General features: G+C 54.0%; 111 protein-coding genes, 1 tRNA gene and 1 pseudogene (2 of these 113 running past the window's edge). 56 read left to right on the top strand and 57 right to left on the bottom strand.

The features are described 5' to 3' along the window. The 6 genes from WJU16_RS18325 to WJU16_RS18300 form a co-directional block, all read left to right on the top strand. Positions 1-1,871, top strand: the 3' portion of a protein-coding gene (locus tag WJU16_RS18325; RefSeq protein WP_341834899.1) for a hypothetical protein. 1,852 nt of this gene lie to the left of the window's left edge; only the last 1,871 of its 3,723 coding nucleotides appear in the window; the start codon falls outside the window, past its left edge; it ends in the stop codon at positions 1,869-1,871. 356 nt (positions 1,872-2,227) lie between these two features. Further along, positions 2,228-2,734 carry a T9SS type A sorting domain-containing protein gene (locus WJU16_RS18320; protein WP_341834898.1) on the top strand — a complete coding sequence of 169 codons (507 nt, stop codon included), beginning with the start codon at positions 2,228-2,230 and terminating at the stop codon, positions 2,732-2,734. A gap of 15 nt (positions 2,735-2,749) precedes the next feature. After that, positions 2,750-3,613 carry a PorV/PorQ family protein gene (locus tag WJU16_RS18315; RefSeq protein ID WP_341834897.1) on the top strand — a complete coding sequence of 288 codons (864 nt, stop codon included), beginning with the start codon at positions 2,750-2,752 and terminating at the stop codon, positions 3,611-3,613. Then, the gene (locus WJU16_RS18310) at positions 3,562-3,906 is read left to right on the top strand and encodes a PorV/PorQ family protein (RefSeq protein ID WP_341834896.1); all 345 of its coding nucleotides are present in this window, start codon (positions 3,562-3,564) and stop codon (positions 3,904-3,906) included. The genes WJU16_RS18315 and WJU16_RS18310 overlap by 52 nt, the downstream gene beginning before the upstream one ends. A gap of 55 nt (positions 3,907-3,961) precedes the next feature. Next, positions 3,962-4,366, top strand: a complete 405-nt coding sequence (locus WJU16_RS18305) for a hypothetical protein (RefSeq protein ID WP_341834895.1) — start codon at positions 3,962-3,964, stop codon at positions 4,364-4,366. Positions 4,367-4,370: 4 nt separating this feature from the next. Continuing rightward, entirely contained in the window at positions 4,371-7,925 is a 3,555-nt protein-coding gene (locus tag WJU16_RS18300) for a hypothetical protein (RefSeq protein ID WP_341834894.1), read from the top strand. A 263-nt stretch (positions 7,926-8,188) separates the two neighbouring features. Here WJU16_RS18300 and WJU16_RS18295 read toward each other — a convergent pair whose 3' ends face one another. From WJU16_RS18295 to WJU16_RS18270, 6 genes are all read right to left on the bottom strand, one after another. After that, positions 8,189-8,395, bottom strand: coding sequence for a hypothetical protein (locus WJU16_RS18295; RefSeq protein ID WP_341834893.1), 207 nt, complete (start codon positions 8,393-8,395; stop codon positions 8,189-8,191). A 29-nt stretch (positions 8,396-8,424) separates the two neighbouring features. Next, a complete protein-coding gene (locus WJU16_RS18290) occupies positions 8,425-8,880 on the bottom strand; it encodes a DUF6934 family protein (protein ID WP_341834892.1) in 456 nt (151 codons plus the stop codon). Positions 8,881-9,029: 149 nt separating this feature from the next. Beyond that, complete coding sequence (gene rpsG, locus WJU16_RS18285) at positions 9,030-9,497, bottom strand: 30S ribosomal protein S7 (RefSeq protein ID WP_341834891.1); 468 nt, start codon at positions 9,495-9,497, stop codon at positions 9,030-9,032. A 33-nt stretch (positions 9,498-9,530) separates the two neighbouring features. After that, a complete protein-coding gene (gene rpsL, locus WJU16_RS18280) occupies positions 9,531-9,911 on the bottom strand; it encodes a 30S ribosomal protein S12 (RefSeq protein WP_109698242.1) in 381 nt (126 codons plus the stop codon). A gap of 136 nt (positions 9,912-10,047) precedes the next feature. After that, complete coding sequence (locus tag WJU16_RS18275; RefSeq protein WP_341834890.1) at positions 10,048-10,347, bottom strand: hypothetical protein; 300 nt, start codon at positions 10,345-10,347, stop codon at positions 10,048-10,050. 131 nt (positions 10,348-10,478) lie between these two features. After that, positions 10,479-11,588, bottom strand: coding sequence for a branched-chain amino acid aminotransferase (locus WJU16_RS18270; protein WP_341834889.1), 1,110 nt, complete (start codon positions 11,586-11,588; stop codon positions 10,479-10,481). Between the two features lie 126 nt (positions 11,589-11,714). On the opposite strand from WJU16_RS18270, the gene WJU16_RS18265 reads away from it, so the two are divergent. The 4 genes from WJU16_RS18265 to WJU16_RS18250 are packed head-to-tail and all read left to right on the top strand — an operon-like array spanning position 11,715 to position 13,807. Beyond that, positions 11,715-12,230 (top strand): hypothetical protein, encoded by a 516-nt coding sequence (locus tag WJU16_RS18265; protein WP_341834888.1) that lies wholly within the window; start codon positions 11,715-11,717, stop codon positions 12,228-12,230. Continuing rightward, positions 12,221-12,808 carry an RdgB/HAM1 family non-canonical purine NTP pyrophosphatase gene (gene rdgB / locus WJU16_RS18260; protein WP_341834887.1) on the top strand — a complete coding sequence of 196 codons (588 nt, stop codon included), beginning with the start codon at positions 12,221-12,223 and terminating at the stop codon, positions 12,806-12,808. The genes WJU16_RS18265 and rdgB overlap by 10 nt, the downstream gene beginning before the upstream one ends. After that, on the top strand, positions 12,795-13,235 hold the full coding sequence (locus tag WJU16_RS18255) for a thioesterase family protein (protein WP_341834886.1): 441 nt from the start codon (positions 12,795-12,797) through the stop codon (positions 13,233-13,235). The genes rdgB and WJU16_RS18255 overlap by 14 nt, the downstream gene beginning before the upstream one ends. Beyond that, positions 13,232-13,807 (top strand): nitroreductase, encoded by a 576-nt coding sequence (locus WJU16_RS18250; protein WP_341834885.1) that lies wholly within the window; start codon positions 13,232-13,234, stop codon positions 13,805-13,807. Before WJU16_RS18255 ends, WJU16_RS18250 begins: the two co-directional genes overlap by 4 nt. A 9-nt stretch (positions 13,808-13,816) precedes the next feature. On the opposite strand, the gene WJU16_RS18245 is transcribed toward WJU16_RS18250, so the two are convergent. From WJU16_RS18245 to WJU16_RS18220, 6 genes are all read right to left on the bottom strand, one after another. Then, entirely contained in the window at positions 13,817-15,364 is a 1,548-nt protein-coding gene (locus WJU16_RS18245) for a glycerol-3-phosphate dehydrogenase/oxidase (protein WP_341834884.1), read from the bottom strand. Positions 15,365-15,944: 580 nt separating this feature from the next. Further along, on the bottom strand, positions 15,945-17,435 hold the full coding sequence (gene glpK, locus WJU16_RS18240) for a glycerol kinase GlpK (protein WP_341834883.1): 1,491 nt from the start codon (positions 17,433-17,435) through the stop codon (positions 15,945-15,947). A 15-nt stretch (positions 17,436-17,450) separates the two neighbouring features. Continuing rightward, entirely contained in the window at positions 17,451-17,807 is a 357-nt protein-coding gene (locus tag WJU16_RS18235) for a PadR family transcriptional regulator (protein ID WP_298709263.1), read from the bottom strand. A gap of 37 nt (positions 17,808-17,844) precedes the next feature. Next, positions 17,845-19,263: a glycoside hydrolase family 125 protein gene (locus WJU16_RS18230; protein ID WP_341834882.1), complete on the bottom strand. Its 1,419-nt coding sequence runs from the start codon at positions 19,261-19,263 to the stop codon at positions 17,845-17,847. A 79-nt stretch (positions 19,264-19,342) separates the two neighbouring features. Then, positions 19,343-19,837, bottom strand: coding sequence for a cupin domain-containing protein (locus tag WJU16_RS18225; protein WP_341834881.1), 495 nt, complete (start codon positions 19,835-19,837; stop codon positions 19,343-19,345). 43 nt (positions 19,838-19,880) lie between these two features. Continuing rightward, complete coding sequence (locus WJU16_RS18220; RefSeq protein ID WP_341834880.1) at positions 19,881-21,068, bottom strand: PepSY-associated TM helix domain-containing protein; 1,188 nt, start codon at positions 21,066-21,068, stop codon at positions 19,881-19,883. 140 nt (positions 21,069-21,208) lie between these two features. Here WJU16_RS18220 and WJU16_RS18215 point away from each other — a divergent pair, with 140 nt between their 5' ends. The 4 genes from WJU16_RS18215 to WJU16_RS18200 all read left to right on the top strand — a co-directional run bounded on the left by WJU16_RS18215 (position 21,209) and on the right by WJU16_RS18200 (position 24,387). Beyond that, positions 21,209-21,544: a hypothetical protein gene (locus tag WJU16_RS18215; RefSeq protein WP_341834879.1), complete on the top strand. Its 336-nt coding sequence runs from the start codon at positions 21,209-21,211 to the stop codon at positions 21,542-21,544. A 553-nt stretch (positions 21,545-22,097) separates the two neighbouring features. Continuing rightward, complete coding sequence (locus WJU16_RS18210) at positions 22,098-22,802, top strand: TetR/AcrR family transcriptional regulator (RefSeq protein WP_341834878.1); 705 nt, start codon at positions 22,098-22,100, stop codon at positions 22,800-22,802. Between the two features lie 35 nt (positions 22,803-22,837). Next, positions 22,838-23,083 carry a hypothetical protein gene (locus WJU16_RS18205; RefSeq protein WP_341834877.1) on the top strand — a complete coding sequence of 82 codons (246 nt, stop codon included), beginning with the start codon at positions 22,838-22,840 and terminating at the stop codon, positions 23,081-23,083. Positions 23,084-23,121: 38 nt separating this feature from the next. After that, positions 23,122-24,387 carry an MFS transporter gene (locus tag WJU16_RS18200; protein ID WP_341834876.1) on the top strand — a complete coding sequence of 422 codons (1,266 nt, stop codon included), beginning with the start codon at positions 23,122-23,124 and terminating at the stop codon, positions 24,385-24,387. Positions 24,388-24,436: 49 nt separating this feature from the next. On the opposite strand, the gene WJU16_RS18195 is transcribed toward WJU16_RS18200, so the two are convergent. Next, positions 24,437-24,817, bottom strand: a complete 381-nt coding sequence (locus tag WJU16_RS18195; protein WP_341834875.1) for a VOC family protein — start codon at positions 24,815-24,817, stop codon at positions 24,437-24,439. A 211-nt stretch (positions 24,818-25,028) separates the two neighbouring features. On the opposite strand from WJU16_RS18195, the gene WJU16_RS18190 reads away from it, so the two are divergent. Both WJU16_RS18190 and WJU16_RS18185 read left to right on the top strand, forming a co-directional pair. Next, entirely contained in the window at positions 25,029-25,655 is a 627-nt protein-coding gene (locus WJU16_RS18190) for a TetR family transcriptional regulator C-terminal domain-containing protein (RefSeq protein ID WP_341834874.1), read from the top strand. Between the two features lie 8 nt (positions 25,656-25,663). Beyond that, positions 25,664-27,004, top strand: coding sequence for an AarF/ABC1/UbiB kinase family protein (locus WJU16_RS18185; RefSeq protein ID WP_341834873.1), 1,341 nt, complete (start codon positions 25,664-25,666; stop codon positions 27,002-27,004). Between the two features lie 39 nt (positions 27,005-27,043). Here WJU16_RS18185 and WJU16_RS18180 read toward each other — a convergent pair whose 3' ends face one another. From WJU16_RS18180 to WJU16_RS18170, 3 genes are read right to left on the bottom strand one after another with little or no spacing between them, the layout of a single operon-like run. Next, the gene (locus WJU16_RS18180) at positions 27,044-28,192 is read right to left on the bottom strand and encodes a hypothetical protein (RefSeq protein ID WP_341834872.1); all 1,149 of its coding nucleotides are present in this window, start codon (positions 28,190-28,192) and stop codon (positions 27,044-27,046) included. Beyond that, positions 28,189-29,175, bottom strand: a complete 987-nt coding sequence (locus WJU16_RS18175) for a hypothetical protein (RefSeq protein ID WP_341834871.1) — start codon at positions 29,173-29,175, stop codon at positions 28,189-28,191. Before WJU16_RS18175 ends, WJU16_RS18180 begins: the two co-directional genes overlap by 4 nt. Positions 29,176-29,212: 37 nt before the next feature. After that, entirely contained in the window at positions 29,213-30,154 is a 942-nt protein-coding gene (locus WJU16_RS18170) for a geranylgeranylglycerol-phosphate geranylgeranyltransferase (RefSeq protein WP_341834870.1), read from the bottom strand. A 249-nt stretch (positions 30,155-30,403) separates the two neighbouring features. On the opposite strand from WJU16_RS18170, the gene WJU16_RS18165 reads away from it, so the two are divergent. The 3 genes from WJU16_RS18165 (at position 30,404) to WJU16_RS18155 (ending at position 32,530) form a co-directional block, all read left to right on the top strand. Beyond that, positions 30,404-31,093 carry a GNAT family N-acetyltransferase gene (locus WJU16_RS18165; protein WP_341834869.1) on the top strand — a complete coding sequence of 230 codons (690 nt, stop codon included), beginning with the start codon at positions 30,404-30,406 and terminating at the stop codon, positions 31,091-31,093. Positions 31,094-31,204: 111 nt separating this feature from the next. Next, positions 31,205-31,375 (top strand): hypothetical protein, encoded by a 171-nt coding sequence (locus tag WJU16_RS18160; protein ID WP_341834868.1) that lies wholly within the window; start codon positions 31,205-31,207, stop codon positions 31,373-31,375. A gap of 27 nt (positions 31,376-31,402) precedes the next feature. Beyond that, entirely contained in the window at positions 31,403-32,530 is a 1,128-nt protein-coding gene (locus tag WJU16_RS18155) for a DUF692 family multinuclear iron-containing protein (protein WP_341834867.1), read from the top strand. A 51-nt stretch (positions 32,531-32,581) separates the two neighbouring features. Here WJU16_RS18155 and WJU16_RS18150 read toward each other — a convergent pair whose 3' ends face one another. Together WJU16_RS18150 and WJU16_RS18145 are read right to left on the bottom strand one after the other, a co-directional pair. After that, the gene (locus WJU16_RS18150; protein ID WP_341834866.1) at positions 32,582-34,060 is read right to left on the bottom strand and encodes an IPT/TIG domain-containing protein; all 1,479 of its coding nucleotides are present in this window, start codon (positions 34,058-34,060) and stop codon (positions 32,582-32,584) included. A gap of 168 nt (positions 34,061-34,228) precedes the next feature. Next, positions 34,229-35,032: an aminoglycoside phosphotransferase family protein gene (locus WJU16_RS18145; RefSeq protein WP_341834865.1), complete on the bottom strand. Its 804-nt coding sequence runs from the start codon at positions 35,030-35,032 to the stop codon at positions 34,229-34,231. A gap of 48 nt (positions 35,033-35,080) precedes the next feature. Here WJU16_RS18145 and WJU16_RS18140 point away from each other — a divergent pair, with 48 nt between their 5' ends. Then, the gene (locus WJU16_RS18140; RefSeq protein ID WP_341834864.1) at positions 35,081-35,548 is read left to right on the top strand and encodes a DUF4265 domain-containing protein; all 468 of its coding nucleotides are present in this window, start codon (positions 35,081-35,083) and stop codon (positions 35,546-35,548) included. Positions 35,549-35,560: 12 nt separating this feature from the next. Here the strand turns inward: WJU16_RS18140 and WJU16_RS18135 are convergent, their stop codons facing one another. After that, on the bottom strand, positions 35,561-35,905 hold the full coding sequence (locus tag WJU16_RS18135; RefSeq protein WP_341834863.1) for a DUF488 domain-containing protein: 345 nt from the start codon (positions 35,903-35,905) through the stop codon (positions 35,561-35,563). 45 nt (positions 35,906-35,950) lie between these two features. Here WJU16_RS18135 and WJU16_RS18130 point away from each other — a divergent pair, with 45 nt between their 5' ends. After that, on the top strand, positions 35,951-36,391 hold the full coding sequence (locus WJU16_RS18130) for a YqgE/AlgH family protein (protein WP_341834862.1): 441 nt from the start codon (positions 35,951-35,953) through the stop codon (positions 36,389-36,391). A gap of 174 nt (positions 36,392-36,565) precedes the next feature. Next, positions 36,566-36,931, top strand: coding sequence for a hypothetical protein (locus WJU16_RS18125; RefSeq protein WP_341834861.1), 366 nt, complete (start codon positions 36,566-36,568; stop codon positions 36,929-36,931). A 7-nt stretch (positions 36,932-36,938) separates the two neighbouring features. On the opposite strand, the gene WJU16_RS18120 is transcribed toward WJU16_RS18125, so the two are convergent. Both WJU16_RS18120 and WJU16_RS18115 read right to left on the bottom strand, forming a co-directional pair. Further along, positions 36,939-37,742: a DUF2231 domain-containing protein gene (locus tag WJU16_RS18120; protein ID WP_341834860.1), complete on the bottom strand. Its 804-nt coding sequence runs from the start codon at positions 37,740-37,742 to the stop codon at positions 36,939-36,941. A gap of 410 nt (positions 37,743-38,152) precedes the next feature. Continuing rightward, entirely contained in the window at positions 38,153-38,653 is a 501-nt protein-coding gene (locus WJU16_RS18115) for a hypothetical protein (RefSeq protein WP_341834859.1), read from the bottom strand. Positions 38,654-39,072: 419 nt separating this feature from the next. Here WJU16_RS18115 and WJU16_RS18110 point away from each other — a divergent pair, with 419 nt between their 5' ends. The 5 genes from WJU16_RS18110 (at position 39,073) to WJU16_RS18090 (ending at position 43,188) form a co-directional block, all read left to right on the top strand. Then, positions 39,073-39,435, top strand: coding sequence for a plasmid mobilization protein (locus WJU16_RS18110; protein ID WP_341834858.1), 363 nt, complete (start codon positions 39,073-39,075; stop codon positions 39,433-39,435). After that, positions 39,432-40,193, top strand: coding sequence for a relaxase/mobilization nuclease domain-containing protein (locus WJU16_RS18105; RefSeq protein WP_341834857.1), 762 nt, complete (start codon positions 39,432-39,434; stop codon positions 40,191-40,193). Before WJU16_RS18110 ends, WJU16_RS18105 begins: the two co-directional genes overlap by 4 nt. A gap of 256 nt (positions 40,194-40,449) precedes the next feature. After that, positions 40,450-40,986, top strand: coding sequence for a DUF4365 domain-containing protein (locus WJU16_RS18100; protein WP_341834856.1), 537 nt, complete (start codon positions 40,450-40,452; stop codon positions 40,984-40,986). 2 nt (positions 40,987-40,988) lie between these two features. Next, a complete protein-coding gene (locus WJU16_RS18095; protein ID WP_341834855.1) occupies positions 40,989-42,071 on the top strand; it encodes a hypothetical protein in 1,083 nt (360 codons plus the stop codon). A gap of 82 nt (positions 42,072-42,153) precedes the next feature. Beyond that, positions 42,154-43,188: a hypothetical protein gene (locus WJU16_RS18090; RefSeq protein WP_341834854.1), complete on the top strand. Its 1,035-nt coding sequence runs from the start codon at positions 42,154-42,156 to the stop codon at positions 43,186-43,188. A gap of 82 nt (positions 43,189-43,270) precedes the next feature. On the opposite strand, the gene WJU16_RS18085 is transcribed toward WJU16_RS18090, so the two are convergent. Further along, positions 43,271-43,516 carry a helix-turn-helix transcriptional regulator gene (locus WJU16_RS18085; protein ID WP_341834853.1) on the bottom strand — a complete coding sequence of 82 codons (246 nt, stop codon included), beginning with the start codon at positions 43,514-43,516 and terminating at the stop codon, positions 43,271-43,273. 377 nt (positions 43,517-43,893) lie between these two features. Between WJU16_RS18085 and WJU16_RS18080 the strand changes: the two genes are divergently transcribed. The 3 genes from WJU16_RS18080 to WJU16_RS18070 all read left to right on the top strand — a co-directional run bounded on the left by WJU16_RS18080 (position 43,894) and on the right by WJU16_RS18070 (position 46,406). Continuing rightward, positions 43,894-44,268, top strand: coding sequence for a hypothetical protein (locus WJU16_RS18080; RefSeq protein ID WP_341834852.1), 375 nt, complete (start codon positions 43,894-43,896; stop codon positions 44,266-44,268). Then, complete coding sequence (locus WJU16_RS18075) at positions 44,249-44,494, top strand: hypothetical protein (protein ID WP_341834851.1); 246 nt, start codon at positions 44,249-44,251, stop codon at positions 44,492-44,494. The genes WJU16_RS18080 and WJU16_RS18075 overlap by 20 nt, the downstream gene beginning before the upstream one ends. Positions 44,495-44,882: 388 nt before the next feature. Further along, positions 44,883-46,406 (top strand): recombinase family protein, encoded by a 1,524-nt coding sequence (locus WJU16_RS18070; RefSeq protein ID WP_341834850.1) that lies wholly within the window; start codon positions 44,883-44,885, stop codon positions 46,404-46,406. Here the strand turns inward: WJU16_RS18070 and WJU16_RS18065 are convergent. The 3 genes from WJU16_RS18065 to WJU16_RS18055 form a co-directional block, all read right to left on the bottom strand. Beyond that, positions 46,388-46,461: transfer RNA gene (locus tag WJU16_RS18065), tRNA-Met, on the bottom strand. The genes WJU16_RS18070 and WJU16_RS18065 overlap by 19 nt on opposite strands. Positions 46,462-46,586: 125 nt before the next feature. Then, a complete protein-coding gene (locus WJU16_RS18060) occupies positions 46,587-47,834 on the bottom strand; it encodes an MFS transporter (protein WP_341834849.1) in 1,248 nt (415 codons plus the stop codon). 7 nt (positions 47,835-47,841) lie between these two features. Continuing rightward, positions 47,842-48,603: an NIPSNAP family protein gene (locus WJU16_RS18055; RefSeq protein ID WP_341834848.1), complete on the bottom strand. Its 762-nt coding sequence runs from the start codon at positions 48,601-48,603 to the stop codon at positions 47,842-47,844. An 81-nt stretch (positions 48,604-48,684) separates the two neighbouring features. On the opposite strand from WJU16_RS18055, the gene WJU16_RS18050 reads away from it, so the two are divergent. Then, a complete protein-coding gene (locus WJU16_RS18050) occupies positions 48,685-48,948 on the top strand; it encodes a hypothetical protein (RefSeq protein ID WP_341834847.1) in 264 nt (87 codons plus the stop codon). Positions 48,949-48,952: 4 nt separating this feature from the next. Here WJU16_RS18050 and WJU16_RS18045 read toward each other — a convergent pair whose 3' ends face one another. From WJU16_RS18045 to WJU16_RS18020, 6 genes are all read right to left on the bottom strand, one after another. Next, positions 48,953-50,488 (bottom strand): right-handed parallel beta-helix repeat-containing protein, encoded by a 1,536-nt coding sequence (locus tag WJU16_RS18045; RefSeq protein ID WP_341834846.1) that lies wholly within the window; start codon positions 50,486-50,488, stop codon positions 48,953-48,955. A gap of 8 nt (positions 50,489-50,496) precedes the next feature. Continuing rightward, positions 50,497-51,789: an IPT/TIG domain-containing protein gene (locus WJU16_RS18040; protein ID WP_341834845.1), complete on the bottom strand. Its 1,293-nt coding sequence runs from the start codon at positions 51,787-51,789 to the stop codon at positions 50,497-50,499. A 32-nt stretch (positions 51,790-51,821) separates the two neighbouring features. Next, positions 51,822-53,645, bottom strand: coding sequence for a RagB/SusD family nutrient uptake outer membrane protein (locus WJU16_RS18035; RefSeq protein ID WP_341834844.1), 1,824 nt, complete (start codon positions 53,643-53,645; stop codon positions 51,822-51,824). Between the two features lie 18 nt (positions 53,646-53,663). After that, positions 53,664-57,083 (bottom strand): TonB-dependent receptor, encoded by a 3,420-nt coding sequence (locus WJU16_RS18030; protein WP_341834843.1) that lies wholly within the window; start codon positions 57,081-57,083, stop codon positions 53,664-53,666. A 105-nt stretch (positions 57,084-57,188) separates the two neighbouring features. Then, the gene (locus WJU16_RS18025) at positions 57,189-58,271 is read right to left on the bottom strand and encodes a FecR domain-containing protein (RefSeq protein ID WP_341834842.1); all 1,083 of its coding nucleotides are present in this window, start codon (positions 58,269-58,271) and stop codon (positions 57,189-57,191) included. A 48-nt stretch (positions 58,272-58,319) separates the two neighbouring features. Continuing rightward, positions 58,320-58,865, bottom strand: coding sequence for a sigma-70 family RNA polymerase sigma factor (locus tag WJU16_RS18020; RefSeq protein ID WP_341834841.1), 546 nt, complete (start codon positions 58,863-58,865; stop codon positions 58,320-58,322). A 591-nt stretch (positions 58,866-59,456) separates the two neighbouring features. Here WJU16_RS18020 and WJU16_RS18015 point away from each other — a divergent pair. Further along, complete coding sequence (locus tag WJU16_RS18015) at positions 59,457-61,982, top strand: phosphocholine-specific phospholipase C (protein WP_341834840.1); 2,526 nt, start codon at positions 59,457-59,459, stop codon at positions 61,980-61,982. 77 nt (positions 61,983-62,059) lie between these two features. On the opposite strand, the gene WJU16_RS18010 is transcribed toward WJU16_RS18015, so the two are convergent. Continuing rightward, complete coding sequence (locus WJU16_RS18010) at positions 62,060-62,899, bottom strand: oxidoreductase (RefSeq protein ID WP_341834839.1); 840 nt, start codon at positions 62,897-62,899, stop codon at positions 62,060-62,062. A 253-nt stretch (positions 62,900-63,152) separates the two neighbouring features. On the opposite strand from WJU16_RS18010, the gene WJU16_RS18005 reads away from it, so the two are divergent. Both WJU16_RS18005 and WJU16_RS18000 read left to right on the top strand, forming a co-directional pair. Next, entirely contained in the window at positions 63,153-63,527 is a 375-nt protein-coding gene (locus WJU16_RS18005) for an SWIB/MDM2 domain-containing protein (RefSeq protein ID WP_298717252.1), read from the top strand. Positions 63,528-63,712: 185 nt separating this feature from the next. Continuing rightward, positions 63,713-66,091: an ABC transporter permease gene (locus tag WJU16_RS18000; RefSeq protein WP_341834838.1), complete on the top strand. Its 2,379-nt coding sequence runs from the start codon at positions 63,713-63,715 to the stop codon at positions 66,089-66,091. A 71-nt stretch (positions 66,092-66,162) separates the two neighbouring features. Here WJU16_RS18000 and WJU16_RS17995 read toward each other — a convergent pair whose 3' ends face one another. Next, complete coding sequence (locus WJU16_RS17995; protein ID WP_341834837.1) at positions 66,163-68,244, bottom strand: thiamine pyrophosphate-dependent enzyme; 2,082 nt, start codon at positions 68,242-68,244, stop codon at positions 66,163-66,165. A 78-nt stretch (positions 68,245-68,322) separates the two neighbouring features. On the opposite strand from WJU16_RS17995, the gene WJU16_RS17990 reads away from it, so the two are divergent. Continuing rightward, positions 68,323-68,757 (top strand): MarR family winged helix-turn-helix transcriptional regulator, encoded by a 435-nt coding sequence (locus WJU16_RS17990; RefSeq protein ID WP_341834836.1) that lies wholly within the window; start codon positions 68,323-68,325, stop codon positions 68,755-68,757. A gap of 89 nt (positions 68,758-68,846) precedes the next feature. Here the strand turns inward: WJU16_RS17990 and WJU16_RS17985 are convergent, their stop codons facing one another. The 4 genes from WJU16_RS17985 to WJU16_RS17970 all read right to left on the bottom strand — a co-directional run bounded on the left by WJU16_RS17985 (position 68,847) and on the right by WJU16_RS17970 (position 71,908). Further along, positions 68,847-69,458 carry a fumarylacetoacetate hydrolase family protein gene (locus WJU16_RS17985; RefSeq protein ID WP_341834835.1) on the bottom strand — a complete coding sequence of 204 codons (612 nt, stop codon included), beginning with the start codon at positions 69,456-69,458 and terminating at the stop codon, positions 68,847-68,849. A gap of 196 nt (positions 69,459-69,654) precedes the next feature. Next, a complete protein-coding gene (pth, locus tag WJU16_RS17980; RefSeq protein WP_341834834.1) occupies positions 69,655-70,230 on the bottom strand; it encodes an aminoacyl-tRNA hydrolase in 576 nt (191 codons plus the stop codon). A 100-nt stretch (positions 70,231-70,330) separates the two neighbouring features. After that, complete coding sequence (locus WJU16_RS17975; RefSeq protein ID WP_341834833.1) at positions 70,331-70,921, bottom strand: 50S ribosomal protein L25; 591 nt, start codon at positions 70,919-70,921, stop codon at positions 70,331-70,333. 36 nt (positions 70,922-70,957) lie between these two features. Beyond that, positions 70,958-71,908 carry a ribose-phosphate pyrophosphokinase gene (locus WJU16_RS17970; RefSeq protein ID WP_341834832.1) on the bottom strand — a complete coding sequence of 317 codons (951 nt, stop codon included), beginning with the start codon at positions 71,906-71,908 and terminating at the stop codon, positions 70,958-70,960. 138 nt (positions 71,909-72,046) lie between these two features. On the opposite strand from WJU16_RS17970, the gene radC reads away from it, so the two are divergent. Continuing rightward, positions 72,047-72,796, top strand: coding sequence for a DNA repair protein RadC (radC, locus tag WJU16_RS17965; protein ID WP_341834831.1), 750 nt, complete (start codon positions 72,047-72,049; stop codon positions 72,794-72,796). Between the two features lie 80 nt (positions 72,797-72,876). Continuing rightward, positions 72,877-73,185: a hypothetical protein gene (locus WJU16_RS17960; RefSeq protein ID WP_341834830.1), complete on the top strand. Its 309-nt coding sequence runs from the start codon at positions 72,877-72,879 to the stop codon at positions 73,183-73,185. A 124-nt stretch (positions 73,186-73,309) separates the two neighbouring features. Here the strand turns inward: WJU16_RS17960 and WJU16_RS17955 are convergent, their stop codons facing one another. Further along, on the bottom strand, positions 73,310-75,343 hold the full coding sequence (locus WJU16_RS17955; RefSeq protein ID WP_341834829.1) for a gliding motility-associated C-terminal domain-containing protein: 2,034 nt from the start codon (positions 75,341-75,343) through the stop codon (positions 73,310-73,312). Between the two features lie 88 nt (positions 75,344-75,431). Here WJU16_RS17955 and WJU16_RS17950 point away from each other — a divergent pair, with 88 nt between their 5' ends. The 5 genes from WJU16_RS17950 (at position 75,432) to WJU16_RS17930 (ending at position 77,974) form a co-directional block, all read left to right on the top strand. Further along, positions 75,432-76,403 carry a Gfo/Idh/MocA family oxidoreductase gene (locus tag WJU16_RS17950; protein WP_341834828.1) on the top strand — a complete coding sequence of 324 codons (972 nt, stop codon included), beginning with the start codon at positions 75,432-75,434 and terminating at the stop codon, positions 76,401-76,403. A gap of 77 nt (positions 76,404-76,480) precedes the next feature. Further along, the gene (locus tag WJU16_RS17945; RefSeq protein WP_341834827.1) at positions 76,481-76,840 is read left to right on the top strand and encodes a hypothetical protein; all 360 of its coding nucleotides are present in this window, start codon (positions 76,481-76,483) and stop codon (positions 76,838-76,840) included. A 15-nt stretch (positions 76,841-76,855) separates the two neighbouring features. Beyond that, on the top strand, positions 76,856-77,221 hold the full coding sequence (locus tag WJU16_RS17940; protein ID WP_341834826.1) for a hypothetical protein: 366 nt from the start codon (positions 76,856-76,858) through the stop codon (positions 77,219-77,221). Between the two features lie 9 nt (positions 77,222-77,230). Beyond that, the gene (locus WJU16_RS17935; RefSeq protein WP_341834825.1) at positions 77,231-77,581 is read left to right on the top strand and encodes a hypothetical protein; all 351 of its coding nucleotides are present in this window, start codon (positions 77,231-77,233) and stop codon (positions 77,579-77,581) included. Positions 77,582-77,623: 42 nt separating this feature from the next. After that, complete coding sequence (locus WJU16_RS17930) at positions 77,624-77,974, top strand: hypothetical protein (RefSeq protein ID WP_341834824.1); 351 nt, start codon at positions 77,624-77,626, stop codon at positions 77,972-77,974. On the opposite strand, the gene WJU16_RS17925 is transcribed toward WJU16_RS17930, so the two are convergent. From WJU16_RS17925 to WJU16_RS17905, 5 genes and pseudogenes are all read right to left on the bottom strand, one after another. Then, on the bottom strand, positions 77,975-78,655 hold the full coding sequence (locus WJU16_RS17925; RefSeq protein ID WP_341834823.1) for a 2-C-methyl-D-erythritol 4-phosphate cytidylyltransferase: 681 nt from the start codon (positions 78,653-78,655) through the stop codon (positions 77,975-77,977). Positions 78,656-78,733: 78 nt separating this feature from the next. Next, positions 78,734-79,783, bottom strand: coding sequence for a tRNA preQ1(34) S-adenosylmethionine ribosyltransferase-isomerase QueA (gene queA, locus WJU16_RS17920; RefSeq protein ID WP_298717294.1), 1,050 nt, complete (start codon positions 79,781-79,783; stop codon positions 78,734-78,736). 66 nt (positions 79,784-79,849) lie between these two features. Continuing rightward, a complete protein-coding gene (locus WJU16_RS17915; protein WP_341838674.1) occupies positions 79,850-81,067 on the bottom strand; it encodes an ABC transporter ATP-binding protein in 1,218 nt (405 codons plus the stop codon). Then, positions 81,068-81,477: pseudogene (locus tag WJU16_RS17910) on the bottom strand (ATP-binding cassette domain-containing protein); the annotation flags it as partial. It abuts the gene before it with no gap. A gap of 95 nt (positions 81,478-81,572) precedes the next feature. Further along, on the bottom strand, positions 81,573-82,343 hold the full coding sequence (locus tag WJU16_RS17905; protein WP_341834822.1) for an AMP nucleosidase: 771 nt from the start codon (positions 82,341-82,343) through the stop codon (positions 81,573-81,575). 65 nt (positions 82,344-82,408) lie between these two features. Between WJU16_RS17905 and WJU16_RS17900 the strand changes: the two genes are divergently transcribed. After that, entirely contained in the window at positions 82,409-82,882 is a 474-nt protein-coding gene (locus tag WJU16_RS17900; protein WP_341834821.1) for a type I restriction enzyme HsdR N-terminal domain-containing protein, read from the top strand. An 88-nt stretch (positions 82,883-82,970) separates the two neighbouring features. Here WJU16_RS17900 and WJU16_RS17895 read toward each other — a convergent pair whose 3' ends face one another. The 4 genes from WJU16_RS17895 to WJU16_RS17880 form a co-directional block, all read right to left on the bottom strand. Next, entirely contained in the window at positions 82,971-84,407 is a 1,437-nt protein-coding gene (locus WJU16_RS17895) for a Glu/Leu/Phe/Val dehydrogenase (protein ID WP_341834820.1), read from the bottom strand. 69 nt (positions 84,408-84,476) lie between these two features. After that, positions 84,477-84,734 carry a CcmD family protein gene (locus WJU16_RS17890; RefSeq protein WP_298717305.1) on the bottom strand — a complete coding sequence of 86 codons (258 nt, stop codon included), beginning with the start codon at positions 84,732-84,734 and terminating at the stop codon, positions 84,477-84,479. Next, on the bottom strand, positions 84,727-85,392 hold the full coding sequence (gene ccsA / locus WJU16_RS17885) for a cytochrome c biogenesis protein CcsA (RefSeq protein WP_341834819.1): 666 nt from the start codon (positions 85,390-85,392) through the stop codon (positions 84,727-84,729). Before ccsA ends, WJU16_RS17890 begins: the two co-directional genes overlap by 8 nt. Before the next feature lie 135 nt (positions 85,393-85,527). Beyond that, positions 85,528-86,229 carry a heme exporter protein CcmB gene (locus tag WJU16_RS17880; RefSeq protein ID WP_341834818.1) on the bottom strand — a complete coding sequence of 234 codons (702 nt, stop codon included), beginning with the start codon at positions 86,227-86,229 and terminating at the stop codon, positions 85,528-85,530. Between the two features lie 32 nt (positions 86,230-86,261). Between WJU16_RS17880 and accC the strand changes: the two genes are divergently transcribed. Next, positions 86,262-87,752 carry an acetyl-CoA carboxylase biotin carboxylase subunit gene (gene accC / locus WJU16_RS17875; RefSeq protein WP_341834817.1) on the top strand — a complete coding sequence of 497 codons (1,491 nt, stop codon included), beginning with the start codon at positions 86,262-86,264 and terminating at the stop codon, positions 87,750-87,752. Positions 87,753-87,836: 84 nt separating this feature from the next. Next, on the top strand, positions 87,837-88,316 hold the full coding sequence (locus WJU16_RS17870; RefSeq protein WP_341834816.1) for a GtrA family protein: 480 nt from the start codon (positions 87,837-87,839) through the stop codon (positions 88,314-88,316). A 9-nt stretch (positions 88,317-88,325) separates the two neighbouring features. On the opposite strand, the gene WJU16_RS17865 is transcribed toward WJU16_RS17870, so the two are convergent. Then, a complete protein-coding gene (locus tag WJU16_RS17865) occupies positions 88,326-88,901 on the bottom strand; it encodes a thymidine kinase (protein WP_341834815.1) in 576 nt (191 codons plus the stop codon). A gap of 115 nt (positions 88,902-89,016) precedes the next feature. On the opposite strand from WJU16_RS17865, the gene WJU16_RS17860 reads away from it, so the two are divergent. Beyond that, on the top strand, positions 89,017-89,796 hold the full coding sequence (locus tag WJU16_RS17860; RefSeq protein WP_341834814.1) for a hypothetical protein: 780 nt from the start codon (positions 89,017-89,019) through the stop codon (positions 89,794-89,796). Here the strand turns inward: WJU16_RS17860 and WJU16_RS17855 are convergent. Then, complete coding sequence (locus WJU16_RS17855; RefSeq protein ID WP_341834813.1) at positions 89,766-91,025, bottom strand: glycosyltransferase N-terminal domain-containing protein; 1,260 nt, start codon at positions 91,023-91,025, stop codon at positions 89,766-89,768. The genes WJU16_RS17860 and WJU16_RS17855 overlap by 31 nt on opposite strands. Positions 91,026-91,129: 104 nt before the next feature. Here WJU16_RS17855 and WJU16_RS17850 point away from each other — a divergent pair, with 104 nt between their 5' ends. The 6 genes from WJU16_RS17850 to rfbD are packed head-to-tail and all read left to right on the top strand — an operon-like array spanning position 91,130 to position 97,035. Beyond that, entirely contained in the window at positions 91,130-92,257 is a 1,128-nt protein-coding gene (locus WJU16_RS17850; RefSeq protein ID WP_341834812.1) for a DegT/DnrJ/EryC1/StrS family aminotransferase, read from the top strand. Between the two features lie 7 nt (positions 92,258-92,264). Further along, positions 92,265-93,596, top strand: coding sequence for a UDP-glucose/GDP-mannose dehydrogenase family protein (locus WJU16_RS17845; protein WP_341834811.1), 1,332 nt, complete (start codon positions 92,265-92,267; stop codon positions 93,594-93,596). After that, positions 93,593-94,540 (top strand): UDP-glucuronic acid decarboxylase family protein, encoded by a 948-nt coding sequence (locus WJU16_RS17840; protein WP_341834810.1) that lies wholly within the window; start codon positions 93,593-93,595, stop codon positions 94,538-94,540. Before WJU16_RS17845 ends, WJU16_RS17840 begins: the two co-directional genes overlap by 4 nt. 19 nt (positions 94,541-94,559) lie before the next feature. Then, positions 94,560-95,615: a dTDP-glucose 4,6-dehydratase gene (gene rfbB, locus WJU16_RS17835; RefSeq protein ID WP_341834809.1), complete on the top strand. Its 1,056-nt coding sequence runs from the start codon at positions 94,560-94,562 to the stop codon at positions 95,613-95,615. Further along, on the top strand, positions 95,615-96,175 hold the full coding sequence (rfbC, locus tag WJU16_RS17830) for a dTDP-4-dehydrorhamnose 3,5-epimerase (RefSeq protein WP_341834808.1): 561 nt from the start codon (positions 95,615-95,617) through the stop codon (positions 96,173-96,175). The genes rfbB and rfbC overlap by 1 nt, the downstream gene beginning before the upstream one ends. A gap of 11 nt (positions 96,176-96,186) precedes the next feature. Next, complete coding sequence (gene rfbD / locus WJU16_RS17825; RefSeq protein ID WP_341834807.1) at positions 96,187-97,035, top strand: dTDP-4-dehydrorhamnose reductase; 849 nt, start codon at positions 96,187-96,189, stop codon at positions 97,033-97,035. A 4-nt stretch (positions 97,036-97,039) separates the two neighbouring features. On the opposite strand, the gene WJU16_RS17820 is transcribed toward rfbD, so the two are convergent. Then, positions 97,040-97,693, bottom strand: coding sequence for an ABC transporter ATP-binding protein (locus tag WJU16_RS17820; protein WP_341834806.1), 654 nt, complete (start codon positions 97,691-97,693; stop codon positions 97,040-97,042). Between the two features lie 97 nt (positions 97,694-97,790). On the opposite strand from WJU16_RS17820, the gene WJU16_RS17815 reads away from it, so the two are divergent. Next, entirely contained in the window at positions 97,791-98,012 is a 222-nt protein-coding gene (locus WJU16_RS17815; protein ID WP_012794455.1) for a DUF2795 domain-containing protein, read from the top strand. 90 nt (positions 98,013-98,102) lie between these two features. Here the strand turns inward: WJU16_RS17815 and WJU16_RS17810 are convergent, their stop codons facing one another. From WJU16_RS17810 to WJU16_RS17785, 6 genes are all read right to left on the bottom strand, one after another. Then, on the bottom strand, positions 98,103-98,918 hold the full coding sequence (locus WJU16_RS17810; RefSeq protein ID WP_341834805.1) for an SDR family oxidoreductase: 816 nt from the start codon (positions 98,916-98,918) through the stop codon (positions 98,103-98,105). Between the two features lie 48 nt (positions 98,919-98,966). Further along, on the bottom strand, positions 98,967-100,619 hold the full coding sequence (gene recN, locus WJU16_RS17805) for a DNA repair protein RecN (protein ID WP_341834804.1): 1,653 nt from the start codon (positions 100,617-100,619) through the stop codon (positions 98,967-98,969). Positions 100,620-100,636: 17 nt separating this feature from the next. Continuing rightward, a complete protein-coding gene (locus tag WJU16_RS17800; RefSeq protein WP_341834803.1) occupies positions 100,637-102,124 on the bottom strand; it encodes a tetratricopeptide repeat protein in 1,488 nt (495 codons plus the stop codon). Positions 102,125-102,204: 80 nt separating this feature from the next. After that, the gene (locus tag WJU16_RS17795; RefSeq protein ID WP_341834802.1) at positions 102,205-102,957 is read right to left on the bottom strand and encodes a C4-type zinc ribbon domain-containing protein; all 753 of its coding nucleotides are present in this window, start codon (positions 102,955-102,957) and stop codon (positions 102,205-102,207) included. 3 nt (positions 102,958-102,960) lie between these two features. Further along, a complete protein-coding gene (locus WJU16_RS17790) occupies positions 102,961-103,209 on the bottom strand; it encodes a Nif3-like dinuclear metal center hexameric protein (protein ID WP_341838673.1) in 249 nt (82 codons plus the stop codon). 26 nt (positions 103,210-103,235) lie between these two features. After that, positions 103,236-104,054, bottom strand: a complete 819-nt coding sequence (locus WJU16_RS17785) for a Nif3-like dinuclear metal center hexameric protein (protein ID WP_341834801.1) — start codon at positions 104,052-104,054, stop codon at positions 103,236-103,238. 82 nt (positions 104,055-104,136) lie between these two features. Here WJU16_RS17785 and WJU16_RS17780 point away from each other — a divergent pair, with 82 nt between their 5' ends. Continuing rightward, the gene (locus tag WJU16_RS17780; RefSeq protein WP_341834800.1) at positions 104,137-105,654 is read left to right on the top strand and encodes a carboxypeptidase M32; all 1,518 of its coding nucleotides are present in this window, start codon (positions 104,137-104,139) and stop codon (positions 105,652-105,654) included. A gap of 27 nt (positions 105,655-105,681) precedes the next feature. Here the strand turns inward: WJU16_RS17780 and WJU16_RS17775 are convergent, their stop codons facing one another. Further along, positions 105,682-107,028, bottom strand: a complete 1,347-nt coding sequence (locus WJU16_RS17775) for a rhodanese-like domain-containing protein (RefSeq protein WP_341834799.1) — start codon at positions 107,026-107,028, stop codon at positions 105,682-105,684. Positions 107,029-107,232: 204 nt separating this feature from the next. On the opposite strand from WJU16_RS17775, the gene WJU16_RS17770 reads away from it, so the two are divergent. Together WJU16_RS17770 and WJU16_RS17765 are read left to right on the top strand one after the other, a co-directional pair. Beyond that, positions 107,233-112,074 carry a PKD domain-containing protein gene (locus WJU16_RS17770; protein ID WP_341834798.1) on the top strand — a complete coding sequence of 1,614 codons (4,842 nt, stop codon included), beginning with the start codon at positions 107,233-107,235 and terminating at the stop codon, positions 112,072-112,074. Between the two features lie 68 nt (positions 112,075-112,142). Then, on the top strand, positions 112,143-114,618 hold the 5' portion of the coding sequence (locus WJU16_RS17765) for a PKD domain-containing protein (RefSeq protein ID WP_341834797.1). Its footprint extends 362 nt past the window's final position; the window shows 2,476 of its 2,838 coding nt (coding positions 1-2,476); the start codon lies at positions 112,143-112,145; the stop codon falls past the right edge of the window.

Below are 114,618 nucleotides of genomic sequence, written 5' to 3'. Positions count from 1 at the left end.
CGCCGAATGGATTAGGCATATATGGCAATGCCAGTGCCAGTGGAACCGGGGTTTATGCAAATAGCAATACCGGGACAGGTCTGCAGGCTACGAGCAACAATGGCATACCTGCTTCTATCAATATCTACAACAATGCCAATAATAATAACGCGTTGGTGGTGAACTCCGTGGGTAACGGAACGGTTGTCAACGTATCAACGACAGGTAACGGCGCGGGTGTGAGGGCTTCTACGGTTGGGGGGTTTGGCGTGCAAGGCATTACCTCATCCCAAACCAGTGCTGGCATAGTTGGTGACAATAATGGTGGCGGCGAGGCCGTGGTTGGCCGTACGACAAGCAATATCGCCGGGGCCGTGGTAGGCCGTAATGATGGCGGCGGCTATGGTGTACGCGGATTTATCGCAACGAACACTGCGGGAACGGGTGTAGGGGTGTTAGGACAGGTAGGGTTGAATGGCAGTACAGGCCGCGCAGGCAGATTCGAGAACTTCAATGCAGACAATACCGATGCCAATGCATTTGAAGTAGTTTCCAATGGCAAAGGGAACATCCCCGACAATACCCTTGGCAACGCTTCTTCATTTCTGCTGGATAACAATAACAGTGTAGGCGCTGCCGTGAGAGCTGAAGTTAATACCATCTTCGGCAACTTCGGAGCGGCGGGCGTTTTCGGCGTTTCGTCGGGCACCGGTGGCCGCGCAGGGCTTTTCTATGCATCCAACCCTTCCGGGAATGGGGCATCTTTAATTGCCCTCACCGATGGCAACGGCAATGCCATCACGGCAAACGCGGGGAAAGATGGTAATGGCGTTGAGTCGAACATAGACGGTGCAGGTACAGCTATGTATGGATGGGTGCCAACATTCGCTACCGGCCGGGCCGCCCGGTTCGAGCACTTTAATGAAGATAACGACAACCCGGTAGTCACCGCTAAAACCGTGGGCAACGGTAACGCAGGTGAATTTACTGTCGACAATACACAAGGTACATCCGCCGGTGTAGTAGGCGTTGTGAATTCCATCTTCGCCAACTTCGGGACGGCAGGCGTTTATGGCCGTGCCGATGGAACCGGGGGTACGGCGGGCCTTTTCTATATATCCAACGCCACCAACCCGCGCCCGGCTTTGATCGCGCTGACAAATGGCACCGGTGAAGGCATCGTAGCGAATTCCAATAACGGCAATGCCATTGAAGCGAACGCCGATGGCACCGGCTCGGCGATCTATGGTTGGACACCGAACTTCGGGACAGGGCGCGCCGGACGTTTCAGCAATTTCAATACCGCGAATGGAGAATCTACCGTAGATATCCGTAATGATGGTACCGGTACCGCCTTATTGGTTGATCATCGTGGCGCTTCCGGGAATATTGCGATATACAGAAACGTGGGCGCCAACGTAGCGCGTATCAACAAAGCCGGCCGCGGCTTCTTCAATGGCGGAACCGCAGTTAGCGGCGCTGACCTCGCGGAATCATTCGCCGTAGAAGGAACATCCGATGCTTATGAACCTGGAGACGTCCTCGTGATTTCAACGAATACAGACCGGATGGTGGAAAAATCCGCCAAGCCTTATTCCACATTGGTAGCAGGCGTATACGCCACAAAACCGGGCGTATTATTAACCGAAGGCCAGGCTACGGATGAGGAGCTGGGACACGTTCCCATGGGCGTAGTCGGCGTTATCCCCACCAAAGTTTGCGACGAAGGCGGACCGATCGCCCGCGGCGATCTCCTCGTTACTTCAAGCAAACCCGGATACGCCATGAAAGCCGATCCCGATAAAGTCAAAACCGGACAAGTACTCGGTAAAGCATTGCAGCAACTGAGCGGCGGAACCGGCGTCATCAAGGTGCTGGTGAATGTGAAATAAATAACGATAACGCACATACGTATTGAAAAGGCCGCTTCATGGAAGCGGCCTTTTCTTTTTATATTGTTTTTTACCGCATTCAATTCTCAATTTGCTCGGATTTTGTTGACATTTTTTATACCTTGCACCCCGTTGCACCAACCTTTGCACCACTGATTTTAACTATCGTTTTGATTTACCGCCGCAGTTACCGCTGCCCTTTTTTACCATACTTTACTTGAAGCACATATCCGGAAACATGCTGAACTATCTCCGCTGATAAGACAGTATATCAACAATTTGCCCGATGGCCGCCGTAAGCCTTCGGGGATGCTATTGCTTTAGCAATAAATTAACCGATCACCATATTCCAAACGATGAAGACACATTTACCCGGCATCCTTTTTACCATTATGATCATAGCCGCTGCAAATCTCCCTTCCAGGGGGCAGTGGGTGATGGCAAGACAAGTAATAGCCACTTCCGGAGGCAGCGGAATAGTTGGCGGCATCCATTTCGATTATACCATCGGCGAGCCTTCGATCACTACTTTTTCAGCAGGTTCCAGGTTGCTGACGCAAGGATTTCAGCAGCCGGAAGTACTGCCTCCCTTGCTACCCGGCCGCAATCCCGTACTGGATTTTTCCCTCTTTCCCAATCCCGCACTCACTACATTCAAAATTCAATTCAACCTCCTGACGCACGCTTTCGTTTCCTTCATGATCCTCAACACCTCCGGGCAGGTAATCCTCCAGGACAACCGGAGCTTCGCCCCGGGTAAAGTCGTGATCCCCACTTCGGTCGATAAACTCGCGGCAGGAATTTATACCGTGATGGTGAAAGTCAATGCTTTCGTCTTCACCGAAAAACTCATCGTTCAATAGTCCAAACCGGAAACCATGCAATTATATAAACTGATTCCCGTTATCGCGGGAATGCTGGCGGCAACCCCGTCGGTGGCACAAACCACCGCGCTCCGCCCTGTCAACACCGGAGCCGCATTCCTCCTCGTAAACCCCGATGCCCGGAGCAACGCATTGGGCGGCGCCATCACCGGCCTCGAGCCAGATGCCAATGCGCTTTCCGGCAACGCGGCCAAACTTCCCTTCGCCGGCGAATACGGCGCCAGCGTATCGTACTCGCCCTGGATGTACGATCTGTCTGACAAAAAGACGAACATGACGTATCTGTCTGGATTCAAAACCTGGAACGGACAGGAAAGTCTCGGCGCCGCTATCCGTTACTTCAATTACGGCGACGTCACCTTCCGCGATGATAACGGCAATCTCCTGCAGCAATACAAGCCCCGGGAATACGCCATCGACCTTGCCTATGCGCGCAAACTCGGGAGCAGGTACGCCCTTTCCATTACTGCACGATATATCCGCAGCGAATTGGGCAATGGTCATTACAACGGTCAGTTGCAGAAGCCCGCATCCGCCGTGGCTGGGGATATCGGATTTTACTCGCAGGGATATAAAGATCATATCGACGGCAATAACCGTTTTGCCTGGGGCCTCAGCCTGACAAATATCGGCTCAAAACTTTCTTACACGGATGCATCTGACGGGAGATCGTTCCTACCCATGGGGCTCCGTATCGGCGGCGGCTACACGTTCGTGCATACGGAAGACCATAAGTTCACGCTAGCGGCGGAAATCCACAAACTGCTCGTGCCTACTCCCCCGTTTACAAGCTGGATGCGGACGGGTTGCCGACCAACGAGATCGAGAAAGGTAAAGATCCCGACAGAAGCGTCGTAGAATCCATCTTCACTTCGTTCAGCGACGCACCGGGCGGTTTTGCTGAGGAGATGCGCGAATGCGCCTTCTCCGGCGGGATCGAGTATGCATACCGGGATGCATTTTTTGTGCGGACCGGCTATTTCTACGAGCATCCGGAAAAAGGGCGCCGGCAGCAATTTTCGTCGGGCTTCGGTGTACGTGTGCAAGGCTTCCAACTGGATTTTGCATGGCTGCTGCCCACGGTGCCAAGTATCCGTCAGAGGCAGAGCCTGCACTTCACGCTCATGTACACCCCATTCAGGGATAACTGATTTTAAACTTTATCGTAACATCATTTAATAAAGTCACATGCATAAGTTACTGTCAATGACCACAACGCTGTTGCTATTTGCCTCCGGCACTGCCCTGGCGCAACAAGCGGATAACCCACAGGCCAAGCTCGATAAGCTAATCACAGCAGCCAGCCAGGCTGCATCAAAACCTCCCTTACGGGTACAGGCTGCTCCTGTTAAATTGAGCACACCGGCATCGATCATGGATTACCTGTTCCCCGCACGACCGCTGGGCGGGGCGGCTCCCATGGCCGCCCGCCAGGCGAATATCCAACAGCGCGCATCGGGAGAGCAACTGCCTTCGGAAATGTCTGCCGCTGCGGCGGCGCAACAAGCGAAAGCAAACGCCGCGGCAAGCACAACTCCAACGATTACTCCGGCGGCACAGGGCGTTGAGCCTGTAGCGGCGCCTATCAAACCGGCTGTTTCTAAAAAATAAATTCATGAAGAAAACGATATACACATTAATGCTGCTGATGTCGACCGCTCTCGCTGCGCGTGCACAGCATGCATTGTCGGGCATTAATTACCAGGCGGTAGCGCGTAACAGCAATGGCTCCGTAGTGGCAGCGCAGTCGCTGGGGGTTCGCTTTTCCATTCGTGGCGGCGGGCCGAACGGCGCTATTGAATACCAGGAAACCCATCAGACTACGACCAATGCGATGGGTTTGTTTAACCTGCAGGTGGGTCGCGGTACCCCGGTCAGCGGTACTTTCGCGGCAGTGCCCTGGAAAAACGCCAACCAGTTTTTGCAGGTGGAAGTGAATACCGGCGGCGGTTTCCAGACACTGGGCACCCAGCAGCTGATGAGCGTTCCGTTTGCGTTGTATGCTGCAGATGGCAATCCCGGTCCTGCCGGGGTGCAGGGGCCTGCGGGGCCGCAGGGGGCAACGGGGGCGCCTGGGCCTGTGGGACCGGCGGGCGCTACGGGTCCTGCGGGAGCAACGGGTGCGAAAGGAGATGCGGGTCCACAGGGTGTTCAGGGTGTGAAGGGGGATCCTGGTGCACAAGGAATGCAAGGTGTAACCGGCGATAAGGGAGATAAAGGGGATAAAGGCGACCCTGGTGTGCAAGGTATTCAAGGCGTTCCCGGTGATAAAGGTGACAAAGGGGATAAAGGCGATCCCGGCGTACAAGGAATGCAAGGTGCAACCGGCGATAAAGGTGACAAGGGGGAAAAGGGTGATCCCGGCGTACAAGGAATGCAAGGTGCAACCGGCGATAAAGGTGACAAAGGGGAAAAGGGTGATCCGGGTGCGCAGGGTATCCAGGGCCTAACCGGCGATAAAGGTGATGCAGGAGACCCTGGTCCCATCGGACTGCAAGGATTACCTGGCTTGCAAGGCGTGCAAGGTATCCAGGGTGTGCCGGGCGATAAAGGTGATAAAGGCGATCAAGGAGTCCCCGGCGCACAGGGGCTTCAGGGCAACACGGGCGATAAAGGTGATAAGGGAGACAAAGGCGACAAAGGTGATGCAGGAGACCCTGGTCCCATCGGACTGCAAGGATTACCTGGCTTGCAAGGCGTGCAAGGTATCCAGGGTGTGCCGGGCGATAAAGGTGACAAGGGCGATCAAGGAGACCCCGGCGCACAGGGGCTTCAGGGCAACACGGGCGATAAAGGTGATAAGGGAGACAAAGGTGATAAAGGTGACCAGGGTGATCCAGGCCCCATCGGTCCTGCCGGCCCCCAGGGCACAGCTGGCGATATCAATGGCGTTACAGCAGGTGGCGATCTGTCCGGCACGTATCCGGATCCGACGGTAGCGAAATTGCAGGGAACGCCCATCAGCAACACAACACCTGCTTCCGGACAATACCTCCGGTTCGACGGCACCAACTGGGCGCCGGCAAGTGGTGGCGGTGGCGGTCTCACGCTACCATATGTGACTACCGAAAACAATGCGGCTACACTGCTCTCGTTGAGCAACAATGGCGACGGCGCCTCCATCGAAGGCGTCAACAACACCACTTCGTCCAATATTACAGCAGTGCGGGGGATTATCTCTTCCACCGCGCCTGGTGGCTTTTCTACAGCCGTGCGCGGTTTGAATAATGGCACCGGCGGATTGGGAATTGGCGTATGGGGCTCGCATGCCGGCAGTGGATGGGGATTATATGGTTCAGCGCCGAATGGCCTGGGCGTGTATGGCAATGCCACCGCCAACGGTTACGGCGTGTATGCCAACAGCAATACGGGTACGGGTTTGCTTGCTACCAGCAATAACGGGATCCCAGCCGATATTGTCATCTATAACAATGCGAACAGTAATAATGTGCTCAATGCCTCATCCGCTGGTAACGGGAACATCATTAGCGTGTCGACTACCGGCTCGGGAAAGGGCGTGCTTGCTACCACCAATACCGGTTTTGCCATACATGGCGTTGCCAATTCTCAGATAAGTGCCGGTATTATTGGCGATAACAACAACGCAGGCGAAGCCGTAGTGGGCCGTACCACCAGCAACATCGCCGGGGCAGTCGTTGGCCGCAATAACGGTGGAGGTTATGGTGTTCGGGGATTTATCTCCAGCGACCAGTCTAATACGGGAATTGGCGTGTTGGGTGAGATCGGCGCAGGCATGAGCACCGGTCGTGCAGGAAGGTTTACAAACTCCAATGCGGATAATATCAATGCCAATACTTTGGAAGTTTATTCTATCGGCAAAGGCAACGTACCCGATAATAAATTGGGCAATGCCTCTTCCTTTACGATCAACAACACGACCAGTGTAGGCGCAGCAGTAAGGGCAGAAGTCAATACGATATTCGGCAACTTTGGAGCCGCGGCGGTATATGGCGTGGCTTCCGGTACCGGTGGATTTGGCGGTATCTTCCATTCTTCCAATTCATCCGGTAATGGCATTGCGCTGGTGGCGCTTGGAAATGGGAATGGCACTACATTCAGTGCAACCGCTATGAAAAACGGGAATGCCATAGAAAGCATCGTAAACGGAGCAGGTGCTGCCGTGCACGGAAGAACATCGCTTATTTCCAACGGCTTTGCAGGTTGGTTCTCCAACGGAAATGCAGCCAACAATAATCCGGCGCTTCTCACTACTACAGAGGGTACAGGCCCCGCGGGCAGTTTCAGGATCGATAACACCACAAGCAGCAGTGCTGCGGTACAAGGCGAAATCACAACGAGTTCATCTTCATTCGGTACTGCTGGTGTATATGGCGTTTCAAAAGGTACCAGTGGCTCCGGCGGATCTTTCCATGCAACCGACGCAAACGGTGACGGCGACGGTATTACTGCGCTAGCCGCAGGTAGCGGGGATGGCATATATGCGGTTTCCGCCAAAGGCAACGGGGTTGCTGGCAGTACCACCGGCACCGGAAATGCAGTGCAGGGCTTTATTCCGACGACAGGTATGGGCAGAGCCGCTCACTTTTTGAACACGAATACCGCCAATACGCAATCTATTGTCACGATTGAGAACCAGGGAACCGGCAATGCTCTGCTGGTTAACCAGCAGAATGCGACGGGTAATCTCGCTGTTTTCCAACGAAACGGCGGCAATGTGGCGCGTATTTCCAACACGGGAATGGGCTTTTTCAATAGTGGAACGACGAATGGCGGAGCCGATCTGGCGGAAGCATTCGATGTGGAAGGTGCACGCGATAGCTACGAGCCGGGAGATGTGATGGTGATTTCCAAACGGACAGACCGGATGATGGAGAAGTCGGCACAGGCTTATTCTACGTTGGTGGCGGGCGTGTATGCGACGAAGCCAGGCGTGTTGCTAACAGAGCAGGAAGACCTCGATGCTCCCTCCGAGCAGGTGCCCGTTGGCGTGGTGGGCGTGATCCCGACGAAAGTATGCGACGAAGGTGGCCCCATCGAGCGCGGTGATCTGCTGGTGACTTCCAGCAGGCCTGGTTACGCCATGAAAGCCGATCCCGAAAAAGTAAAAATGGGCCAGGTACTTGGGAAAGCGCTGCAGGAACTCAAATCCGGCAACGGGAAGATCAAGGTGCTGGTCAATGTGAAATAATCAACTATCCCTCCCCTATTTATTATCAGGCTGCCGTTTCTATGGCAGCCTGTTTCGTTTATAGGTAATGCATGTAAAGGAATTATTGCTACCTGGATAATAATTTCTTATCGGGTAAACCTACACGCTGAATCAGCACTTCCGCCATTTTTTCTTCTTTATAAAGAAGGCGTCATTGCTAAAATCAATATCCGGATTCCATTCGCCGACTATTATCAGCTTTGTGTCTTTGTCCAATCTATCGTTGGACAGTTTTACAATTTTCATGATGGTCGGTTTGAAACGTTTGCTTTACCTGGTAATAAATCATGACCGGGAAATGCATGCTTCGTCAGCACTTCAATGGCTGCTTGTGCTTTTCTCACAATGAAGGGATCTTTCGAAAGATCGACCCCCGGATCCCAGGTTCCAACTTCAATGAGTCTGGTATCTTTGTCCAATGAATCATTGGATAGCTTTACAATTATCATTTCGCATATTTTATTTTCCTAACAATTGCCTATCTGATTGAAAACATAAAGGCTGTATAATTTCTTCCCGGAACAAATTCCTGCCATTCACCGGCAATTAATCCAGACACGACAAACAAACTTTCAACTAACAAACGATGAGCATTCAACGCCATTTGATATAATCTGGTCCGTGCTCTACACGTTCCCATAACGAATATGGGTTTTCTGTCGTGCTGACGAGCATATTGCAAAGCCGTAAATGCAACAGTGGCGAGAATTTTACTTGTATCTCCATTGTTTGAAATTGATTCGTCATTCACCTCTTTTGTTTTTTCATCCCAATCTCCAAAAGATAAATTCACATAAGAATTACCAATTAATATAATTGGATAGAAATAAATTACTTTTTGAATTCCTCCTTTAGGGCCGATACTTTCGAAACAAAATGCATCGTAAGTGTTGCGCAAGATGATGGGCTCACACTTATATGTTTCTAAATCCATAACAAACAATTTTCGCATAGATAAGATGCGGGGCAGTCGAAGGTGGGTGAAGGTTAACGATTGGCTATATATAAAAAACATAAGGCTGATCCGGGAGAACCGGACCAGCCTTTGATATGTTTACAAACCGTCTTAAAAAAACGGGATGGTTATACCTTGAAGTGGGAGAATGCTTTGTTAGCTTCAGCCATACGGTGGGTATCTTCTTTCTTTTTGAAAGCGGCACCTTCACCTTTGCTGGCGGCTACGATTTCGTTCGCCAGTTTCTCAGCCATGCTCTTACCATTCCTGTCGCCAGCGTAACGAACCAGCCATTTGATGCTCAGGGACACTTTACGGTCGGCGCGAACTTCTGCGGGGATCTGGAAAGTAGCACCACCGATACGGCGGCTGCGTACTTCAACGGCGGGAGTTACGTTGGAAAGTGCTTTTTTCCAAACTTCGTAGCCGTTTTCGTTGGTCATCTGGCTAACACGGTCAACCGCATCGTAGAAAATACGGTAGGCAATGCTCTTTTTTCCTTGCTCCATGATGTTATTCACGAAACGGGTTACCAGTTTATCCTGGAACCTGGGATCGGGAGCCAGGGGTAATTTTTTAGCAGCTTGCTTTCTCATTTATTTGAAAAATTTCGAACTATTTATTACAAATTATTTTTTAGCCTTTTCCTTTTTGGTACCATACTTGGAACGGCTTTGCTTACGGTCTTTCACACCAGCAGTATCGAGGCTACCGCGAACGATGTGGTAACGAACACCCGGAAGGTCCTTCACCCTGCCACCACGGATCAGTACGATAGAGTGCTCCTGCAGGTTGTGACCTTCACCCGGAATGTAAGCGATAACCTCCACTTTGTTGGTCAGCTTCACTTTCGCTACTTTACGCAACGCGGAGTTCGGTTTCTTCGGAGTGGTAGTGTACACACGGGTACATACGCCACGACGCTGCGGGCAAGCATCCAACGCTCTGGACTTGGATTTGGCCCGGATAATTTCTCTTCCTTTTCTTACTAATTGTTGTATTGTAGGCATTCTTACCTATTTTATATTTTACTGCTGTTTTACAATGAAACCCATCGTTCCCATTAAGGGAATTTGGGAGGGCAAAGGTATCACTTCGTTATAACATTACAAAATTACTTGGAAGTTTTTTCCTAAAATCGGCCAATTAACGGGGATTCTCCAGCAACAAAGCCCCCGAAAGCTGGTCCCACTCCTCCTCCAGCGTGCCCCGGAACACAGGTTTCCCCGCCCGGGCATACCAATATGCCGCATTACCCGCATCCCCCTCCTTCCGGTGAAGATATGCATGCACCCACGACCCCGCGCGCGAATGATCCTCCTGCGCAATGTCGTGGCTCCGGTCCCAATTTCCCCTGCCATCCCACCACATCGCCAGCAATGCGGGCGTTAACCCGGCCGGCGGCACAGCATACTGCAAGGATTCCCTGAATACCGAAAGCGTCATAAGGCCGCAAAGATACACCGATTCCCCCGTCCATACAACCCCCTTCCACACTCCTTTATATACATGATATCCCCAAATAAAAAACCGGGTCACGCGTACGCAACCCGGCCATTCTATATAAATTACGTGTATCAGTCGATTATAAAGTTCCAGCCCCGTTCGTCGGCCACCTTGCCCGTCCGGATCGCATCCAGCCTTTCAATCACTTCCCGCCCCACTTCATACTTCGTGGTGTCCAGGCTGATCTTGTGCTCCTTGTAATCCAGCTGCTCCACATACGCCACGCTCGCCGCCGTGCCCGTACCGAACACTTCGCGCAAGGTCCCGTTCTCATGGGCCGCCACCACTTCCTCAATGGAAACGGGGCGCTCCTCTACTTCCAGGCCCATATCCGCCAGCACGTCGATCACGCTGGCGCGGGTTACCCCCGCCAGGATCGTTCCGTTCGTGAGGTCAGGCGTCAGCGCGCGGTTGCCGATGATCACGAACACGTTCATCGTGCCGCACTCCTGCAGCCATTTGTACTCCGTACCATCCACCCAAAGGATCTGGTCGTAGCCGTCTTTCCGGGCCTGCATGGTCGGGTACATCGCCCCGCCGTAGTTGCCGGCCGCTTTCGCATAACCAACGCCGCCCGGGAAAGCACGGATGTATTTGTCCTGCACCAACAGGTGGATAGGCTTGTTGAAATATGGGCCCGAAGGGCTGTTGATGACCGCGAAACGGTAAGTGTCGGAAGGCCGCACGCCAATGAATTCGTCCATCGCGATCATAAACGGCCGCAGGTACAGGGAGCAACCCTCGTTCGAAGGCACCCAGCCCCGGTCGAGGTCGATCAGCATGGCCATGCCGCCGATAAAGAGCCATTCCGGCACATCGGGCATCCCCATACGCTCGGCGCTCCTATTAAAACGCGCGTAGTTGTCGTACGGACGAAAAATCATCGGATTCCCCTCCTGGTCGTTGTACGCCTTGATCCCTTCAAAAATCGCCTGCCCGTAATGCCAGGCGGCGTTGGAGGGGCTTACGTTAAAGGGCTGGAAAGGCACGATTTCCGCGTTCGTCCATTCTTTTCCGTCGAAATCCGCCACCAGCATATGGTCTGCATATTTCTTCCCAAATACCAGGTGATCAAAATCTACCTCCGGAAGCCGGCTCCGGGAGGTTTTCGTCACCTTAATCCTCTGCTTCGCCTCTTCCATCACGGTAGATTTAGCGGTGGGATATTCTACTGCCATCATGGTTAATTACTTTTATCTCAATATTTTTACACGCTCGTTTGCACGATTTCGTTCCACCGAACGATCCGCAAATAAACGGTTTTTCCCACACATGGGATTATCACATTAAGCTTAAATACAATATTTATGAGCCTTGAGCGATTACAGCTGGACCCATTTCTGTTGGCGCAAATGTACCACCAGCCTATCATTCCGGAGGAAATTACTGCCGTTCCCGCCGAGGCGAAAGCTGTGCCAGAAATCAAATATTTAGGCGAAAATCAAAAAAACATCCTGCTCCTCATACAAAATGAAAGGGAAGCCTATTTGAGCGAGGAAACGTTTAATCTCCTCGCAAATATTTTAAATGCCTGCAAACTCGGCATGCAGGATGTTGCATTGGTCAATACAGCAAATTACCCTGGCATCCGGTTGCAGGACTACCTCCAGAAGATCCCCGCGCGCCAGGTCATCAATTTCGCCATAGAACCCGCGTCACTGGGCCTTCCCCCTCACAGCCCTACCAAACCACTGCGTTCAATGGCCTGCCCGTCCTCTTTTCGGACGACCTGCAACTCATTGCAACAGACAAAGCCCTCAAAGGCCGCCTCTGGATGGGACTCAAACAATTATTCGGTATATAAACCATTGATATGGAATTAGTTTTCGCGACGAACAACGATAATAAGGTGAAGGAGATCCGCTCCATGCTGGGTAACCAGTTCTCCATCGTCACCCTCCAGGAAGCCGGTATCGATATCGACATCCCCGAGCCGCACCCAACCCTGGAAGAAAACGCCAGGGAAAAGTCGCTCACCATTTACAACATGACCGGCAAAGATTCCTTCTCGGAAGACACCGGCCTGGAGATCGACGCGCTCAACGGCGAGCCTGGCGTGCTTTCCGCCCGTTATGCCGGCGAAGCCAAAAGCGCCGACGACAATATCGCAAAAGTCCTTCGCCTCCTGGAAGGCAACGCCCACCGCTCCGCCCGCTTCCGCACCGTGATCTCCCTGTTCCTCGACGGCCAGGAGCACCAGTTCGAAGGCGTAGCCGAAGGCGAAATCCTGACCCAACGGTCGGGTGGCAAGGGGTTCGGTTACGATCCCATCTTCCAGCCCGCCGGTGGCGACCGCTCCTTCGCCGAAATGGAAATGCGCGAAAAGAACCAATTCAGCCACCGCGCGAAAGCCTTCAAGAAGCTCATCGCCTTCTTACAGGAACGCCATGGCCAGAGTTAAGATCGATATGCCGGAACAATTCCGGTTCATCACCCAGCTCCCCGTGCGTATCAGCGATGTGAATTACGGCAACCACCTGGGCAACGACGCCATTATGTCGATTCTCCACGAAGCGCGGATGCGCTACCTCGCCTCCTTCGGCGCCACCGAACTGGAGGTCTTCGGCACCGCGCTCATCATGGCCGACGCCGCCATCGTATACAAAGGTGAAGGGTTTTACGGCGACCAACTGACAGTTGAGCTCACCGCCGACGAATTCAACGCCGTGGGATTCGATCTGTTCTACCGCATCAGCACCTTCAGGGGCGGACAGCTCACCATCATCGCCGAAGCCAAAACCGGCATGGTCTGTTTCGACTATTCCGCCCGCAAGGTGGCCCGCCTTCCCGAAGCATTTAAAACACAACTCAGTAAAACCAACGCATGACCAATAACATACAGGACATCATCCTTTACCGCCGCACGGTAAAACCGACGGCGATGAACGGCAGGAAAATCGAAGACGAAACCGTACGCGAACTGCTCCGGCTGGCCGACTGGGCACCTACCCACGGCCTCACCGAGCCCTGGTACTTCGTGGTGTACAGCGGTGATAAAGTGCAACAATTCTGCACCGACCATGCCGAATTGTACAAGCAGTTCACGCCCGCCACGAATTTCATTTTGGGGAATTACGAGAAGCTCAAAACGCAGGGCGACCTGGCTTCCCACGTGATCGCCGTGGTGATGAAGCGCGGCGCCAACCCCAAGATCCCCGAGATCGAGGAAGTAGCGGCAACCGCCTGCGCCGTGGAAAACCTCTGGCTCGCGGCCACCGCGCAAAACATCGCCGTGTACTGGGGCTCCGGCGGCATGACTTACACGCCCGCCATGCAGGATTACCTGGGGCTGCGCGACGAAGACAAAGTGCTGGGATTCCTCTACCTGGGTTATACAGAAGAGGCTCCACGCACCGGGCGGCGCCTGAAGCCTCTTGAAGAAAAAGTTAAATGGATGTAATCCGTTTGATCAGCTCAGCCGGTACGTTTTGGCCAGTTCCTGGAAATCGCGTATCTGCTGAGCTTCCCATTCCCCGTTTTTGCCGGTTTCGGCAGCCATTATTTTCGCCACTTCCGGCGCGATACGCACCGCTTCTTCCGCATCGAGGAAAAGGGCGCGGGTACGACGAGCCAGGATATCCTCCACGGTTTGCGCCATTTCGGAACGGATGCCCCAGAGCACCTGGGTACTGATGATCCCTAACGCTTCACTCAACATTTTCCCGCCACCATCGAGGTTTTTCACCGCCTGGGCGTCTGAACCATAGAAATATAAAGGATCGTTTTCGTCTAGTTTGATGGAAGCTCCATGCACAGGGAGTTTCCGGGTAACAGATTCCGTCGCGGCCCAACCTTTCACTTTTTCCAGCCTGTCCACCACATCTTCGCCCATTTTGCGGTAGGTAGTCCATTTACCGCCGAGGATGGTGACCAGGCCGGATGCGGACACCATGATCTTGTGGTTCCGGGAGATCTCTTTCGTTTTCTCGCTCTTTTCGGGTTTGGCCAACGGCCGGAGGCCCGCCCATACGCTTTTCACATCGCTGCGCTGCGGGGTTTTCTCCAGGTATTGACCGGCAGTTTCGAGGATGAAGCCGATCTCTTTTTCCATCGCCACGGGGTCGAGGCTGATTTCGTTGACGGGATTATCCGTGGTTCCCACCACTATTTTATTATGCCAGGGAACGGCGAAGAGCACGCGCCCGTCGGACGTTTTCGGGATCATGAGGGCATTGTCGCCGGGAAGGAACGAGCGGTCGAGCACCAGGTGGACGCCCTGGCTGGCCACGATCTTTCGTTTGATGGTGGGGTCGTCCATTTCGAGGATATCATCCACAAACACGCCGGTGCAATTGATAATGCCTTTGGTGTGAAATTGGTATTCCTTGCCGGATTCCGTGTCTTTCGCTTTCACGAGGCCCAGCTGACCGTTGCCATTTTTGCTGAGACCGGTGACTTTCATATAGTTGAGGGCTACGCCGCCTTTTTCGTAGATCGTTTGCATAAGGTTAACAGCCAGGCGCGCATCGTCGAACTGCCCGTCATGATACAGGATACCTGCGGTGAGGTGGTCTTCCTTCAGACCAGGGAGGAGGTTCAGTGTTCTCTTGCGGGAGATGTGCCGTGATCTGCCGAGGCTGAGGCTTCCCGCCATCCAGTCGTACATTTTGAGGCCGATGGTGTAGAAAATGCCTTCCCACCAGCTATAGGCGGGGATGACGAAAGACAGGTTCCGGGAAAGATGTTGTGCGTTTTTCAATAACAGCCCTCTTTCGATGCTGGCTTCGCGGACAAGGGCTATATCGCCCTGGGCGAGGTAACGGACGCCGCCGTGGAGAAGTTTGGTTGCTTTGCTCGACGTGGATTTGGCAAAATCGGACTGTTCCAGCAGGAGGGTCCTGTAGCCGCGGGTGACGGCTTCAAGTGCGGCGCCGAGGCCGGTGGCGCCGCCACCGATTACAATCACATCCCACTCACTGGTTTCCCCGATTTTTTGCAGTTGTTCTAAACGGTTCATTTTCGCTGTTGAATTCAAGGCATTATTATACAATATACATCGTAATCCGATACTGGCAAAATTAATCGTTTTTACCCGCTATTTCCGGGAAAGTTGGATTTCTGCCATCAAAAATTGTTTGAGCTTTGCATGTCAGGGGTTTATGTTATAAACGCGGCACCGTGGGATTTGTTCCCATGCCGGTTGATATGCAATTGTTAAGTCTGCTCCCTCTTGGCCCGGCGGCGGGGCGCCGGCCGGATTTCATTCGGTAATAGGTATGCAACTGTAAGTTTCCTATTGACAGGTTATTCCACCTTGCTGGTTTGCTTCCTGGCAAAGGTGGAATCGACGAAACGCCTTATTCGGAAATGCGACCTGCCGGTTGAGGAATCCCAGCTTATGGCTCCACTTCCAGCCAAGGCTTCAATAGGAAACGCGACCTGCCGGTAGAGGAATCCCTGCCTGTCAGCGCGCATTCGGACTAACGGGAAAGGCCCAGTAACAGAAAGTCCGGGCTGACCGCCAAGGCGATACGGGCGGCAGTACGGACCAGTTGTGTTTACCCGGCAAGAGCAACGGCGAAGTGGCCGTTGCAGTATCAGAAGTCCCAGTTCTTCACCCGGGCCACGGCCTTTTGCCAGCGCTCCCGCAGTGCGGGGCCGGGTTGTTCTTCGGGGGCGAAGACGCGCTGAATGGTGTATTGCTCCCTGATTTCCTCCAGGGTCCAGAAGCCGGTGGCGAGCCCCGCGAGGTAAGCGGCGCCGGTAGCGCTGGCCGGCATCACCTTCGGGCGCATGACGGGGTACTGGAGGATATCGGTCTGCATTTGCATGAAAAAGTCGTAAGTGGCGGAGGTACCGTCGACCCGCAGTTCCCGGATGGCCCTGCCGCTGTCTTTCTCCATGGCGTCGAGCGCATCGGCGATGCCGAGGGCCACGCCTTCCAGGGCGGCGCGGGCGATGTGGCCTGAAGAGGTGCCGCGCGTAATGCCGATGATCATGCCGCGGGCGTAAGGGTCCCAGTGCGGGGTGCCCAGGCCGGAGAGCGCTGGCACGAACATCACGCCGCCGTTATCGGGCTCCGTTTGCGCCAGGGCTTCTATCTCGGCCGTGGATTCGATCAGGCCGAGGCCGTCGCGGATCCATCGGAAGACCGAGCTGCCGCCGAACACGCTGCCTTCCAGGGCGTAAGTGGTTTCCTCCCCTATCCTCCACGCGATGGTGGTGAGCAGGTGATTGTCGGAAGTGACGGGTTTGGAACCGGTGTTCATCAATGCGAAACACCCGCTCCCGTAAGTATTCTTTACCATACCGGGCTCCAGGCACATTTGCCCGAACAGCGCGGCCTGCTGATCGCCCGCCACACCCGCGATGGGGATCACGGCGTCCAGCAAACCATTCTGCGTATGCCCGATGATCTCGCTGTTGGAGCAGATCGCGGGTAATAGTTGATGCGGGATATTGAACAACCGCAGCAGCTCCTCGTCCCATTCCAGGGTGTGGATGTTGAAGAGCATGGTGCGCGAAGCGTTGGTCAGATCAGTGACGTGCGTTTTGCCGCCGGTGAGCTTCCAGATCAGCCAGGCGTCGATGGTACCGAAGGCCAGCTTGCCCTGTTCGGCGCGGAGCCGTGCGTCGGGGATATGATCGATGATCCAGGAAATCTTGCTGGCGGAGAAATAAGCGTCGAGGATGAGGCCGGTTTTGCGCTGCACCAGGCCGGAGAACCCCTGGTAACGGAATTCATCTACCAGCTTGGACGTCCGCCGGTCTTGCCAGGCGATGGCGTTATATACCGGTTCGCCTTTCTCGCGGTCCCAAATCACGGTGGTTTCCCGCTGGTTGGCGATGCCGATCCCGGCGATCTCACCCGCGCGGATGCCCGCCGTGGCTATCAGTTCTTCCACTACTGAAAGCATGGTATACCAGATCTCGTTGGGATCCACCTCGATCCAGCCCGGTTGCGGATAGTATTTTTCGTATTCTTTCTGCAAATGCCTCACCACCTGTCCCTCGCGGGAGAAAAGCACGGCGCCCGCTGCGCTGGAGCCGAGATCGAGAGAGAGGATATATTTCTTGTCGCCGTTCATCTGCCGGGAATTTATTTAAACTTGCTTCAGGTCGGTAATGGCCTGCATCAGTTCGCCGAGATACTGATACATGGTTTCGAGGTATTCGTTGCCGAGATCGGTGAGCTGGTAGTATTTGCGCGGAACGCCTTCATCCATCTCCACCCATCTCGACTCCACCAGTTTTTCCTTCTTCAGCCTGCTCAACAGCGGGTAGATGGTACCTTCGGCGATATCCATATCCGCCAGCTTTTTGATTTCGCTGATCAGTTCATAACCGTACCGTTCCTTTTTCTGCAGCAGCAGCATAATGATGTATTCGAACAATCCCTTTTTGATCTGGGATTGCCAACGTGTAATAAAATATGCGTTTGCATCAGGCTTGCGCTCCATAGCGGTGTCGGTGCGTGTATGATTAAATGTAACTCAATTATGCCAGTAAATGCGGCCGTTCAGTGAATACTTTCCAGATGAATTCCCCGAAGATCGTATTCGCCCAGGCGAACCAGGAACGCGTGAACTGCGCGGGATCGTCTTTATGGAAAGATTCGTGCATGAACCCTTTGCCGGCATGGCAGCTCTTCAGGATGCGCAGGCACTCTCTTATCTCGGTTTCGCTCTTGCTCGTCAGCCCTTGCATCACTACGCTGATAGGCCAGATACGGTCCATCCCGGTGTGCGGGCTGCCGATCCCTTTGCCCGCTTTCCCAGAGAAATGGAAGGGGTTTTCGGAGGAAAGGATCATTTTCCGCGTGTTGACATACACCGGATCGTTGGGCGCTACCGCACCGAGGTAAGGCAAAGCGAGCAGGCTGGGTACGTTGGCATCGTCCATCAGGTTGAAGCTTCCGTAACCATTCACCTCGAACGCGTACACTTTACCGAATTGCGGGTGCGTGGTGATGGCGTATTTCTTCAGCGCGTTCTCCACTTCCGTTGCCAGTTCGCGGCATTCGGCCGCCAGCGAAGCATCCAGCTTTTGCGCTGTAAGGATCTCGGCGGCCTGGCGGAGGCTCACCACCGCAAAGAAGTTGGAAGGAACGAGGTAGGGGAAGATAGTAGCGTCGTCGCTGGGGCGGAACGTGCTGCAGATGAGGCCTACAGGCTTCACCGGGTAGCCGTATCCCGCCAGGGGAACACCGTCGGTTGCCCAGGAGGTGGTACGCTGGAAGGTGTAGGGGCCGGGACCGTTCTTCCGCTGCTGTTCCTTGAAGGTTTTCACGGTCAGCGCGATCGATTCTTTCCAGGCGGTATCGAAGGGCGATGTGTCGCCGGTCTTTTTCCAATAGAGATAAGCGAGGCGGATGGGATAGCAAAGGGAGTCGATTTCCCATTTACGCTCGTGGATGCCGGGCTTCATGTCTGTAATGTCTGTCGCCCATTCGCCGCGTTTGTTCTCGTCTTTATAGAACGCGTTGGCGTAGGGGTCTTTGTGAATACACTTTACCTGGTGGTTGATCACGCCTGCGATGAGGTGCTGCAGATCTTTGTCTTTGGCCACCAGCTGCAGGTATGGCGACACCTGGGCAGTGCTGTCGCGCAGCCACATGGCGTCAATGTCACCTGTAATTACATAAGTATCGGGCCGGCCGTTGACGGTGGTGTATTCCACGGTGGTATCGAGGGTATTCGGAAAACAGTTATTGAACAGCCAGGCCATTTCAGGATCTTTCACACCTTTCTGCACGGCTGCGATGGCTTCTTCCACGGCTTTGCTGCGGAACCTGCGCTGCGCTTCGGCTACACGTACCACGGGGAACGGGTCTGCCGATGCCCAGGAAAGTGCGGGACGAAGAATGGCTGCGGAGGAAAGTATAGCGGTTTGTCGGAGAAAATTTCTTCTGCTCATAATTCTTGGATTAATCCTGAAAAATAGATAATCCGGACAAGAAATCGCATCCTGTCCATTAAAAATCCTTTGCTAAAATTTACGAACGTGTTAGCAGTGCAATGAGTTGGGCATGTTGCGGAAAACGCGCGCCCAGGTCGGCTCTTCCGGCCAGTTCGAAGTCGGCGAAATCAAACCCCGGCGCCACGGTGCAACCGGCGAGGCAGAAGCCGCCTGTTTCTTCCACGCTGGAGGCGAACCAGCTGCCGGCGGCAATTAAAACCTGCAATTGTTCTCCGTTGTGGATGTTGCGGCCCAGCAGGTGCACATGCAAGGTGCCATCCGGCCGGATTTCATAAATATGCAGCGGCGTGCCGTCGTAAAAATGCCACAGTTCGTCGGATGCGATGCGATGGAAAGCGGAAAAATCGCCGTCTTCCAGTAAAAAATAGATGGCCGTGGATGCGTTCCTGGGGCCGGGGAAGCCTTCAGGCTGGATGGCCAGGGGTGCACGGTATGTTTCACGGAAAGAGCCGCCTTCGATGTGTTGCGTCAGTTGTAGTGTTTCGCGCCAGTAGGCAGCTGTTGTTTTCATTCGCTAAACTTACAGCATTTTATTGGCAGAAGAGGGGTAGACTTTAAGATAAAGCCGGTTGTGGCTGGATGGGCGCCGGACGGGGCATCGCTTTCTTCGCTTTTTTCGCTTTCTTTTTCCTGCCGAGCCAGACGCACACGCCGGTAATGGGCAGGCTGGCGCAAACGAGGCTGGCGAAGAACATGAGCAATTTTCCCGGAAGTCCCCAGATGGCGCCTACGTGCAGGTCGTAGTTCATGCGGCGGAATTTATCGCCCATGGACTTTTCTTCGTACTTGCCGGCGAAAGGACCGGTGGCTTCGAGGGGTTGGAGGGTATACTGGTCGAAAAGGTAGTTTTCCGTTTTATAATAGGTGCCGGGGCGGTTGTTGATGGTGACGCTGATGGGAGCGCTGTTGCCGGTGGCGAAGTACAGCGACAGCCCCGCTTCGGCGGGTTTGGCTTTCATGACGCGCGCCCAGGCGATATCGGTATTGGCTTCCAGGGAATGGGCGGGGGTGAGTCGGGTGGTGTCGGAGATGGGGTACACCGCGTCTTTGAGGGATTTACCGCCCGTGGTGGCGTAATACAATCCGTCGGCCCACCATTTGAAGCCATACACCAGGCCGGTTACGATGAGGATCACGGCGATGCTCATGACATAGAAGCCCAATACATTATGGAGATCGTAGTTTTTGCGTTTCCATTTTGCGTCCCATTTCACGGAGAAACGCTGCTTGCGGGCGGCTTTGTTGCGCGGCCACCAGAGCACGAGCCCCGAGAGCAGGAGCACGAAGAATGTGAGGGTAGACCATGCCACGATGGGCTGGCCGATCTTGCGGGGCAGCCAGAGATTGAAGTGCCCTTCGAGCACGATGCGGAAGAAGTCGCTCTTCGCGTCCCAGGTACGGAGCACCTGGCCGTTATAGGGGTTCATGAAAACCTGCTGGTAATAGGCATTGTCGCCACGGCCGTAGAACTGGACCACGGAACTGTAGTCCTTGCCGCCATAAATAACGCCCTGCGCCGATTTGCCCATTTCTTTTTCGGCGATGGCGCGGAGCTGGGAAGGGGGAAGCGGAGCGGATTGGGCTGTTTTGGCACCTGCAGGGAGGTGGAACCATTGCTTGCCGAACAGGCTGCGCAGCTCCCATTCAAAAGCAAGGAGGCAACCGGTGATGCTGATAATAAATACTACCAGCCCGGAGGCCAAACCTAACCAAAGATGAATCTTCCCTACTATTTTTCTCATATGGAGCCTAAATCTTCTGCAAAAATGCGTCAGGCCGGCGGGGGTCAATGATCAAATCGGGAAAATGAGTTACGCAATCGGGAAAACTTCATTTCATATCCCCGTTTTTTTACTATATTTAACATGCTTTGCGTTCCTTCATGGCCATATGTCTGTTGGCGCTTACCAGCGTTCACTTCGGTATCCGGGTTACCGGGTATATGCAGTGCGTGGTGAAAGCCTACATGATCGACCATCGTGATTTTGCTCAGGATTGCGGTTGTGCGAAGATTATGGCCGCCGTTTTCGGGAACGCCTTGCCGGGGGAAGAACAAATGACACCCGCTCCCACTACGCTGAAGCTGCAGGACATTGTGCTGCTGGCTGAAAGCCCACGCACCGCCGCTCCCCGCGACGAAGCGAAGCCTTTTACAGGCTGGGTGCAGGAACGTTACCCCTCTCCCGCCGCAGGCGCTATCTTCCATCCGCCCTGCTGACGCTTCCTTCTCTCATTATCTATCCTTTATTTAATCACCAAACGGTTGGGTTAAACGTTTACGTCTGCCAGTTTCCAAGACCCTGACGTACGGACAAACTCCTTCCGCTGGTCGAATGCATATCGCAGGCATGTGAACATTGCATGCGCATTCAATATTTTAGCAAACAGGCCATCCGGCCCGCGAACCGGCTGGCGCCCCTTCCCGGGGTGGCCTGGCCCACGTTCTGCAACAGCTCTGCCGCGCTGCAGCCGGCACGCCGGTGCGGAGCGTAGACCGCAACATCTTGTACGCGCTGCCCACGGAAACGGGGAACGCCAAAGCACCTGGGTGACCGGAATCAGCATCAGCTGCTACGGTCACCCTTTTTTGCGGGCTTGCTTGACTGGAGGTGACGAGCCATCAACCGGTTAACTGCTGCCAGGACTTATTAAATAAATGTGTAAACCTATTGCAGGTTAAAGCCTGACAAGACCGAAAGTTTCATTAGTACTGTTACAGAACGGTATCTGTACTGTATCTGTACTTAATCCCTGCCAAGCCAATATAGGACATGCCTGCCATTCATGATCCCATCTTCTCCCTTCCCATTTTCCCCCTCCAACCCATCCAGTCACAAAATTATTTTAAAAATAAGCGATCGCTCACTTATCTTTGTAGCATCATGCGCCCAAGGGACGAGAATAAAATATGCCTGCTGCACAAAAAAGCGATCGAAATGATTGTGAATGAGGGGCTGGACGGCTTCGGAGTGAACAAACTGGCCCGCGCGGCCGGAGTATCGCCCGCCACTTTGTACATCTACTTCAAGGACCGGGAAGACCTCATCATCCAGGTAACATTGCGCGTGACGCAGACCATGCTGGAAGAAAGCCTCCGGGACTTCGACCCCGACATGCATTTCGAGGAAGGCCTGCGCAAACAGTGGCACAACCGCGCCGCCCACTTCACCCGCAACCCGCTCGACGTGGAATTCATTGAAAAGATGCGGTATTCCCATCTTTATAGCAAAGTGTCGGTGGAGGTTTATACCGCATTTAAAGAAGTGATGGGCAAATTCGTGCGCAACGCGATCGAGCGCAAAGAGCTGATTGAGCTGCCGTTTGAAGTGTACTGGTCGGTCGCGTTTGCCCCCCTGTACCAGCTCATCAAATTCCATACACAGGAAAAAACCTTTATCCACAAGCCTTTCCAGCTAACGGAAGCAGCGATGGAACAAACATTGCAGCTGGTACTCAAAGCCCTCAAACCCGCATGACCCATTATATACATTTACCATTAAACCTGACGCCCATGACCACCGCTTATGCAACGGCATCCGGAATGGATGTACTCGTATTCCGGACCAACATCCGGTTCAAAAAAGACCTCCGCCAGGTGGCGCCCGTTCTTGACGAAGCCCCCGGGCTCGTGAAATGGACCGTAGACCGGGAGGATACCGATAAAGTGCTCCGCATCGAAACCCGGAACCCCGATCCCTCGCCCATCATCAGCCTGGTGGAATCGGCCGGTTATTTCTGCGAAGAGCTGCCCGGTTGATTTTATCCACCACACACACTACGATTTCAAAACTCCAAATGGAAACACACGCTCCGAAACACCCCGTCTTTACCCGCTACCAGGTGCTCATGATCGTACTGCTGTCGCTCATGCAGTTCACCGTGGTGCTCGATTTCATGGTCATGAACCCGCTGGGCGAAATCCTGCTGCACGATTTCACCGCCCGGCAATTCGGGATGGTAGTGGCCGCATACCCTTTCTCCGCCTGCATTTCGGCCATCGCCACAGCAGGCTTCGCCGATAAGTTCGACCGGAAGAAAATCCTCATGGTTTTTTACACCGGCTTTATCATCGGCACTTACTTTTGCGCCCTCGCCAACGATTATCCCACGCTGCTGATCGCCCGGATCGTTACGGGGCTTTTCGGCGGGGTGATCAGCTCCATCGGGCTGGCCATTATTGTGGACCTCTTCCGCCCGGAAACGCGCGGCCGCGTAATGGGATATACCCAGATGGCCTTCGCCATGAGCCAGATCCTGGGCATCCCCATCGGCTGGGAGCTCGCCATCCGTTTCAACTGGCATTTTCCCTTCTGGATGATCGCCGTTTTCGGCACCATGCTCGGCCTGCTGCTGGGGTATTTCATGCAACCCATCACGGGGCACCTCGGCAAAAACACGGAAAAGAACGCATTCAAACACCTGGCGCATACGGTGCAGAACCCACGCTACCGGCTGGCCTTCTTTACCACCGTGCTCATCGCCACGGGCGGTTACATGCTCATGCCCTTCGGCAATGCGTTTTCACAGCATAACATGGGCATTTCGAAACACGATATCACTTTGCTGTTTATGGCTTCGGGGCTGGCCAACCTGCTGGTGTCGCCCATTATCGGGCGGCTGTCCGACAAGATAGGCCGCGCCAACATCTTCTACGCTGCCAGTACGCTCACGCTCGTCATGGTACTGATTTATACCAACCGCGGCATCACGCCGCTCTACCTGGCGTTGATTATCAATGTGCTGATGATGGTGTCAGTATTTGCCCGGATCATTCCCATGCAGGCCACCATGACGTCGCTGCCCACGCTGCAGGACCGCGGCTCCTTCATGAGCATCAACGCCGCCGTACAGCAGCTTTCCGGAGGTATCGCCGCCATGGCCGCCAGCAGGATCGTGCACTCCACCGAAACGGGGTACCTGGAACATTATCCCGTGCTGGGATACGTGATCGCCGTGGCGCTGGTCATCACGATGGTCATGATGTATTTCCTGAACCGGCAGGTGGTAGCGGAAGCGGCGGCCAGGCAACCGGAACCGGGTAAAATGGCCGCGGCAACCTGACAACACGTTTTCCCCCATAAAAAAAGGGCGCTTTTCCGGCGCCTCTTTTTTATGGTTTTACTTCAAATAAAGGATTGTAAATCAACCCGATGATATTCCCCCAGGGATCGGTAACGGTAGCCGTTTCGATGGGGCCGCCCACATTCCGCGGGGCTTCGTGGGTGGTGGCGCCGAGCGACAGAAGGTAATTGTAGGCTTCGCGGATGTCTTCCACGCCCCAATACGTTTCCACGGCACCCGTGCCGGGATGCGCTTCTCCGGCCGCCAGCGGGTGCACGCCCAGCTCGTATCCGCCGATCTCGAAGCCTACATAAAAGGGCTCGTCGAAATAGGGATCGGTGTTGAAGGCCTTCCTGTACCATTCCTTGCCAGCCGCGATATCGGGAACGCGGTAAATGACGGTCCGCAGACCGGCAAATCTTTTTGCCATGTTTTCCGGTTTCGTCCAATGTACGATTCTTTCGAATTCCGGCCATTGGGAAAAAATTAACATTTTGTCCCAATCCCTTTCCCGTTCCGCCTTTCAGCCCATCTGGCCAAATTTTTTCCACATCATTTGCCGAACGTATCGCATGGCGGCGTAATTTTGCATCATAACCCGTTCCTCCCCCTTCGATTCATTCTTTTAAACCAAAAAGAACATGGAAAAACAATCCATTCGCGATGCGTACAAGCGTTATTGGCTCGAAAACGGCCAGGCGCCTGTTTCTGTTTTCGCACTCTGCAAAATCCTCGATGTGCCGGAGGCGGAATTCTACCAGTTTTACAGCAATTTCGAAGCCCTCGAGGCCGACATCTGGGAGAAATATTTCACCCGTACCACCGACCAGCTGAAAGACGACGAGACTTACCGGCAGTATTCTTCCCGCGAAAAGCTGCTCGCCTTTTATTTTTTATGGGTGCAGCAGCTGAAGGAAGACAGAAGTTACATTCTGCAACAGTACCGCCGTTCCCACCTGCCGCTCAGCCAGCTGGGGCAGTTGTCGGCTTTCAAGAAGGCGTTTTACGAATATGCTTCCGGGCTGATCAAGGAAGGATATCTCACTTCCGAGATCAAGGAACGGAAATACATTTCCGATCAATACGTACACGGATTCTGGGTGCAGGCGCTGTTTGTGCTAAAATACTGGATCGGCGACAGGAGCGAGCAATTCGAACTGACGGACGCGGCGATCGAAAAAGCCGTGAACCTGAGCTTCGAGCTGATCCACAGCAACACGATCGACAGCCTGATCGACTTCGGTAAATTCATGTTCACCCGGAAATAACCGCCATTATGAAAGAACAACAACACCTCCCCACCGGCAAAGTGGAGCGGGCGGGCCGCTTCGTGACAACCGGGCTGAAAGTGGGAACCAATTATATCAAACATTACACCCGCAAGCTGATGGACCCTTCCGTGTCCAAGGAACAGCTGCATCAGGATAACGCAGAGGATATTTACGACACGCTGAGCCAGCTGAAAGGCAGCGCCCTGAAAGTGGCGCAGATGCTCAGTATGGACCGCGGCATGCTGCCCAAGGCGTATTCCGATAAGTTCGCCATGAGCCAATACAGCGCGCCTCCGCTTTCCGGGCCGCTGGTGGTCAACACTTTTGTTAAAACCCTCGGCCAGACGCCCTCCAAATTATTCGATCAGTTCGATCTGAAAGCATGCAATGCCGCTTCCATCGGGCAGGTTCACAAAGCGGAGAAAAACGGCAAACAGCTGGCAGTCAAAATCCAGTATCCCGGCGTGGCCAGCAGCGTGAAATCCGATCTGCGCATCGTGAAACCCTTCGCCGTGCGCATCGTGGGGATGAATGAAGTGGATATGGATAAATATTTCGAAGAGATCGAATCCAAACTGCTGGAAGAAACGGATTACAAACTGGAGCTCCGCCGCTCGAGGGAATTGAGCGCCCGCTGCGCGCATATCCCCAACCTCGTGTTCCCGGCATATTACCCGGAATTATCGTCGGACCGGATCATTACCATGGACTGGCTCCACGGTAAGCATCTCCGCGAGTTTCTCGATACCAATCCATCGCAGGAAGTGCGCGACAAGATCGGGCAGGCGCTGTGGGACTTCTACCAGTTCCAGGTGCATCACCTGCGCACCGTTCACGCCGATCCCCACCCCGGCAACTTCCTGCTGCGGGAAGACGGCACCGTCGCGATTTTCGATTTTGGTTGTGTGAAGGAGATACCGGAGGATTTTTATGTCAACTATTTCCATCTCACCGATAAGGATGTGCTGGCCGATGAAGCCCGCCGCCGCGAGATTTACACGCATCTCGAAATGATCCATCCCAGCGATACGGAAAAAGACATCGTCTTCTTCTCCGGCCTTTTCCAGGAGATGATCCGCATGCTCACGCTTCCCTTTACCGTAACGGGTTTTGATTTCGGCGACGAAGCCTATTTCAACGAAATTTACGCTTACATGGATTACCTGTATAATCTGAAGGAAGTCCGCGAATCGAAAGTAGCGCGCGGCAGCCGCCACTCGCTTTACATCAACCGCACCTACTTCGGATTGTATTCCCTCCTCAGCGATCTCAAATCGCGCGTCAACACCAGCCGCGAGCGTATCGACGAACTGGGCAAACAGGAATGGGTTTCCGATCTGCAATAACTTTTCATGAAAAGCCCCCGTGAAAAGCGGGGGCTTTTTTTATGCTTTCAGCGATGCACGCAAAAGGTGATGCTGCAGTAGCAACACTTTATTGTACGCAGGGCATTTGTAGTAATAGCTGATAAGGTGGTAGCCGGAAAAAGTCTTCTTCCCAAAATCCGGCAGCAGCGAGTTGAAGCCTGCCACGAAAAACACGAAATCCCCGTCTGTTCTCACTTTACCCAAATCGATTTCAGGAGCGGGCTCACCCAGCCAAAGCAGCGCCGTAGATAAGATGACGCGGTCCATATCGTCGGAAGCTTGCGCCAGCAGCTGCTTTGCATCCGCCACGAGCACGCCGCGGTGTTGCGACAGTTCCGGGATGGGATACCGGCCGATGAGCCGCGCGAAGTGGTAAATCAGTACCGGGGAACGCGCGTAATGCGGGGAGATGTAGGCCGGGTGCGTCATGTATTCCCGGTTTTGGATGAAAGCAGCGAGTAACTGCACCGTGGCGCTATCGAACCGGCCGCCCGCCATGTTGTAACGATGCATGAAATACAGCGTATTCGCCAGTACGCAGGCGTCGAAATCAATCGGCATGCTTTTCCCGAACCAGGTGGAATAGGCGGGAATATCGCGGTATTTTCTGAAGGTATTTTTGATGCCGTAACTGACGGTATTCGCGTGTTGCTCCATCAGCAGCCTGGTGGCGCGGGCGGTGGCGGAATCCGCTTCCATGGCGAGCAGGAGGATGGAAGTATCATCGATATCATCGGGCAGCGAATGCCATTTTTTGAACAGGTTGAGGAAACCGGAATTCGGGAACACCATGCTGGGATTGGTTCTCCAGAAATTATACGTGCTGCGCCCTGATTTGTGGCGGAAGTAAGGGAACGTGGCGCATGCTTTCGCGCGGATGTTGCGGCATAGCGTGCTGTCGGCGCTATGGAATTGATCCTGCATTTCACCGAGCGTCAAGGCGATGAGGCCGGTGAAGAATACGTTGTTGTCGTGCTTCATTTTGCCGCGCGGATGGCCGTAGTAGCGGTGGCTGGGAAACATGCCGGCGTAATAAAAACTATCGGTTGCCGCCTGTTCCGCCGCGATTTCGTGGAGGAGGCGGGTCGCGAAAGCGTCTTCCTGCGCCCTTGCGAAAGGCACGCAGGCCAGGAGGTTCAGTATAATGAGCGTAATGCGGAAGTTCATGCGGGGAGTGGTTTGGTGGATGCGGACATGCGCTTGCCTTCGCGGCATTTTTGCCAGGTGAAGTGCATGCAGTGCCAGATGTTGGAAGGCTTTTCCATGTCCACGATCAGTGCTTTGCGGGGCAGGCTGTTGAGATCAGGGAGCTGGGGGCTTTGCTGCTGGAGATTGCGGAGCTGGCGGATGGCCATGTCGCTGAAAGAGCAGATCGCCATCATATTGAGGAGGAAAGCGCGTTTGCGGGCTTCCGGCACCGGGAGCCCCGCGATGATGGCCATCATCTCCTCCACCTTGCGGGTATAAAACGCATGAAAAGCATGCGCGTCGCGCATCCGGTTGGGAAGCGTTTGCACACCTGCCTGGAGGTCTTTCCAGATATCGAATAAATCGTTGGTCAGCTGGATGATGCCGCCGATCCGGTACCAGCAATCGGCTTCCGCTCCGGAAGCGTCGTGGTCGAGATAGAAACGGCAGAGGAGCACGGCATAACCACCTTTTTCCATCGTGATGCGGAGCAGCTCTTCTTCGGTCATGGGCGCGGGCTTCGTTTGCCGTGCGGAATCCACCTGCGCGCGGAAGAGCCCGCGGGCGGCTTTGTCGTATGCGGGGCGGTCGCGGACGTAATCCCGCAATGCCAGGTGGCAATGCAGGAACATCTGCTCTTCGATCCTGCGGGGCTGGAATGTTTCCGGCCGGAAAGAAATTGTGTCCAGCGCTTCCGGCGTCAGTTCCTCACGGTCGATGAAGTCGTCGAACGCGCCGCTGCAGATGAAGTATTGGATGAGGCGGTCCCTTTCCGCCGGGGTGGCGGTGCGGCCGCGCAGCGCCGTGAATGCGTCGATGATCATGGGCTGGTAGATGCTGTAGCTGGTGATCACCTTGCGGCGGGCTTCTTCGGGCATTCGTCCGCCAAATTGCGCTTCCAGCCGTTGCAAAAGCGCTTCGGCCCGGGGGCTTCCTTCTTCCTTTCCGACATGATCTGCCAAACCCTCGCGCCTACGCTTCCGGCAAACTGCAATACATTCATAGGATCATAAACTGGATGAACAACATCGACAAAATGCCCGTCAGCATCACGATTTTGATCCAGGTGCTGAGGCGGTGGTAATCCTGCACGGCGCGGGCGCCGAATACTTTCCGCAGGATCCACGCCAGCGGCAGGATGATCAGGCAGATGGAGTAGAGCGACAGCATGGAGGGACCACCGTCCTGCTGCGTCCAGAGGAATGGTTGCAGTGCCGCCAGCACGCCGATAAGGCTGAGCAGGCTTCCGGCTACGATCCAATGCGCGGTACGCGCACCGAGCACGATGGGCATGGTACGGCCGCCGTAACGACGGTCGCCTTCTACGTCTTCCAGGTCTTTCACCAGTTCTCTTGCGAAAGAGATGATGAACGCGAAGCCGGTATATAGAAAAGTGTAGATCGTGATGTAACGGAGGGTGTCGGGGAAGATGCCGGCGGCATCGCCTTCCACCAGCGTCAGCACCGGCATGGCCGAAGCGGAGATGCCTGCCACGAGGATATTGCCAATGAGGAATCGTTTTTTGAAAAACGCCGAATAACAATACAACAAAACGATGCAGCCGAGGATGCAATATAAAGGCGCCCATCCTCCCAGTTCCAAGCTTACAACCCAGGCGAGCCCTGCGGCGGCGGCGTTCATGAGGCCATAGGCGGCGAGGGCGCCGGTCCTGCTGATGCCGCGGGTAATACACACTTTCCCGGGTTTGTTGACGGTATCGATCCCCAGATCGAAATAATCGTTGATGATATATCCCGCGGCGGCTACGAGCATGTATGCCGCGGAGATCATAAGGAATTCCGCCACGCTCATTTTCGGCTCCAGGCCGGCGGCGCGCAAAAGCGGAGTGATCACGCAATATTGGAAAAGCCACTGCGTGAGGAAGATAATGACGAGGTTAGGCCATCGGATCAGCTTCAGAAAAAGGATACAAAACTTCATGCTACAGGCGATAATATTATAGGTCCGGTCTGGTTGAGCTCATTGGAAAAATGTACGCCACGATCTTGTTTTCAAGGACAGTTACAGTCGATACATTCACTTTCTGCCGGAAAATTAGTCAATCCCGTTCATCTATACAACAATCTCCCTCCTGTCTGGTTGGCGCTTTTCCGTGAAAACTGACGGCACCGTGAAAATTGCCGCGAAGTTCCGGTGGTTCCCGATGCCATACGGCTGTATATTTGGAAGATGCAAAAGATAATAGACTGGAAGATGCTCGACAACCCGGCCTGGCATGCCCTGAACGGTCCGCAGGCGCACCTGGCGAAGACTTCGGAAGGCGGCGCGCGATATCTGCCGGAAGTGGTCCCTTTTGCGGCGGTGGCTTCCCCTTCCGCAGCAAACGCCCGGCAGCTGGACGGGCTCCTGGAACCCGGAGACGCCTTTTTTCTCATCGGCGAACTTCCGCCGTTGGCAGACGGCTGGACCATCCGTTCCCGGTTGCCCTGCCTTCAAATGATCAGCGAGCGCCCGTTGGCGGCGCCCGATCCGGCTATCTCCATAACAGACCTAACACCCGCCAACGCCCCGGAACTGTACGACCTCGTACAATTGGTGCAGCCGGGGTATTTCATGCCGGAAACCTGGCGTATGGGCCGGTACACCGGTATCCGGGAACAAGGCCGGCTGGTGGCGGTTGCCGGCGAGCGCATGCGGCTCAACGGGCTCAACGAGCTGAGTGCTATCTGTACCCATCCGGAATATACGGGTCGGGGATATGCGGGGCACCTGGTGGCGGGGCTGGTACACCGGCAACGCGCAGAAGGGATCACGCCGTTTCTGCATGTGGCGGGGCACAACGATCGGGCCATCCGGCTGTATGAAAAACTCGGCTTCCGTACCCGGCGGGAGATTACGTTTACCCTCCTTTCCCGGTGACATTAAGAAATGAAGGAGCTGTAACCTTTTCCTCCAAACGGCCGTTTTATCATCGAACTGAAGCCATTGCAAGGTGTGGAAACAACCTCTTCATGATTAAAACCTGGATGTATGAAACTTCCCAAAATTCTCATCGGCGCCATTATCGCCGGTATCGCCGTTCAAACATTACCGTCCTGCTCTAAAGACAGTGACCTGACGCCCCAACAGAAGGAAGCCAAAAAGAAAGAAGAAGAAAAGAAACGCAACATGGACAATTGCCCTGCCTGCGGCATGGGCTGATGCTGACCCCGTAAAACAATTTCCACATTGCCCCGACTGTTATCCACTGTAGCCTGTAACCTGGATCCCCATTTGCTGGGAGCCTGCCTGCCCCTCTTCGAATCCGGCGAAGCCGACGCCATCGAGTGGTCGTTTGACGCACTGTACCGGCTGGATGCGCTGCCGGAATGGTTTCATGGATTGATCGACGCCTTCAGTGACGGCAACCGCCTGGTAGGCCACGGCATTTTCTTTTCCCTGTTTGCCGGGAAATGGCATCCGGAACAGGAAGCCTGGCTGCGGGAGCTTTCCATGATCTGCAAAAAGTTCCGGTTCGATCATATCACGGAACATTTCGGGTTCATGACCGGGCAGGATTTCCATCACGGCGCGCCGCTGAACGTGCCTTACACCGACGCGGCGCTGCGTATCGGGCAGGATCGCCTCGGGCGCATCGCGGATGCCTGCGGGCGGCCGGTAGGGCTCGAGAATCTGGCGTTTTCGTGGTCGGTGGATGAAGTGCGGCGGCACGGGGATTTCCTCGACCGGCTGCTCGCGCCCGTCAACGGCTTCATCATCCTCGACCTCCACAACCTGTATTGCCAGGTTGTCAACTTCGACATTCCTTTCGAAACGCTCGCCGCACTTTATCCCCTGCACCGCGTCCGCGAAATCCATATTTCCGGCGGCAGCTGGGAGCCTTCGGAAGACCCGTCCAGATCGATCCGCCGCGACACGCACGACGATTCCGTTCCCGAAGAAGTTTTCCGTTACCTGGAAGCCATTATTCCCCGCTGCCCGCACTTGCGCTATCTCGTGATGGAACAACTCGGCGCCGGCCTGGAAACGGAAGACAGCAAAACCGCTTTCCGCGCGGATTTCCGGCGAATGGCGGATATCGCCCGGCAGTGGAACGTAATGCAGGGTGATGAAATCCTTCATCCTTTCACTCCTCCCTTTAACCCGCCGAAAGGCGCACCGGCGGAGGATCTGGCTTTGCACCAGCAACAGGCGGAGTTGTCTTCCATCCTGGAAAACGCGGATACATTTGAAGCCGCCAACCGCGCACTGCAAGCGTCTTCGCTGGCGCAAAGCCATTGGCAGGTGGAACGATGGTCGCCGTTTATGTTGGAAACCGCGATGCGCATCGCGCAGAAGTGGAAGAAAAAAGACTAAAAAAAACGCCGCATGATGCATGCGGCGTTTTTCTTAATATCCGGTTCGTTGTCAGTTGATGAAACTGAATTCGTAAATCTTTCCTTTGCTATTCCATCCATATACCTTTTCGCCCACAACACCCACGTGCTCAATGGATTCATTCAAATCGTCGGACATCACCAGGCGCCAGGGAATCGTGGCGGCTCCGTCATACTCCCACATCCTTTCGTTCACCATGAAGTAGGCTTTCCCTTTCAACCCGAACGCGGGCGTTTTAACACGTATTCCCAATTGCGCATCCGGAAGGGCGGGTAGTTCCGTGACGGCCCCTACATTTCCATTCACTGTGAATTTGTACATGTATTTGCGATAATGATCGGTAGTCGTTTTGAACGCAGGCCCGATAATCGCTTCGTTATTCAACACCACCACACCGCCAAGATTGATCTGGCTGTAGAAAGCGTCGACGGATTTGGTCCAGTTGCCGCCATTGGCGGGGTTGAATACATAGATGGACTTATCATCACCATCCGAAGCGGAATACAGCTTTCCTCCCATCGTAAAGGCGATGCCCATGGCGGCATGTGTACCTGGGATAGGCGCCACGGACGTGAATGCCTTCGTCATGGGATCAAATTCCCACCATTTGCCATAATTCGCTGTGGCTAAACTATTCCCGAAATACACCTTGTTGCCGACAACGGCCGGCACCGGGTCCGTCAGGCTGGTGGGCAATTGGCCATTGATTTCCGTGGCCTGCCACCCGCTATCGGGGCGGGCTGGGTTGTACATGAAAAAGAACTGGTCCCCGTTGAAGGAAACCCTGTTAAAGCCCCAATACAGTTTGCCCTCGAATACGAAAGAAATACCGCCCGGGAAAATACTCACGTTCTGCGAATTGATGATCGGGTCGGGGATGCGCGTCCATTTGCCGAGCTTGCCGGTGTTTGTAACGGTAAATTCAGCAGCGGACTCATAATTCTTCCCGCCACCCGATACTACGATTTTGTGTTTCGTGAGGGTAGTGTTGTAAGGAACGGTGAATTTGATCTGGTTGGCGTTGGCAGATTTTACTTCCGCTTTTATACCGTTCAGCTTTACTTCGGGCGAAAGGGGGAAGTCGGCCCCCGTGATCGTCACTTCCGTTCCGGAAGGCCCTTCCTGCGGCGCAAATGCCGCAATGCCGGTGGGGATGGGATCAACGACGAAGTTGTTGGCCGAAACGGCTGTCTTATTCTTGATGATCAGACTGATCTTGGCGGTGGTGGCGCCAACCGGCACATCGAACGTGAGCGCGGTGGCGGTGGCGGTTTTCACGACCATGCGTTGTGTTCCCAGTTTCAGGTCGTTGTCGGGGATGTTGGTGGAAAAGTTTTTCCCGGTGACGGTGACCGTTGTACCTGGCATGCCGTTCGCCGGCGTGAAACCCGTGATTTCAGGGGTGGGCGTTGGCGTGAGATCGATGACTACTTTCTCTTTTTTCCCACAGGAAAAAAGGGCTGTCGCCAGCGTTAGGCAAAGGATCAATAGCTGATGGTTTCGCTTCATGAGGGTGATTTTTGGGTTTGGGGCGCTCTTCAGTTATGTCTGCATCAAAAAATAGCAGTTCCCTCGTAAAGGAACTGCTATGCTGCGGGGCAAAATTACTATTAAAAACGGACCGTAACCGCGAAATATTACAAGGGTGCCGGAAAATGAGCAATACTACTTAGAAAATCACGCGTTCAGCGAAGCGATCGCCAGGGCGCTCACCGCCAGGTCTGTCTGCGCGTCGGACGCCATGTTATCTTCCAGGAACCAGACGGCCGAAAGGGCCGCCCATGCTATGATCCATTCCAGCAGGCGGGTGCGCTCCAATTCGGATTCCCTGCACACGGTTTGCAGGCGTTGCTGAAAAATGTCCGGATCCGCGGCAACGGAAAAATCCGGGTTGCAGAAGATGTTGGCGAAATCGAAAGCGCGGTCGCCATATAACTTTTTGGGATCGATGGCCAGCCATCCCTTGCCGCCGAAATCCAGGACGTTTTCGTGATGGAGATCGCCGTGCAATACGCGCAGCTCCTGCTCAGCGGGAATAAGGCGTTGGGCAAGGCGGAGGCCTTCCGCGATCACGCCGCCGTATTTTTCCCCGTGGGCGAAAAGATCGGCGAACCATTTATCCATGGTGATCATGCCACCGGGTGGCGGTTGTGCGTTACTGTGGAGACGGAGGGCCGCCGCGCAGAGGATTTTCGTGGCGGCATCGTCGTGCCCGGAAAGCGACATGGTTTTGAGGGACGCCGGACCGGTGGCGCGCTCCATCAGCAACGCTTCATCCCGGTGCGCCAGCACACTGGCGGCGCCATCCCCGTTCCACCACACCATCACTTCATTCCCCATTCGCTCATCCCTTTCCACCGCTACTTTTAACATAGCGGGAGTGCCCTCGAATATCACCGGCAGCAGGCGGCTGCTATGGGTGATAATAGGATCGCCGTCGGGCTGGAGCGCCCATCTTTCCAGGTATTCTTCAAATTGCATATAGCCAGGTTTATAGAAAACCGTAATTTACCGGTTTAATTTCAGCAAATGGATCTATCTCATCCGAATCCCGTTTCATTACTGCTTTATTACCACAGCGAAGCAACGGGCGACGAAACATGCGAAACCGTACAGGCGTTGCCGGTAGACGAATCAAGGGGATTATTCCGCATCAGCGGCATTCCTTTGTATGCGCCGGGCCTCGCCGCGGGGGATATCGTGCAGGCTACGGCCGACAAGCCGGGGGGCTCCCTGGTGTTCCGCAGGTTGCTGTCGGCCTCTGGGCATTCCACAGTGCAGGTGTTTGTGATGGATGATGTGAATGATGCGGCGATCCTCCGCGAATTGTTCCAGGACCTGGGCTGCGCCACGTCCGGCAACAGGCCGGGGTATTTTGTGATGGATGTGCCCGTGCATGTGGATTACCGGCCCGTCAAGCGGCAGCTCGACGATTACGCATTCGGGGGCATACTCGATTACGCGGAGCCTTGCCTCGCCGCGGGGCATCAGTACTAATTGCCCGGCGGATCAGCGTCGGGAGATGAGTTCCTGCAGCACAACAGCCTGGTTGTGCGTTTCGTCGCGGGCGCCATATAGCAAAGTCACCGTTTTATGTTTGCGGATTTCGGTTAGGAGGGCTTCCACGGCGCCGGAAGCTTCCAGCTCGGCGCGATATCGCTTTTCGAATTCGGTCCAATGGCCGGCATCGTGATGGAACCATTGCCGTAATTCGGTAGACGGCGCAACGTCTTTCGCCCACAAATCGATGTGGGCATTTTCTTTTTTAATACCCCGGGGCCAGAGGCGGTCGACCAGGATGCGGAACCCGTCGTCTGCCGCGGGGGGCTCGTAGACGCGTTTGGTTTTGATCATGATATTACAACGTTGGCGTCTGCAGAAAGGTTTTACCTTTATGTCATGCAAACGGGTATTTTCATTCATAGTACGCCGGAGCTGGACGGCAGTATTTTCGAGAAGACGGTAATTTTCATTGCAGAGCACAACGCCAAAGGTGCGCTTGGCTTTGTGACGAACCAGCCGTATCCGCGGGGGCTCAACGAGCTGGAGGAATTCCGCCATGTGAAGGCGTTTCCTTTGTTGCTGGGCGGGCCGGTGGACCAGGAGCACCTTTACTTCATCCATCGCCGGCCGGAGCTGATTTCGGGAGGAGTGGCCGTGGGCGGAGGGGTCTACCTCGGCGGAGATTTCAAGACAGCCGTTGACCTCATCAACAACAATACCCTCACCGGGCGCGACATCAAAATCTTCATCGGTTACTGCGGCTGGGATGCGGGTGAACTGGAAGCTGAGATAGAAGAAGGCAGCTGGAAGATCCTGGAGGCTGCGACTTTGTTTTAACCAGCGAACAGGCAACATCAATAATCCCACGTTTTAACGCATAATAAATTACGAAAATATTTGAAAATCAACGCATAAGGAGTGATTCTTTTATGCTTCCCGGACAATACCCCTCCCCTTTCCGGCGTTACATCGAAAGCAACGTAACCATATCCGCCACCCAAATTCTCCATTATGCGGAGCACGCTTTCGATCATCGTTTCGTTTGTTTTACTGTTGTGCAGCTGCCATGGCGGCGGCATGCGGTCTGCTTTCCAGCGGAAGGAGCGGGTGTATCAACCGCCCCGGCTCGGTGCGGAATACAGGTTTGAAGACGGGCTCCGCAGGCAGAAGAACCCGCAAAATCTCTGGAGCAAGAAAGAACGGAAAGACATGGAGAAAATGGGGCAATACACGCCCCGGACAACATCATCCCCCAACACCCGCATTTCCCCGATGCAGGCCGACAGCCTGCTTACCGGCAAAACCCGCGATACTACACAACCTGCTACCCCGCCACCGGCCGACAGCCTGCAACGGTCGCAGCTATCACATCCCTGATCTTTCGTTATGGATTTGAAACGGGCAACTGGAGGTAAAGTTTTCCTCCGGCAAGCTGCAATGCGTATACGGGGATGCCTGTTTTGGCGGGGCCTGCTTTGGGCGCGCCGGAATGCACGTCGAACTGGGAGCCGTGCCAGGGACATTGTACTGTTCCGCAGATCATCGCGCCGCCGGCCAGGGAGCCGCCGCGGTGCGGACAATGATCATCGAAAGCCGCGAATCCGCTTTCGGTACGGGCCACCACGATGCGCTTGCCGTCTACGTGTACCAGCATCATCTGGTCGGTTTTCAGTTCCCCAAAATCGGTGATCTCCACGCGGCCGTCCTGCGCCTGCAGGTGCAATTCCTTCCATTTCCCCGCCTCCGCGAAGCGGTGATCCACACCGATTTGGTTGCGTGCCACCAGCGTACCGCCCATCCAGCCGGCAAAAACCATCAGTCCAACAGCCACAGCCTCCAGCAGCAGGATGGTGGTGATCGCGTCCTGCCCGTTATGGGTGCGATAAATAAGCGTTCCCGCGAAAATCAGCAATACACAAACGTTGGTGATGCCGTGTTTGGCCGCGCGCTTCTTGCCTGAGCTCTTCGGCGGCACGGTGTACAGGTAATCGATGACGCCGGGAATTGCGGCTGCAATTGAGCCTATGATCCCGGCGACGATCATCACTTCCGCGATGTCGCTGTAGAAAATTTTGCCCGAAATCCATCTCAGCAGATCGAAAACGAGTGCGCCGGTGAAGAACGCGATCGGAAAGGAAACCAGCATTGGGTGCAGAGAATGGCCTTTGATGCTTGCTTTGCTTCTCATGGTTTGGGGGTTTGATACGGTTGTTAAAGAGATGATTCCATCTTTCTTCAACAAAATGCAGGCCGCGCATCAGATTGCGCCCGCGTTCGCACGCTTGTTCCGCTTTCTTTCCTTTAACATTCGAATGACGCTGAGGGCTACGTTGTGGCTACGATATTATTTGAAAAAGGCGTTCATCGAATAAATGCGAGCCGATAATACTCATTTTTTCTTCATTGTACGTACACCGCGCCCAACGCCATTGGTAACTTAATATTAAGCGGATAACCTCCCACTACCCGGCCGTTAAACGTATTCAACCAGCATAATTGCCAACCGCATGTACTTTGCGGCGGTTCCAGCGTTAACGCGGCATGTTTGTCAGCGAGGGAAATAAAATACTCAGTTGATACCGCAAAGACCGTCAACTATCACAGCCACCTTCCCGGGCTGTTTTGCTTCAGAGTCGAGCGGGAAGGTAATAGCGGGGATCGGATAGAAAACCTTTTTTGTTGTGGGTAGTTCGGCATAAGCTTTTTTATAGGCGTCCAACACCTGATCGGGGAAATTTTTTTGTATTCAGCGTCGATGGGATTTTTCACAAAGTATTCCAATTCGGGCAATTTGTGTTTGAGATTGTCGGGAGATACGCGCAACAACGCAGGGTGCTGAACGATCGGATTGGTCATAAGATAGGGAGAAAAAAGATTACCGGTCTGTTTGGCGGGAAAATCAGTACTGACAATGCATCTTCTTTTTTCACTACGTATTTGATTGCCCTTGGGCGTAAGCGTGAAATAAACAAATCCTTTGGGAAAGCTGTCGGTAGATGATTCGCATTTGATTGCTTCAAAAGTGCCGTTAGTGGATTTTTGGATGACAATCCTGGTAGCGCTATCGCTGATTGGCAGCATGGTAACGTGCCATCGCATAAGTAGCAATTATAGACAAGTTATCTTATTCTTGATTGCAAAAAAGGGTCGCATAAAATGCGACCCTTTTAGCTGTAGCGAGAAGGAGCGATTGTTTGAACACTTTTTGGATTTGGCGGAGGTTTTGGGGCCTGTGATTGAAACCCTCCCGGCCCAACCTGTTAAGCCTGTAAATATTTGCAAATGAGCTGGTTGAATAACTTTCAGGCAAACCGGCCCTATCTTCTCTTTTCACCGGCGGTTTGGAACGGCTCCCCCACAGTCATCCCCTCCCCTCTTCCCCCGCTGGCCGATGAAAGAAAAAGATTTTTGGTAGGAGCCAGCTATGTTTTGACTTCGTCAAAACGCGCTAGCTCCCCTCATGCCTACGGCATTCGGGGAGGGTTATTTATTATGTTTTGTTCATAAAAGTGTATGCGATGCAAGTGAAGCGAAACAGGGGCGGAAGGCCGCGTAAACAAGTTAGGAAAACCGAGCAGCTGGCGGTGATGTGTACACCGGTCGATCGATTGGTAATTAGGGCAAAAGCAAAGGAAGCTAACCTCACCATTTCGGAATATCTCTTACACGCAGGGAAAGGATTGCCTGTAAAAATTAAGCACATTCCGCGGGAGATCCTCCAATTCACCGGAAGGATAAATCACACCGCTGCACTCCTAAACCAAATGGCCCGGAAACTAAATTGCGGGCTTTCGCTTAGTGAAATGGAGCGGCTTCTGTTGGTTGCCTGCCTCGAAACGTTGCAAAAACTTTCCTCTGAAATCAAATCCAGCCTGCCATGATCGGAAAAATTATCATCGGGAAAAGCTTCAAAGGCTGCATTAGTTATTGCCTTAGTCCGAAGCAGGGCCAGGTCGAACGGGCGGAAGTGATTCATTACAATAACTGTTATGGCGATAAAAACGAGCTGATCCGGCAGTATGAGGAACTGAGAGGGCATAATCCTAAATTGGGGAAGCCCGTCATGCATGTGATTTTAAGTCTGGCGCCGGGAGATAAGGTTCGGTCCGGGCTAAAAGAGGCTATTGCCCAGGAGTGCGCGGAGGATTTGGGGTTCGCTGACTGCCAGTACCTCGCCATTTCCCATAATGACACGCAGCATCAGCATATTCATATAATCGCCAACCGCATCCGTTATGATGGGAAAACGGTTTCGGATAGTAATAATTACCGGCAGATCGTCCGCTTCTGCAGGAAGATGGAGCAGAAATACAACCTCACTAAAGTCCTGAATCCCCGCCGGTTTCTTTCCTCCGTAAATCAACTGATTCCCCGGGAGGACCAGCGAAAGAACGCATTGAAACGTGCGGTGACTAAGGCGTTACTGGACGCGAAAGACTTTAGTTCCTTCCTTTCACTAATGAAATTGAGCGGGTACGAAGTGGATAAGGGGCGGGGGATCGCTTTCGTAGACACCCAAAAGGTAAGGACGAAAGGCAGCGATATAGGCTTTTCCTTGCAGATCATTCAGGAAACAATCGAAAGACTGAACAACCGGCAATCGTTTAGGCTGCGCCAAAATCGCGGAATGCGTATTTAAACCGGGGAAGGGGCTAATGCCGCCCCTTCCCCCTCCCCTTCCCAGCAGGGGTTTCCAAACAATACGCAACCCAATGAATATAGAAATTTCACAACGCGGAAGCATCTAAGATTTTCAAATTCCCCCCTTTTTTAATTTATTACTACTGCTGGGCGTTTCCTATGGCATTTTTGGCTGAACTTGAATTTCGAAAGAAAATTTTACCTATATTTAAAATTGTTATTCAACCAATTATGTTCCCCATATTCCTGTTACCATGACCGAAACTCATATTAAAGAACAACTATCTAACAATTTTATTCGGATCTTAGCGGCCAACAAAGGTTTTATGCTTGACAAGCCGGAGCTAGACTACGGCGTAGACTTCACAGTTAGTAAAATTCATGCCTACAACAATCCAAATGGGGGTACACGTTACCTTAAAGACAATAAATATATAGATATTCAACTGAAAGCTACGACTGAAGCAAGTGTTACAATTGATTCATCCACAGGGAATATCAAATATGACCTTGAAGTAAAAAATTTTAACGATTTAGCGACAAGAAAACTCGCAAACAATAACAATCTATCTCCTTTAATTCTGATTCTGTTTGTCTTGCCATCTGATCGAAATCTATGGGTTCATATAACAAATGATGAAATATTATTGAGAAAATGTGCCTATTGGTATGTACCACCAGACGGCACACAACTTTCAAGTAATGTATCCAAGGAAAGAATTAATATCCCGACAACTAACTTACTAAGTATTAATTGTTTTGACGACCTTTACCAAACTTTTTATTCTTAACTATGCTTCATGAAAATATTGCAGCATTTCTATTGAATAGAAATTGGGTTGCATCTGACAGAAATGAAAAGTTCACAAAATATTCGCCGCCGAGAGACTTAGGACTCCCGGACAATTATGTGATTTCGGTTCCAATAAATAATAACCATGTAGATTTTAGTGTGTTTACAAGAAACATATTAGATATTCTAGGTTCCATTTATAATTTATCTCTAGATGAGCTTGTATTAATCATTGAACAGGAGCAGACAATATTTAGCATTAGGATATACGATGAAAATACTCGCGATGGGAAGATTTCACTTTCTCGTTTTGATGAGGTATTAGAAAGAATAAAGTCAATACTTTTAGACACAGCGAGTTTTGTCATTGACAAAAACAGTACGAGCACTCGTGTCCCCCCTGAAGCAAATAGATATTTAAACCTTTGTGAGTTTATTGAGACTCAAAAAGGTAGCTTTATTGCTAAAATACAATTACCTCAAAACGAATTAATCAAAGAGCGAGAATTATTCGATAGGCAAGAAGTTTATTCCCGAGAAATAAATACTCGAGTGAAAAATGTATTAAGTTTTGTAAATCGCGAAGTTTTAACACCACGACTGGTTGATGTGACTGACGAATACTTAATTGAGAATGAGGAATTGATTAACTTAAAATTATTAAAAGATATAGAGACCTTTTACCTAAATGCTGAGATTAAAAACATTGATTTTTCATTTACCAACTTGAGTGAATCATCTAAAATTGAGTCCCAAGAAATAACCCGTCAAAAAATCTTAAATCTTAGCAATTTCATTGAAAATGTTAGCAATCGCGCCGTTGAAACCATAAGGTTAGATTTTCGAGGACTAATAACCTCACTGAAATCGAGGGATCCAGATGGTACAAGGAATGCGATAACACTAGGTGGGTCATACCAAGATTTGCCCGTTGTTGCATCCGCTCGATTGAGTAGTGATGATTACAAAAATGCCCTAGAAGCACATAAATTGAAGCAATATGTAAATATTAGTGGAACAGCAAAAAAAACAAGAACCAGGATCAGTTTTATTGAAGTAGATGAATTTCTGATTGAGGAATAAACATTCCCAAATTTCTTAACAAACTCCAACTCGGCCTTTAAAGACATCTAAATCTACTATCTAAGCCTCAAAACGCACTTCAATGCGAAAACTATTTAGTTTTATCAAGCGCATTAGCGCCAAATCTATATCAATTGTAAGTTTTATACTAAGCGTAGCCGGAGTTCTAATTGCTTTAAAAACTCTAAATCTAAGTCAAAAACAATTTGCCGTCGCTCAGATTCCTTATTGGGACATGCAAATGAACTATTCTGAGAACAACAAGGATTTAATATCTATAAAATTTAATTCGATTACCCCCGGCGTTATTTTACAAGGACTGGAGATCATAACACCAAGCAGTGAGAATTTATTGTATGATAGCGTTGTTGTAGGAAACACATGGAATTGCTTTGAATTCTCAAACCTCGTATATAAGTATGTAGAAGATAATTTTAAGATACCTCAAATTGACTTTTCTACTGATTTACCTTTGAATATAAGATACTCAATCCCAGTCGGTATAATATTCAAGTATATTCAAAATGGGGAATCAAAAACGAGTTTTAATTTGTACAAGGTTCATACGAAAATTTACTCTGAAGGACAGTTTAAGATCAGCCATTTAGAAACAAAACAAATCAATCTGAACAAAGATCGTTTAACATACATAAAGCTTGTTGATAATCTAAATAGAGATGAATGTTTACTCTCTGATATTTTATCAAAAGACACAACGATTCTCCCAAAGCTAGTTAATAACTCTGTTTACTACTTTCATCTTAATGATTTGCTTGAAACTACAAAAAACATGAGTGCGAAATTGTTAGTTGATTCGTGTGGTTGCATTTCAGACACTAATGATATAACACTTCCTTTATTTGCGCTTTCTCCTCCCCATCAAAAAATATTCGTATCAAATTTAAAAATTGTAAAACGTCATTTACAAGAATTCCCTAAAGGCATCAGGAAGAATATCTTAAAGCTTGAGCACCTAATTTCGGAAAACCCACTTTGTGAAAACTACAATGTAACTTGCATTAGGGAGACAAGATGGGTAACAAAACAAGTCGGAAGTAAACTAAACGAAATTACCTCCGATATTATTTGGGAACAGGCAAAGCTACTTGCAGATTAAAGTTTACACAACGAGGAATTACCTCTTGCAGACCTATCACTCCCTTCCCGGCAGGGGGTTCCAAACAATCCCCCCGCATTACTTATGCTATTGCACTCTCCGGCAGAAAATCCTTCGGGGAACAATTAAAGATCCTCGCCAGGTCGTTCAGGTGGCGGATGTTATACTTATGCCGCTGGCTCTCACTCTCCACATTCGATACAAAACTGTCCGCAAGCCCGAGGTGATGGGATAAATCTATCTGGCGCATTTGGGCCTTCTCCCTCATTTCCTTCACCTTCTCGATAACGTACAAGTCAATTTTGGATGCGTGCGGCTTACTTCTCATTGCGAATTTTGAGGTAAAGCACGGGCTAACCGAAGAAAATATCAACCACACATGTGTGGTTATGTGTAAATATTCACTATATTTGGTTAAATAGTTTACCAAACAAAACAACCATGAATTCTTCCTAGATGCTTAAATTTGGCGTCTGATAAATAATTGAGCGCATTTGCTTTTCACTCGTACCCGAAAACTACGACCTTTCATAGACTACGAGCGATAAGGTAAATCGCCTGCATCATACTGGTGTGGGCGTTCTTATCTCGTTGTCTGGGTGTCGTAGCCCATCGGGAACAGGTAGGGACTAACCCACGCCATTTTTTACTCCCCTTAGTTCCTACCCCAACTCCCCTATATTTTCCTCACATAAAACTTGACCGATGACAGAAATCAAACATCGGATTGGCTATTGCATTGCCAATCAGTACGGCTATTTCAAGGCGCTAAGCAATCTATCCAGGGAGTTTAAATCCAAATTATGCTTAGAGCTGGGATGGACGGCTACCACCTTCGATAATAGCCTGAACTCCTCAAGGGAGGCCAAAAAAATAGAAAGGGAAGCCATCCACAAAGTGGCATATGAACTGCTGGAAGGAATAATTAAGCAGAATTTCCGCGTGTTGGAGACTGAATTCACAATTGATATATCAGCACTGGAGACAAAGGCCCAAACCCTGAACAGCGAAATCAACTACATCAAATCTCATGTTGCCTTGTTCACCCAAAAATTTACCGATGGAACCACTGAACATTAAAAACTACGATGCCTTCATGCTCTATTTTGAAGGGATTATGGACATTCTAAACGATGTTTCGAGCGACATAAAGGCCGTTTACATCAATATACACATGGACGGTGATGTCACACCATGTGTATGCGGAAATGCGCTCAACTACGCCACGGAAGTAATCGAGAACCCACATTTCCATAGTGAGGTTACCTTTTTCCTTTCACCGCCATCCGTGAGAAAAGAAATATAGTCATACTGTTTCGGACGAATATGGGATAATTACGGGTGGGATCTTTATCCCGCCCCTTTTAGCGATATTTCACCTGCTTATGGGCGAATTTGTGACACATTCTTTAAGGCTGGCGTTAAACTTTATTTAAACACGGTTTTATTTACTCAAATTTGTCCAAATCCGTTCAGAATCGCCCACCAGCTTGAATTTTAACAATTTTTCCTAAAGAAATATTTGGAACCCGCCCCCTCTGCAACGTATATTCGTCATCCCACACTCCACTGCATCCCAGCAGATAGTTTATTATTCTCCACAATATAAACTCCGGGCATATGACTCAAGACGAAAAAGAATTTTGTGAATTAGTGGCCTGTATCATTGTTGAACTTATTTTAAACGAAACGTTATGATCGCAATCGGGTACGTGCGCATCAGCACGAAAGACCAATCCAAATACTCGCTGGATTATCAGAAAAACAGCATCAGGGATTACTGTACACGGAACAAACTGGAACTCGTCAACCTCTTCGAGGACGACGGTGAAAGCAGCTACACCTTCGACCGTCCCGACTGGATCGCCCTGGAAGACTTCATCAAGAACCACAAGGGAAAGGTCCAGTACCTCATCGTCATGGATCACGACCGCTTCAGCCGGAACCTCCCGGAAGCCCTCAACAAAATATCCCACCTCGAAATGAAATTCGGGATCAAGGTACTGGCGACGAACGAACCCATCGACCTCGATCCCTCCGACCCCAATGTCTTCATGACCCGGGCGTTTAAATACATGATGGCGAATAACGAGCTTTTTAACATCCGCCGCCGTACATCCGCCGGGATTCGGCAGGCACTGGAAAGCGGGCGCTTCGTCAACCGCGCGCCCTTCGGATATAAAAATGTGAAAGCAGATGGCGGGAAAGGCTTCATCGTGATCGACGAAGAACGCTCGTTCATCGTGAAAAAGATCTTCCGGGATTTCCTCATGGGCCACCCCTTCGGGCAAATCTGTAAAGAAGCCCGCGCCCTCGGGTTCACCTATTCCGGTAATTCTGCCATCCCGCGCATCCTCAATAATTGCCTCTACGCCGGACTGATAAAAGTACCCGCCAGCAAACAAGCCCCGGAGAAAATAATCCCCGGCATCCATCAACAGATCATTTCAGAAACGGAGTTTTGGAGAGCACAGGAGTTATTGGGCAACATCAAACCCATCAAATGCATGCCGGTGGATGAGGTGCCTTTGCGCGGCATCCTCACCTGTACCTGTGGCCTCAACATGACCGCGGGCAAGAGCAAAGGCAAAAGGAAATACTATAATTACTATCGCTGTCGCGTCCACAATAACCTGAACTTCTCCGCCATCCAACTCCACAAACAGCTCGACGAAATCCTCGATCTGTGTAGTTTCAAACCGGAACAAACCACCTACATCGCTGAGAAAGCGAAAGAAAGAATGAACGAAGCCCTGGCGGAAAGAACCCAGCAAGTCGCCATAAAAACAAAGGAACTGGAAGAAATTAACCGCAAGATCGAGAAGAACGAAGAGCGGTTTATGGAAGACATCATCGAACCGGAAACGTACAGGAAATGGCACAAGAAATTCCAGATTCAAAAGGCGTTGTTGACGGAAGAAATCAATTCCCTCACACGCAACCGTCACGAAAAACTGGAAAGACTTTTTCAAGTGCTTCCCTATCTCACATCCATCAAAAGTATTTATCAAAAAGCAAACGTCAGGCAGAAACATCATTTACTCCGTGGGGTGTTCAAACGTGGGCTCACATATAAAGAGGGTGCATTTAGAACACCCTTCCTCCATCCGGCCTTAATACATAACGAAGTGATGCTCAAAGAAAAAGGGCTGCTCTTTGTAGAACAGCCCTCTGGTGACTTAGGAGAATCTCCCATTCGTAGCGAGAGAGGGAGTTGAACCCTCGACCTCAGGGTTATGAATCCTGCGCTCTAACCGCCTGAGCTATCTCGCCGGTTCGATCCTGATTCCGTTGCCGGTTACTCAAAATCGGAGTGCAAAGATAACGGCTATCCTTTAAAAGTCAAAAAAAACATGCAAAAAGTTTTCAGCTGACCGCCGCGCCCCTGCAGGGGCAGTTTAACGCAACCTTTTCACGATCATCGCTCCCAGCGCCAGCATCGCCACCCACCCGATGAGCGCCAATGCTGCAAGGTATTGTATCCCCCATTCCCACATCCCCCACATCATCATCCCGTCCACCAACAACCGGCCTTCCACCGCGATCCCCATCACCATACCCATCGCCCCGCCGCTAATGCCCGGATACCGCTCGCCCACAAACCCCAACATGATCGGAAACCCTCCCGCCAGGCCCCCTCCCAACAACATCATCCCCACCGCCGCAGGCACAAATCCTCCCACCGGCTTCAATAACAACATCCCCGCAGGCAACAATAGCAAACTCACCGCCAGCATCTGCCGCGGCGCAATATTGCGGAATACCGACCCCAGCAGCAAACGCATCACCGTCATCCCCGCCACACACAACATTAACCCGAAGACCGCCTCCCGATCCCCCCAACCCAGGCCCGCCGACAAATACCGCGCACCCCACTGATACAACACCGACTCAAACGCCGCCTGGAAAAATAAAAAAATGCCCATCCACCATAACGTTCCATCCGATAACAACCGCCGCAACGCCACAGATTGCCTCCGTACCGGAAATCGCATCAACATGAACAACATCGCCAATCCCAAAGCAAAGTACCCGATCCCCTGTAAAACTTCCTGCCACGGCCATTCACGCGTCAACGCCAACATTAACTGCGGCAATGCCAGCAGCCCCGCGCCAAAGGACACGCCCAGCAAACTCAACGAAGCGCCCTTGCCCCGCACCGTCGTGTCGGCCACCCATGCGTTGGCCGCCCCGTTCATCATCCCCCCACTCACGCCCAAACAAAACATCCATCCTTCCAACGCCCCCGCGCCCCCGGCAAACGCCACCCCGCGGAATCCCGCAAACATCCCCAACGCAGCCGCCGCCATAACAAAACGATAGCCCAAACCACCGCTTACAATACCCACCAACACCGATCCCGCCAGTAATCCCAACGGCATCCGGAACGTCAACGCCCCCGCAGCAACGGCGTCCAGCCCGTAATGTAGCCGCAAATCCAGCGCTACAGCGGCCGGCAGCGCCAACACCATCCCAAACAGGAACAGCCCTGCACAACAGGCCCAATACATGATATGCTTTTCGTGGTGATGCCGCAACATGATGACGGGTTCTCTGTATTTGACAGTCTGCCCCCCGCCCACCGTTACCCCGGCAGTTTCACTGCATAAAAAAGCCCCGCCGCAGCGGAGCTTTGCAATGGCCATCAGGCACTCAAATATCGGAATACTCCATCGGACGGAGGAAAAACTTCTCGTTCTTCGACAGGTTGTTCTTGTATTCTTCTTCGGCCGACAGCTTCTTCCAGTCCGCATCCGCCGAAAAAGCCTTCCAATGCGCATCGCGGTCTTCCTGGTTATTGAAGGTAGTCAGGTACATGAGGTTCGGCATGCGCGATCCGGCCAACACTTCGCCATAGAATACGGCGTTGAAATTCAGCTTGCGGAAAATACCGATCTCGTCGCCGGCGTTGAACATTTTCACTTTGTTGTGATAATACTTTTCCGTGGGGCTCTCGTAACTGCGCAGCTCATATACCCGCGCGCTTTTCGGGCCTGTCAGTTTCGGCAACTCCATCGCGGGCATCCCCGAAAACGCCTGGAGCAGGATCGTTTCCAGCCGGGCGTAAGGCGCCTGGTCGTGCGGCGCGTCGATGTAATCTTTGCCCGCCGCCTGCAATTGCGCATCGCGGGTGAGGCGGGATTGCAGCTGGTGGAAGTGTTCGAGGGATTTGTAAGGCACGAAAACATACATCTTCAGGTCCGCCGTGTCTTGCACGATGGGCTGGAACACGCCCACCGCTTTGATCCCCTGGCGGTGAAGCGCTGGCAGGTGCGCTGATCGCAGGTAATCGCTCACGCGTTGCAGCTGGGCGGCGGTCTTGAAATGATAGATGCGGATTTCGTAAAACTCGGGCGAAGCGGCGCGTACTAGCACGGTGCTGAGCAGCGCGGCGGCCAACAGTAATTGTTTCATATGGAATTTTTAAAATGCCCCGTCAAATTACGGCCCCGGCGCCAGAGTTGCAAGCCCGCCGATTTTCCGTAGTTTACAGCCATGAAGATTGCTCCGGACAAATGGAAACATTTTTTTGCAGGCATCCCCATGGGCGCCGTGCTCCTCGGGTTTTGCGCCTACATGATTCCCTCCGCTCCCATCAAAGCCGCTGCACTGGCACTGATCCCCGTGGTCGGCATCAGCTATGGCTTTGAACTGTTTTCAAAAATAACTGGCAAAGGCCACTACGATGTAATGGATGCCTTTGCCAGCATATTGGGCGGGATGGTTGGCATCGGAGCCGTCCTCCCTTTCCTCCTGTAATTCTTTACTGTACCGCGCCGATGTTCACTTTCCCGTTGACGGTGCGCGGCTGGCCGTAGAAGTCCAGCTCTCCCGCCTTATCCGCCGGCAGGACAAAGCCTGCGTTTTTGGCGGGCGAATTGGCCGGGATGCGGAAATCAGCCGGCAAAAGGGGATCCTGGCCGTGCAGGCTCGCCGCATCTACCCCGGAAGCCGTTTTCCAGGCGGAGAAATCGGTAATGGCCGGACCGTTGATCGTGTTCCAGATCCAACCGGCGGCCGACGCAGGCGCGAAATACAAATTATTGTCGATCACATTGCCGCTGCCGGTGCTGGTATATTTGTGGAAAAACAGGTCGTCGGGCCCTGCCACCACCAGGTTATTGCGGATCACATTGTCGAAGCAATGCTCCGTCATCCGGAGTTCCCCTTCAATTTCGCCATAGGCGCCCCTGCTGCGGTTGTTGGCCACCAGGGTGTTATTGATTACGTAGCATCTGCGGGAACCGCCGCCGGTATAATTCAAATATCCTCCCATGTAAATCCCTACGCGCTGGCTGCCCGTCACGATGTTGTTGCGGACGATGCAATCGCTGGTAGGATAGGCATCCGTTTCACTCACCACGCCAATGCCGCGGTCGCAATCGTAAATCCGGTTGCGCTCCACGGTGATGTTGCGCGCGCCGTCCACATAAATCCCGATCGCACCATGGCCATGCACGACGCCGATGGGACCTGTAGTCATATCGATGTTATACAGGATGTTTTCAGAAATGACGCCATTGCGGGCGTAATTGTATGCAGGAACGGTATTGGCTGCGTAACCGCCGGCCGCGTCGATCCCGATGTTTTCGGCATTGTAGATTTTGTTGCGGCGCACGATGAATCCGTCGACATACCCGTTGATGGTCAGGTTTTCGCTGTAGCCGGTGTTGCAGTCGTGGATCTCGTTATCTTCCACCAGCACATTTTTCATGGCGATGGCGGTGTTGCCGAGCACTTCGATGGCATGCCCGCTACGGCCCAGATCCTTATCCACATTATGTTCGATGTTGTAGATATGGTTCCGGCGGATAATGAAATTCCCCGATCCTTCGTCTGCCACTATACCGTTGACGTTCGCCCAGGGCGTGGAGCTGCGCAGCCTGCAGATATCGAATCCTTCCAGCACCACATAGCTAACCGCGCGGATAAGCACGAGCTGCTCCTTCCCGGCAACGGTCTGCCCCTCGCCGTCGATCACCGGATGTTCACCGGGATAGGCTTTAAGGGTGATGTATTTGCCTTCGCTGCCACTGCGCGGGAAACGTACCTTTTCATAATATTTTCCCGTGCGCACCATCACGGTATCGCCCGGGAGGGCTTTTTTCAATGCGTCGTTGATGCGGCCCATCGGCGCCTCGCGGGTGCCGGGGGCATTATCGTTACCGGTGGCCGACACATAAATCGTGCGTGCTTCCTCCACTTTCGGGACTTCGCCCCCGCCCCCGCCGCTCTTCCCGCAGGCGGCCGCGGCGAGCAGTGTGAGCATCATGATTCCGTTTACGATCATCCTTTTCATACTTTACATTATTCAGATACGATCTTCCTGATCCGGTTATTATTCTTGTCGATGACGTAGGATACGCCGTTGTCGTCGGTCACCACTGCCAGCGGGCCACGGAACTGTGCATTCTCGTTCAGCGCGTTCATATAACCGTAAATGTTGCTGCCTGCGTAAGCGCTTACCGCGCCGGTTTTTCCATCCACGAAGCGGATGCCCTGGTCGGCATTGTCGATGCCGTTCCAGGTACCGTTACCGGCTACGTAGATGTTATCCTCGCCGTCAATGGAAATGCCGTAAGGCGATGAGAATTTCGCTTGTGTGGCAGGACCGTTCACATAACCCGCCGCACCTTCCATACCAGCGAAAAGCGTCCTGGCCCAGGTATCTTTCTCCAGCTTGTAGATCACATGGTTGCCGTTGCTGGCGAAGAAGAGGTTCCCTTTGCTGTCGAACCCGATGCCTGCCGGGTAATAAAGATCCGATGCGATGGTCGACTGCACGCCTTCGGAGGGTACGCGGTAAATCCCGCCGTTCCAGTCGCAGGTTACGTAAAACAGTTCGTTGGTCTGCTTGTTGACCGTCACGAGCCAGGGGGCCGTGGCGGCGGACAAGTAAGTGGTTACCACGCCCAGCGGGGTCACTTTCTTGATTTTCCAGGAGCCGGGATCGGCGGTGAAGAGGTTGCCGTCTTTATCGATCGCGAGGCCGTAAAGCAGGTTAAAGCGCGCCTGGGCGCCGGTGCCGTCCGCATCTCCCTGGGAGTTGGTGCCGGCCAGGGTGGTCACCAGGCCGGTGGGATCGATCTTCCGGATACAATAATTACCGACATCGGTTACATACACGTTCCCGGATTTGTCGAGTGCGATGCCGCCGCCGCGGTACCAGTCCACGCCGTTGAAATTGAACATCGCGTCTTCTCCCCTGCCGTTGGAATAACCTGCCGTTCCGTTACCCGCGAAGGTGGTTACGGTGCGGGTGAAGTTGTAGGTAAAATCGCCGCCGCTCGCTATTTCTTTCCCGGCGATTTTCACCGTGACTTTCCCCGAGCCGCAACGCTTCGGCACCACCGCTATGATCTGGCTGAGGCTGCTGCCGATAACGCGGAGTTTTTTGCCGTTGATGGTCACTTCCACATCTGCCGTATCGCTGCTGAAATTGGAGCCGTTGATGAGGATCGACGTGCCGTGCCCGCCCGAAGCGGGGATGAAACCGGAAACCGTCATCGGTACGCCGGGCTCGTGTTTGGCTTCGTCTTTTTTGCAGGCCGTCAGCAACATCGCGGCGGCCAGCATGTATCGTGTGAATGCTTTCAACATAATCGTTTGCGTTGAATGTTCAGGTCAATGATTTACCAACCGGGATTTTGCACCAGCGCCCGGGCGCGCTCCATATCGTTTTGTGCGATGGGGAAGAGATACATTTTATCTCTCCAGTAGCGTTGCTGGTATAGCTTCCGGGTGTAGAATCCGGTAAAAGAGAAGCCGAGGCCGTCGTCGTTAGCGTTTACGTCCATGCCGTAGATCGCCGTGTTTTCGGGCTTGCCGGCGAGGAGCCGGCGGCTGAGCGTCCAGTAGCGGTCTCCTTCGAAGCAGAGCTCCACCTGGCGCTCGCGGAGGATGTGCCTGCGCATCTCTTCCCTGTTGCCCACTGCGGCGGGATATACCGTTTCAATACCCGGCAGGCCCGCACGTTCGCGCACCAGGTTGAGGTATTTCACGATATCAGGATTCGAAGGCTGGTATTCGTTCAGCGCTTCGGCATAATCAAGCAGTATTTCCGCATAACGGAAAAAGATAAACGGCGCGAGGTGCGGCACCTGGTCCCAATAAATGCTGCTGGTGGAGCTGATGCGCTTCTGCACGAGGTACCCCGTCAGATTATTGCTGCCCGCCCAGCGTTGGCCCGATGCGCCGGTATAATACAACTCCGTCCGGCCTGTGCCGTCTGCATTTCCGGAGGAAGAATACAAATTACGCTCGTCTGCCGTACGCGCGGCCACTACCGGCCTGCGGTTGTAATTGATGAATGCGTAGAAACGCGGCTCACGGTTCGCGTACATGTTCCAGTCGCCCATCCGGTGCCCCCAGCTTTCGGCCTGCGCCGAACCGGCGAAACCGTTTTCCACATACTGCGAAGCGGCATCGTTGATCGTACGCCCATTTTTCATGGAGAAGGCATCCACCAGGTTCTGGGTGGCGCAATACATCGCATAACCGCCCGGAGCCGGGGAGGCACATTTGGTGAAACCCCAGCGGTTCCAGTTCACCACGCCGAAAATGATCTCATCGTTCCAGGCCGTGAGATGTACGTCGCGGACAGACTCGTACGGATTGAAGGAATTACCGCCGTTGTCGAGGTTGGTGAACAATTTATACGCTTCCAGGTCGATCACCGCTTTCGCCGCTTCCGCAGCGATGCGCCAGCGCTCAGGATCATTGGTAAGCGGCGCCAGCTGCTTGCCGTCTTTGTTTTTAAAGGTGGCGAATGCCGGATTCCCGTTCCACAGCTCGCTCGCCGCCAGCTGCGCCACTTTGGCCTTGATGGTCAGACAGGCCCCTTTGGTCGGACGGCCATTGTTGGCAGCCGATTCCCAACGCGCCGGCAACCCAACGGCTGCCGCATCCATCAGTTCGTTGATGTACGCCGCGCATTCTTCGAAGGAACCACGGGGATATTGGTCGTAATCATCATTCCGGCTCATTTCTTCCTTCACAATTACGAACGGACCGAACTGGCGGAGCAGGTAGAAATAGTAATATCCGCGCAGGAAACGCACTTCTGAAATATACTGCGCTTTCAGGTCGTCGCTCATCTGCTGCGACGGCACCTTGCCGATGTTCGCCTCGAAAACGAACGTCTTGCGGATACCGGTGTACATGTTACCCCAATAATTGAAGTAAGCCGCACCGGGGCTCCAGTTCCCTGCTACCATCTGGCGCACGTTGGTGGTGCCGATGGATACGGAAGACTCGTCGGCGGCGCCCATGGTCGCGAAATCACCGCCGTCGTGCAAATAAATATGGCTGTAAGTATTGGCCAGGTAACCTTCTGCGCCCGCTTTCGTCTGCCAGACCATTTCATCGGTCAGCAGGTTATCGGGCTGCTTGTCGAGGTATTTCGTACAAGACGCGAAGCCAATGGCCAGCAGCGGAAAAATTATTCTCTTGATCATATCGGATCGTTGTAGCGGTTAGAATTGCGCCCTCAGCCCGAGGGTGATTGTCCTGGAAAAAGGATACCTGGCGGCGTTGGAGCCCAGTTCAGGATCCCAGAGTTTGAATTTGGAGAAGGTCAGCAGGTTGGTGCCGTTGGCGTATACCGCCAGGCTGCTGATGCCTTTCACGTGCTGGGCCGGCGTGATGATGTTATACGATAACGATGCCTGTTTGAGCCGCATGAAGCTGCCGTCTTTCAACCACCAGTCGCTGTTCACGTAGTTGTTGTCGCCCGAGTTGGTGATCGTGAGGCGGGGGTACCAGGCATCCTGCCGGGGATTTTCCTTCGTCCAGCGGTCTTCCACATTCGCCAGCACACTGCCGGGATAGAGGCCGATACCGGCGAAGGGCACGATGCCCACGCCAACAGCCGTCCCGTTCTCCAGGTTCACGTAAGAACCGTTCGCCATGATGCCTACATCGGCGACACCGGCAAACAGGGCCGATAATTCCCATCTTTTATACCCGAGGTTGAAGCCATATCCGTAAGACCATGTAGGGAAAGAGGATTTGCCGAGCGCGCTGATGTCGTTCGCGTCTACCCTTCCGTCGCCGTTCATGTCCGTGAATTTGATATCGCCGGGCTGCAGGGGGCGCAGCTGCTCGGGACTGCGGGCCACGTCAGCATCATCCCGGAACAGCCCCAGGTGCCGATAACCCCAATATTCGCCGAATCGCGAGCCTTCGAAAGACTGATAAGGGTAAATGGAAGTCGGCCGGTCGGCGTCGAGGATGCGGTTGCGGGCGTAGGTGATATTCCCGAAAAGGCGGAGGGAGAAGTCTTTCCCGATATGGGTATTATATTCTATGCTGCCGTCGAACCCTTTATTTTCCATTTCGCCGAGGTTGGCGAAGATGGCGTAATCGTCGTAACCGCCGATGGAAGAAATAGAACCGCGCTGGATAAGGATCTGGCGGCGACGGTCTTTGAACAGGTCGAAGGTAACGTTCAGTTTATCCCACAGCCCGATGTCGATGCCGAGGTTTGTTTTGGTGGAGGTTTCCCAGGTAAGCCCCTGTGTACCGAAAACCTGCACGGCAGTACCGGGAATATGGGAAGGAGATGTTCCGAAGGAAATACCTGGCGCGCCTGTGGTGAGGTACGTCAGATACCCGAAACGGTCTTGGTTGATCGCGTCGTTACCGGTATTACCGATGGAGAAGCGGACTTTCAGGAGGGAAAACGCCGGCAGGCTGGCCATGAAGTCTTCTTTAGAGATCACCCAACCGGCAGACACGGCCGGGAAGAAGCCCCAGCGTTCGCCTTTCTGGAAGTTCTCGGAGCCGGTGGCGCCGAAGTTGCCTTCCAGCAGGTATTTATCTTTATAACCGTAAGTCACGCGGGCGGCGGCGTTCTGGTTACGGAAAGGGATAGACCACTTCACGTCGGGGGCGGTACCGCGCTGGCGGTTGCGGATCGCGCCAACGAGCAGCGCGCCGAAGCTGTGATCGCCGAAAGTACGGTCGTAACTGAGGTTACCTTCCAGGTACATCATCCTTTCGCCGGAAGAGCTCGTGCCGAAGCCCAGGAATTTATCGCCGAAGCGGGTCTGGCGCAATACGAGGTTGCCGTCGCTGTCGCGGCGGTCGGCCAGGTACAAATCGTTGAGGCCGCGGCGCTCTGTCCCGAACTCGCCGTAAGAGTCAAAAGAAAACCGCGCGGTAGCGGTCAGCCCTTTTGTAACGGCGTCCAGGTTCTGGTTGATGGAAAGCACCGACTGCACCGAGGGTTTGAACTCCGTAGAATAACCCTGGTTCTGCACCACGTTGAACGGGTTCACACCGCCTGTGTTCGAAGGGCCTGCCCAAACGTTGCCAGGGAAGGATACCGGGAAGGCGATGGGATTGGTGGCATAGGTATTATACCAGATATCCCTCGACGAAGCCCCCGGGAAGCGGCTGTTTACGAGCATCGCCGCGAGGTTCAGGGATAAAGTAGTGGATTTGGTCACGTTGAGGTCCACGTTGCTGCGGAAATCGTACCGCTTGAAGTTCAGGTTGGGATTGTACCCGTTTACTTTCGTTACGTTGTATTGCCCGTCCTGGTTGTAAAACGACATGGACACATAATACCGCATCGCCTCGCCGCCGCCGGATACATTCACGTTGGCGTTGGTCATGGGCGTCCAGTCTTTATAGATCTGCTCCATCCAGTTTACGTTCGGGTACAGGTAGGGATCGAGGCCGCTGGCGGTTTTGGCGATCTGCTCTTCCGTGTAGGTTTCGGATTCGCCGTTATTCCTGCGGGCTTCGTTATACAATTGCATGTATTTCACACCGTCGACCATTTTAGGAAGCTTGGTAAGCCCGGTAGCGCCGGCTTCCGCCTTGGCGGAAACTTTCGGCTTGCCGGCCACGCCGCGCTTGGTGGTGATGATCAGCACGCCGTTGGCGCCTTTGGCGCCGTACACCGCGGTAGCGGATGCGTCTTTCAGGAGGGTGATGCTTTGAATATCTTCGGGGTCGATGTTGTTGAATGCGCCGCCGTAAGTGGAGTTCACATCCTGCCGCTGCACCCCGTCTACGATGATCAGGGGGCTAACGCTGCCCTGGAAAGTACCAACGCCGCGGAGGGTGAAGGTGGGATTATCGTACCCCGGTTCGCCACCGCCGCTCTGCATGCTGATGACGCCGGCCACCTTGCCTGCGAGGGCATTGGTAAGGCTGATCACGGGCGTGCGCATGTCCTGCATGTTCACGGACGCAACGGAACCGGTCACGGTTACTTTTTTCTGTTTTCCAAAACCAACGATGACCACTTCATTGAGCTTGTCCACTTTTTCGGAGAGCGTTACTTTGAGGGTGCGCTGCCCGGTATAAGGGATTTCGACGGGGTTCATGCCGATCATGGCGATGCGGAGCGTTTGCCCTTCGGAGATGGCGATGCTGAAAACACCCATTTCGTCGGTGGCTACGCCGCGCGAAGTACCGTTTACCGCCACCGTGGCCCCGGGCAGCGGCGTCCCTTCCGGGTCCATCACCTGCCCGCGCACGGTGGTTTCTTTGGCTCCTTCTTCCTGTGGCGCTGCCGGCTTCGCAACAGGCGCCGCCGGTTTACGCTCCAGCACGATCCGGTTGCTGCGCACCTGGTACACGATGTTGCGCCCTTTCAGCACGGCATCCAGCACTTCTTCCAGTTTCGCGTTCCGGAAATTGAGGTTCAGCTTTTCGTTGTCGTTCAGCAATTGATTGCTGTACACCAGCGTAAAGCCGGTTTGTTTTTTAATGGAGCGGAACACCTGGAGGATGGTCATGTTATTCCCCGAAACGGTCACCGCCTTCTGCAGGGCAGGGTCCTGGACCTGCGCGGAAGCGGGGATGAACGTGGAAAAAAGCAGACATACAATCACCAGGGATCGCACTGCCAGGCGGCAATTGCGCATACATTTTCTCATGTGGAAAAAATTGGTTTGGTTGATATCAAATCAACATAACTACACCCGCTTTCGCAAAACGGGTGACAGCAGGCAGATTTTTTTCTCGGGGGAAAGAAGAATGGATCAGTGCAGGCGGATGGTGTGCCCGTTATAGTCGACGTCGCCGCCGGTAGTAGTAGCCAGGTCGTTGAGAAAATCCTGGAGGCGCTCCCGGTCCATGAGGCCCGTTACTTTCACGCCGCTGAATTTCCCGGACGCCGGTTCAAACGCCAGCCCGTAAAAACGCGAAGCTTCTTCCAGCAGGTCGGGAACGGTGGCGTTGTGGTAATAGCGGATGCCGTTCATCCAGCTCAGCACCTCGTCGGCGTCAAACGCGGACGCCTGGAGCCCCGTGCCGGTGCTCTCTCCCTGTTGCCCCGGCGCCAGCGTGAGCTGGCGGCCGTTGTGCGCCTTGAGGAGCACGCTCCCTTCCACCAGCGCGGTTTTGTCGCTGCCGGGTGTGTAGGTATTAATATTGAAGGAAGTACCCAGCACCTGCACGTCGGCCTGCCGCGTATGTACGATAAAAGGCCGTTTGGCTTCCTTCGCCACGCGGAAATACGCCTCGCCTTCTACCGTCACCTCGCGCGCCGCGGCGCCGAAATGGAACGGAAAATGCAGGCGGGAGGAAGCGTTGAGCCTGACTTCCGTACCGTCAGACAATACCAGGCGGTAGGTGCCGCCGGCTGGTACATTGAGCACGGTCACGGAGGTGTCCTGGCTTTCATAATCGAGCGTGCCATTTTCGGAACGCAGGGTCGACCCGCCGAGCGCTACCGTTTGCGCGGCGCTGTCGGGGTGGAAATGGACCGTTTTGCCATTGGCCATGGTGAGGCTCACGCCGGGCATGGGTGCGGTAACGGTTTGTACTATTTCGGGAGATGCGGTGCTGCTGGAACGATAAGCGAACCATGCGCCCGCGCCGAGGAGGATGGCCGCCGCGGCATAAGGGGCCCAGGCGCGGAGGCGGCTTTTGGGTTTGCGGCGCTGCTTCATTTCGTCGAGCCCCGATTCCGGCGCCACGGCCTTCACGTACACCGCCGTGCGTTGCGAACGCGCGTCGGCCGCGAGGGCTTCCCAGGCTTCACGGAACGCCGGATCTTCCTCCAGCTGCCGCGCAATGCCCGCTTCCTCTTCCGGTGTCAGTTCGCCGGAAAGTTTGTGCATGTATAATTGAAATATGTGATCCTGGTATTCCATGATACGGTTAACAAGTTATGGTTTTTTCTGATGAATTACCGACCGCAGGAGCTTCAGTCCCCGCTTGAGGTGCGTTTTGAATGAATTGACGCTGATCCCCATCTCGTCGGCCGCTTCCTGGTAACGCTTGCCCTCCATATATACCATATGAATGGCCATGCGCTTCTGGCCCGTCACCTGCTCCAGCGACGATTGCAGCTGCCGGTAATATTCTCCGCCGCCACTCTCCTGCTCCGGCCGCCAGCTCTCGTCCTGCAGGCTCGAAAACGCCTCCTGGTGGCCGTCGCGTATCTTCTGCCGCTTCAGGTGGTTGAGGCAACGGTTCTTCACGGCCATATGCAAATAACCTTTCACATCCCCGTTGAACTGGAGATATAACTTCTTATCCCATATGTCCATGAAGAAAGTCTGGACCAGATCCTTCGCTTCGTGCTCCTGCTGCAGGAACCAGTAAGCGTTGGCGCAGAGCACCTTGTAATATTTCAGGAACAATGCGTCGAATGCGGAAACGTCACCCTCCTTCAGCCGGTCTATCAAAATTATGTCTGGAGCTTGATCCATAACGTATACTTAACCCCGAATGAATGCTGTCGTCTAATGAAAACCTGGTGGTCGTGGTTGATTCTGATGCCGTAAGTTAAAAAAATTCCCGCGGTAATTCTGCAAGCCTTTTCCGTCCCAACAAATGTAACACGAAAAGATACCCGTTTAAAAACTTTGGGGTGACCGACAGACGTATTGGGGCCACCTTCGAAGAAACCTGGGGTGAGCGGTCATTTCTCCGCTCATCCTTCGCTTATCCTTCGTTTATCCTTCGTTCATCCTTCGTTCAAACACCCTCAAACCCGCACCACGAGCGAACACCTTCGAAGGATGAGCGAAGGATGTCAGTAGGATGTCAGCAGTTGGGCGGTTTCAGGCTTCAATGATCCTTCAATGATCCTTCAGCCATCCTTCAATCAAACACCCTCAAACCTAAGCCAGCATTGGAGACGCTTGGAGGATCATTGAAGGATGTCAGCAGGATGTCAGTAGTCCCGGCGGCCGGTTTTGTTTCATTTACCGGTTTCATTTCCGTTCATATTATTTTAATATACTTAAAAAATGTTTTTTCCTATTTTACCGGCCTACATCTCCTCAAACCACGTCAATATGGACAACAGAAGAGAATTTCTCCGGAAATCAATGCTCCTTTCCGGCGCCGCCGGCCTTTCCTCTTTCATGCCCGCTTCCATCCAGCGCGCCCTGGCCATCGAGCCCGCGCCGGGATCCAGCTGGGCCGATGCCGAACATATCGTGATCCTCATGCAGGAAAACCGCTCGTTCGACCACTGCTTCGGCACGCTGCAAGGCGTCCGCGGATTCAACGATCCCCGCGCCATCTCCCTGCCCGATAAAAAACCCGTCTGGCTCCAGACCGACAAAGAAGGCAAAACCTACTCGCCCTTCCGGCTCGATCTGAAAGACAGCCGCATCACCTGGATGGGCGCGCTGCCGCACGGGCGCCACGACCAGGTAGACGCCAACAATAAAGGGAAATACGATCAGTGGCTGCTCGTCAAGCAATCCGGGAAAGCCGACTGGAAGCGCATGCCCCTCACCCTGGGGTACTTCACCCGCGAAGACATTCCCTTCAACTACGCCCTCGCCGACGCGTTCACCATCTGCGACCAAAATTTCTGTTCCGCCATGACCAGCACCACGCCCAACCGTTCCTTCTTCTGGACCGGTAAAATCACTGTGCCGGAAAACGGGGCCGCCAAAGCGCATATCCGCAACACGGATTACAGCTACGGCAAACTGGGATGGGAAACTTTCCCCGAACTGCTGTCCAAAGCCGGCGTGGATTGGAAATTCTACCAAAACGACCTCTCCTGCGGCGGCGGCTTCCAGGGAGAAGAGCGTTCCTGGCTGGCGAACTTCGGCTGCAACCTGCTCGAATTCTTTAAAGTTTATAACGTACAGTTCTCCGACCGGTATGTAACGAACCTGCAAAAACAAATCGATGAACTGCCAGCCGAAATCCGCGCGCTGACGGAGGCCAGCCCGTCTTCCGACGAAGTGTCGAAGAAAAACCAGGCCGCCATCAAAAAGAAACAGGAAGTGCTCGACAAAGCCACTGCAGACATGGCCAGGTGGGGCAAAGAACGTTACGCGCAACTGTCTGAAAAAGAGAAAGCGCTTTTCCAGCGTGCTTTCGTCATCAATAAAAACGATCCCCACTTCCGCAAACTCTCACAACTGGAATACGACGACAATGGCAAGCAGCGCACCCTTCCCGTGCCCGCCGGCGACCTGTTTTACCAGTTCCGCCACGATGCGGAAAACGGCAAGCTCCCGGCCGTTTCCTGGCTGGCGAGCCCGCAGAATTTCTCCGATCACCCCAGCGCGCCATGGTATGGCGCGTGGTATGTGTCGGAAGTGATGGACATCCTCACGAAGAATCCTGAAGTCTGGAAGAAAACGATTTTCATTGTCACTTACGATGAAAACGACGGGTACTACGATCACGTGCCGCCGTTCTCTATTCCTGACAACAACAAACCTGGCACCGGTAAAGTATCCGCCGGCATCGATACGGAAATCGAGCATGTGCGGCTGGCTAACGAGCTGGCGCAGGGCGTTCCGCAAAAGCATGCCCGCGAAGCCCCGATAGGACTGGGCTACAGGGTTCCGTTGCTTATCGCTTCGCCCTGGAGTCGCGGCGGGAAAGTGTGCTCGCAGGTGTTTGACCACACGTCCACCCTCCAGTTCCTCGAAGCGTTTGTGGAGAAGAAATTCAAAAAGAAAATACGCAGCGGCAATATCAGCGAATGGCGGCGCACCATCTGCGGCGATCTCACGGCCGCTTTCAGCGAAACCGACGCCGTGCCTTCTTCGCGCCTGCCTTTCCTTGAGCAGAAACAATTCATCGAAGCGATCTACAGCGCGCAGTTCAAGGATTTGCCGTCGGGTTTCAGGGAAATCAGCGGCAGTGAACTGGAAAAGATGATCGCGCATCCGGAAACGGCGAACCCGCTCGCACGGCAGGAAACCGGTACGCGGCCTTCCACTTCGCTACCGTATGAATTATATGCCAGCGGTCTTTATGATAACACGAAGAAAGCTTTCGTGATCAACATGGGCGCGGGCAACCAGCTGTTCGGCAAACGTTCCGCCGGATCGCCGTTCACCGTGTATGCACCGGAAAGTTACGGGGGCGAAATTTGCCGCAACTGGCATTTCGCGTCCAAAGCCGGCGACAGGTTTACCTACGAATGGCCGATCGCGGAATTCGACAACGGGAAATATGCCTTGCGCTTGCACGGCCCCAACGGCTTCTTCCGCGAATTCCGCGGAACGCAGCAAGACCATGGCGTACGCGTGGATTGCATCTTCGAAACCACCGGCAAAGCGAAAACGCCGACCGGCAACCTCATCTTGCAATTGCAAAACCGCGGCGCGCAAACCGTGCATCTCAAACTGAAAGATCATGGTTACGGAAAGAGCGACAATGCATTTGCGCTCGCGCCTGGTGCCCGCAAAGAGATCATCGTCACCAAAAGCGAACACAAAGGATGGTACGATTTCAGCGTGCTGGCGGATGGCTTCCCGGGCTGGGAGCAGCGCTTCGCCGGCCGCGCGGAAAGCGGGAAGGAATCCATTACCGACCCGGTAATGGGCAAGGCGATCGCATAAAAATCAATTTGCCATTGAAAATACAACAGCCGGCTCCGTTGGGGGCCGGCTGTTTTTTATCCGCATTGGAGCGTGTGTTAATGATCGAAACCGGTAGCGGTGGCGAGCGGTTTCAGTGCTTCGATTTCCTGCGCGAGGGATGCCAGTTTCTGCTCGGCGAGCTGGTTGGCGTCGGCCCCGAGGAAAAGATGGAGGGGGGCTTTTTTCTCTTCCAGGATGCGGATCATCACTTCCGCCGCCTTCGCGGGGTCGCCGGGCTGGTTGCCGTTATAGTCTTGCTGATGCAGCGCCTGCATGGCGCGGACGTTCGCGTATTCCGGCATTTCGGTGGCCGGCAGGCCGAGGGATCCGCCGAGGAAATCGGTGCGGAAATAGCCGGGCGAAACGATGGTGACGCCGATGCCGAAGGGTTTCACTTCCTGCGCCAGTGCTTCGGAATAGCCGTGCATGGCGAATTTGGTGGCGCAATAAATCCCGAATGCAGGGAAGGCGCCCGTGAAACCACCGATGGATGCGATATTGAAGATATGCCCGCTGCCCTGGCTCCGCAGGAATGGCAGCGCCTGGCGGATCACATTGAGGGAACCGAATACATTGACGTCGAAATTGGAGCGGGCTTCGGCGTCAGTCAGCTCCTCAACGGCGCCGAGGAGGCCATAGCCGGCGTTGTTCACGACCACATCGATTGTGCCGAAATGGCTGATCGTGGCAGTGATTGCCCGTTTCACCGCGGTTTCGTCGAGGATATCCAGGCCGATGGGGAGAAACCGGTCGGAAGTTTCACAGATGGCGGACACGAGATCTTCGCGGCGGCGGGAGGTGGCGGCAACGCGATAGCCTTTGCTGATGAGGGTTTGGGCCAATGAAAGGCCCAGGCCTTTGGAGGCCCCGGTTACAAACCAGACTTGCTTGTTCATTGATTTTCAGTTAAAGGTGATGGTTCTGTTGGAGGAACTGATGCAAAGTTAAGGCGCCTGGGCGGGAGGGGTTTTACGCTTAGGAATCCAAAAATTGCAATTTTCAAACCGCAAAAAGGCCTTCCCGGCAAAAAATTTCGCTTTTCAGGGGGGAATGGCATGATTTTGATGGAAATAGGTGAACCAGGATAGGATTGGACTGTTTATATTAGTGCTATCAAATCCTTTTTAACCACATTAAATATCGCGTATCATGGCAAAATCGGTGAAGCAGCCCGCAAAGAAGGCCGCAACCAGCACAACGGCAAAAGCCGCCGCCCCCAAGAAAGCCGCTGCCAAAGCAGCTGCACCCAAAAAGGCTGCCGCCAAAACTGCCCGCAAACCTAATGCGGCTTTCATGGCCCCGCTGACCCCGAGTGCAGACCTCGCCGCCGTTATCGGCAGCACAGCACTCCCCAGAACTGAAGCCACCAAAAAGATCTGGGAGTACATCAAGAAAAATGATCTGCAGGACTCGAAAAACAAACGCATGATCAATGCCGATGCCAAACTGCAAACCATTTTTGATGGCAAAAAGCAGGTATCCATGTTTGAACTGGCTGGTATCGTGAACAAGCATCTCAAATAATCCTGCTGCAAAGCATTTGGAATAAGGAGGCCCCCGCGCCTCCTTTTTCTTTTCCCCTACCTGTCCGTTTCCGGACATCCGCCTGTGCCATTCCGGACAACCTTCATCCACCAACCAGTTGAAAATCAATATATAAACAAATTGGCCTTTTTTATGTCGTAGCACATCCTCATATTCGTCAACGTATGTGGAAAATCCAGTTAGTTACTGCCTGGCGGCGCCTGAAAAACAACAAGTCCTACGCAATTATCAATATTGCCGGGCTCGGCGCCAGCCTCGCCTGCGCCATCCTGCTATTCCTGTTTATCAACTACCATCTTCGGTTCGATAATTTCCATCCCGGCAGCGATCGCATCTACCGCATCAGCTCCCGCACCACTTACGGCGGGGTCGAGGGCTTCAATACCGGCGTTCCCCAGCCGCTCGGCAAAGCTCTCCGGAACGATTATCCATATTTCGAGAATGTAGCCATGCGCGCCGAAGTCACCGAGCCGCTCGTGACCATCGGCGAAGGCAACGACCGTAAAAAATTCGACGCCCGCTCCGTTTTCACCGAGCCTGCCTATTTTAACATCCTCCATCTCCCGATGGTTTCCGGCACGCCGGCTTCCGCACTGGGCGAGCCTTACGGCGCCATCATCACCGAAGAAACGGCCGCACGCTTCTTTCCCGGACAGCATGCCGTCGGCAAACAATTCACTACGGCCAACGGCGTATATACCGTCAAAGCCATCGCCAAAAACATTCCTAAAAACTCCGATCACCGGTTCGATATTTTCCTCTCCTATTCCACATTCAAAGACTACAATGCGTTCCTGGCCAGCGATAGCATATGGGGCGGCATTTCCAGCAGCATCCAGTGCTTCATTAAGCTCAAGCCCGGCGTCAACGCCCGCCTCCCTGCCAACGCCCTGCCGGAAGTGATCGCCAAAAATAATCCGGAAGACCGCGGCCTTATGTTCTTCATCATGCTTCCCCTCCGCGATCTGCACTTCGATACGCGGTTCAGCGGCACCATCCAGAAGAAATACCTTTGGTCGCTGGGTTGGATGGGAGCATTCCTCGTTTTCACAGCCTGCATCAATTTCATCAACCTTTCCACCGCCCAATCGCTCAGTCGCTCGCGCGAGATCGGTGTGCGCAAAGCGCTGGGGAGCACGCGTTGGCAGATCTTCGGCCAGTTCCTTTCCGAAACCTTTTTGTTGGTGGCAGCTGCGGTAATCACCGCATCCGTCATTGTATCCCTCTCCCTGCCCCAACTCAATAAAACCCTTTTTACAGACATCCCCCTCAACAGCCAAACGATCATCCTGCTGGCTGGCGTGGCTATAATATTGCTGTTGGCCGTTATGCTCCTGGCCGGTTACTATCCCGGCGTGAAACAAGCCCGCCTCAATCCGGTGAAAGGGATGCGCGCGCAAACGAGGCCACAGGGAAACAAAGGCGTTTCCATCCGCAAAACCCTGATCGTGCTGCAGTTTGCCATCATGCAAGTCATGATCGTGGGTGCGCTCGTCATCTCCCGGCAAATGCATTTTTCCATGAACACCGACGGCTACCTGCATAAAAACGGCATCCTGCTGCTCAGGATCCCGGAAAAAAACGCCTCCACTTTGCATACGTTACGCCAACGCATCACGCAGCTGGCCGGTGTGGAAACTGCCAGCTTTTGCCATGCCGCGCCCCTGTCCGCCACCAACATGGCCACTTCCATGCGCATGGACGGCCGTGAAAAAGATGAAGATTTCCAGGTGGCGATCAAGTATGCAGACGATCACTACCTGGAAACTTTCGGCATTCAACTGGTTGCCGGCGCGAACCTGCCCGCATCAGATACGGTAAATGGCATGCTGGTCAATGAAATGCTGGTGAAGAAACTGAATGTCGCTTCGGCGGAGGCCATCATCGGCCAAACGATCCGCGTCAATAACGTCAGGACCGTCGTGCGCGGGGTTTTCAAGGATTTCCATAACCGCAGCTTTCATACCAACCTCCAGCCACTGTCCCTCCATTCCGATATCAGGCGTTTCAGCGAGCTGGCCATTCGTATCAATATGCAGCAATCCGCCGCGCTGATGCCTGCCATTGAAAAAATATGGAGCGAAACATTTCCGGATTACCTCTACAATCACCGCTTCCTCGACCAGGACATTGCCGCGATGTACGAAGCGGAAACGCTGTTGAAGCAACTGGTGGAAATATTCGCGCTCGTGGCCGTGCTGATCGGTTGCCTGGGATTGTATGGGCTGATCAGTTTCATGGCGGAGCAGAAAAAGAAGGAAATCGGTGTCAGGAAAGTACTGGGCGCCAGTGTGCCTTCAGTTATCTGGCTTTTCGGGCGCGAGTTTACGATCATGCTCGTCGCAGGATTCGTACTATCGGCGCCGTTATCCTGGTGGCTGATGAACAGCTGGCTCGAAGGGTTTCAATACCGGATCGGCGTCGGGCCCGGCATTTACGGCATCACGGTTGCGCTGTGCGCCGCCATCACCTTGCTCACCGTGGGTTATTCTTCTATCCGCGCGGCGCTCATGAACCCGGCGGTTAGCCTTAAAACGGAATAATAGTTCAGCGAAGATGTTTGACATGAAAAAGGAGGCTCCCACCTCCTTTTTCTATTTCCCGTAAATGAAAATCAGTAAGCGAGGATGTCGCGGATCTGGGCCGTGACTTTTTCCGCCGTGGGCAGCATTTGTTTTTCCAGGTCCATATTGAGGGGAACCGCCGGCAGGTCGAGTGCGCCGAAAGTGAAAACGGGTGCGTCAAGATAGCGAAAGCATTGCCGGGAGATCCTTGCCGCCAGGGATTCCGCGAAGGAATTGCCGAGCTGCTCTTCCGTCAACACCAGGCATTTGCCCAGCTTTTTCACGGAAGCGAATACCAGCTCTTCATCCAGCGGGAACAACGTGCGCAGGTCGATGATCTCCACTTTCCCGGGAAAGTGGGCTGCAGCGGCTTTTGCCCAATACACGCCCATGCCGTAGGTGATAATCGTCATCCCTTCTTCACTTTCCTGTACGGTGCGGCCTTTGCCGAGCGGCAGGATGTAATCGTCCGAAGGCTCGATGGTCATCGCGTCCTGCGTGCCCGGCACCTTGCACCAGTAGAGCCCTTTGTGTTCCAGCATCACCACCGGGTTGGGGTCCAGGAAGGCGGCTTTCATCAGTCCCTTCAGATCCGCCGCATTCGAGGGATATACGACTTTGATGCCTTTGATGGTGAGCAGTGTGCTTTCCACGCTGCCGGAGTGGTAAGGTCCCCCTCCGCCGTAAGCCCCGATGGGCACGCGGATGAGCGATTGCACGGGGAATTTCCCGCAAGACAAATAACAGCTTTTCGACAGCTCGGTTACCAGCTGGTTGAAACCCGGATATATGTAGTCGGCGAACTGCACTTCCACGATGGGTTTCACGCCGGTGGCGGAAAGCCCGGCCGTGCTGCCGATAATATAAGCTTCCTGGATGGCGGTGTTGTACACGCGCTCGTCACCGAATTTCTCGGCCAGCGTGGCGGCTTCGCGGAAAACCCCTCCCAGCCTGCGCCCCACGTCCTGCCCGAAAAGTATCGCCTCGGGGTAAGCGGCCATGATTTCCTCGATGGCGTGCAGGGCCGCGTCTACCATCACCACTTTACTGCCGCCTGCGGGCTGGCGCTCGCCGGCTTCTTCCGTAACGGGCGTGGGCGCGAATACGTGGTCGCGGACAGTGGTAATATCCGGGTCGGGGCTGGCCACTGCCGCGGCAAAAGCTTCTTCCACCCCGCGTTGCGCGTCCAGTTCGATGTCGGTGGCTTCGATGATGCTGCCGATCTGGCTGCGCAGGCGCGGCAACGGATCGCGTTGCTGATGGCGGGCCAGGTCTTCGGGCGTGCGGTACCATTCCCGGCGGACGCCGGAGGTATGGTGCCCGAGGAGCGGCACGGTGGCATGCACGAGGATGGGCTTGCGCTCGGCGCGAACGAATGCGATGGCAGATTCCATGGCACGGTAGCTGGCTTCGAAATCGGCGCCATCAACCCGGATGCGTTCCAGGCCCTTGAACCCGGCGGCGTATTCGTAGGCGTCCATGGCGCGGGCTTCGGCGGCGCTGACGCTGATGCCCCAGTCGTTGTCCTGCACGAGGAAAATAACGGGCAGCTGTTTGAGCGCGGCGAATTGGAACGCTTCGCTGACTTCGCCTTCGGTGACGCTGCCATCGCCCAGGGAACAGAGGACCACGGGTTTCTCATCATCGGCCAGGAGGCCGGCGTTTTCGAGGTATTGGACGCCCTGGGCCATGCCGGTGGTGGGAATCACCTGCATGCCGGTGGCGCTGCTTTGGTGGGGTATGATGGGTTTATCGGTATCGCGGGAGCTCGGGTGGCAGTAGTAGGAGCGGCCGCCGCTGAAGGGGTCCCCGCCTTTGGCGAGGAGTTGGAGCATGAGGGTGTAGGGAGAAAAACCGAGAGCGAGCATCATGGCGTCGTCGCGGTAATAAGGACTGACGTAATCGCAGGGTTTAAGCTGGAGGCCTGCTGCGATCTGGATGGCTTCGTGGCCGGCGGAGGTGGAATGCACGTATTTGCAGATGGGGCGGTTGGCTTCGTATTGATCTGCCATGCGCCGCGCGGTGCACATAAGGCCATACGCTTTGCGGAGGAGCGCCTGGAAGGCGGGGTCGGTCTCGCGGTGCGTGATGGTGGCTTTCAAAACAGGAACGCTTATGTTATCTTTAACCACGTAAGATTGTTTTGGTGATAATGGCCGGTTATTACAGATAGTTGCCATAGCAACTATTGCTACTGCAAATTAATGATTATGCATGAATCTTTCGTGAGTAATCCGTCTTTTTTTAAGCTGGATGCCACATTAAAAAAAATAAAGAATTACTGGCAGAAGAGTTTCGATGCCCGGGGGTTGGACATTACGGTGGACCAGTGGTTGCTGATTGAGAACCTGTACAAACATAAACGAATCACGCACAATGAGTTAGCGCGACTAACTTCCAAGGATATCACAACGGTTTCGCGGATTATCGAGTTATTGGTGCGGAAAGTGTTGGTGGAGCGCCAGGGGTCGACGGACGACCGGCGGAAGGTATTTTTGCAATTAACGCCCGAGGGGGTGAACAAGTACCGGGAGGTGCGGCCTTTGGTATTGGAGATGCGTGAGATCGGCTGGAAGAATCTCACGGAGGGGGATTTCCAGGAGATGACGCGGATTTTGGATGTGATTTATTCGAACATCCCGTAAAAGAAAAAATTAAAAAGGAAAAAGCCCGTACTCTTTTAACTTTTTAATTTTTACTTTTTTAGTCTGGCGGACCGGTGAACGGGATGCGGTTATTTTACCATGAATTCCAACAGGCTGTCGTTTTCAATAAATGCTTCGAGGGTATCTCCTATTTCGACGGGGCCCACGCCTTCGGGGGTGCCGGTGAAGACGAGGTCGCCGATGTTGAGGGTGAAGAAGCGGGAAATGTAGGCGATCAGTTTGTCGAAAGTGAACAGCAGATCAGCGGTGTTGCCTTGCTGTACGATTTCTTTGTTTTTGTAAAGACAGAAGTTGGTGTCTTTCAGGTCCATGGTTTCCGTAATGGGAATAAACTTGCCGACAACGGCGGAATTATCGAAGGACTTGGCGATTTCCCAGGGGAGGCCTTTGGCTTTTTGCGTTTCCTGCAGGTCGCGCGCGGTGAAGTCGATGCCAACTGAGATCTGGTCATAATATTTATTGGCAAATCTTTCCTGGATGTGTTTCCCGTTTTTAGAAATCCGCAGCACCAGCTCGCACTCATAATGCAGTTTATCCGTGAATTCCGGATAATAGAAGGGATGGTTGTTTTGCAGCAGGGCATTTTTGGGTTTCATGAAAATCACGGGTTCGGAGGGCACTTCGTTCTTCAATTCTTCTGCATGTTTGGCATAGTTTCTTCCAACGCAGATAATTTTCATAATGCGTGTATTTTGTAAGGTTAATAAAGCCTATGGTTTGACCCATAGCCCACAATACATTGCCCACTGTGCGTACTATCATCCGGATGTTGGGAAAAAATATGCCGGTTGATATAACGATCAGTGGTACACGGATCATGACCTATAGCGGTTAAGGTAGGGGCACCTTTCGGCATGAAATATACAATTTACATTTCTATAATGGAAAAGTAAGGTTGTTATAATTGTTCATGGAGCGTTGTAACCCGATTGTGGCAAAACTTTCCACGATTTCAACGCACTTATCGGTTTTCTGCTGAATGCAGGGCTCTTCTTTGGCCGACCATTTACCGAGCACATAATCCACTTGCCTGCCTTTCGGGAAATCGTTGCCGATGCCGAAGCGGAGGCGGGGATATTGGTTGGTGCCGATGCTTTCCTGGATGCTTTTCAGGCCGTTGTGGCCGGCATCGCTGCCACCAGGGCGGAGGCGGATGGCTTCGATGGGCAATGCGAGTTCGTCGACGATCACGAGTACGTTTTCGACAGGGATTTTTTCCTTGTCCATCCAGTACTTCACGGCGCGGCCGCTGAGGTTCATGTAGGTAGTAGGCTTGATGACCACGAAAGTTTTCCCTTTCCAGCGCACTTCCGCCACATCGGCGAGGCGGTCGCTGCGGAAGGCGGTCTGGTGTTTGGCGGCAAAAGCGTCCGCCACATCGAATCCGATGTTGTGCCGGGTGTGATGGTATTCCGGACCGATGTTTCCCAATCCTACGATCAAATATTTCATATTGGCAGGCTTTCAATCATGTCCCGCAAAAACGGGATGCCAAAAATAAAAAGCCCGGCCGATATTCTGCCGGGCTTTTTGATATAAATATTTTGCCAATTTATTTCTTCTTGGCCTCCTTCTCGGCAGCAGCTTCTTCCTGTTTCAGCTGACGGGTCATTACCACGGAAGCAACAGGGATGCGGGGAGAGTTGAGGAGTTCAATACCATCAGCCTTCACGTCTTCTACACGGAGGTTTTCGTTCAGGTTGAGGTTGGTTACGTCCAGTTCCAGGTTTTCGCGAAGGTCTTTCGGAAGCGCTTTCACTTTCAGGGTTTTTAGTTTCACTACCAGTTTACCACCGGCTTTTACGCCTACGGACTGGCCAACAACGCGCAGGGGCAGGGAAGCCACTACTTTTTTGTCTTCCACGAGTTCGAGGAAGTCGATGTGGGTGAGCTCGTCGGTTACGGTGTCGAATTGCAGATCTTTCAGGATCGCGCGGTAGGTTTTACCTTCCAGTTTGATTTCAGCAATCTGGAAATCGGGTGTGTACACCAGGTTTTTAAAGGCAGTAGCCGGAGCGGAAAAAGCAACGATTTCTGCACCCCCATAAATAACGCAAGGCACTTTTTCCTCAGAACGGAGAAGGCGGGTGGCTTTTTTGCCGAATTCGCTTCTGAGTTGTCCTTCGATGGTTATTGTTTTCATTGTTTAAACATTTATGATGTAAAAAAATACACTTGGTTAAGACAGCCGGCGTTGGCTGTGAACGAACAGGCTGGTGATGGATTTGTTTTCGTACATGTTGCGGATAGCAACTGCGAAAAGTTCCGCCACGCTGATCACTTTGATTTTCGCGCTTTCCTGTCTGAGCGGGATGGTATCGCAAACCACCAGTTCTTCCAGGACGGAGTTCTCGATGTTTTCGTACGCTTTGCCGCTGAACACGGGGTGGGTACAAAACGCCCTAACGCTACGGGCCCCTTTCTCTTTCAGGAGGGCGGCCGACTTGGTGAGGGTGCCTGCCGTGTCGCAGATGTCGTCGATCAGGACGATGTCCTTATCGGCTACATCCCCGATCACCACCATGGAAGCGATCTCGTTGGCACGTTTGCGGTGCTTGTCGCAGATCACCATTTCGGCGTTGAAGTAGCTGGCCACTTCGCGCACCCGGGTGGTTGAACCCACGTCAGGGGACGCAAAGGTAAGGTTTTTCAGCTTGAGATTCTCTATATAAGGTATAAAAATCGCGGAGCTGTCGAGGTGATCCACGGGTATATCGAAGAAGCCCTGGATCTGGGGGGCATGCAAATCCATGGTAATCACCCTGTTAGCCCCTGCGGCGGTGAGCAGGTTTGCGATCAGTTTGGAACCGATGGCTACCCGGGGCTTGTCTTTCCGGTCTTGCCGGGCAAACCCGAAATACGGGATAACAGCCGTGATGTACCCGGCTGAGGCGCGCTTGGCGGCATCGATCATGAGCAGGAGCTCCATGAGATTGTCCGACGGGGCGTTGGTGCCCTGTACCAGGAAAACATAATCGCCACGGATGCTTTCCAGGAAAACCGGCTGGAATTCACCGTCACTGAATTTCTGGATATTCACTTTACCCAGACCGTTTCCATATCTGGCGGCGATGCGCTCGGCCAGAGCGGGATTACTGTTACCCGTGAAGATTTTTACCGATGGATTCATGACAAAGAAAAGAGGTTGCAAAACTAAGCTTTAATCGCGGATATGCGGAAAAAAATCCCGGGAATGTGGAGAACTCCTGCTAAAAATATTAGCATTTTATGAAAAAATGGGTAAATTGAAGGATAATCTGTAGTCAACATGGAAGCCATTTTTGTTAACCCGGCTTACCGGGAACCCGCGCCTGTAAGGCATTTGAAGATACTGCGGCGCCGCCGTATGAAAGAGTGGCCTGAAGATGACCGGCCGCGCGAGAAAATGTTGAAAACGGGGCCATCATCGGTGAGTATCGTTGAATTACTGGCCATTATCATTAATGCCGGAACACCGGAGCAATCCGCCCTGGAATTGGCGCGCGAAGTATTCGAAAGCTGCGGCAATGATCTCCGTGAGCTGGGCCGCCTGAATCTTCCGCAGCTGCGCAAATTCAGGGGCATCGGCCTCAAAAAGGCCGCCACCGTGCTGGCTGCGCTGGAGCTTTGCCGCCGCAGGCAATTAAGCCCCCTGCTGGAAAAACCGGAAATCACTTCCATCGGCATGGCCGCGGAATATCTCCGGAATCTGCTATCGGGCCAGGACTGCGAGAGCTTCTATGTTCTTTTTCTGAATCATGCCAACCGGATCGTGTACCAGGCCTGCATCAGTACGGGCGGCATTACCTCCACTACCGTCGATCCCCGGATTGTGTTCGGCATGGCCCTCGAGCACCGGGCTACCCGCCTACTGCTTTGCCACAACCACCCTTCCGGCCTGTTGAAACCCAGCAAAGCCGACATCAGCATTACACAGCAGCTCCAGGCAGGTGGCCGCCTGCTGGAAATTGAGGTGTTGGATCACATCATCGTCACCGATCAGGGCTATTATAGCCTCCGGGAGGATGGCGCACTGTGAAATCAGGGAAAGCTGGAGAAGTGGCAGCTGATGTTACCAGGACGAAGTTTCGACGAATATTCACCGAAACGGAAAATTGCATGGTTCCGGGCATCGGTATGACGACCGGGCCCTGGCAGAAGGGGCGACCAGCGGGGAATGCCGCGCATAGCAGGGAAGGCAGCATCGGATCCAAAGTGGATGCCGGTATGAACGGCCACGGCCTGGCGACAACAGGAAGGAGCAACCAGCGGGGAATGCCGCGCATTGCCGGGAAGGCAGCATCGGATCCAAAGTGGGATGCCGGTATGAACGGCCACGGCCTGGCGACAGCAGGAAGGAGCAGCCAGCGGGGAATGCCGCGCATTGCCGGGAAGGCAGCATCGGATCCAAAGTGGATGCCTGTATGAACGGCCACGGCCTGGCGACAGCAGGAAGGAGCAACCAGCATGTTTTGTGTAAATGGAAGCCTAACAGTGCGAGAAAGCATAATTGGGTCCAATTAGAACGGCCATGCACCCGAAAGCAACCGCGCTATCGCAGCAACGTGCTGACACCTTTGAGGAATACCCGCTGGTTCAATTCGGTATTCGTGTATTCCAGGAGCCAGGCGTAAGTGCCCACAGGCGCAAGCGCTCCGTTAACCCGCCCGTCCCATTTACGCTGCCAGTCACGGGTCTCGAACACCATCTGTCCGTTTCGGGAAAATACCCGGAACAACAGGTCCGCCGTCTTATAACCATTCAGCGGATACAGGAAATCGTTGACCCCATCCCCATTCGGCGTAAAGGCCGTCGGAACCGCAACATAACAACTGGGCACCGTCTTCAGCTGGTGAATCACCGTGTCCTCACATTGCAGGTTGTCGACCACGATCAGCCGGACGTCATACGTTTCCTCCCGCTCCGACATCGGGTAACGGTAAGGATCCGGCGTACGCCGTTGCGATCCGGGACCATGCCCCAGGCTCCAGTGATGCTCCATGATGTTCCCTGTGCTGCGGTTGAAAATCCTCACCAGGTCCAGCGGGCACAACACCCAGGATTCCGGCGTAAACGCCGCCACCAATTCATTGGGCAGATCGATGCGCACGATATGGTCATCCTGGCATTGGCGGTTGGATACCGTCAACTTCACCGGCTTGACGCCGAAATTGCCTTTATAGTAAACCTTGCTGGCCGTTGGCCCGGATTGGGTAGTGCCGTCATCGAACAGCCAGGTCCATTCCGAAACATTATGCGCCCGGTCATGCTCCAGGTATATGGTATCCGATGCGCAATCCAGGCTCGTCCGCCAGGTATAGGCGGCGTTTACGGTATCACTGGTAAGAAACGGGACCGACTGGCCCAAAGGCGTTTGCACATGACACTCACTGACCAGGGTATTGCCATCTGTCCCCTGCACCAGGCTCAGCCGGTAGGAGCCATCGAGCAAAACAGGGCCGTTGAGAATTACTTCGATACTGTCGGTCAATTCATCGTCGCAGAAAACATTGGCGCCCCGGACCGATACCGCCGGGCCGGTACCCACGTTGATAATTCTGAAATCGGAACCGTTGGCCGCCACGGAGTTACAGCGGATGGGATTTTTCATGATCACCATCAGCCTGTCAGGCTTGCAGCCTACCGGCTTAATGGAATCGAAGGGTACGGGTTGCGGTACGCCGATGGTCATGATGATATTTTCTCCGGCGGCGATGGGCACGTCGCAGGGATCGAGGAGCGTGTTCCCGTCAGTACCGTTTTTCATGCGGATGGTATAATTACCCGGACCGAGGGGGCGGTCCAGCGTCAGCACCACGGAATCCATGTCGAAGGCATTTCTGCAATTGACACCCTCCGCACTCAGAATCCTGGCCGGTGTACCGAACAATTCGAAGTCACTGCCATCGGCTGCGAGGGTCTTGCATTGGAATTTCTTCGAGAATTTTAGAACGACCCGGTTGTGATGGCAACGGTAATTGGCGGAAGTGAATTTCCCGGTGTTGGGGTCCGTGATCACGGCGGTGCCGCCGCCGAAAGACAGGGTATAGCCACTTTGCGTATCGGTAAAATGGCTAACGAGCAACAGGTATTCGTGCCCTACCTTCAAATCCGGCATGCTGCTGAAATTAGGGTAATCGTCGCCCGCGCAGTTGATGTGCGTTTGCCCTGCATTGCTGGCGCCGGTGCGGCCAGGGCGTGCGCTCCAGTTCCCGCAAATCTGCAAGGAAGGGTCGGTATAAATATCGTTTACATTCAGGCCGGTTACATCGAAGATATGCCAGTCGTAATCGTCGTCGAGATCGTTGGGCACGATCGTAAACCCGAGCGTTCCGGCCTGGAAGCAGGTGAATTTATAGAAGAATGGGTTCTTGTCTTCATAATCCGTATTGGGGTCCACGGTGCTGCAGAAGTTCAGCCGGAGGGTGCGGCCATCGCAGATGGGAACGGAAGTCTGGGTCAGGTTTCGGGAACCGCAAACGGGAAAAGCGCTCTGAGGCGTCTGTCCCGGCTGCCGACACGACTGTGCCGCCGCCTGAAGTGCGGACGCCAGTGAAAAAGATATGATAAGCAGTAAAAAGCGCATTGGTTGACCGGGGTTCTTACGAATATATATAAAGTAATAACATGTCGTTTTGTTACATTTGCAGGAATTTTCTTAAAAACAATCGCGCATGCTAAAAATTGGCTTGTTTGGAGTAGGGCACCTGGGCAAAATTCACCTCTCCCAGTTATCGACCATGAAAGATGTGGAAGTGACGGGTTATTTCGATCCCAGCGACGCCAATGCGGATAGTATCCGGGGAACTTACAGCATTCCCCGTTACGAGACGGCGGAAGAACTGATCCGCGCCTCCGACGCGATCGACATTGTGGCGCCTACCACCCAGCACTTCCAGTTGTGCGAAACGGCCATCCGAATGGGCAAGCATGTTTTTGTAGAAAAGCCCATGACCAATACCATGGAGGAAGCCCGCCTGCTGGTGAAGCTCGTGGAAGAAGCCAATATCAAATTCCAGGTAGGGCATGTGGAGCGCTTCAATCCCGCATTCCTCGCCCTGAAAGGATACGACCTCAAACCCATGTTCATCGAAGTGCACCGCCTGGCGGAATTCAATCCCCGCGGTACTGACGTGAGCGTGATCCTCGACCTCATGATCCACGATATCGATATCGTGCTGAGCATCGTACAATCCAGCATCAGCAGGATTTCCGCCAGCGGCGTAGCAGTCATGAGCGACACCCCCGATATCGCCAACGTTCGCATCGAGTTCCACAACGGATGCGTCGCCAATCTCACCTCCAGCCGCATCTCCCTCAAAAAAATGAGGAAAATGCGCCTCTTCCAGAAAGACGCATATATCGGTATCGACTTCCTCGACAAGAAAACCGAAATCATCAAACTGAAAACCCCGGCAGACGAAGGCCTCTTCACGCTCGACATTGCTACTAACAATGGAAAAAAAACCATTGCGATCGACAATCCGGAAATCAAACAATCCAACGCCATCCGCATGGAACTGGAACTCTTCCGCGACAGCATCCTGGAAAACAAACCCGTTGCCGTAAACGTGCGCGATGGATTCCAGGCGCTGGAAGCAGCCCATCAGATCCTGCAAAAAATCGGGAAAGGGCAGTCGGAATAAGCTTTCCGGGACTTCATCTTTTCTGCGCGCTGTAACCTTTCTTGTTTTCCCTGCGTTTCAAAAGAAACCACGCGAACATGAAAAACAGGCTTATTTTATTGCCGGCATTCATTGCCCTGGTTTCCATTTCCTGTAAAAAGAAAGACAAACCGCCTTCCCCTTCCCGCGCTTTACAATACAATCAAACGCAATGCATCGACCCCTGGCACCCCAAGGTCAGAAGCTTTCATCCCGACTATGCTCAAAAGCTGAAAGCCTGGATGGAAGCGGAAACCGGGGAAACCATCGCGAAACTGGAAGTGAAAAATGTTGGCGGCGACAAGTTCGTAGGCTGCGATGCCTGTCCCCCGGGTATGCGATTTATTTATGGCCAGCCAACGGCGACGCACAAAAATTTATCGATCTCGGATTTTTCAAACCCTGAGCTCTTTATTTAAAATCAACCTGATACTATGAAGTACAAGCTGCAGCTATTCCTTATCGCCTTTATGGCAACCGTTTCCTGCAACAAAGACAGCAAGCCCCCTAAAATGGAAGACGCCCTCGTTTACAGCGAAACTCAGTGCGCCGATCCCTGGGCCATGGATGTCCCGCGGACGGGAAAAGATTTCAATAAACAACTCAAAACCTGGCTCCATACCAAAACCAAGATCGCGATACTGACCGCCAAAAGAGATGTGATCCCGGAGAAAATACGGTTATGCGCCGCCTGCACCTGCCTCACGGGCAATACGATTTACGTTTGGGTACCCGATGGTTCCGAACAGGCATTCCTGGATATGGGCTTTAAACGTGCTTCGGAACTTCAACTGGATTAAACCTGAAATATGAAATTCACACTTCTCTGCTTACTTGCCACCGCCGCCATGGCCACCGGTTCCTGCAAAAAAGACAAGAAATCCCCCAAACTGGCGGATGCTTTTCAATACATCGAAACCGTCTGTAGCGCCCCCTGGGCGAAAGATATCGCTCCTGGCGCCGCTTCGTTCAACCAGACACTTGAAAAATGGCTGGAAACTGAAACCGGCGTCGATATCAGCACGCCGTTCCGTAAAATGTATCCTGAAAAAACGCAGATATGTTATGCATGTTCCTGCACAACGGGCAACGTCATTTACGTATGGCCGCCGGCGGGTTCGGAACAAAAGTTTATCGACCTGGGATTCACCAGACCTTAACTTTTCCTATCTTCCCGGCGTTTTTAAACAAACAATGTATTCATGAGGAAAGGTTTACTCCTGCTGTTGACCGGTTTTATGCTGGTTAATGTATCGTGTAATAATGACGAACAAATTGAACCTTTGGGTGATACCCTGGTGATGGACGAAACCCAATGCAACAACCCCTGGTCGCAGGACATCGACCGCTCCAGCGCGAATTTCCAGGCAGAGCTCGACGCGTGGCTGGAAGCGAAAACCGGCATCACCATCGCTACCCCTTTCCGCAAAAGCGTAGCAGGTAAAGCACAGAATTGCCTGGAATGCGGTTGCAGGACAGGCAACGTCATTCACATCTGGCCACCCAACGGCAAGCAACAAAAGTTCATTGCGATGGGCTTCAAAAAAGGCTGATTATTTGTTCGTGGCAAGCAAAACCTCCGCGATCGCAAGATCCAGCGGACGGGTGATTTTGATATTTCGCTCCTCCCCTTCCACCAGGTGGATCTCCGCCCCAAACCGTTCAGCCACGCTGGCTTCGTCGGTGAACAGGGGATCATACGGCTGTCCGAAAGCAGGCAGCAATTGCTCGGACAGGAACGTCTGCGGTGTCTGGATAATACGGAAACGGCTTCGGTCGACCGCCAGGTTGCCTTCATCATCCACTTCCCGGAGACTATCTTTCACCTCTATGGCAGGAATGGCGTTCCCTTTCGCCAGGGCGCCTTCGCAACAGCGCCGGACCAGTTCGGGCGAAATCAGCGCCCGCACACCGTCATGAACGAAAACCACGGCAGGTTCGGTAATGGTGGCCAGTCCGTTTTTCACGGAATGAAAGCGCGTTTCACCCCCATGCACAATGGTGATGGAAGGCGGCGCGTCGAAGGAAACAAGTAATGGTGCGATGTATGCACTATGTGCTTCGGGGATGACGAGCACGATCCGGATATCCGGGTAGGCGTGGCGGAATGCATTGATGGTATGGTGCAGAACGGGTTTGCCACCGATTTCCATGAATTGTTTGGGGATGGTGCTTCCCATCCGGAGGCCGGAGCCACCGGCTACGATGACCGCTATCTTTTTCCTGTCTGGCATACTGCGAAATAAGGATATTTTGATAAAAAAAGGCAAACAGTGAACGCTGTTTGCCTTTTTTAAAATCTGTTGGCCGGATCAAATGATGAGCATGGCGTCGCCATAGCTGAAGAACCGGTATTTTTCCTTGATGGCCTGCTGGTAAGCTTCCATGATCAGGTCGTAGCCGGCGAAGGCGCAAACCATGATAAGAAGGCTCGTTTTGGGCAGGTGGAAGTTGGTTACCAGTGCGTTGGGAATCGAGAAGTCGTAGGGAGGATGGATAAAGGTGTTGGTCCAGCCTTCCGCTGCCTTCAGGTGATTCTGCGCAGTAACGGAAGATTCTACGGCGCGTACCGAAGTGGTACCTACGGCGCAGATCTTGCGGTTTTCTTCTTTCGCCTTATTCACGATTTTCACCGCATATTCATCGATGTGGAAATATTCCGCATCCATTTTATGCTTGCTCAGGTCTTCCACCTCGATGGGGCGGAAGGTGCCCAGGCCGGTGTGAAGGGTTACTTCAGCGAACTTCACGCCTTTGATCTCCAGGCGTTTGATCAGCTCGCGGCTGAAGTGAAGACCAGCGGTGGGAGCGGCTACCGCACCTTCGTACTTGGCGTACACGGTCTGGTAACGTTCCTTGTCTTCTTCCTCCGGCTTGCGCTTGATGTACTTCGGCAGCGGGGTTTCGCCCAGGCTGTCCAGTACGGCCTTGAACTCTTCGTCGTTCCCTTCGAACAGGAAACGGATGGTACGGCCGCGGGAAGTGGTGTTGTCGATCACTTCCGCCACCAGGCTCTCATCATCTCCAAAATACAGCTTGTTGCCTACGCGGATCTTCCGGGCCGGATCAACGATAACGTCCCACAGACGGTTTTGCTTATTCAGCTCACGAAGCAGGAACACTTCGATTTTCGCACCGGTCTTCTCCTTACGGCCGTACAGACGCGCGGGAAACACTTTCGTGTTGTTCACGATCATTACGTCCTTGTCGTTGAAATAACCCAGAATGTCTTTGAAAACCTTGTGCTCGATTTTGCCAGTGGCGCGGTTTACAACCATCAGGCGGCTCTCGTCTCTTGTCTTGGAGGGATGTTGTGCGATCAGGTTTAACGGCAGATCGAACTTGAATTGTGATAATTTCATATTACGGTATGAATGAATTTAAAGTCTGCAAAGGTACGAATAATAATGCATTTATGAAAATAAGGTTCACCGGCCCGGAATCGCCGCGATCAATTCCTTTGTGTACGCCGAAGCCGGACGGTGATACACTTCCTCCGCCGGGCCCATTTCCGCGATCTTCCCTTTTTGCATTACCATCATCCGGTCGCTCATAAAATGTACAACAGACAGATTATGAGATATAAAGATATACGTGAAATTAAACTCGTGTTGAAGCGCCCGCAGCAGGTTGAGTACCTGCGCCTGAACGCTCACGTCCAGCGCCGACACCGACTCGTCGCAAATAATAAATTCCGGATGCAATGCCAGGGCCCTTGCGATTACGATCCGCTGCCGCTGCCCGCCGGAGAACTCATGGGGGTAACGGTGGTAATGTTCCGGCAACAACTGTACCTTTTCCAGCAGCTCCAGCACCTTGTCCCTCCTTTCCCGGTCGTTTCCATACAAGCCGTGCACCTGCAACGGTTCGAGGATCGCCTGGCCCACGGTCATCCGGGGATTCAGCGAGGAATAAGGATCCTGGAAGATCAGCTGGATGTTTTTCCGCATATCGCGCAGCTCCGCCGCGGAAAGCGACAGCAGATCCCTGCCGCGGTAACGTATAGCGCCGTGCGTGGGCTCCACCAACCGCAGGAGCGTCCGGCTCAATGTCGTTTTCCCACAACCGGATTCGCCCACCAGTCCCAATGTTTCCCCTTCCCGGACTGTAAAACTGATATCATCCACCGCTTTCGTCCAATGTTTCACTTTCCCGAAAAGCGTTCTACCCGTAGGGAACCAGGTGCTGAGGCTCTCCACTTCCAGTAACGGCGGCCTTTCCAACAACATTTCCTGCCGCGCCCGCATCTCCGGCTCCGGCATCTCCAGGGAACGCACGAAAGCGTTTACTTCCACGGGCTCACGGCTGCCTGTGAAATCATTCACCACAGGCAGGCGGCGCAGGCGGAGATCCAGCGGAGGCCTACAGGCCAGCAGGCCTTTCGTATAAGCATGGACTGGCTGTTCGAAAATGGGTTTCACCGCCCCTTCTTCCACAATCTCACCTTTGTACATCACCACTACCCGGTCGGCGATCTCCGCGATCACACCGAGGTCGTGGGTGATGAAGACAACGCTCATCCCCATTTCGCGCTGCAATTCCTGCAGCAGTTCGAGAATCGTTTTCTGTACGGTTACATCGAGCGCCGTGGTGGGCTCGTCGGCGATCAGGAGCCGCGGGCCGCAAGAAATCGCCATCGCGATCATGACGCGCTGCTTCTGCCCCCCGACAATTCGTGCGGATATTTTCCATACGCCTCATCAGGCCGGGGCAAGCGCACGCGTTCGAACAACGCGATGGTTTGCCGGCGGGCTTCGCGGGGCGATACTTTCTTGTGTAATATGATGGCTTCCGCCACCTGCTTCCCACAGGTATGTAGCGGGTTAAGGCTGGTCATGGGCTCCTGGAAGATCATAGCGATCTCATGCCCACGGTAATGCCGCATGGCGGCTTCCGGCAAGCGGAGCAGGTCCTGCGGCGGCTGACCGGCGGGCTGAAAAATGATCTCTCCTTCACTGATGCGCCCCGGCGCGGCAATAAGCCGCATGATACCAAGTGACGTTACCGATTTTCCAGAACCGGATTCTCCCACGATGCCCAGGATTTCGCCCGGCATTACGTCGAACGAAATATGGTTGACGGCGGTAACCGCATGGTCTTCGCCACGGAAATCAACGGTAAGGTTGCGGATGGAAACCAACGGTACAGGGCTCAAAACAAGAGGTGTTTAACGGTTTGGTGGCTGTTGATGAGATTTTTGAGGGAATCGATGCCAATGCGCAGGTGCCGGTCCACGTACTCGGTCGTCACTTTTTTATCACTTTCCTCAGTTTTCACGCCTTCGGGCACCATCGGCTGGTCGGAAACGAGGAGGAGCGCGCCGGTAGGGATTTTATTATAGAAACCTACCGAAAAGATGGTCGCCGTTTCCATATCGATAGCCATGGCGCGGATCCGCTCCAGGTATTTCTTAAAATCGGCATCGTGCTCCCAAACACGGCGATTAGTACTGTAGCAGGTGCCGGTCCAGTAGTCGCACCCGAATTCGCGGATGGTGGTGGAAATAGCTTTTTGCAGGGCAAATGCCGGTAGGGCAGGCACTTCCGCCGGGAAGTAGTCGTTCGACGTACCCTCGCCGCGGATAGCCGCGATCGGCAGGATGAGGTCGCCGATACTGTTTTTCTTCTTCAACCCACCGCATTTCCCCAGGAACAGCACCGCCTTCGGCGCAATGGCGCTGAGCAGATCCATGACGGTTGCCGCGCCGGGGCTGCCCATCCCGAAATTGATGATGGTGATATCGCCTGCCGTACAGCATTGCATGGGACGGTCGGCGCCAACGATCTTGGCGTTGTTCCACTGGGAGAATTGCAGTACGTAATTGGTAAAGTTGGTGAGCAGGATGTGAGACCCGAAGTTCTCCAGTTTCTCACCCGTATAACGGGGCAGCCAGTTAGCTACTATCTCTTCTTTCGTCTTCATAGCCTTTTGACAAGTGAATGTAATGTTTTTTCGGCAAAAAGCCATCCAATCCCTAGTTTCGCGGTATGATATCCATCCGTTTTCCGCAACCCGATTTCAAGATCACGGCTACCAACGGCCGGGAAATGATTTACGATCCATACCGCAAAAAATACGTGACGCTCACGCCGGAAGAATGGGTTCGGCAGAATTTCCTGAACTACCTGGTGAAATCCCGCGAGTACCCGGGGGCATTACTGAGCATCGAGAAAGAGCTGCACCTGGGCGAGCTGCGCAAGCGCTGCGATATCGTGGTCTATTCCCGGGAAGCCACACCATGGATGATCGTGGAATGCAAGGAAATGGGCGTTCCGCTGAAACAGCCGGTGCTGGAGCAGATCGTGCGGTACCATATGGCGCTGCCCGTTCCCTGGCTGGTGATCACCAATGGCGTCAACACCTGGTGCTGCCGCCTCGATAATTCCGCCGCCAGCTGGGTGTTCGAACATGACTTGCCGGATTACCCGCCCGTTGCCCCGCCTGCCCCGGCGGAAGATTGACAGCATATTGAAATTCAATTTTCTATATAAAAAGTAACGGCCGGGCAAAATGCCCGGCCGTTGTCGTACAGTCCATATGTGTGCAAAATCAGGGGAAAATACCGAGTTGCTCGTAAGCGGAGCCCACCTTATCGATGGCGCAAACGTAAGCGGCGGTACGCATATCCTTGATTTTTTTGTGCTCGAGAGATTTCTCACGTACTTCGTGGAGGGCGGTGATCATGGTTTCTTCCAGGCCGGAATACACCAGGTCCACTTCATCCGCGCCGTGGGCGATGAATTTGCGTTCTTTCTCGGAAACTTTTTTGCCGGTCAGTTCCTCGATCTGGCCGAGGATGTGGATGTTCATGTTTTCGTCGAAGCGTTTGCCGAGGCGGCCGTAGCGCACATGGCTGAGGTTTTTCAGCCATTCGAAGTAAGAAACGGTTACACCGCCGGCGTTGAGGAACATGTCAGGTACTACGATCACGCCTTTTTTGGAAAGGATGTCGTCGGCTTCGGGCGTAATGGGGCCGTTGGCGGCTTCACCGATGATTTTCGCCTTGATGCGGGGGGCGTTTTCCTCGTGGATAACGTTCTCGAGGGCTGCGGGGATGAGGATGTCGCAATCCATTTCGAGGCCGTCGGTATTCTTTTTAAGGTTTTTGGCGCCGGGGAAGCCGGTGATGGAACCGGTTTCGTTGCGGTGTTTCAGCACGGCGTCGGGGTCGAGGCCTTTCTGGTTGTAGATGGCGCCGTCCCACTCGATGAGGCAGATTACTTTGGCGCCGGCTTCGTGGAAGTATTTTGCGGCGTGGTAGCCCACGTTGCCCATACCCTGTACCACAACGGTTTTACCTTCGAGGCCGGGCTCGAGGCCGAGGCGCTTCATATCTTCTTTCACGTTACAGAGTTCGCGCAGACCGTAGAATACACCGAGGCCGGTGGCTTCTTTACGGCCGCGGACGCCGCCCTGGGAAACGGGTTTGCCGGTCACGCAGCCATAGCCGTCGATCTCACCGGGGCGCAGCGACATGTAGGTATCCAGGATCCAGCTCATTTCGCGTTCGCCGGTGCCATAATCAGGCGCGGGAACGTCGATGCCGGGGCCAATGAAGTTCTTCTTTACCAGTTCGGCCGTGTAGCGCCGGGTGATATTTTCGAGCTGGAAGGGAGAATAGTTGCGGGGATTGATGCGGATACCGCCTTTTGCGCCGCCGAAGGGCACATTCACGATCGCGCATTTGTAGGTCATGAGTGCGGCGAGGGCCATCACTTCGTCCTGGTTCACTTCTTCGCTGAAGCGGATACCACCTTTACAGGGCAGTTTGTGATGGGAGTGCTGCACACGGTAAGCCTCGATCACCTCGATGCCATCGCCCACACGCACAGGGAATTTCATGCGGTAAACGGCGTTGCATGCCTTGATCTGCTCGAGAATCCCGGATTCCCATTTGGTGAATTGCGCGGCCTTGTCGAAACTCATTTCCACGCTGTGGAAAAAGTTATAGTGCGGTTCTTGCGTCAGCATTTTAGCTTTAGCCATAAAAAACGGTTTAGATATGTTGTTTTGGTGTTGTAAGCAGACTTGTAAGGAAGGGACGCGCTAAAAAGGCTATTTTTCTTTTTCCAGCCGGGAGATTTTTCGATCGAGCCGTACCAGGTATAACGTTATACAGCTGAAAATGATCACCAGGATGCCCACGGCCACATAAATTTTGCTGTCGCTGCGGAAAAATTCGTTCACGGCGCCGGTTTCGGTGTTTTGCTGGGACGCGGCATCCTGGACTACGGTGGTAGTTTCCTGGCCGAAGGCTACGGAAACGAGGAGCAGGAATGCGGCGAAGAGGGAAACGGATATTCTGTTAACCATGAAGGATATTTTTAAGAGCCAATCTTTTATAACGGTTGCGAAGGGTATAGATCCAGATGCCGAGCAGGGTAAAGCCGAGGAAGGCGGGCCAGAGCACCATTTTGATAGTACCGGCGGTGTCTTTATCGCTGAACCCCGGGCTGCTGGCGCTTCCCGGATGCAGGGAATCCACCGTGCGGGGGATAATGTAAGTCAGGGGAATGAGCAGGGCGAACGCGAATACATTGTAGATCGCCGAAACCCGGGCCCTTTTGTCGATGTCGGTGAACGACATGCGGAGCACCAGGTAAGCCATGTAGATCGCCAGTGCGATGGCAGTGGTCATCTGTTTGGGATCGTTCACGATAGTGCCCCCCCAGGTATAGGTGGCCCAGAACATCCCCGTCAGGAACCCCATTACCCCGAACAACACGCCAACGCTGGCGGCGCTGGAAGCGCGCACGTCGCGGCGGAGGTCGTTGGTAGCCAGGTACCAGATGGAATTAACGACGGATATCGTGAGCAGGGTATACATTGCCATCCACATCGGCAAGTGAAAGAAGATGCTGCGGGCAGCCTGCTGATTGTTGCCGATAACCGGCACCGGAACCAGGAATCCTCCGACGATCACATAAAGCAGGAGCAGTACGGAGAGTATTTTCCACCAATTTTTAGCCATTACTCTAATGAAATATTGGGGGCAAACCTACACGTTTATCCGCTAACGGCAAAGCAAATTGAGGATTTTGATGAACCTGCAAAGCAGGCCTTCCGCATTGAATAATCCGCACCCCGGAAGGTATTTTGTTGAATTTTATTCTTTCCAGAGGAATGGAAAGAGGATCAGCGCCAGCGCCACCACCAGTACATCGAGCCCTGCCAGCATGAGGAACATCCCCCCCAGCCCGGGCTGCACCACCGGCGAAAACGCGCTCTGGGAAATATTATTCAGCAATATCAGCACCGGCATGATCAGCGGAAAACCCATGATCGCCATGAGCGCCGCATTCTGGCTCGCCTGCGCCGCGATCGCCGCCAGCATCGTGAACAATACGCTCAAACTCACCCCGCCCAGCAGCACCACACCCAGGAAATACAACGGCTTCGCCAGCGGGTTCCCCAGGAAAAGTATGCAGCACACCAACGTCACCACCGAAAATAACATCATCAGCAACACGTTGTAAATCAGCTTCGCGGCAATAAAATAACGCGGGTGGACCAACGAATAAAAATACAGCAGCCGCCCCCGGTTCTCCTGCACGAAACTCTTCGCCACCGCATTCACGCACACAAACAACTGCACCACCCAGAACATCGCGTTCCACATCCTTTCCTCCGGCTCCCGCACCATCAGGTTGATGACGAAAACCGTCGAAAACACATACAATAAAATGCCGAAAAGGGCGTGGCGTTGCCGCCATTCAAGCAACAGGTCTTTGCGGACCAAAGCGTATATCTGGGAAATGGGACTTTTCACGCGGCAAAGATAACTTTGATCCGCCAATTTGAAATCCATTAACTTTAGCGCTTTATCGCAATGTTTTGACCATGAAGAAAATCGTTGTCGCCAACAGGGGAGAAATAGCACTGCGCGTTATGCGCTCCGCCAGGGAAATGGGAATCGCCACCGTAGCCGTATATTCCGAAGCCGACCGAACCATGCCATTTGTGCAGTATGCCGACGAAGCCGTTTGCATCGGTCCCGCGCCATCCGCGCAGAGTTACCTGCTGGGCGACAAGATCATCGCCGTTGCGAAATCCACCGGGGCAGACGCCATCCATCCCGGATACGGCTTCCTCAGCGAAAACGCCCGCTTTGCGCAGGCTGTTGAAGACGCCGGGCTCATTTTCATCGGCCCTTCCGCATCCAGCATCGAAACCATGGGCAGCAAGCTCGCGGCCAAACAAGCGGCGCAAAAATTCGGGGTGCCTATGGTGCCCGGCACTGAAACGCCGCTCAAAAGCCTGGAAGAAGCGAAGGAAGTGGTAAAGAAAACCGGTTTCCCCATCCTCATTAAAGCTTCTGCCGGCGGCGGCGGGAAAGGCATGCGCGTGGTGGAAAAGGAAAGCGAACTGGAAGAACAGATCCGCCTCGCCAAAAGTGAAGCCCTCAGCGCTTTCGGTGACGACGCCGTTTTCATCGAAAAATACGTGGGCTCGCCCCGCCATATTGAAATACAGGTGCTGGGCGACCGCCACGGCAACGTGGTGTACCTCTTCGAAAGGGAGTGCTCCATCCAGCGCCGCCACCAGAAATTGATCGAGGAAGCTCCTTCCTCCTGCCTCACCCCTGACATCCGCCAGGCCATGGGCCAGTGCGCGGTAGACGTAGCCCGCGCCTGTAATTACCACGGCGCCGGAACAGTGGAATTCCTGGTCGACGAAAAACTGAATTTCTATTTCCTCGAAATGAATACCCGCCTGCAGGTAGAGCACCCCGTCACCGAAATGATCACGGGCCTCGACCTGGTGAAGGAACAGATCCGCGTAGCCCGCGGCGAAAAGCTTTCCTTCGGGCAAAACGATCTGACAATCAATGGCCACGCTATCGAACTGCGGCTCTGCGCCGAGGATCCGGCGAATAACTTCCTGCCCGATACGGGCCGGCTGGAAACGTATATCCGTCCGCAGGGCCCCGGCGTGCGGGTTGATGACGGATATGAGGCAGGGATGGATATTCCTATTTTTTACGACCCGATGATCTCCAAGCTGATCGCCTGGGGGGCCGACCGCGATGAGGCCCGGCTGCGGCTGATCCGCGCCATCGACGAATACCGGGTGACCGGTATTAAGACCACGTTGCCGTTCGGCAAATGGGCATTGCAGCAGGCGGCGTTCATCGAAGGGAATTTCGACACCAACTTTATTGCCCGTTACTTTACCCCGCAGGCCCTGGAGGCTTCGCCGGAAGATGATGCGGCCCGCGCGGCGGCCATCCTGGCAGCCGTTCTCTGGGAACAGCCCGCTGCTGCCGCTCCGCAGCTTAATGGCAGCGCAAAAGCACCTTCGGCCTGGAAGCAGCGCCGGCGGGTACGTTAGGCGGATCCAAAAGGGATGTTAAAAAAGCGGATTTCGGGTCCGGGATTTCCTTTTTCGTTTGTAGCTTTGCCACGTTTTTACGCAATGAAGCATCTCATTTTAAATATCCTCACCTTCTTTTACAGGCCATTTGCGAAGGTGATGCCATTCCAGACCTTCCGTTACCTTGCTTGCGGAGGGGGGAATACGGTGCTGGATATCTTCCTGTTTTTCGTTTTTTACAACTTCGTGCTGAACAAGCAGGTGGTGGAGTTGCCGTTCATTGCGCTAAGCCCGCACATTGCGGCCGTGTTCATGGCATTTCTGGTGAGTTTCCCGACGGGGTTCCTGTTGAACAAATACATCGTGTTTTCTGATTCCAACCTGCGCGGGCGGGTGCAGCTTGCGAGATATTTCCTGCTCGTGGCCGTGTGCCTGCTGATGAATTACGTGCTGATGAAGCTTTTCGTGGATTATTGCCATTTCTACCCCACCATAGGCAAAATCCTGACAACGGTTGTTGTCGTATGTTTCAGTTATATTACCCAGAAGAAATTTACGTTTAAAGTGAAGGTAGAGCCCTGAGCTGCGGGCTCAGACAGCATCGCCTTTGGCGTAGCAATGCCGGCAGCGGGGCTCGTAGTGGTCCTTTTCGCCGAGCAAAACCCTCTGCGATCCGGCGGAGAGCCGGTAGGAATGCGTGGCGATGTTGCCGCAACGCACACAAATGGCATGTAGTTTGGTAATATACTCCGCCTTGGCAAGCAGGGCGGGAATGGGACCGAACGGTTCGCCGCGAAAGTCCATATCGAGGCCGGCCACGATCACACGGATGCCCTGGAGGGCAAGCTGGTCGCAGACGTTGGGAAGTTCCATGTCGAAAAACTGGGCTTCGTCGATCGCGACAACGTCGGTACCCTGTCCGAGGAGGAGCATTTGTTGCGAGCTTTCCACCGGGGTGGAAAGGATGCGCGAATCGTTGTGTGAGACAATATCTTCATGATCGTACCGTACATCCATGGCGGGTTTAAAGATTTCAACGGACAGGTTGGCAATCTTCGCCCGGTTCAGCCGGCGGATCAGTTCCTCCGTTTTACCGGAAAACATCGATCCGCAAATCACTTCGATCCAACCTCTCCGGCCTCCTGTAAGCGAAGGTTCAATAAACATATTGTATTATTTTGACTAACAAGTGGTTAAAAAAGTATAACTTAGTTGCAAATAAAATAATTATTTCCGGACTTCGTTATCATCACAGATTTACGGAACAAAATTCAATTAACGCATGGAAAAGATAAATGCATTAATTGACAAACTGCAGGAATTGAAAAATTCTGCTGCGAGTTTGCAATCCATGTCCTACTACACACAGTTGCTGCAGGCGGAAATCCTCCACCAGCGGAATCTTCAGAAGCAGAGCGAGCTATCTTCCCATGGTCACGTAGCCGTGATTATGCCGGCGCACGTTCATGTTTCCGAACCGGTTCCCGCGCCGCCGCCCCCCGCGCCTGTTCCCGTTACGCCCGCCGTTGCGGCGCCTGTTGCAGCGATGGCTACCAACGGCCATGCGAACGGCTATGCGCCCGACCGCGTTCCCGTGAAGCAGGTGCGCCCTGCACCGGAGAAGCCGGCGGCCAGCGCCACCCTCTTCGATCCCCTTCCTCCCCAACCGCAGCCGCAACTGCAGCCTCAACCCGCACCGGCGCCGGCTCCGGAAGCCAATGGCATTCGCCGCGACCTGAACGAACTGGTGGCCCAGCCCACCGCGTCGCTCAACGACCGGTTCAGCGGTAAAAACATGGAAATAGGAGAAAAAATCGGCAGCATGGGCGTTCCCGACCTCAAAAGCGCAATCGGGATCAACGACAAGTTCCAGTTTATGGAAGCCCTCTTCCGCGGCGATAAAACCATGTACGAGCGCTCGGTGAAAACCATCAACGAATGCGCCAGCCTGCAGGAAGCGGAATACTGGATCGAGCGGGAACTGAAAATTAAATTGGGGTGGGACGAGTCCGACCCCGTGGCGCAACACTTCTACTCGCTCGTCAGGAAGCGTTTCTCCTGAATATACCCCATGATTTTTTCGGTAGCGCCTTTGTGGTCTTCCACGAAGCGGGCGGCGATCTCCGATGTCTGCCCGTAATAAAAGGGATCGTTCAGCGCCTCGATGGCCCTGGCCAGTTCTTTCGCGTTTTGTATTACGATGGCGCCTCTCAGGTGCACCAGCATTTCCGCTTCGAAAAATTGCTGGTATACCGGCCCGATAATCACCGGCCGGCCGTACGTAGCCGGCTCCAGGAGGTTATGAATCCCTGCTTTTCCGAATCCCCCGCCCACATAAGCCACCCGGCTATAACGGTACAAGGCCGACAGCATGCCCACATTATCAATCACCAGCACATCCGGCTGGCGGCCGTTCAGTCGTGAAAAACGCACGGCATCCGGGAATAAAGCCTGGATGTTTTCCAGGTGGGCCGCATCGATCTCATGGGGCGCCAGCACCAGTTGTCTCCCTTCCTTCCCGCCACCATACCACCATTCCGCCAGGAGCGCCTCGTCAGCCTCCCAGGTGCTACCCGCCACGAGCACTTTCTCCAGCCGGAGCGCCGATTCGATAGCCGGGAGGGCCACCGGTTGCTGCCGGAGCGCCCAAACGCGGTCGAACCGGGTATCCCCCGCCAGCGTAACCGCTTTTATGCCGATGTTGTGGAGCAGGGTAATGGAAGTTTCGTTCTGGACGAAAAGATGATCCATTTTCCGTAGGAGATCCTTGAACATGGGAACACCACCCCAGGGCCTGAAAAACAACTGTTTATGCCGGAAAATCCCAGAAATGAGAAGCACCGGCACCTTCCTGGCGTAAAGGCCGGCGAGGAAGTGGTACCAGAATTCGTATTTAATGAAAATCGCCAGTTGCGGGCGTACCAGGTCCAGGAAGCGGGCCGCGTTTTCCGGGGTATCGAGGGGCAGGTAGCAGATCACGTCGGCGCCGGGCCAGTTTTTCCGGACTTCATACCCCGAGGGGGAAAAGAAAGTAAGCACGATGCGGTGGCTGGGGTACCTGGCCCGGAGGGATTCCAGTACAGGCCTCCCCTGCTCAAACTCTCCCAGCGAAGCGGCATGCACCCAGATCGCGGGTTTCCGCTCTGCCACAGCAGCCTCCAGTTCAGGCCAAAGCCGCTCCCGGCCTTCGATCCAGGCTTTCGCCTTCACCTTCCCGGAACGGGCCGCCAGCCCTACGCCGGCCCTGAAAAGCCGGATGCCCATGTTATACAAAAAAATCGATACGCCCACGCTATTGAACTTTAATGAGATAAAAAGTAAATATGGTGCAAAGATAGTCTCTGCAGCCTAACCCAAAATTTGTAAATTTGCCGTCTCATAAAAAGACATCGTTCATGGTTCCTATTCAGATGGTGGATTTAAAACGCCAATACAACAAAATTAAACCGCAGGTAGACGCTGCCATGCTGGAAGTCCTTGAAAGCGCCGCATTTATCAATGGGGCGCCCGTGCAGCAATTCGCACAGGAACTCGGCCAATACCTGGGAACCAGGCATGTCATCCCCTGCGCCAATGGCACCGATGCCCTCCAGATCGCCATGATGGCCCTGGGCTTCCAGCCGGGCGACGAGGTTATCACGCCTTCTTTCACCTTCATCGCCACCGCGGAAGTCATCGCCCTTTTGCAACTGAAACCGGTGTTTGTGGACATCGATCCCAAAACCTATTGCATTGACCCGCAGGCAATTGAAAAAGCCATTACGCCGAAAACGAAAGCCATCGTGCCCGTACACCTTTACGGCCACAGCGCGGATATGGACAGCATCATGGAAATCGCCGAAAAGCACGGCCTGTACGTGATCGAAGACAATGCGCAGGCCATTGGCAGCGATTATACCACGAAAAACGGCATCACCAAAAAGGCCGGCACCTTTGGCCACATCGGTTGCACTTCCTTCTTCCCCAGCAAAAACCTGGGCTGCTATGGCGACGGCGGCGCGCTCTTCACCGACGACGACGCACTGGCCGCGAAGATCCGCATGGTAGCCAACCATGGGCAATCCGCCCGTTATTACCACGATGAGGTAGGCGTTAACAGCCGCCTTGATACCCTGCAGGCCGTGGTGCTCCGCATCAAACTGCAACAGCTCGACAGCTACATCGCCGCCCGCCGCAAAGTAGCCGCAGCTTACGACGCAGCTTTCGCCGGCAGCCCGTACATCATCACCCCCTACCAGGCGCCCAACCAGGTACACGTTTTCCACCAGTACACGTTGCAGGTGGAAGGTAAAGACCGCAACGAACTGCAGGCTTACCTGGCAGCGAAAAATGTGCCCGCGATGATCTATTACCCCGTTCCCGGCCACCGCCAGAAAATGTTCGAGGGCATGACCGAAACCAATCAGCACCTTCCTGTTACCGATACACTCACCTCAAAGGTTATTTCCCTACCAATTCATACGGAAATGGACCCGGAGCAACTGGAACACATTATCGCTTCAATTCAATCATTTTTAAATTAATCCCAACATGAAAATTACCGTAGTAGGTACCGGGTATGTGGGTCTTGTGACCGGCACCTGTTTTGCAGAAACAGGGAACGATGTAACCTGTGTCGACATCGATGTTAAAAAAGTGGAAAAGCTCTCTTCCGGCCAGGTTACTATTTATGAGCCCGGCCTGGAAAAACTGTTTGAGCGCAACCTGAAAGAAGGGCGCCTGCATTTCACGACCAACCTGGAAGAAGGCATCAGTGAAGCAGCCGTGATTTTTCTGGCGCTTCCCACGCCTCCTGGGGAAGACGGTTCCGCCGATCTTTCCTATATCCTGAAAGTGGCCGACCAGCTGGGTCACCTGCTGAAGGATTATAAAATCATTGTAGACAAGAGCACCGTTCCTGTGGGAACCGCCGATAAAGTGCACGCAGCCATCGCTAAAAACGCAACCGTGGATTTCGACGTGGTATCCAACCCCGAGTTCCTCCGCGAAGGCGTGGCCGTGGAAGACTTTATGAAGCCCGACCGCGTGGTAATCGGTACTTCTTCCGAAAGGGCGCGCAAGATCATGGCCGACCTTTATGCGCCGTTCGTGCGCCAGGGCAACCCTGTAATTTTCATGGATGAAAAATCCGCTGAACTGACCAAGTACGCCGCCAACTCCTTCCTCGCCACCAAAATTTCGTTCATGAACGAGATCGCTATCCTGTGCGAGCGCCTGGGTGCAGACGTGGATATGGTACGCCGCGGTATCGGCAGCGACGATCGTATCGGCAAACGCTTCCTCTTCCCCGGTATCGGGTATGGCGGCAGCTGCTTCCCGAAAGACGTGCAGGCGCTGGTAAAATCTTCGCAGACCGTGGATTACGATTTCCGTATCCTGAATGCGGTGATGGACGTGAACGAAGCACAGAAAGTATTCCTGCTGCCCAAAATCGAATCTTATTTCGAAAATAACCTCCAGGGGAAACATTTCGCGCTGTGGGGCCTGGCCTTCAAGCCCAATACTGACGACATCCGCGAAGCCCCGGCTTTATACATTATCGACCGCCTGCTAGCCGCCGGCGCAACCGTTTCGGCCTTCGACCCCGAAGCCATGCCGAACGTAAAGCAGTTGCTGGGCGACCGCATCCATTTCGCCGAGCATCAGTACGACGCGCTGGATAACGCCGATGCATTAATCATCGCCACGGAATGGAGCGTGTTCCGCACACCTGATTTCGAAAAAATCCGCACCAATCTGAAAGACCAGGTAATATTCGACGGCCGCAACCTGTTCGAATCCCCGCGCATGCAGGAACTTGGATTTCATTACGAAAGCGTGGGACGCCAGGCCGTTACCCGTTTAAACTCTATATCAAAATGAATAAAAAACGTATACTGATCACCGGCGCTGCCGGATTTCTCGGCTCCCACCTCTGCGACCGTTTTATAAAAGAAGGGTTTCATGTGATCGGGATGGATAACCTCCTCACCGGCAACATCAAAAACATCGAGCATCTTTTTCCGTTAAAGGAATTCGAATACTTCCACCATGATGTGACCAAGTTCGTCCATGTACCCGGCGAGCTCGATTACATCCTTCACTTCGCATCTCCCGCCAGTCCGATCGACTATCTCAAGATGCCGATCCAGACGCTGAAAGTGGGCTCCCTGGGCACGCACAACCTGCTGGGCCTCGCGAAGGAGAAGAAGGCGCGCATCCTGGTGGCGTCTACTTCTGAAGTGTATGGCGATCCCAACGTTCACCCGCAGCCCGAAGAATACTGGGGCAACGTAAACCCGGTAGGGCCGCGCGGCGTATACGACGAAGCCAAACGCTTTATGGAATCTATTACCATGGCTTACCACAATTTCCATGGCGTGGATACCCGCATCATCCGCATCTTCAACACCTACGGCCCGCGCATGCGCCTCGACGACGGCCGTGCATTGCCCGCCTTCATGAGCCAGGCGCTCACCGGTCAGGACCTCACCGTATTCGGCGACGGTTCGCAAACGCGTTCGTTCTGCTATGTAGACGATCTGGTGGAAGGGATTTTCCGCCTGTTGATGAGCGACTACCATCTGCCCGTCAACATCGGCAACCCGGCGGAAATCTCCCTGCTCGAGTTCGCGGAGGAGATCATCAAGCTGACCGGCACGAACCAGAAAATCGTGTTCCAGCCGCTGCCGAAAGACGATCCGAAACAGCGCAAACCGGATATCACGAAAGCGAAGGAACTCCTGGGCTGGTCTCCGAAAGTCGACCGCGCGGAAGGGCTCAAGATCACTTACGAATATTTCAAACAGGCGCTCGGTAAAGCCTGAGTCAATATTTATTAGCCGCATGAAGAAAAAAATTTTGATAACAGGGGGAGCCGGTTTCATCGGCTCCCATGTTGTCAGGTTATTTGTCAATAAATATCCTGACTATCAAATTGTGAACGGGGACGCGCTGACATATGCCGGCAATCTGGAAAATCTGAATGATGTTCAGGACCAACCCAATTACATTTTCGAGAAAGCCGACATCACGGACGAAGGCGCCATCAATGCCCTGTTCGGGAAATACACTTTCGACGGCGTAATCCACCTGGCTGCGGAAAGCCATGTAGACCGCTCCATTCAGGACCCGCTGGCCTTCATCCGCACCAATGTACTCGGTACAGCAGTGCTACTGAATGCCGCGCGCAGATTTTGGAAAGACAGCACCGAAGGGAAACGTTTCTATCATGTGTCTACCGACGAAGTATATGGTTCCCTGGGCGAAGAAGGCTTCTTCACGGAAGAAACTGCTTACGATCCACGGTCGCCGTATTCCGCATCCAAAGCCAGCTCCGACCACTTCGTGCGCGCATATCACCACACCTACCATCTGCCCGTTGTGTTGAGCAACTGCTCCAACAATTACGGTTCCCACCATTTCCCGGAGAAACTCATCCCACTGGCTATCCACAACATCCGCAACAACAAGCCCATCCCCGTTTACGGAACCGGCGAAAACGTGCGCGACTGGCTGTTTGTGGATGATCACGCCCGTGCGATCGACACCATCTTCCACCATGGTAAAAATGGCGAAACATATAATATCGGCGGTTTCAACGAATGGAAAAACATCGATCTCATCCGTTTGCTTTGCCAGATCATGGACGGCAAGCTGGACCGCGAACCGGGAACCTCCGCGCAGCTGATCACTTTCGTGAAAGACCGCGCCGGCCACGACCAGCGTTACGCCATCGATGCGTCCAAACTCAACAAGGAACTCGGCTGGTCGCCTAGTTTGCAGTTCGAAGAAGGGCTGGAGAAAACCGTTGATTGGTACCTGGCCAACCAGGAATGGCTCGACCATGTGACCAGCGGCGCTTATAAAAAATACTACGAAGAACAATACCAGCAACGATAATGCCTTTAACAGCCACCGGCTTCCCGGGTCTGTTCGTGTTTGAGCCTGTAGTGCACCACGACGACCGCGGATATTTTTTTGAAAGCTACAATGCCAATACCCTGCACAAAGAAGGGATCGACGTCGCATTTGTGCAGGACAACCAGGCGCGCTCTACTTACGGCGTGCTGCGGGGGCTGCATTTTCAGCACGCGCCTTATGCCCAGACCAAGTTGATCCGCGTGCTGGAAGGAAGTATTATGGATGTGGTGGTGGATATCCGCAAGGGATCTCCAACTTACGGACAGGTGTACTGCCTGGAAATGTCGGCCGAAAACCGTTTACAGCTGCTGGTTCCGCAGGGGTTTGCGCACGGATATTCCGTGTTGAGCCCCATTGCTGAAGTGCTTTACAAATGCGATAACTTTTACCATAAGGCGAGCGAGGGCGGCATCCGTTACAACGATCCCGCGCTGAACATTGACTGGGGCATCCCCCTGGCCGACGCCGTGATTTCCCCGAAAGATGCAGAACTGCCCTTCCTGGCGGATTGCCCACATCATTTCACTTTTCAGCCTTAAAAACAGACGCCATGAAAAACATACTGGTTACAGGTTCCAAAGGACAACTAGGCATTGCATTGCAAGCCGTTTCTTCCCGCTTCCCCGGCTTTACCCTGATCCCCGCCGGCCGCGACGATCTCGATATTTCAGATGCCGACGCCATCAGCGATTATTTCAGCAGCCATGACTTTGACGCAGTGGTAAACTGCGCTGCTTACACGGAAGTGGATAAAGCGGAAACGGAAGAAGATGCAGCCTTCCTGCTGAACTTCCAGGCGCCCCTGTTGCTGGCGGAAGCCGCACTGGCCAAAGGTTGCATGTTTATTCACTTGTCCACCGACTACGTTTTCGACGGCCGCAGCAGCCGGCCCTATACTGAAGATGCCGAAACTTCCCCGCAAACCATTTACGGCGCCTCCAAGCTCCGTGGCGAAGCGGCGGTACTGGGCACAAACCCTGGCGCCATCGTGCTCCGCACGTCGTGGTTGTACTCCCAAAACGGGACGAATTTCGCCCTGCGCATGCAGGAACTGATGAAGGAAAAAGAAAGCCTTAATGTGGTCTTCGACCAAACGGGTACGCCTACGTACGCGCCCGACCTCGCAGTGGCCATTTTCACCATACTCTCCCATCCTGCCCCTGAAGGCGGCATTTACCACTTCAGCAACGAAGGCGTGGCTACCTGGTACGATTTCGCGGTGGCGATAAAGGAACTGACCGGCGCTGCATGCAAACTGCAACCCGTCACCTCCGAACAGTACCCCACGGCGGCAATGCGCCCGGCTTACAGCGTGCTGAACAAAGGAAAGATCAAAGCGGCTTTCGGGCTGGAGATCCCTTACTGGAAAGACAGTTTGGCAGTATGCCTCGGAAAATAATACTTCAGGAAACTATTTTTCCGTCCTTCATGACGAGTTGCCGGTCGCTGAGCGTGGCCAGCTCCTCGTTATGGGTGACGATAATAAACGTTTGACCGAACTGGTCGCGGAGCTGGAGGAACAGCTGATGCAGTTCCCTGGCATTGTGGGAGTCGAGGTTGCCGGTGGGTTCGTCGGCCATCACGATGTCGGGTTTATTGATGAGGGCCCTGGCCACGGCAACGCGTTGTTGTTCGCCTCCCGAGAGCTGGTTAGGACGGTGATCCAGACGGGAAGAGAGCCCCAGGGTGTCCAGCAAATACGCCGCCCGCTCCCTGACTTCACTTTTACGGGTGCCGGCGATAAAGCCCGGGATACACACGTTTTCGAGGGCGCTGAATTCCGGCAGCAGGTGATGGAACTGGAAAATGAAACCGATGTGGCGGTTCCGGAAATCTGCCAGCGCATCTCCTGCCAAATGGCTGGTTTGCACGTCATTGATGAAGATTTCCCCGCCTGAAGGCGCATCCAGCGTGCCGAGGATATGCAGCAACGTACTTTTCCCCGCCCCGGAAGACCCCACGATCGTAACAATCTCCCCTTTACTGACAGAAATATCTACCCCCTTTAAAACCGGCAGGTTGGAATAATTTTTGGTGACATTGCGAGCAACAAGCATAACCGAACGATAAATAGCCGTTAAAATAGTAATAGTTGTTTATTTCAAATTAAATAATACTTTTGCGAAAATTTGGAAAAGTAAAAATTTATATACGATGTACTGGACCTTAGAACTAGCGTCGTACCTGGAGGATGCTCCATGGCCGGCCACAAAAGACGAACTCATAGATTACGCCATCCGCTCCGGTGCACCCATCGAAGTTATCGAAAACCTTCAGGAACTGGAGGATGAAGGGGAAATTTATGAGGGCATTGAGGATATTTGGTCTGACTATCCGTCGCAAGACGACTTCTTCTTCAACGAAGACGAATACTAAGACACCGTATTCCTATGCTGCAAAAATTAAACCGTCCTGGTGAGGAACTCTCCGGGACGGTTTTTATTTTTTTCCCCGAAGGGCCAAGTATTATTTTTCGTTCATGGACTCAATCACGGCTGCGGAAACCCCTGTGAAGGAGAAGCCACCATCGTGGAAAAGATTCTGCATCGTAACCATGCGGGTGTAGTCGGAGAACAGGGTCACGGTGTAATCCGCGCACTGGTCGGCGGAAGCGTTACCCAGCGGGCTCATTTTATCCGCGTAGGAGATGAAGTCGCCGAAACCTTTCACACCGCTGCCTGCCGTAGTACGGGTGGGCGATTGTGAAATGGTGTTGATACGCACCTTCTTCGCCACGCCGTAGTGGTAGCCGAAGCTGCGAGAGATGGATTCCAGCAGGGACTTGGCGTCCGCCATGTCGCTGTAATCGGGGAATACGCGTTGTGCGGCGATGTAGGTCAGCGCCACCACGGAGCCCCATTCATTGAGGGCGTCCAGTTTGTAGGCGGTTTGCAGCACACGGTGGAGCGACATCGCGGAGATATCGAACCCTTTGTGCATAAAGTCGTAATCCAGGTCGGTATAGGGCTTTCCTTTGCGGACGTTGATACTCATACCAATGGAATGCAGCACGAAATCGATCTTACCGCCGAAATGCTCCATGGATTTGGTGAACAGGTTGTTCAGGTCGTCCATGCTCGTTGCGTCGGCAGGTATTACCGGGGCATTGCAGGCTTCAGCCAGCTTGTTGATCTCACCCATGCGCAGCGCAATCGGAGCGTTGGTCAGCACGATCTGGGCGCCTTCTTCCACGCAACGCACGGCTGTTTTCCAGGCAATGGAATTTTCATCCAGCGCCCCAAAGATGATCCCTTTCTTCCCTTGTAATAAGTTATGAGCCATTGATTAAAATTTGGGCAAATTTAGCAGTTATAGTCGAAAATTGAAATCTTATTGCATAACCATCTCCCGGGCGTTCTCCAGCGCCGCCTGCGTAGGCTTTTCCCCGCCCAGCATCTTGGCGATGGCCGTGATCCGTTCATCCTGTGAAAGCAGGCGTACGCCTGTTTTCACCTTGTCGTCCACCAATTGTTTGTACACAAAGTAGTGTGCATCGGCCTTGCCGGCCAGTTGGGGCTGGTGGGTGATGCAGATCACCTGGTGCCCGCGGGCCAGCTCTTTCATGATAATCCCCACCTGTTTGGCCGCTTCGCCTGAAATGCCGGTATCGATCTCGTCGAAAATGAGCGTGGGCAAGGAAACCGAACGGGCCACCAGCGACTTGATACACAACATCAGCCGGCTGAGCTCCCCGCCCGAAGCCACCTTCCGGATGGGCCCGAACTGGTTGCTGCGGTTGGCGTCGAACAGGAACTCAATGTTATCCTTCCCGTAGGCCTGCAAGGCCCCTTCCGCGATATCCACCCGGAGGCGGGCATTGGGCATGCCTACCTGCGCCAGCAAGGCATTCACCCTGGCTTCGAACGGCTCCGTCTGCGCCTTGCGCTGTTCGGACAGCTTTTGCGCGTCCAGCTCCAGCACTTCCTGGCACGCTGCCAGCTGCCGCTCGGTATCCCGGATCCGGTCGTCGAGGTTGAGGACGCCGTCGAGCTTCTCCTGCAGGCTGTCGCGGATGGCCAGCAGCGCCGCCGTATCCTGTACGCCATGCTTCTTCATGAGTTTGTAGGCGAGCGCCAGGCGCTCGTTTAGCTGCTCCATCCGCTCGCCGTCGAACTGCACGCCGTCGTTGAGACGCTCCACTTCGGAGGCGAGGTCCTGCAGCTCGAGGTAGCTCGACTGCATCCTTTCCGCCAGCGGGGGCACGTCTTTATGGAAGCCGGCTAGGCCCTGGAGACTTTGTTGCAGCTGGCGGAGCTGTTGGAGGAGAGGCTGTTCGTCTTCCTTCAGCTGGAAATAGATCCGGTTGAGCGTGCCTTTGATCTCTTCGGCGTGCCCCAGCAGCTGCTGCTCTGCTTCGAGGCTTTCTATTTCGTTTTCCTGCAGATTGATGTCGAGCAGCTCGTCGAGCAGGAACTTGTTATAATCGGCTTCTTTGTTGGCATTATCACGGAGGGCGTTCATTTCCCGGAGTTCTTTCTGCAGGCGGGCGTATTGCGTGAAGCGTTTTCCATAAGCCTGGAGGAGGTCCGTATGCCCGGCGAGGGCGTCCACCACTTCGCGCTGGAAGTTGGACTTCCCGACTTCCAGGGTATCGAACTGCTGGTGAAGGTCTACCAGCAGGGCGCTGAGTTCCTGGAGCTGGGAGAGGTTGACGGGCGTATCGTTGATGAACGCGCGTGACTTGCCGGCGGCGCTGATTTCACGGCGGATGATCACGGGGTCGTCGAGATCGAGCTCGTTGGCATCGAAGAAGGGCTGCACCTGTGCCGTTTTCACGCGGAATGCGCCTTCAATGACGCATTTACGGGTTTTATCGAACAATACGGCGGGATCGGCCCTTTCGCCGAGGATAAGGCTCAGGGCGCCCAACAGAATGGATTTACCGGCGCCGGTTTCGCCGGTGATGACGTTAAGGTTGCCGGCAAAGTCGACTTCCAGTTCGTCGATGATCGCGTAATTCTGAATAACCAGGCGGTATAACATATCAGTGTTGTTCCGTTTTATTTTCCGTCGAGGCGCAGCATGCCGGATTTGGCGCGCTGGTCCAGGGAATTCTTGTAATCGTGGCCTTCCATGTCGAGACAGGTCTGGAAGTATTGGCGGGCTTTCGCCTTGTCACCCGATTTTTCATAGATATACCCGGCCTGGAGCGATGCCCTTGCGGCATAGTATTCGGGCCGGTTGCTCCCGATCTTGATGGTAGCGTCGTAGAGGCGGAGGGCGGCGGAGTCGTTCCCCATTTCATCGTAAATCCGTGCCAGGCGATAGGCGTATTCGAGCTTTTGCTCTACCAGCTGGAAGTCCGTTGTTTTTTTGGACAGCAGCAGGTCGCGCGCGTCGGTGTAAAAGCCGCCGTCGCTCAGCAGCCGGGCTTTCAGGAGCACGGGATGCGGCCATTTGCCGCCCTTAGCTTCCTTCTGGGCCTGTTTATCGGCGTCCGTTTCCAGGTTGCCGCGTTGTGGAACGAGGTTCCGGTAATATTGCGCCTTGTTCATATCGCCTTTCAGGTAGTAAGCCCAGCTCAGGCGCTGGAGAGCCTCCTTCACATAGAATTTGCCTTTAAATCCGCCTACGAAGCGCTCCAGGTGGGCGATGGCATCCGCATCTCCCCGCTCGAACTTCATGAGACCGAGCGCATATTCCGCATACCAGAGCGCCGTGTATTCGGAGCTCTGGCGGCGCCCTTCCAGCACACGGATACCTTGGTCGGCCTTCTGGTTGTTGAGGCTCAGGTTGGCTACCATCAGGGCGAAAAGATAGTTATTTTTTGTATCGAGCTGCTTTTTCTCCACAAAATCCCAGAGCTGCTCGGGTTTGTTTTCGATGAAAAGCTTGAGGTAGCAGTAGTAATACCAGGATTCTTCGCGGAAAATATCGGCCACGGGGTCGCGGCTGTCGATCACCTGTTGCAAATTGGCCATTCCTTGTTTGATGCTGCCGCGCAGGCCAAGGGTGTTGGTGATCCATTTATACCCTTCGGGAATGGTGCCGAAAACGGTTTGCATCGGTCCGAGGACCATTTTATTGGGCAGGAAGCCGGGATGCTTCCGCTCGTTGTCTTTCAGGGTGAGATAAGATTTGCGCACTTCCCACACGGCGTCCCACTTCTCGCCGAATTTCACCTTGATCAGCGCCCACTGGAATTTTACCACGGCCTGGGTGTAAAGATGAAACGGGCTGTCGGACGGACCTTCGGCCAGTTTGTCGAGCCGGGTGGCGCGGAGCTTCCGGCGGCTGGCGTACGCGTTGGCGTCTTCATTGAAAAAGAGGGTGAAGAAATCCGCGTAATTTTCGATGAAGTAGGGAATAAGGTTATCGGGGTTTTCGCGTTTTTCTGCTTCCAGCAGGGAAAGGCCCGTTTGAAGACGCAGCTGCATGATGGCGTGATAAGCTTGCTGGCAGCGGTCGTTGAAGTCGTACCCCGGTTGCCGCGCGCTTACGGCTAAGGATATACTGCATATCAGGGCGAAAAGGAATGTGAAACGCATAGGGGCAAAAATAAGGAACTCCGCGCAATGGATATGCGCAGAGTTCCTCACATGTTATTATTTCGGTCCTTCCGGAACGATTAAATCGTTACGGTGGCGTCGAGATCGTTATCTACCACGATGCGTCCGCAATGTTCGCAAACGATGATCTTTTTACGCTGACGGATTTCCGCCTGGCGTTGCGGTGGGATTGCGTTGAAGCAACCGCCGCAGGAATCGCGCACTACCGTTACCACGGCGAGGCCGTTGCGGTAATTTTTGCGGATTTTCTCGTAAGCTGCGAGAAGGCGGGGATCCACTTTCTCACGGGCTTCCTCGCTTTGTTTTTCAAAACCGTTCTCTTCTTTCTCTGTCTCGGAAATGATCTTCTCGAGCTCGCCTTTCTTATGTTTCAGGTTCGTTTCCTTATCCGAAATGGTACGTTTGGCCACTTCGAGGGAACGGGATTTTTCTTTGATATCGTCGTTGGCGTCGCGGATGTGCTTTTCTGCCAGTTTGATCTCCAGCTGCTGCATCTCGATCTCTTTCGAAATCGCTTCGAATTCGCGGCTGTTCTTCACGTTATCCTGCTGCTTCTCGTACTTCTTGGCCAGCGCTTCCGCGTCCTTGATGGCGTTTTTCTTCGCGGCTACGAAATCCTGAATGCCCTTGATCTCGTCTTCAATGTGAGCCAGGCGGTGGTTCAGGCCTTCAATCTCATCCTCAAGATCCCGAACTTCGATCGGCAACTCCCCTTTCAGGATCTGGATTTCATCCAACTTGGAATCGATCTTCTGTAACCGCAGTACAGAAACCAGCTTTTCCTCAACGTTGTATTCTTTTACAGTAGCCATGTATTATAAATAATTTACCGGGTTTGTGTTGATGGTAGATTTTAGAGGCGCGAAGTTACTAAAATTTTCAGTCAATATATGATAAAATAAGTCTACTGCGAACTGTTCGCTTTCAAAATGTCCGACGTCTGCCACAATTAATTGATTTTCAGCATCAAAAAATTCATGGTACTTGAAATCGGCCGACACGTAGGCATCTGCCCCGGCCGCCCGGGCCTGTTTCAGCAAAAAGCTCCCCGCCCCGCCGCACACCGCTACTTTCCGGACTTTTTTACCTCTCAGGGGGTATACCGGACGCACCCCGTGCGGAAGCGCTCCTTCACCATCCCGAGGAACGCCATTTCGTCCATCGCCTCCGGCAACTCGCCGATCAGCCCCGAGCCTACCTCGGCCCAGCGGTTCTCGAGCTTTACCACGTCGAAAGCCACCTCCTCGTAAGGATGCGCCTTCAGCAACGCGGCCGTCACTTTCCCCTCCAGCTGCGCCGGGAAAATCACCTCCAGCTTTACTTCCGCCTCACTATGCCGTTCTCCGGGCCTGCCCACGAAGGGATCTGTCCCCTCGCCGCCCCTGAACGTCCCCGTTCCCTCCCCCGAAAAACTGCATTCGCTGTAGTTCCCGATATGCCCCGCCCCCGCCGCAAACAGCGCATCCTGCACCGCCGCGGCCTGGCCGGCCGGCACAAAAGTGTACAGCTTCCGCAACAGGTCTTCCTTCGGATCCAGCACCCGCGTCTTCTCCAGCCCCAGCTGCTTCGCCATCATCGCGCTCACGCCTGCCCGCACATTGTCGAGGTTCGTATGCGCCGCGTACACGGCAATATCATGTTTAATGGCCTTGATCGCCACCCTTTCCACGTAATTCCGGCCCGTGATCCGCTTCAGCCCGCCGAAAACAACAGGATGATGCGCCACCACCAGGTTGCAACCCTTCGCGATCGCCTCGTCGAGCACTGCCTCCGTGGCATCCAGTGTGAGCAGCGCACCCTTCAACTCCCAGTCCGGATTCCCGAACAACAGCCCCGCATTATCGTAACTTTCCTGGTAAGCCGGCGGCGCAAAACGCTCCAGCGCTTGTATGATGGATTGAATCGTCATATCTTCAAGATAATCAACATTCCCCGCTTTCAATTGTTGGCGGTACGGCGATTGATTAGATTTGTAAAATAAATTGCTTTTCATGACAGTGCAAAAAACTTCAGCAGCCCTTTACGACGAATACAAAGAACGGATGCAGAAAATCGCCGATGTGCGCAATGCCGCCTCGGTGCTCGGTTGGGACCAGGAAACTTACCTCCCCGAAAAAGGCGCCGGCTTCCGCGGCCAGCAACTCACCACCCTCAGCACCATCGCCCATGAACTGTCGACCGAACCCGCGCTCGGAGACCTCCTCCGCGAACTGAAAGAACGCTCCGACCTCGACCACATCCAACGCAAAAACGTACAGTTGTCGGCCGAAGACTTCGAAAAACAACGCAAATACCCTGCATCCTTCGTGGCCGAGCTTTCCACTGCCACCAACGCCGCCTACCACGCCTGGATCAAATCCCGCAAGGAGAAAGATTTCTCCGTTTTCGAACCGCAACTCGCCAAAATGGTGGAGCTGAAGAAACGGGAAACCCAAATCCTCGGCTTCTCCGGCCACCCTTACGACGCACTGCTCGACGAATACGAAAAAGGCGCCGACGTGGCTATGCTCGACGCTATCTTCCGCGACGTCCGCCAGTCGCTGCTGCCCATGCTGCAAAAAATAGCGCTGCAAACGCCGCCCGATAAAAAATTCCTGAACCGCCTCTATCCCAAAGACCAGCAATGGCAATTCGGGATCGACATTCTCAAGGCCATGGGCTACGATTTCGGGGCGGGCCGCCAGGATGTATCGGAACACCCGTTCACCACGAGCTTCAACCCGCAGGACGTGCGCGTGACCACGCGCATCGACGAGCAGGACCTCGGCAATATGACCTGGAGCTGCATCCACGAAGGCGGGCACGCCCTCTATGAGCAGGGCCTTCCCCTGGAGCAGTACGGCCTCCCCTGCGGCGAAGCCGCCAGTCTTGGCATCCACGAATCGCAGAGCAGGCTATGGGAAAACAATGTGGGCCGCAGCCTCATCTTCTGGCAGAAACACTACGGCCACCTGCAAGGGCTCTTCCGCGCCAACCTCCAGGCCGTGCCCATCATGGATTTCTACAAAGCCATCAACCTCGTGCAGCCGTCCCTCATCCGCACGGAAGCCGACGAGCTGACTTACCATTTCCATGTAATGATCCGGTACGAGATCGAAAAAGGGCTGATCGGCGGGGAGCTTCAAACCAAAGACCTCCGCGACATATGGAATAAATTCTACCTCGATTACCTCGACGTCAAAGTGCCAGATGATATGCAGGGCGTGCTGCAGGACATCCACTGGAGCCACGGCAGTTTCGGGTACTTCCCGACCTATTCCCTCGGCAGCTTCTACGCCGCACAGTTCCATGCCGCCGCCAGGAAGCAGATCACCGGCCTCGACAGCGCCATCGCCGACGGGCGTTACGACGGGCTGTTGCATTGGCTGCGCGATAACATCCACCGCCACGGCAGGTATTACACTTCCAATGAGTTATGTGAAAAGGTGACGGGCGAGAAACTCAACTTCAAACATTTTATGGCGTACGCACAAGAGAAATACGGAAAGATCTATAATTTGGGGGCCTGAATGTAATGCCCCCCTTTTTTAATTGCGTTATTTCATCGCTTTGCGGAATGCTTCCGCTTCCACGATGCCGGATTTCCGCCAAACTTCCTTCCCGTCTTTGTACAGGATGAAGGTGGGTATTTGAGTGACGTTGTTAGCTTTCATGACATCGAGGTCGTTTCCGCCGTCTACGTTGAGGACTTTGATTTTCTTTTCTTCGGTGAACTGTTTCACTACGGGCGCCATTTTGCGGCAGGGCGGGCACCATTCGGCGCCGACATCCACCAGGATCCACTGGCTGCTGGCGATGGCCTGTTTGTAGAGGTCGGGGCTCATCTGGGGACCTTGTTGCGCGCCGGTGACGGCTTTGCCTTCGGCTCTCCAGGCGTTGATACCGCCGGAAAGATCGGTTACGTTCGTGAAACCATTGTCGGTGAGCCATTTGGCGGCGCCGTTGCTACGGCCGCCTACGAGGCAGTACACGAATACCGGTTTATCCTTGTCGAGGGATTTGACGCGTTCGGCGAATTCAGTTTTATTGGTGAAATCGGCCTGGAGCGCATTGGGCAGGTGGCCGGTTTTGAATTCTTTGGCGGTGCGCACATCGAGCAGTTGAACGGAGGGCTGGCGGAGGCCTTTTTCGAACATATCGGGAGAAACGGCGTGCTGGGCGCTGGCGGCGGTAAAGCAGCAGAGAAAAGCGGCAATGGTTATGAGATGTTTCATCGGTTCCGTGATTGTTTTGTCTTCTATGGCTAAAGCATAAAGGTACGCAATCTGCGGCAAACGGTCAGCTGCGCCGGCGGGCAACGCTGTCGAGCTTCCGGAAGTTGATGAAGACTTCCCGGCCCTGGCGGGCGGGGTGTGAATTATAACAGGGGGCGAAAGTTTTGAAACTGAAATATGGTTCGAACATCCTGCGGTAAACCTTGATGCCACCGCCGAAGGGGGGCCGGGAGATTCGAATTCGCGGTTGAAGAGCACACCTACCAGGCGGCCTTCTTCCCAGAGCAGGTCGTACATATGCCGTGCGTAGGCTTGCCGGAGCGCGGGATCCAACGCGCAAAGGAAAGTCTGCTCCACGATCAGGTCATACTCCGCCTCATGCTCGAAAAAATCCCCCGTCTCGAACTTAATGCCCGTTCCGGCATATTTCTGCTTCAGCCGCTCGATGATGACAGTGGAAATATCCAACACGGTAATATCGCGGAAGCCACTGTCCCACAAATACTTGGCTTCATAACTGTTACCGCCGCCGGGAATAAGTACCCGGAGGTTTTTGTTCGGCAACTGGTCGAAATAATCCCGTAAGGGAGGTGATACGGTTCCCATGTCCCACTCGGTTTCCCCGCGCTCATAGCGCGTATTCCAATAAGTTTTATCCAGTTCTGGCATATCCATTTGGTTTGGAAAACGGATGCAATGGCGAAGTAAATGTACTTTCTACACATCCGGTAAACAGGGGCAAATAAATGATTAATCGCCTAACACGATGAAAACATAATGTTAATATAAACAGATAATTCTTTTTTAAATATTATTTTTACCTCTTTGACACAAAACCCCCATGCGGGTATACCTCCAATTTCACGGGTACCTATGTTCAACCGACACCAACTGAAAAACCATATTGCATGCATATGCACCTGCCTGACCATACTCTGCTTCACCACAGCAAAGGCACAACAGGCTTCATTTACCGCCGACGTCACCTCCGGTTGCGCGCCGCTCACCGTTTCCTTCACCAACACCTCAGACGCCGGTGCCAGCGGCTATGACTGGGACTTCCAGCTCGGCGCCCATTCCAACAACCAAAACGCCGGCAAGATCTTCGACGTCCCCGGAACCTATAATGTACGGTTAACGGTCACATATCCCGGCGGCACCCGCACCGCCACCCAAACCATCACGGTGTACGAAAACCCTATTCCCGCGTTCACCGCCACCCCGCTGTCGGGCTGCACGCCACTGCAAGTCGCGTTCACCGACGCCTCGCGCCCCGGCTCGGGCTCCATCCAATCCATCACCTGGGACTTCGGCGACGGATCTTCCGCTTCCGGCCCCAACCCCACCCATACCTACACCGTTGGCGGCAATTTCACGATTTCCACCATCGTTGTCAATAGCTTCGGATGCCGGGAAGGCCTCACCCGACAACAATACATCCAGGTAAACGAAACGCCCCGGATCGATTTCACGGCCGACGTGCAAAGTTCCTGCACCGCCCCCCTCACCGTCAACTTCCGCTCCAGCGGCACCTCCGGCGTCCCCGTCACCTGGGACTTCGGCGATCCCGCCTCGGGCAGCAACACCGCCACCACGCAAAACCCGTCCCACACCTACACCAACGAAGGCACCTACACCGTCACCCTCCGCGCCCGTACGCCTCTCGGCTGCGAAGGCGTTGTCACCAAAACCGCTTTCGTGGTCGTGCAGAGAACCCGGCCCGATTTCGCCGTCAACGGCACAGCCTGCGCCGGCACCGCCGTGCAATTCCGGAATACCACCACGCCCAGGCCCACCATTTCGCAATGGCGCTTCCCCGACGGCAGCACCTCCAACGCAACCGACGCATCGTTCCGTTTCGCCTATCCCGGCACCTACAACGTCACCCTCACCTCCGGCACACCGGGATGTACTGAAACCATCACCAAATCCGTAACGGTCACCGGGCCGACCGTCGACTTCACCGCTACGCCGCAATTCAGCTGCAGCGCACCCGCCAATGTGCAGTTCACGCACATGGCCACCGGCGCTTCCACCTACCTGTGGACTTTCGGTGACGGCACCACCAGCACCGCGCCATCCCCGAATCATACGTACAATAATTTCGGTGAATACGACGTCACCCTTCGCGTAACGGATGCCGCCGGATGTACCAACGAACTCTCCCGCCCGGATTACATCGTGGTGGAACGCCCACAGGCCGCGATCTTCGCTTCCAATCCGGAAGGCTGTCTTCCCCACGCATCCAGCTTCAGCGCCAACCTGCTCACATCCGGAACCATCACGGGTTATCTCTGGGACTTCGGGAACGGGGTTACTTCTACCAGCCCCAACCCTTCACATACTTTTACCACCGAAGGCGATCATATTGTCCGCCTGCGGCTTATGGTCAACGGCACCTGTCCGGTAGACCTGCAAACGACCGTCCGGGCGGGCCGCATCCCCATCGTGGAGTTCGACGCTACGCCGAAAGCGCCCTGCCAGCGCGATCCCGTGCAGTTCACCAACCTTTCGCAGCCCCGTGGCACTTCCTGGCAATGGACGCTTCCGCAAGACGGCGGCACGGTGCTCACCGCGGAAAACCCTTCGCATATATTCAACGAAATCGGCCTGCACGATGTAACGCTGGAAGTCAACAACTACGGTTGCCGCCGCAGCCTCACCAAAAACGATTTTATCACCATCCTCCCTCCCGTGGCGGATTTCATGCTTGAAAACCTTTGCACCGATAAATACCGCATCACCCTCACCGACCGGTCCGACTTCGGCCCGATTGCAGGCACGCCACGCTTCTGGCGCTGGGACTTCGGCGACGGGAATACCTCCACCGATCCCTCACCCACACACGTTTACACCGCCACCGGCACTTACACGGTAAGGCTCATCGTAAGCGACGGCAATTGCGAATCGGAGATGACGCAAACGGTCGACATTATCGACGAACGCCCCCGGATCAGCGCCTCCGCGATGGAAGTCTGCGCCGCCACGCCGCTGCCTTTCACGCGCCACGATGTAGACCCCGCCAATATCACCCAATGGAACTGGAACTGGGGTGACGGAACTTATGCGCCCTCGGCCGGCAACAACATCCCGAAAACCTACCTCAATCCCGGTACCTACAACGTAGTGCTGACGGTAACCGACCGGAACAACTGCGTTTCCACGTCCAACACACTTAGCATTCAGGTAAATGGCGCGGATGCGGATTTCAGTTTTACCGGCAGGCGATGTGAAAATGAGCCACAATTGTTCACCGATTTGTCCACGGCGAATCACGGCAATGCCATCAGAGGCTGGATTTGGGATTTCGGGGATGCCACCCAGCATGAAACGCTGACCACCCGTCCCGTAGACTTCGAGCACATTTTCGCCGATGGTAATACCTACAACGTAACGCTGACTGTAACCGACGTGGCCGGATGCGTTTCGTCGATCTCCCGCCCGGTGCAGGTCAGGAACGTGGAAGCCAATTTCCGGTCGGCAACGCAGATCGCATGTAAAGACCAGGGCTTCCAGTTCAGCAATGCTTCCGTCGGTACTAACCCAACTTATGCCTGGGATTTCGGCGACGGCACTTCGTCCACCGACCGCCATCCGCTTAAAACCTGGACGGCCTCCGGAAATTATACGATTTCCCTCACGGTAACGGACGATGCAGGATGTGTGGCCACCGAAACGAAGGACCAGTATATCACGGTGCCCAATCCCCAGGCGCGCTTCACCGTGCCGGGCCAGGTATCGCAATGCCCGCCCGCGCTCATTTCGCCGGAAAACCAAAGTACGGATTACCGCCGGGTGATATGGGATTTCGGGGACGACGGGCGCTCCGACATCGACGAGCCCGACCATGTCTATAATTTCCCGGGCAACTACACCATCAAGCTATATACTTATTCGCAGGGCGATTGCGTGGATTCCACTTCCCATGATATTTTCATCGACGGCCCCACCGGCACCAAATCCGTCATCAACAAAGAGGGCTGCGCGCCGCATGCCACCACCTTCAGCGCCAGCTCCCCCAACGCAGTACGCTATACCTGGGACATGGACGACGGAACGGTGCAGGTAACGACCACCAACAGCTACACCTATCAATACACCCGCCCCGGCGTATACTATCCGCGCATCGTGCTGGAAGATAACCGCGGCTGCAAAGTGCCCGCCCGCGGCCCTGTCGACAGCATCATCGTCGACCAAACCGTAGCCTCCTTCACCATGAGCACGCAGGCCGCCTGCGATGCCGCCGACGTGCTTTTCACCAATACTTCTACTTCCATGTCTGCCACCGAACACGGCGACCCGATGCAGTACCGGTGGGATTTTGGAGTGAATGGCAGGACCGATGACGTGAGCACCGACGATCATCCCCGCTTCACCTATTCCGGCGCCAACAGCCATCGCATCAAACTGGTGGCGGTGAGCCGTTACGGATGTGAAGATTCCGCATTCCTTTCCCTGCAGATCGATCCGAAGCCGGAAGCGAACATCGCGCCGGCAGGGCCTGTCTGCGTAAATGAACCTGTTCAGTTCGCCGGATCCGAAAGCCGGGGGTTGCCGTCCACCAGCTGGACATGGACGGTAGACGGCGCAGCCGGAAACAGTCCCGCCCTGCCGCCGCTCCTGGAATACGACCAGGCAGGCACGCACGACATCCGGCTGGTGATACGGAATGCCGTGGGAACTTGTCCGGATACGGCTGATTTCCAGCTGGTGGTGCACCCCTTGCCATCGCTCAACGTTACGCCACGCGATGCGGTAGTCTGCGAGGGATCGTCGTTACAACTCATCAGCAACGGCGGCCCGGCCCAATACAGCTGGACGCCTTACAATATTTCCAGCGCCAGCGCGCAAAACCCGGTGATCAGTCCCGAAAACGACACCCTGTACCGGGTTACCGCCGTGAACCAGTTTGGTTGCGAGGCGGAAGATTCTATCCGGGTGCGGGTGTCCCATCCCTTCACGGTACGCACGGCCGATACGGAGATCTGTGAAGGAAGACAGGCGGCATTACGGGCTTCCGGCGCCGTGCGGTACCGCTGGATACCGGCCAACGACCTGGATAATCCGGATATCGCCGATCCCGTGGCCACCCCTTCCAGGACTACACGTTACCGCGTGGTGGGTTATGGCAACGATGCCTGCTTCACTGATACCGCGGAAGTGAACGTGACAGTTCACCAGGCCCCCGTGATCACCGTCCCCGACCAAATCAACGTACCCAGCGGCACCGTGCTGACGGCCCCCGTTACCGGGAGCCCCGACATCACCACCTGGCAATGGTACCCGGAAAAATGGCTCAGCTGCTACGACTGCGCCACCCCGGAAATGAGCCTTCGCGGCCCCGTCACCTACAAGATCACGGCCATGAACATTCACGGCTGCCAGTCAACCGCCCTGCTCCCCGTCAAATTGTTCTGCCCGGGCAGCACCGCGTTCATTCCCAACACTTTCACACCAAATGGCGATGGCCAGAACGATATTTTCTACGTCCGTGGCAGGGGGATCCGGGTCATCAAATCGTTCCGGGTGTTCAACCGGTGGGGGCAGCTGATGTTCGAAAGGTCTAATTGCCAGTCGGACAACCCTTCCTGCGGGTGGGACGGCCGTTTTGCCGGGCAGTTACTGCCGCCCGACGTGTTCGTGTACGTGGCGGAAATGGTATGCGACAGCGGGGAACCGATGACGCTCAAAGGAAATGTGACATTGCTGCGATAGGGAAATGCAAAAAATATAATAAATTTGTATAATCCATAAACCTATACTTTCCCATATCCTGTGAAAAAATGAAAGCACCTGATACGAAAAACCTGATCCGATTGTTGTGGGCCCTGCTGGTACTGCCGGGAGCGGCCACTGCCCAGCAGGCCGGGTTTACCTATACGGTGGCGCCCAGTTCGCGGTGTGCGCCGGCAACGGTGACGTTGCGGAACACCAGTACCGGGAGCCCGACTTCTTACCTCTGGGATTTCGGGGATGGAAGGAGCTCCACGGCCCCCCATCCCACGGTGACATTCAATTCCGCTGGACCGGTTTCCATCAAACTAACGGCTTATTACACCCTGGCTACCGCCTCGGCCACCCAAAATTTCACAATTTATCCCTTGCCGGTTCCGGCGTTTTCGGTAGATAAACAAAAATCCTGCGGCACGTATACCGCCACCTTCACCGACGATACGCCTGATGGCTCGCACCGGGTCTGGGATTTCGGGGACGGCACAACGCCCGTTTCCACCAATTCCGCGACGGTGCAACACACTTTCAGCAAGCTCGACACATTCGACGTGACGCTTACCGTCACCAATACAACAGGCTGCGTGCAAACGCTGCGCAAGCCGAAATTCATCATTGTTTCTGCGCCGGTCATCAACCTGACTTCCGCCCAGCAGGAAGGTTGCATTCCGTTCATGGCGGGTTTCAGCGCCAATGTGCAATCCGACCCCGGCGACCCCGCGGTTTCGTATTCCTGGGTGTTCGGCGACAATACCAGCGCCAATTCCACCACGCCCAACATTACGCATGAATATTTCGCTGCGGGGGATTTCAACGTCACCCTGACCGTCAACACCCAGCAGGGGTGCTCCGTGATGCAAACCTTCCCGAAGCATGTAAAAACCGGCGAACGGCCCACGAACGTGAGTTTCACGATCACCCGGCCGGATAACTGCGCCGGCACCATGGCGCGGCTGCTCGCCAGCGCCACCGACGCTTCGCGGTACCGGTGGAACTTCGGCGACGGCACACAATACGAAGGCCCGGAAAACGACATCAACCACTCTTTCCGTGCAGCCGGCAACGTGACCGTTCGCATGAGCGCAGGCTCCAACGGTTGCTATACCGACGCGGCGCCCGTTACGGTTGCCAATACCGGGCCCGTCGCGGATTTCACGTACAACAGGGTTTGCGGGAACGCGGGAAGGACTTATGCTTTCACCAATGTAACAGTCGGCAGTGCAGGCGATACCTACGAATGGAATTTCGATGATAACACGCCGGCGGAATCGGGTATTCATCCCACCCATACATTTTCGCAGCCCGGCACGTACAACGTGCGGCTGATCGTACGGAACGCGGGACAGACGTGCATGAGCACCATTTACAAAACCATCCAGGTTTTTACCGCGGATTTCCATACCGGCGTGGGTTCCATCTGCCGGAACAGCGAGGTGCATTATGGCGTAGTGCAGGTCCCCCATGCGCTGGTGCAGCATTTCGACTGGCGGTTCGGCGACGGGCAGCGGATCGTGACTACGGAAGAGGATATACGCCGGGCAGTCAATACGAAAGGGCTGTTCTCCGACACGCTCATCATCGTGTACACCAACCCCGCGCTATGCCCGGATACGATCGTGAAAAAAGACCACCTCACAGTGATGGCGCCTGTAGCGCAATTCGCCACCGGGGCTGTCGCCTGCGCGGGCCAGCCGGTTGCATTTATCCAGCAATCACAGCCAACGGCCAATATTCCATTGATCGGGTACCGGTGGGAATTCGCCAATCTGCCATCGTCCGACAAGCCGACGCCTGATATGCCCGTTTTCAACGCCAGCGGCACTTACCCGGTGAAACTGGTGATCACCGACGCGCGCAACTGTACGGATTCCATCATCCGGAACGTTGACATCAACCCCACGCCATTCCTCAGCATTCAGGCCACTACAGCCAAGATCTGCGAAGGCGGGTTTACAAACCTGCAGGCCGTTTCTAATGGAACGGTGACGTGGTTCCCGGCCTGGCAGCTGTCCTGCAGCAACTGTCCGGTTCCGCAGGCTTCCCCCACCGAAGACACTTCCTATATCGCTACGGCCGTCAACACATTCGGTTGCCAGGTCAAAGACACGATTTCGCTAGACGTGGTGCCGGCCGTAACGCTTTCCGTGAGCCCCGACACCGCGCTCTGCAATGGTTCCAGCGCAAGGCTGCGCGCCAGCGGCGCGGCTTATTACAACTGGACGCCCGTGGTGACGGCAGACGGCAATACGGCCATGCCCCTCATCACCCCCACTACCAACACCATATACACGGTAACCGCCGGCAACGATCCCGATTGCCCGACGGTCACGCGGCAGATCACGGTAACAGTGAAACCCGTGCCCACGGTAAACGCCGGGCCCGACCAGGTGATCGTGGCAGGCAATACCGTATTGCTCACGGCTACTTTCAGCAGCGACGTGCTGAGCGGGGAATGGAAACCCAATACCTGGATCGATTGCGCCACCTGTCCGCAAACCGTTGCGGCGCCGCGTTCCGGCATCGATTACG

The organism is Chitinophaga pollutisoli, assembly GCF_038396755.1.
GTDB lineage: Bacteria > Bacteroidota > Bacteroidia > Chitinophagales > Chitinophagaceae > Chitinophaga > Chitinophaga pollutisoli.
Note: the sequence above shows the minus strand (reverse complement) of the source record. Positions and strands in the feature narration are given on the sequence as shown.

Bases quoted from the DNA above. Each gene is read 5' to 3' on its own strand.
- WJU16_RS18095 (WP_341834855.1), top strand. From the start codon at position 40,989: ATGCTTCATGAAAATATTGCAGCATTTCTATTGAATAGAAATTGGGTT.
- WJU16_RS17800 (WP_341834803.1), bottom strand. From the start codon at position 102,124: ATGCGTTTCACATTCCTTTTCGCCCTGATATGCAGTATATCCTTAGCC.
- WJU16_RS17915 (WP_341838674.1), bottom strand. From the start codon at position 81,067: ATGATCGCGATGGCGATTTCTTGCGGCCCGCGGCTCCTGATCGCCGAC.
- WJU16_RS18080 (WP_341834852.1), top strand. From the start codon at position 43,894: ATGACAGAAATCAAACATCGGATTGGCTATTGCATTGCCAATCAGTAC.
- radC (WP_341834831.1), top strand. From the start codon at position 72,047: ATGGAAGCCATTTTTGTTAACCCGGCTTACCGGGAACCCGCGCCTGTA.
- WJU16_RS18315 (WP_341834897.1), top strand. From the start codon at position 2,750: ATGCAATTATATAAACTGATTCCCGTTATCGCGGGAATGCTGGCGGCA.
- WJU16_RS17940 (WP_341834826.1), top strand. From the start codon at position 76,856: ATGAAGTACAAGCTGCAGCTATTCCTTATCGCCTTTATGGCAACCGTT.
- WJU16_RS18020 (WP_341834841.1), bottom strand. From the start codon at position 58,865: ATGGATCAAGCTCCAGACATAATTTTGATAGACCGGCTGAAGGAGGGT.
- WJU16_RS17785 (WP_341834801.1), bottom strand. From the start codon at position 104,054: ATGACGATTCAATCCATCATACAAGCGCTGGAGCGTTTTGCGCCGCCG.
- WJU16_RS17865 (WP_341834815.1), bottom strand. From the start codon at position 88,901: ATGTTTATTGAACCTTCGCTTACAGGAGGCCGGAGAGGTTGGATCGAA.
- WJU16_RS18255 (WP_341834886.1), top strand. From the start codon at position 12,795: ATGGCCAGAGTTAAGATCGATATGCCGGAACAATTCCGGTTCATCACC.
- WJU16_RS18270 (WP_341834889.1), bottom strand. From the start codon at position 11,588: ATGATGGCAGTAGAATATCCCACCGCTAAATCTACCGTGATGGAAGAG.
- glpK (WP_341834883.1), bottom strand. From the start codon at position 17,435: ATGAACGGCGACAAGAAATATATCCTCTCTCTCGATCTCGGCTCCAGC.
- WJU16_RS18245 (WP_341834884.1), bottom strand. From the start codon at position 15,364: ATGAACCGTTTAGAACAACTGCAAAAAATCGGGGAAACCAGTGAGTGG.
- WJU16_RS18005 (WP_298717252.1), top strand. From the start codon at position 63,153: ATGGCAAAATCGGTGAAGCAGCCCGCAAAGAAGGCCGCAACCAGCACA.
- WJU16_RS18075 (WP_341834851.1), top strand. From the start codon at position 44,249: ATGGAACCACTGAACATTAAAAACTACGATGCCTTCATGCTCTATTTT.
- WJU16_RS18290 (WP_341834892.1), bottom strand. From the start codon at position 8,880: ATGGATTTAGAAACATATAAGTGTGAGCCCATCATCTTGCGCAACACT.
- WJU16_RS17990 (WP_341834836.1), top strand. From the start codon at position 68,323: ATGCATGAATCTTTCGTGAGTAATCCGTCTTTTTTTAAGCTGGATGCC.
- WJU16_RS18210 (WP_341834878.1), top strand. From the start codon at position 22,098: ATGCCTGCCATTCATGATCCCATCTTCTCCCTTCCCATTTTCCCCCTC.
- WJU16_RS17870 (WP_341834816.1), top strand. From the start codon at position 87,837: ATGAAGCATCTCATTTTAAATATCCTCACCTTCTTTTACAGGCCATTT.
- WJU16_RS17960 (WP_341834830.1), top strand. From the start codon at position 72,877: ATGGTTCCGGGCATCGGTATGACGACCGGGCCCTGGCAGAAGGGGCGA.
- WJU16_RS17905 (WP_341834822.1), bottom strand. From the start codon at position 82,343: ATGAAGACGAAAGAAGAGATAGTAGCTAACTGGCTGCCCCGTTATACG.
- WJU16_RS17850 (WP_341834812.1), top strand. From the start codon at position 91,130: ATGGTTCCTATTCAGATGGTGGATTTAAAACGCCAATACAACAAAATT.
- WJU16_RS18230 (WP_341834882.1), bottom strand. From the start codon at position 19,263: ATGAGCAGAAGAAATTTTCTCCGACAAACCGCTATACTTTCCTCCGCA.
- WJU16_RS18200 (WP_341834876.1), top strand. From the start codon at position 23,122: ATGGAAACACACGCTCCGAAACACCCCGTCTTTACCCGCTACCAGGTG.
- WJU16_RS18115 (WP_341834859.1), bottom strand. From the start codon at position 38,653: ATGCGATGGCACGTTACCATGCTGCCAATCAGCGATAGCGCTACCAGG.
- WJU16_RS17770 (WP_341834798.1), top strand. From the start codon at position 107,233: ATGTTCAACCGACACCAACTGAAAAACCATATTGCATGCATATGCACC.
- rfbC (WP_341834808.1), top strand. From the start codon at position 95,615: ATGCCTTTAACAGCCACCGGCTTCCCGGGTCTGTTCGTGTTTGAGCCT.
- WJU16_RS17810 (WP_341834805.1), bottom strand. From the start codon at position 98,918: ATGGCTCATAACTTATTACAAGGGAAGAAAGGGATCATCTTTGGGGCG.
- WJU16_RS18090 (WP_341834854.1), top strand. From the start codon at position 42,154: ATGCGAAAACTATTTAGTTTTATCAAGCGCATTAGCGCCAAATCTATA.
- WJU16_RS17950 (WP_341834828.1), top strand. From the start codon at position 75,432: ATGCTAAAAATTGGCTTGTTTGGAGTAGGGCACCTGGGCAAAATTCAC.
- WJU16_RS18030 (WP_341834843.1), bottom strand. From the start codon at position 57,083: ATGAGAAAATGTATGCGCAATTGCCGCCTGGCAGTGCGATCCCTGGTG.
- pth (WP_341834834.1), bottom strand. From the start codon at position 70,230: ATGAAATATTTGATCGTAGGATTGGGAAACATCGGTCCGGAATACCAT.
- WJU16_RS18040 (WP_341834845.1), bottom strand. From the start codon at position 51,789: ATGTTGAAAGCATTCACACGATACATGCTGGCCGCCGCGATGTTGCTG.
- WJU16_RS18125 (WP_341834861.1), top strand. From the start codon at position 36,566: ATGCGGAGCACGCTTTCGATCATCGTTTCGTTTGTTTTACTGTTGTGC.
- WJU16_RS17840 (WP_341834810.1), top strand. From the start codon at position 93,593: ATGAATAAAAAACGTATACTGATCACCGGCGCTGCCGGATTTCTCGGC.
- WJU16_RS17985 (WP_341834835.1), bottom strand. From the start codon at position 69,458: ATGAAAATTATCTGCGTTGGAAGAAACTATGCCAAACATGCAGAAGAA.
- WJU16_RS18220 (WP_341834880.1), bottom strand. From the start codon at position 21,068: ATGAGAAAAATAGTAGGGAAGATTCATCTTTGGTTAGGTTTGGCCTCC.
- WJU16_RS18265 (WP_341834888.1), top strand. From the start codon at position 11,715: ATGAGCCTTGAGCGATTACAGCTGGACCCATTTCTGTTGGCGCAAATG.
- rpsG (WP_341834891.1), bottom strand. From the start codon at position 9,497: ATGAGAAAGCAAGCTGCTAAAAAATTACCCCTGGCTCCCGATCCCAGG.
- WJU16_RS18205 (WP_341834877.1), top strand. From the start codon at position 22,838: ATGACCACCGCTTATGCAACGGCATCCGGAATGGATGTACTCGTATTC.
- WJU16_RS18300 (WP_341834894.1), top strand. From the start codon at position 4,371: ATGAAGAAAACGATATACACATTAATGCTGCTGATGTCGACCGCTCTC.
- WJU16_RS18160 (WP_341834868.1), top strand. From the start codon at position 31,205: ATGAAACTTCCCAAAATTCTCATCGGCGCCATTATCGCCGGTATCGCC.
- WJU16_RS18110 (WP_341834858.1), top strand. From the start codon at position 39,073: ATGCAAGTGAAGCGAAACAGGGGCGGAAGGCCGCGTAAACAAGTTAGG.
- WJU16_RS18140 (WP_341834864.1), top strand. From the start codon at position 35,081: ATGGATCTATCTCATCCGAATCCCGTTTCATTACTGCTTTATTACCAC.
- WJU16_RS17880 (WP_341834818.1), bottom strand. From the start codon at position 86,229: ATGGATTTCAAATTGGCGGATCAAAGTTATCTTTGCCGCGTGAAAAGT.
- WJU16_RS18165 (WP_341834869.1), top strand. From the start codon at position 30,404: ATGCAAAAGATAATAGACTGGAAGATGCTCGACAACCCGGCCTGGCAT.
- rfbB (WP_341834809.1), top strand. From the start codon at position 94,560: ATGAAGAAAAAAATTTTGATAACAGGGGGAGCCGGTTTCATCGGCTCC.
- WJU16_RS18060 (WP_341834849.1), bottom strand. From the start codon at position 47,834: ATGGCCATTGCAAAGCTCCGCTGCGGCGGGGCTTTTTTATGCAGTGAA.
- WJU16_RS18130 (WP_341834862.1), top strand. From the start codon at position 35,951: ATGCAAACGGGTATTTTCATTCATAGTACGCCGGAGCTGGACGGCAGT.
- WJU16_RS18085 (WP_341834853.1), bottom strand. From the start codon at position 43,516: ATGAGAAGTAAGCCGCACGCATCCAAAATTGACTTGTACGTTATCGAG.
- WJU16_RS18050 (WP_341834847.1), top strand. From the start codon at position 48,685: ATGAAGATTGCTCCGGACAAATGGAAACATTTTTTTGCAGGCATCCCC.
- WJU16_RS18190 (WP_341834874.1), top strand. From the start codon at position 25,029: ATGGAAAAACAATCCATTCGCGATGCGTACAAGCGTTATTGGCTCGAA.
- WJU16_RS17930 (WP_341834824.1), top strand. From the start codon at position 77,624: ATGAGGAAAGGTTTACTCCTGCTGTTGACCGGTTTTATGCTGGTTAAT.
- WJU16_RS18010 (WP_341834839.1), bottom strand. From the start codon at position 62,899: ATGAACAAGCAAGTCTGGTTTGTAACCGGGGCCTCCAAAGGCCTGGGC.
- WJU16_RS18120 (WP_341834860.1), bottom strand. From the start codon at position 37,742: ATGAGAAGCAAAGCAAGCATCAAAGGCCATTCTCTGCACCCAATGCTG.
- WJU16_RS18150 (WP_341834866.1), bottom strand. From the start codon at position 34,060: ATGAAGCGAAACCATCAGCTATTGATCCTTTGCCTAACGCTGGCGACA.
- WJU16_RS18295 (WP_341834893.1), bottom strand. From the start codon at position 8,395: ATGATAATTGTAAAGCTATCCAATGATTCATTGGACAAAGATACCAGA.
- WJU16_RS17860 (WP_341834814.1), top strand. From the start codon at position 89,017: ATGGAAAAGATAAATGCATTAATTGACAAACTGCAGGAATTGAAAAAT.
- WJU16_RS18070 (WP_341834850.1), top strand. From the start codon at position 44,883: ATGATCGCAATCGGGTACGTGCGCATCAGCACGAAAGACCAATCCAAA.
- WJU16_RS17935 (WP_341834825.1), top strand. From the start codon at position 77,231: ATGAAATTCACACTTCTCTGCTTACTTGCCACCGCCGCCATGGCCACC.
- WJU16_RS18250 (WP_341834885.1), top strand. From the start codon at position 13,232: ATGACCAATAACATACAGGACATCATCCTTTACCGCCGCACGGTAAAA.
- WJU16_RS18035 (WP_341834844.1), bottom strand. From the start codon at position 53,645: ATGATCAAGAGAATAATTTTTCCGCTGCTGGCCATTGGCTTCGCGTCT.
- WJU16_RS18225 (WP_341834881.1), bottom strand. From the start codon at position 19,837: ATGAAAACAACAGCTGCCTACTGGCGCGAAACACTACAACTGACGCAA.
- WJU16_RS18135 (WP_341834863.1), bottom strand. From the start codon at position 35,905: ATGATCAAAACCAAACGCGTCTACGAGCCCCCCGCGGCAGACGACGGG.
- WJU16_RS18320 (WP_341834898.1), top strand. From the start codon at position 2,228: ATGAAGACACATTTACCCGGCATCCTTTTTACCATTATGATCATAGCC.
- accC (WP_341834817.1), top strand. From the start codon at position 86,262: ATGAAGAAAATCGTTGTCGCCAACAGGGGAGAAATAGCACTGCGCGTT.
- WJU16_RS18180 (WP_341834872.1), bottom strand. From the start codon at position 28,192: ATGAACTTCCGCATTACGCTCATTATACTGAACCTCCTGGCCTGCGTG.
- WJU16_RS18100 (WP_341834856.1), top strand. From the start codon at position 40,450: ATGACCGAAACTCATATTAAAGAACAACTATCTAACAATTTTATTCGG.
- WJU16_RS18235 (WP_298709263.1), bottom strand. From the start codon at position 17,807: ATGGAGCGCAAGCCTGATGCAAACGCATATTTTATTACACGTTGGCAA.
- WJU16_RS18305 (WP_341834895.1), top strand. From the start codon at position 3,962: ATGACCACAACGCTGTTGCTATTTGCCTCCGGCACTGCCCTGGCGCAA.
- WJU16_RS18015 (WP_341834840.1), top strand. From the start codon at position 59,457: ATGGACAACAGAAGAGAATTTCTCCGGAAATCAATGCTCCTTTCCGGC.
- WJU16_RS17970 (WP_341834832.1), bottom strand. From the start codon at position 71,908: ATGAATCCATCGGTAAAAATCTTCACGGGTAACAGTAATCCCGCTCTG.
- WJU16_RS18000 (WP_341834838.1), top strand. From the start codon at position 63,713: ATGTGGAAAATCCAGTTAGTTACTGCCTGGCGGCGCCTGAAAAACAAC.
- WJU16_RS17890 (WP_298717305.1), bottom strand. From the start codon at position 84,734: ATGGTTAACAGAATATCCGTTTCCCTCTTCGCCGCATTCCTGCTCCTC.
- WJU16_RS17955 (WP_341834829.1), bottom strand. From the start codon at position 75,343: ATGCGCTTTTTACTGCTTATCATATCTTTTTCACTGGCGTCCGCACTT.
- recN (WP_341834804.1), bottom strand. From the start codon at position 100,619: ATGTTATACCGCCTGGTTATTCAGAATTACGCGATCATCGACGAACTG.
- WJU16_RS17975 (WP_341834833.1), bottom strand. From the start codon at position 70,921: ATGAAAACAATAACCATCGAAGGACAACTCAGAAGCGAATTCGGCAAA.
- WJU16_RS17820 (WP_341834806.1), bottom strand. From the start codon at position 97,693: ATGCTTGTTGCTCGCAATGTCACCAAAAATTATTCCAACCTGCCGGTT.
- rdgB (WP_341834887.1), top strand. From the start codon at position 12,221: ATGGAATTAGTTTTCGCGACGAACAACGATAATAAGGTGAAGGAGATC.
- WJU16_RS18195 (WP_341834875.1), bottom strand. From the start codon at position 24,817: ATGGCAAAAAGATTTGCCGGTCTGCGGACCGTCATTTACCGCGTTCCC.
- WJU16_RS18145 (WP_341834865.1), bottom strand. From the start codon at position 35,032: ATGCAATTTGAAGAATACCTGGAAAGATGGGCGCTCCAGCCCGACGGC.
- WJU16_RS18025 (WP_341834842.1), bottom strand. From the start codon at position 58,271: ATGCACAAACTTTCCGGCGAACTGACACCGGAAGAGGAAGCGGGCATT.
- WJU16_RS17815 (WP_012794455.1), top strand. From the start codon at position 97,791: ATGTACTGGACCTTAGAACTAGCGTCGTACCTGGAGGATGCTCCATGG.
- WJU16_RS18055 (WP_341834848.1), bottom strand. From the start codon at position 48,603: ATGAAACAATTACTGTTGGCCGCCGCGCTGCTCAGCACCGTGCTAGTA.
- WJU16_RS18185 (WP_341834873.1), top strand. From the start codon at position 25,664: ATGAAAGAACAACAACACCTCCCCACCGGCAAAGTGGAGCGGGCGGGC.
- WJU16_RS17845 (WP_341834811.1), top strand. From the start codon at position 92,265: ATGAAAATTACCGTAGTAGGTACCGGGTATGTGGGTCTTGTGACCGGC.
- WJU16_RS18045 (WP_341834846.1), bottom strand. From the start codon at position 50,488: ATGAAAAGGATGATCGTAAACGGAATCATGATGCTCACACTGCTCGCC.
- WJU16_RS17895 (WP_341834820.1), bottom strand. From the start codon at position 84,407: ATGGCTAAAGCTAAAATGCTGACGCAAGAACCGCACTATAACTTTTTC.
- WJU16_RS18275 (WP_341834890.1), bottom strand. From the start codon at position 10,347: ATGACGCTTTCGGTATTCAGGGAATCCTTGCAGTATGCTGTGCCGCCG.
- queA (WP_298717294.1), bottom strand. From the start codon at position 79,783: ATGAAATTATCACAATTCAAGTTCGATCTGCCGTTAAACCTGATCGCA.
- rfbD (WP_341834807.1), top strand. From the start codon at position 96,187: ATGAAAAACATACTGGTTACAGGTTCCAAAGGACAACTAGGCATTGCA.
- WJU16_RS17900 (WP_341834821.1), top strand. From the start codon at position 82,409: ATGATATCCATCCGTTTTCCGCAACCCGATTTCAAGATCACGGCTACC.
- WJU16_RS17945 (WP_341834827.1), top strand. From the start codon at position 76,481: ATGAAAAACAGGCTTATTTTATTGCCGGCATTCATTGCCCTGGTTTCC.
- WJU16_RS18170 (WP_341834870.1), bottom strand. From the start codon at position 30,154: ATGAAGTTTTGTATCCTTTTTCTGAAGCTGATCCGATGGCCTAACCTC.
- rpsL (WP_109698242.1), bottom strand. From the start codon at position 9,911: ATGCCTACAATACAACAATTAGTAAGAAAAGGAAGAGAAATTATCCGG.
- WJU16_RS18215 (WP_341834879.1), top strand. From the start codon at position 21,209: ATGGCCATATGTCTGTTGGCGCTTACCAGCGTTCACTTCGGTATCCGG.
- WJU16_RS17780 (WP_341834800.1), top strand. From the start codon at position 104,137: ATGACAGTGCAAAAAACTTCAGCAGCCCTTTACGACGAATACAAAGAA.
- WJU16_RS18105 (WP_341834857.1), top strand. From the start codon at position 39,432: ATGATCGGAAAAATTATCATCGGGAAAAGCTTCAAAGGCTGCATTAGT.
- ccsA (WP_341834819.1), bottom strand. From the start codon at position 85,392: ATGGCTAAAAATTGGTGGAAAATACTCTCCGTACTGCTCCTGCTTTAT.
- WJU16_RS17775 (WP_341834799.1), bottom strand. From the start codon at position 107,028: ATGCCAGAACTGGATAAAACTTATTGGAATACGCGCTATGAGCGCGGG.
- WJU16_RS17925 (WP_341834823.1), bottom strand. From the start codon at position 78,655: ATGCCAGACAGGAAAAAGATAGCGGTCATCGTAGCCGGTGGCTCCGGC.
- WJU16_RS17795 (WP_341834802.1), bottom strand. From the start codon at position 102,957: ATGGCTACTGTAAAAGAATACAACGTTGAGGAAAAGCTGGTTTCTGTA.